This window comes from Clostridium carboxidivorans P7, from assembly GCF_001038625.1.
GTDB classification, from domain to species: domain Bacteria; phylum Bacillota; class Clostridia; order Clostridiales; family Clostridiaceae; genus Clostridium_AM; species Clostridium_AM carboxidivorans.
The window spans coordinates 3804123-3919465 of record NZ_CP011803.1; the positions used below are offsets into that span (position 1 = coordinate 3804123).

Below are 115343 nucleotides of genomic sequence, written 5' to 3' on the forward strand. Positions count from 1 at the left end.
AGAACAAGCAGCAAGCTGTCAAAAGGTTTTAGGCGGATTTGCAAATATAGCAAAAGAATATGCTACTAAGAGATACCGTTCAAATCTTATTAACTGGGGAATACTACCATTACTTATGGATGGAGAACCAGAATTTAAATGTGGAGACTTTATTTATCTTACAGATGTAGTAAATTCAATTAGAGAAAGAAAACCTGAAATCAAGGGCTATATCTTAGGCAATGAAATGAAAGAAATATCCTTAAGTGTTGGTCAACTTACAGACAATGAAATAGAAATTTTATTATCTGGCTGCTTAATTAACTTTAACAAAAACAAAATGAAGAAATAATATACAATACCAACACATTAAGGTAGTTTAAAACTAAATAATTAGTTTTAAACTACCTTAATTGTCTTTTAATGTAATAATTAATTTTGTTAAATCCTGCTGTAGTGCTATAATAATATTATTAATTTAGAGTATAAGGAGATGTAATTATGAACGATATAAATAAAGAATTGGAACTGCTTCATTCTGATGCTAAAAAAGATCCTTCGTTAAGAGAGAAGCTCCTTGCAACACGTTCAGCAGATGATCCTATGGATGAATTTTGCAAAATAGCTTGTGCTGCAGGACATCACATAACTGTTGGTGAACTTTTTGCAATTGGACAAGAATTTAGTGACAACCAATGCAAAAGTACAAATGGTGGAAATCCATACCCATATGACTCCTTCGATGACACATATGAAACCTTTCTAGCTTCTCTATAAACTTTACATTAAATTTATATGGGGTTGGAGGTGATTATTATGAATAAAAAATCATTATTAATAATTGATTGTCAAAATGATTTTATAACTGGCAGTCTTGCATGCCAAAATTCAGAAAAAGCTGTATTAAACATTGTAGACTATATTAATAAAAATCCAGAATTGAAAGTATTTTATTCCTGTGATTGGCACAAAATCACCAATAAATCATTTCAAAATAATGGTGGAATATGGCCTGTTCACTGTGTTGAAGACACTGAAGGCGCTTCACTTTCTAAGGAATTTACTCTTGGAATAAAAGATAAAAACAAATCCCCACAAAATGCTGAAATTGTTTTTAAGAAAGGTATCAATGATGACGTTGAAGAGTATTCAGCCTATAATGCATTAAACATAAAAAATGAAAAACTATATGATAAACTTGATAATGAAATTATAATATGTGGAATTGCCAGTGAGTACTGTGTCAAAGAAACAATACTTGAACTTCAGAAAAATGGCTTTAATGTTACTATTCTTGCAAATGGCCTTGGGTATGTTGATGAATCTAATCATTCAAGCACTTTAAAAGAGTTTGAAAAAAGTGGTACACATATTATTTATTAATAGTTTATAACATAGGTTTCACTTATAAAAGGCAATATGTAATTTTCTAATGAATACAAAAATTACATATTGCCTTTCAAACAATTTTATTCTAGTTGGATTTTTTAATCAAATTTAATATTACATTTTTTTAAAATACTAATAGCCATGTCCGTATCTGTAATAAGAATATTAATAAGATTACCTTTTAAAGCGCCAATTGTAGCATCTGTTTTATGTTTTCCAACTACTATTCCTATACGGTATCTAACCTTTAATATAGATTCCATATCAACTCCCACAACTTTTTTATTAATATCTATATCACACACATTGCCATCTTTATCAATAACACGTCCATAAATACTTCCTACTGCATTTGTATTTTGTAAATCGCATTTATCCATATATTTTCCCCATATGTTACTATATAGAGATGTGCATGTTTCGCCACCTATACCAGTAAGAATAATATTTGCTTTTTTACCATATTCAATAGCATCTTTAATAACAGGTTCATCAATTATTTTTTCTCTTATATAATCATCTTCAATATATAAAGGTGCAAGTAAGAATTTATATTTACCATTATACGCTGCTGCTAAATTTTTAATAAGTTCTGGTGAATCTAAAATAGGATTATCTTTAGCTACACTACCAACTATCTGCAAAGCAGTAATATTCATGAACTGATTATTATTAGCACTAACCTGATTTATTATATTATAAACAGTCTTCCCCCATAGAACACCTATTATTGAATCTGATGTAATTATTCTATTTAGATATTCTGCACCCAACTTACCTAGCTGTCGTAAAGTATCCTCATATGGTATATAGTGATTATTAAGAATAATAACATTCTGCAAAGCAAAATTTTCTTTAAATATATTCTCTAACTTTGTATTTCTATTATTAGAAGTATGTACGGTTATTTCTACTATATTTTTATTTCTTGCATCTTGAATCCATTTTGAAACCTTAAACCTCGTTGTTGAAAAATAGTCTGCAATTTCAGATTGAGTTTTATTTTCATTGTAATACATATGTGCAACCTTCGATAAAACCTCATCTTTTTCTTCTTCATTCATTTTATCATAATCATTAAACATTATTATCCCTCTTCTATGAAACAATTCGTAATATATTTTATCATTTTTAAGACAAATTTAAAAGTATTTATATCTTTAACTGCAATTTCTTCTGATTTATCCATAAAATTATTAAAAACGTGTAATTCATTATAACATTATATAAAAGCCTCTTCAACATTTGTTTTTTTAAAGTCCAAATGTTTAACATTTGTATTTTTAAAAAACAAATGTTGAACATTATCTATTTCTGTGCTATAATTCAAAGTATAAAAATTAAAATTTTTAATTTTTTCAAAATTTACATACTAGGAGGTAGTCATGATCAATTTATACGGCGAAGGCGCATATTTATTAAACGGTAATGATTTAATTTTCAATAGCAAAGAATCTGATGAATCTATTAAATCTAAATTAGGTGAAAAATATCTTAATAAAGAAGAAGCTAAGAAAAATACTATAGCTTATGATATTTTACAAAATCACAATAAATCAGGTAATCCTGATAAATTACAATTAAAATTTGATGCTTTGACATCTCACGATATAACTTTTGTAGGTATTGTTCAAACTGCAAGAGCTTCAGGTCTTGAAAAATTTCCAATACCTTATGTACTAACAAACTGCCACAACAGTCTTTGTGCAGTTGGAGGAACAATTAATGAAGATGACCATTTATTTGGATTATCAGCAGCTAAAAAATATGGCGGAATTTTTGTTCCACCACATATTGCAGTTATCCACCAATATATGAGAGAAATGATGGCTGGATGTGGAAAAATGATTCTAGGTTCAGATAGTCATACTCGTTATGGTGCTCTAGGAACTATGGCAATAGGTGAAGGCGGCGGAGAATTAGTTAAACAGTTACTATCAAACACCTATGATGTAGATTATCCAGAAGTTGTTGGTGTTTATCTTACTGGAACACCAAACCCAGGTATTGGACCACAAGATATTGCTCTTAGCATAATTGGTGCTGTATTTAAAAGCGGCTTCGTTAAAAATAGAGTTATGGAATTTGTTGGACCTGGAATTAAAAACTTAAGTGTTGAATATAGAAGCGGTATAGATGTAATGACTACTGAAACTACATGTCTTACATCAATTTGGCATACAGATAATAAAGTAAAAGAATATCTTGAAGTTCACCAAAGAGGAAATGATTATGCAGAACTTAAACCAGGAGAAGTTGCTTACTATGATAAGATGATAACTGTTGACTTATCTAAAGTACAATCAATGATAGCACTTCCATTCCATCCAAGTAACGTTTATACAATTAATGAACTTAATTCAAATATGATGGACATTTTAGACAAAGTAGAAAAAGAAGGCCAAAAATTCTTTGAAGGAACAAACTTAAAGTTCACTTTAAAAGATAAAGTAAAAAATGGAAGACTATTCTCTGAGCAAGGTTCTATTGCAGGTTGTGCAGGTGGAAATTATGAAAATGTATGTGCTGCAGCAAGTATACTTGACGGAAAATCAATCGGAACTGACGAATTCACTCTAAGTGTTTATCCATCAAGTATGCCAGTATATCAAAGTTTAGTGGATAACGGGGTGGCTTCAAAACTTATGTCAACAGGAACAGTATTAAAAACAGCTTTCTGTGGACCATGTTTCGGTGGTGGAGATACTCCTGCAAATAACTCTTTGTCAATTAGACATACTACAAGAAACTTCCCTAACAGAGAAGGTTCAAAACCAGGAGATGGACAAATTGCTTCAGTTGCGTTAATGGATGCCCGTTCAATTGCAGCCACATCAGTTAACAAAGGACTTATTACAGCAGCTACTGAACTTGAAGGCATTAACCCTGAAATTCCAAAGTATTATTTCAATAAGACTATATATGATAACAGAGTATTACAATCTTACGACAAAGGAAATGATGCTACAGAATTAAGATTTGGTCCAAACATAACAGATTGGCCAACTATGGAGCCATTAACAGATAACATGCTTCTTCAAGTAGCATCAGTATTATTAGATCCAGTAACTACAACAGATGAGCTTATTCCATCAGGAGATACGTCAAGCTATCGTTCAAATCCTCATAAATTAGCAAGCTTTGCACTTTCTAGAAAAGACCCAAATTATGTAGGTCGTTCAAAAGAAATTCAAGCTGCTGAAATTAAGAGATTAGAAGGATCTGTACCTGAAGAAGATAATGCAGCTTTAAAAGCAGCTTATGAAAAGCTTACAGCTAAGCTCAGTAATTTTGATAAAAATAATACATTAATTGGAAGCATGATCTATGCTAATAAACCAGGAGATGGTTCTGCAAGAGAGCAAGCAGCAAGCTGTCAAAAGGTTTTAGGTGGATTTGCAAATATAGCAAAAGAATATGCTACTAAAAGATATCGTTCGAACCTTATTAACTGGGGAATATTGCCATTACTTACTGATAAGCAACCAGAATTTAAATGTGGAGACTTCATTTACCTTACAGATGTAGTAAATTCAATTAGGGAAAGAAAATCTGAAATCAAGGGTTATATCGTAGGCGATGAAATGAAAGAAATATCTCTAAATGTTGGTCAACTTACAGACAATGAAATAGAAATTTTATTATCTGGCTGCTTAATTAACTTTAATAAAAACAAAAATAATAAATAATTAAAAATAAAAAATCTACATAAGGTTAGTTGTAAACATATGTATAATAATGCCCTACATACTTTTACAACTAATCCTACTATGTAGTTAAAAAGAGTGTAACTTTAACCAGATAAATACTAATCAAAATAGATAAGTTTCTATTATTCAACAATATGTTTATAGTTTTTCATAAAACTTTTCTTTACCCTCAAAAGTGATTCCATATCATTTAAAAATTGAAAAAGCATTGCTCTATTTTCAAATTCCTCTCTTGTTTTAGGAAGTTCTTGAACCTTAAACATATTTATAATTTCATTTAATTCATTTAAAAGTTCTTCAGCAGTATTAAACTCTGCAAAATCAGATGCAACTTTTTCTGTAAATGCTGCAACAGTTTCAGTCTGCTCAAAAGTCATATAAAATTTAATAAAATTACTTTTCATATATTTTAGTGTTTCATATTGCAGAGTTCTCATTTCCATATATTGAACATAATATTTTACATCATTAATAATATAATTGTTTAAATGTCTGTATGCACTCCTTGTACCTTCTTTTAATATTATTTCTAATTCATCAAATAATCCGTCTTCTATATGAATACTTTGATTTCTCAAATTTTCTGCCATGTTAAATAAAATTTTACGCATATGTTCTTCAATATTTTCCTGAGTTTCTTTTATTTCATTTTCTATTTTAGGCATATAAATATTAAGAAATATACCCATCCCTGCACCAACAGTCATAAGTAAAAATTCATTTTTTATCCAAAACATAGATATTGACTCTGCAGCTAATAGATGTGTAACCAAAACTGAACTTACAACAATTCCATCTGTGATTTTTAAAAGAACAGTAAGTGGAATAAAAATAATTAAATATATTCCAAAGGTTAAAGGCTTAAATCCAAAAACTAAAAATAGTATACTTGAAAGTAGCAATGCTAAAACGGTAGATTCAATTCTTTGAAGTGCTAATTTTATAGATGTTTTTTTAGTATTTTGAATGCTTAAAATAGTTATAATCCCAGCAGCTGCAGCATATTTTAGTCCCAAACATTCTGCAATGATAATAGCAAGCGATGAACCAATTGCTGTTTTTAATATTCTCAATCCAACAAATTTCTTCATTTGATTAACCTCGTTAATTGTAAAACTTCTATTAATTATAACTTCATTTACACTTAATCCTAACATTTATCTTATGGTTCATCAACTATAAATTAAGATACTATTATAATAAAATTTTTTACAATATCAGCAAAGGTTAAATTTCCTTTCTTAATTCTTAGTTTTTATCCACTAAAGTCAATAACCCATATCCCACATCTCTAAGCTTATCTATCATTAAAGCAATATTTTGATTTGCTTTTGCCTGTTCTTGTGTAATTATATTACTTTGCTCAATATTACTAGATACAGCTTCAACAGAACTTTGAAAATGTTTAAGCATATCGTTTATTCTTTCAGCAGATGTATTACTTTCTTTAGCAAGTTTACGAACCTCGGATGCAACTACTGAAAATCCTCTACCAAATTCACCAGCTCTTGATGCTTCAATGGCTGCATTTAACCCAAGTATATTAGTTTTCTTTGCAACTTGTTGAATTATATTTAGTATTTCTGATGTATTATTAACCTCTTCAAAAACTTTAGTTACAACATTAGCTGTTTCCTGACTTGTAGCTGCAAGCTCTTCTGAAGAAGAAGCTAATTCTTCAATTGTTGAAGCTGACTGCTCAATAGACTCATATAATTTTGAAGCTTGCAGCTGAACTGCATCTTTCCATTCTTTCTCTCTTAAATATTCATTATCTTGAGCTTGTACGATTTTTAGTGCTTCATCTATAGCTCTTTTTATAGATGAGGTATTTATATCCAACTTTTGAACCTTAACTTCATATTTATCAGCTAGTTTTAAATCAAAAGAAGCTGAAACAAATGAAGTAAATCCTTGCTTTTTAAGTTGTGATATTACTAATTCTAAGTCTTTTGCTTCATAAGAATGCATATGTATTAATGTATTACCAAAAGTATAATCATAAATTCCTTCACCTATTAAAGAAGGAGAACCAATTACAGCAACTTTTTCAATTCCAATGATTACTACTTTTTGGAGTGCATCTAAGATATCATTAACAGAACAAGTTATAGAAACTACAGGTTTACCGGAAAAACGTTCTATTTGTCGTGCTGTTTCACCTCTACTAATAAACACATCCACATTTGGATTTTCCTTCACAAAACTTTCTGCTTCTTTTGAACTATTAATTAATTTAATTGGTATATTTAAATTCATTTCTTTAATTGATTGAGATGCAATGCTTGCTGTTTCTTTGTTTACTAATGCAAATAAAATTTTACCCATTTATAATCCCCTTACCTCCATAATATTTATTTCTTTACATATATAAAAAAATAAGTTCACTCATCCACTACTCTACATAAATTGGAAAGCAGCGAATAAAGTGAACTTATCCTAAAAAATTCTATTAAGGTCTATATACATCATCTATGATTTCAAAGCCTTTTTTCTCAAGTAGATCATCTACCCATTGTCTATTAACTGTTCCTGATGCTGAAGCTGCAACCTTTGCTGCATCTCCTGCTGCAATAGTCTGTGCTTTATCTAATATTAATGCTGCATCATTCTTAGGAATTACGATTACTCCATCATGGTCTCCAAGAATTATATCTCCTGGGTTAACAGCTATACGTCCACAAGCAATTGGCACATTTAATTCACCAGGACCTTCTTTATAAGGACCACCTGGAGTTGTTCCTGTTGCATAAATTGGCATTTCACATTGTGATATTACATCAATATCACGTATAGGTCCATCAATTACAATACCTTTAATCTTTTTGTATTCAGAAAGATATTTATACATGATTTCACCCATTATTGATTGGCTTCTATCACCTTCATTTGAAACTACTATTACATCGCCTTCTTCAGCTATATTAAGTGCTTTATGTAAAGTAAGGTTATCACCAGGACGAGACTTTACTGTTAAAGCTACTCCACACATTTTTTTTGTTGGACTTGACATTAGCTTTATATCTGAATGAAGTGCACATAAACGTCCCATAGCATCTGCAACATTTGCTGCTGGCAATTCACTAAATGCTTTTACTAACTCCTTATCTGGAAGTTCTCTCTTTAAAAATATTCTATTTCCTACTGGCATATTAATCTTCTCCTTTTTCTTATAAAATTATTTTATATATAATAAATTTTTAAATTAGTCTTCAAAAGTTTCTGCTGTATCCCAATCTATTGCTTTAACAGGCCATGTTGGTTGTTTACCTTCGTATACTTCATGAATACCAATAGCAGAATGTAGTGACGCTCTATTAGTTGCTTCTTTAGTAGCTGCACCAATGTGTGGTGATACAACAACATTTTCTAAATATAAAATTGGGTTTTTAGGATCAACTGGTTCCTTCTGAAGAACGTCCAATCCTGCACCAGCAATCACTTTATTTTTACATGCTTCATAAAGCTCAACTTCATTCACAATGGCACCTCTAGCAGCGTTAATAAAGAACGCTGTTGGCTTCATCATTTCAAACTGCTTCTTTCCAACAAACTCTCTAGTTATTTTAGTAGTTGGACAATGAATAGAAACAAAATCACTTTCCTTGTAAATTCTTTCAATATCTCTTACTACTTCTACACCTTCTGGGAAATCAGCTCTCTTCTTATACGGATCATAAGCAAGAACCTTCATATTAAAACCATGCATACATTTATTAGCTACAATTGAACCGATATTACCACATCCGATAATACCAACAGTCTTTCCAGCTAGCTCACATTTAGGTGTTCTTAATTTAGCCTTATAATAATCATTAATAAAATCTCTTCTTACTACTGTATAATTTCTTGAGCAATAAAGCATGTACATCATTGTAACTTCTGCAACAGACATACTATTTGCTGTTGGACAATAAAGAACTTGTACATTATGGTCTTTTGCTGCTTGTAGATCAACAGTATCAAATCCAGCTCCATGTCTTACAATAACTTTCAATTTATCAGCTGCTTCAAATACTTCTCTAGTAATTTTAGAAAGACGAACTACCATAGCATCTATACCTTTAATATCTCTAATGATATCTTCAGTTTCCATACCACTTCCTGTAATAAGCTCATGACCTCTGCTTTCTAGGTAGTCTCTACCTTCTTGCATAATTTCTTGTGGTAATAATATTTTATATCCCATTTTAATATCCTCCTGTAATTCTAAAATTTAGTCTTTCATTATTTTAGTTTTCATAAATATAATCTGGTGCACAATACATAATATAACCATCTTTAATAGTCATTTCTGGTTTAAGCAATTTATTAGCTAAGAATTTGGAACCTTTCCAATCCTTATATAATTGCTCTTTATCCATAATGTCAAAAATAGCAACATCTGCATATGCTCCTTCTGATAGTGAGCCAATTTCATTTTCCATACCCATAAGCTTTGCTGGTCTTTCTGTTGTCATTCTAATGACTTCATTTAAGCTGATACCCATACACAAGTATCTGGACATTAGGTTTGGAAGTGAAAATATAGGTCTTCTATACATACTACCTAAAACTAAATCTGTACTGCACATATCAGCTACAAATCCTTGCTCCATAGCCTTTGTCATTACTTCAAAGTCACCATGCTTTCTGCCTTCAGCAGTATCAAATATAATTCCTCTTTTTCTAGCTTCTAGTACGCAATCATATAGTTTTCCATTTTCATCTATAATTGTGTTTTTTACTCCTTGATAAACATGTTGAAATATATCACCTGGTCTAAGTATTTCTAATACTTCAGAAGTTGGAACAGGAATATTTGTACAATGTACTTCTACCGGACATCCAATTTTATTTGCAATGTCAACTGTAGCAATTAATGGCTGAATTCCAAGTCCTTCTGCTAATTCTTCGCTTTGTCTAATTTTCAATCCTAAAATGTTGTCTCTATTCTCTTTGTACATTCTATCCATTTTTTCAGCATTAAAATATTTTGGATTAATACATTCATGATAGCTGGTAGTAACAAGACCAGCAGAACACACTTGTAAAAAGCTCTTTATTCTAACTTTGCTGCGGGCAATAACCGCCTGTCTGAAGATTGGATAATTAGCAACACCAGCAGAAAAATCAATGGCACTTGTCACTCCTGTTGGAATATATGCAGTATCTGGATACATTCCTATTTCTGTACCATCTTGAAACATATGAGCATGAGAATCAATAAGCCCAGGAAATACATATTTTCCTTTTGCATCGATTACATGTTTTGCTTCTTCTCCCTTTTCATATTTGGTTATTCTGCCTCCATATATTGCTACTGTCTTCACTTCATCTACATTATTTTTAGGATCAATCACATGTCCATTTATAATTAATAAATCTAACATTTCTTTTCTCCTTTATATTTAAAATTAAATTATATTTACCAAATTCCAAGTACCTTCCAATAAGGTAAACCTATACACAAGAATACAATTAATGCTACTGCAACCATTATTGTTCCTACTCTCCAGAAATCCTTTTGAGTACAATATCCTGTTGCAAAAGTATAAATTCCTGCACCATTTCCATAGTGAGTCAATAATGATCCATAACCTGCAAAGAATGCAAGCAATAATGCAACTACCATGATTGGTGCCTTTGTAGTTAATACTAAAGCAAACAATACAGGATAGAATGATGCAACAAAGGCACTGTTTGACACAAAGAAATACCTAACAGCCAAGCTAATTAAAAGTATAACAACTATAACTACCATTCCGTTTAACTGTGACAATTTTAAGTATCCTTCTAGTACTTTTGCAAGCCAAGTATAAAATCCTTTTGATGCTAATGCACCAGCAACACCATAAAATGCACCATACCAAACAAAGGTACTCCATGCACCCTTTTGAGATATAACATCGCTCCAGTTTAAAATTCCAAACAAAAGAGTAAGTGCTAAAAATACAAACGCTACAATCTGCATGCTCAAATTTACTACTGTGATCTTTGCTCCAAACATCCATCCTAAAATAGCTAATACAAATAAAACAGACAATATTTTTTCTTCTTTTTTCATAGGTCCCATTTCTTCAAGACCTTTTTTCATTATTGGTTTAATATCTCCAAGTTCTTTTAAATCTGGTTTATAAAATTTATATACTACAATAGGACCAAGTGCTAAAACGATTCCAGCAGGGACAACTGATGCCTTAAACCATGTCATCCAATCTATATTGACCCCCAGCATTTTATGTGCAAGAGATACAGTAATTGCATTTGTTGCCATACCTGTCAAAAACAACACTGCTGTTGACATGGATACTACATACATAAGCATTGTCAAATATGCACCTAGCTTACGAGGATCTTTTTCAGGTGTAGATCCTACACTTTCTGCAATATTTCTAAACACTGGATAATCAATTGATGTACGTGACATATTTGAACCTGTGGCAGGACTTAATATTAAATCTACTGCTGCCATCATATATCCTAACCCTAATGAGGTTTTTCCAAATCTTATAAGTAAATTATATGCCATTCTTTTGCCAAGACCTGTCTTAACAAATGCAGCACATACAATAGTTACAGTTACAATAAACCATGCCATATCTGATCCATAACCAGAGTAGACTATCTTAACATCTATAAACATTGACAAAACACCTATAATAATTAAAGTAATAACTGGTTCTGAAAATGGCTTAACTACTAAACCTAAAAGTAATGCTATATACAAAGCTACAATATGCCATGTTTCTGCCTTCAATCCTTTTGGTGTCGGTATAAACCAAAATAATAACGGTATTAAAACAACTGGTAACAATTTTAATAGAGTTTTCTTATCCAATTTTTTTCCCCCTAACATACTTGTTTTTTAGATTTTTCCTTTGGCACCTGGAATTTTCATTAATGAAATTTACATTTAATATTATTAGCAAATTTGATGCCAAACTGTTTATAAAAGCTTAAAATGTATAAAAAAAATTTTTTTACAGTTATTTTGTAGATAAAACTCGCTTAATTTATGTATTCGTTTAACTTAAAACTACAAAATTTTACATTTATACAACTGTAACTTTACTTTATTAAAGATTTGCATTAGAATAATTTTTATATTCCTTTTCAATATGAAATAAAATGAAATAATTTGCTTTTCACACTATTTCATATTGAAATAATAAAATAATTGAGGTGACATTTAAATGAATAATGATATTATAATTTTATCTTCCTCTACAGATTTCACCAAAAAATATCGCAATCTATTAAAAAAGAAAAATCTAAATTATCCTATTTTTGAAGCCACAGGAGATAAAACACTGGAAATAGGAATTAAATACATTGCACAAGGAACCAAGGTTATTATTACACGTGGAAACAACTTAGCCATTTTAAGAAAAAATCTAAATGCTGTTTTAATAGATGTACGTTATACCTATGAAGATGTATATTTTTCATTAGAAAAGGCAAAACAGTATTCAGATAAAATAGCTTATTTTGGATTTGGTTTAGCACATGCAGTAGCATCAAAGTTTAAAAATATTTCAGGGGAAGATTTTTTGCTTGTAAAGCCAGATTCTGTAGCAAACATTGATGAAATGGTAAAAAAACTTTCCGAGCAAGGTATTGATGTATTTATAGGAGGCATTACAGTAGCAAAAGCTGCAAAAAAATATGGCGTTAAAAATATAATGATACAGGTTGATGAAGTATCGCTTGAAATAGCCTTAGACGATGCAATATTTTCCCTTAACTTTGAATTGGAAAGAAAAAAAAATTACGAGACAATTAAACAAATTTTAAACTCTACAGCAGAAGGTATTATAGGTATAGACCAAAATTCTGAAATAACTTACATAAACAACAGAGCTAAGAAACTGTTAACTGATAAAAATAATAATCTTTTAATAGAACAAATACTTAATCTTTCAAAACTTAAGGATACTGTTAAATATGGGCATGCTGCTTATAATGAATTATTAGAAATAGGAAATACTTCGCTAGTTTTAAGCAGTCGTCCCATAAAAATTGATGACAATATTTTTGGAGCTGTTGTAACTATTCAAAAATCTGATTACATTCAAACAGCTGAAAAAGAAATACGTAAAAAGTTAAATGCAAAGGGACATATTGCTAAGAAAACATTTGATGATATAATTGGAAAAAGCCAGATATTAGCTACTTCAATAAAAAAAGCTAAAAAATTCGCAAAATCAGACAGCACTATATTGATAACAGGAAAATCAGGAACAGGTAAGGAAATTTTTGCACAAAGTATTCACAACTACAGCGAAAGACGTAATGAACCTTTTGTTGCAATAAACTGTGCTGCTCTACCAAAAAGTATATTGGAAAGTGAGCTTTTTGGATATGTTAAGGGTGCATTTACTGGTGCAAGACCAGAAGGAAAAGCAGGTATATTTGAATTAGCACATAACGGTACTGTATTTTTAGACGAACTTGGAGAAATGTCAGAGGATATACAAATAAAACTTCTAAGAGTTATTCAAGAAAAGGAAATTATCAGAATTGGTGACGATAAGGTTATACCTATTGATGTAAGAATAATTAGCGCTACCAATAAAAATTTGTTACAAAGAATTGAAGAAAATAAATTTCGAGAAGACTTATATTATAGACTATGCGTTTTAGAATTAGAGCTTCCAACTTTAGAAGAAAGAAAAGAAGATATTCCTCTTCTTGCGAAACACTTTATTTTAAAAAATGCTCCTGATATTAAAATTACATCTGAAGCCTATAGACTTCTTCAAGGGGTACCCTATCAGGGAAATATAAGGCATCTTAACAACATTATTGAAAGACTCATTGCAATGTGTGATAACAATATTATTGATGAATATCTAGTTTCCCAAGTTTTAAATTTAAAACCAACAAATTCAGAAGAAATTTTTCTTCAGCCGCTTTCCGAAGAAAAAAATGATACTACACCAGAAATTATAAAAATTGAAAATCAGTTAATAAAAGATGCTCTGAAAAAGTATAATGGTAATAAAACTAAAGTAGCAAAAGAACTTGGGATGAGTTATACAACCCTGTGGCGCAGACTAAAAAAAATGTAGCACAAAACATAATTATGAGGTATAAAACTTTCTATATTTCAAAGTTTTATACCTCATATTCAGCATAACTGTCTTTACCAATTTAATATGCTTTTAAATCATTTTAAACAGTGCATATAAGTTATTAACTAGTTGTTTTTCTTTTTACTGGAATCCACACTTCACATTTGTATTCATCATGTTTTTTAGCATTCCAAAAGTTTTTTTCAATACATGGACCTTCAACTTGTTCAAATCCAGAGGATGGAAACCATTCAGAATATATACGCCTCCATACACCTTGTATAATTAAATTATCTGGTACATTTCCATACCCTTCGAATACTGCCCATGTAAATTTAGGCACTTCAAGTATGGTAAATTCATCTGGTATCTCTTCTTCAGTAATTTCATATCCCATTATATATTTTCTTGTACCATCTTCTTTAAAGTCATAATGAAAGCCATCTAACAAACTACCTTTGGGTTTACCTAGTACTTGATTAATTTTATCATGCGTTCCATCTTGAAAAATCTTATTGATGAATTCTGGTATCTCCCTATAGGCTGTATCACCAACCTTAGTTGTTATAAATCCTGCACCAAATGCTTTAAAGCTTTCCTTTTCAACTATTCTATAAGTAATTTCACATTCTCCTTTTATTGATACTTGAAAGGATATCTTTGGAAAAGCCTTAATTTTTCCGTTAACCTTTTTTAAAGCTGATGGTGATATTCCATGTAATCTTTTAAAAGCTTTAGTAAATGCTTCTGGACTTTCATAACCATATTTTAATGCTATATCAATTACCCTTTGATCTGGAACTACAATTTTATAATATTCTCCCATCTAATATTTCCTCTCTATAATAATCTTAATTATTTTATAATTTATTACCATCCTAGAGTATATCAGAAGATAGAATTTTATATCTGTCTTTTTGTGCTTTAGTTTGTCCAAAATTAAATTAAAAAAAGTCCTGTTAAGCAACTATAGCCAAAAATACTACTATCACCCTACTTAACAAGACAATTTTATTTTTCTAAATTTGTTTAATTATATTTATTCTACTCTATATACTCAGTTACCAAATCAGTAAAAAGTATACCCTCTAAATGGTCTATTTCATGACAGAAACATTTTGCCAAACTTCCTGTTCCTGTTAGAATAATTTCTTCACCATTTTCATTCAATGCTTGTACCTTTACCTTTGCCGGCCTTTTTAACTTTCCCCAAGTATTTGGACTACTTAGGCAACCTTCTATAACTTCCTGAGTTCCTTCTTGTTCAATTATCTTTGGATTAACTAATTTTATAAGTCCTCCGCCCATGTCCATTACAACTAACCTCTTTAATATACCAACTTGTGGACCTGCTAATCCTCCACCATTTTCTGTATTATACATAGTCTCTGCCATATCATTTAATATCTGCCTTATTTTATCATCTACTACTTCAACTTCTCTGCTCTTTTTTCTTAGTATTTCATCTCCAAAAAGTCTGATTTGTCTTAATGCCATTTTTAAACTACACCTCTATTTTTTTAATTTAAGATTTCTATTAACATAATCATTAATTATCTTCAACTTACTTTCATCAATTAATTTAAATTTTAAAGCTGCTTTATAATTAGAACCATTATCATTTTCTTCAACTCTAATAACAGTACATAAAGCACTTATTGGTTCATCTAAATGCAAGTTTATAATAGCTTCCTTTGAATCAAAATTATTTTCATAAGTAACTAAGCAAACTCCTCCTGCACTTAAATCTATGGTAAATGATTTTTTTAATTTTGCGTAATAACTTGCTGAAATTTCATTAAGATTATTAATTTCAGCTTTACTTGGCAGAAAATAATATTCTATATCTTTAATTACTTTAAGTCTTGGATTCTGTCTTCTCTCTATTTTATTTATCAGTGTTGGTGTTTCTAACAGTATTATATTATAATTGCTATCAAGTTTACTGCCAATAACTTTCGAAGTACATCGCAAAGCCTCATTTTCACTAGCTAAAATGTAGTTTACCTGTTCATTTACTTCAAAGGGAACATAGTTATCCTGCAAGGTACATACTCTTATGGCTAAGCATTCATCATATTTCTTTAAAACTGTTCCATCATAAAATTCTTTTTTAATAATAAACTGCATTTGTTCAAACAAACTCAAGTTTTTTAATACTAACTTCTCCATCCTATCCCCCTACTTTGTCAACACTAAATCACTAACATAGTACAAAAGTCTAAAAATTCCTATATTTTTGATATTGTAACATTTTTTGTAACTTAATTTATAAAAACTCCAATTTTATTTCCTATTTTATATAATAATAGAAATTCATTAAATTATCAATAAATAAAATATAGGCGGTTTATTGTACCGCCTTTTCTTAAGTATACTCTCCTAATCCGGATTTACGTTATCATTTTTATTTTGCTTTTTTCTTTCATTTTCCTTATATGAATTTTTACCATTGTCCTCTACATGTATACCTTGAGCTGATTTTTGTTTATTTGTTAATTTACCTTTTATACTCATTAAAATTCACCTTATCCTTTTATTTTTATACAATGAAGATCATTTAAAATCTTTTTGTTATATCCTTCTGTATTCTCTTTAAATCCTTTTGTCTTAGTCTGGTTTCAAGCCTTATTTCATCCCAATCCATACCCTTTATCATCATTTGTTTTGCTCTTTCCTTAGCGTGCTGCAATTCACCTCTCATACTTTTGTCTCCCTTCTATCTATTACCTTGCATTTTTTCCTTTGCCTTTATAACATCATGTTCATTAAGTTCTGTTCTGCTTTTTATTTCTCCCATTCCTACACCTTTATCTAATAAATCTTTCGCCTGTTCCATAGCTTTTTCGTGTGTTCCTTTATTTTTAGATCTTACCATTATTAAGCCACCCCTACCTTTTTATATTTATTACCTTTCCTGTATCTATTAAATCTTCTACAGGAACATACTTTTTTTCCTTGGATTCTAATATTTTTATTTTAACCATTTGTGCTCCTGTATCTATTGCATCTATCCATACAGGATGACTTCTATATAATACTTCTATATTTGCTGGTGAATCCATTATTTCTTTTACTTTCTCAATTTTCATACTTACCTCCATTTTTTATAGAATTGTATATGTTTATATATAGTTTGAGTATCTTATAAAAATTTATACAAAAAAAATAAGCAGCCGATATATATCAGCTGCTTTTACCTAATCATATGGATTAATCATTATAGAATATAACTACATCATCACATATATAGTATTTTTCTTCATCTTCAACTGTTTCTTCGTCCTTAACTATTTCTCCATCTTCGCTCATGTTAATTACGTCGCCCTCTTTAAAGCCATCAACTTTTTCTTTTTCCAAGTTGAAAATTTCTCCGCTTTCATCCTTACATATGGCATAGTCATTTACATAACAAACAATAGTAAATTTCATAATTTCGTACCTACCTCAAAATTATAGTAACCCTTATATATATAATATGATATAAGTAAGAAAATATCAATTGTTTCACAATAAGAGTTTATGAGGAAGGCTTCAAAAATACTATACTACTTTATATCTTCATACTTTGATAAAAGCTGTTGAAGCTTTCTAGCCTGCATAGCTGATTCTTCTGCAAATTCTTTAAAAGTGGATACTACCTCAGGATCATCTAACCTATGAGAAAACATTTGATAATCCCTTACACTTTCCTGGGCATCTAAAAGTCTTTTCTTTATAATATCCTTAGTATCTAATTTCATAGCTCACATGCCTCCTAAGATTCATTAAATTTATCCTTGCTATTCTTACCAGGTTTTTCATTTGCTTTAAATTCAGCACTTCTTGAATGGTATTTAGCACTATTAGGATCTTTAGACCATTTTTTAGGTTGTTTATTTCTATTTTCCATATGTATTCCCTCCCTACATTTTTTATTTTCTAATCTTCTTTATGCAATCCAAACTTGGCTCTTGCACCTTCAGCTTGAGGATCATGCTTTATATTTTTTTTCTTAAACTTGCCATCTTCTTTTTTATTATTATTAGTATTTTTCATTTTATTTTCCATTACAATCTCTCCTTTCTGTCCTTAGTTTTTCCTTGTAAATACTTTTTATGCTAAATAAAAAAACCCTTAAAAATTCTTTTTGCTCTTGACAATTTCTATTTACATTATTAGCATTAAATTTATATTTTTGATATAATATATTTATTGAAATTTTTTACTATTATATGACATCAACAATTATATTCACTACACACATTCAACTAGATTTCAATTTAATTATTTTAGCATAATTACAATATAAGAGGAGGTATTTTTATGAGTTTTAAACTACCTAAATATCAAGCACCTGACTTTGAAAAGGAGCCTTTTGTTTCAGCACCTAATGTAACTTCTGAAAAAGTAACTCTTGAAGGCGTTGCCCCTTTTAATTATCATGCAACTTCTATTTATCCTGAATATTTTAAAATTAATGAAAAATGGATTTTAGCTTCAGAAAGTCGTATGGATTGTGTAGTTGTTTTAAATGATGATGAAACATTAGAAGTTAAGGAATTTAGAAATTTACATATTGGTGATAATGTTATATTAGGAAGAACTGAATGTTCAGAAGACGGTATTTATATTCATGTAAATGGTTTTAAAGCCAATATAGATAGCGATCAAACTTTTTCTTTCAGATCTGGAAGAACAAGAGAAAGTTCATATTCAAAAGATTATGATAGCCTATATGAATTACTTAGGCATGAAAGAGAACATGGATATATATTATGGGTTTTAGGACCTGCCGTAGTTTTTGATCATGATTCAAAAAATGCCATGGCATCACTTATAGATGCTGGTTTTATTCATGCACTTTTTGCTGGAAATGCTCTTGCAACTCATGATTTAGAAGGTTCTATTTTGAAAACAGCCCTTGGTCAAGACATATATACACAATCTTCAACTCATAATGGACACTATAATCATATAGACATTATTAATGGTGCAAGACGTGCTGGTTCTTTGGAAAAATTTGTTGATGAACAAGGTATAAATGATGGAGTGATTCATTCTTGCATAAAAAATAAAGTTCCTTTTGTGCTAGCAGGTTCCATAAGAGATGACGGCCCTCTTCCTCCTGTTTTTTCAGATGTATATAAAGCACAAGATGCCATGAGAGAGCATTGTAAAAAAGCTACTACCGTAATATGTATGGCTACTCAACTTCACACCATTGCTACTGGAAACATGACTCCTATGTATAAAGTAGAAGGTGATACCGTACGACCTGTATATATATATACTGTAGATATATCAGAATTTGGAGTAAATAAACTAAGAGATAGAGGAAGTTTGGAAGTTACTTCAATAGTTACAAATGTTCAAGATTTTGTTGTAAACATTGCTAATAATCTATTATAACGTAATGCCATTTAATTAATGGAGGTATAAAAATGCTAAAAAGAAATTTAACATCAGAATTAGTAGCAAAATTCAAAGAATTTATGGATAAAATATTAAAATTAAGAAAAGAAGGTAAAAATCAGGAAGCCTTAACTGTAATTGATGATACTTTTAAAGAAATATTCAGGCTTAGCTCAAAATTTTTCAATTCATTTTCTGATGAAAACTTGTTGGATATGATAAAAACAGATGGCACTATAAATGCAGATAAATGTATCATGATGGCAAAGCTTTTAGAAGAAGAAGCTCTCATTTTTGAGGATGAAAACAACCTTGATGAAGCCTTTTATATGAATTTAAAATCCTTGAATCTATTTTTAGAAGCTTATGTAAATAAAAATGATGATTGCGATTTGCAAAATTATTTTTCTGACATAGAACCTATTATAGAAAAAGTATCTCCATATAAAATACCTATTTCCATACAAAACAAAATTATGGATTATTACCTTAAAATAAGCAGCTATGATAAAGCTGAAGATGTGTTTTATGATATTTTGGAAAACAATAATTTTGATAAGAACTTAATAGAGAAAGGTATCAATTTTTATGAAGCTCTTCTTCTTAAGGATGATAAGGATTTAAATGAAAATAATCTTCCTCGTGAAGAAATAAATGAATCTATAAAGTTTTTAAAAAATAAATTATCTACTGATTCTTAAGTTCAAATAATGTTTAATTATAGAACTAAATAAGATTACTATATAATATATTAAACAGCTTATTTATAGAACCATGTTTACTACAGCATGAATTTTATAAATAAGCTAATTTTTAAACTTTTTTTACATTAACCATCTTGTAATTCATTTTTGGATGAACCGCTTTTAACCATGACATAAATTATCCCAATAGCCATCCAGGTAAAACCTACTATCTTGGAAACTTTAGACATATTTATCCATATATAAAAGCAGATTGCAAATCCTAACATAGGAAATACTAGATTAGATATAAATTTTATACCTGTTCTCTCCCTTTTTTTAATATAGAAATGAATCAATACAGATAAGTTTACAAGCATGAATCCTATAAATGCTCCGAAACATACTAAATCAGAAGCTGTTTCCAAGCTTAAAATCCAAGCTCCTACTATACTTATAATACTCATTATTATAATATTATAAATTGGTGTTTTATGTTTAGGATCAAGATGAGCAAATATTTTTTTAGGTATAACATTATCCCTTCCCATACCATAAAGTAATCTTGCTGCTCCTGCTTGTGCGGCTACTCCACCAGCTATTAATGCTACTATAAATGCCACTGAGCAAAATACAACAAGTAACTGTCCTCCAACCTTTCCTATAATAAAAATAAACGCTGAATCCACATTAGGATAAGTAGTATAATCAGGCCATACTAAAGCTCCTATATAAGCTTGTAGTATAAATAAAGCTCCGCCTATTAGACAAGTCATTATAGCCGCTCTTCCTATATCCTTAGAAGGGTTTACTGATTCCTCAGCTAAAGTAGTTACAGCATCAAATCCTAAAAATGATAATGCAGCTGTACCTACACCTGAAACTATGCAGCTAAAGGTAGCAGTACTAGAATTGTATATGGCCTTGCTATAAAATAGAGTGCCTGTTCCAGCCCCACCATTTACAGCATGCACAGCAAAAGCCACAAAAGTTATAAGACATGCAAAACTGAAGATTGCAACAATTGTATCAACTTTAGCAGTTGCTTGAATCCCTAAATAATTAACTACAGCTATAAACACTGAAAATACAATAACCCAAATCCAATTAGGAATGCTAGGTATTAATGCATTAGCATAAATAGCAGCAACTATATTTATCTGAAGTGGTAACAATACATAATCTAAAAACATCATCCATCCAGTTATAGATCCTATCCTCGGATTTATAACTCTTTCAACATACGTATAACTTGATCCCGCCACGGGAAAAGCCCCAGCCATTTTACCATAGCTATACGCAGTAAATATCATAGCAATCATTCCTATTAAATACGCCAGTGCCATGTGGCCACCAGTTTTATGGTTTATTACTCCATAAAGTGCAAAAGGTGCTATTGGATTGAGAAATACTATTCCAAATATAAGAATGTCTTTAAATGTCAATACCCTTTTTAATTCCTGTTTATATCCTAAATTACCGTCTTGAATCTGTCTCTGCTCTTGTAAAGTCGTTTCACTCATGTTTTTGCCTCCCGAAAACGCTTTCAATAAAATTTTTTTTACTAAAGCATTTTTTTTATTTTTTTAATATTATTAATATTACTAAAACATAATAAACCCCTCCAATAGATATTTAAATTAAATTTTTAACATATATAGCGAATAATATCCAAAAATGTTATTAAGTTCACTTATATGTAAGTTGTCCTATATTATATAATATTATAACTTACTCTTTTTTGCAACTATAAAATTAACTGAAAATTCAGAGTTTTTTAACCAATAAAGTTATATTTTTCATACCTTGTCATTCAACCTCTTAGTTAAGTCAAAATAAGAAAACAATCTATCTAAAATCTCATATTTGTGAAATTTAATAAAGCATGAATTTCATTTTTAATATTAAAAAAAAGCTATAAAATATAGGTCTAATACCCTAATTTTATAGCCATATATATTTTAATTTCCTATTTTACAATGAATTTTATTAAAAATAATTTATGAAAATTACTTTGAGATACTATTATCTTAAAATAATTATCCATTTTTATAAAATTTATGCTGCAATATCTTGAAAATATTGCCATGATTCTTCAAACTTTGATTATTTTTTAATTATTTATATTTATGCCAAGTTCCTTTATTTGAGTTTCCTCTACTACATTTGGAGCTTCTGTTAAAGGACAAAATGCATTTTGATTTTTAGGGAATGCAATTACATCTTTTATATTTTCTGTACCTGCAAGGAACATAATCATTCTGTCAAAGCCATATGCAAGTCCTCCGTGTGGTGGTGCACCAAATTTAAATGCTTCAAGCAAGAATCCAAAACTATTCCAAGCACGTTCTTCTGTAAATCCTAAAACCTTAAGCATCTTTTCCTGTAATTTTATATCATGTATTCTTATACTTCCTCCACCTAATTCTTCTCCATTTAGTACAATGTCATAAGCCTTAGCTCTAACTCTTCCTGGATCACTTTCCAAGTACTGAATGTCCTCATCCATAGGTGCTGTAAATGGATGGTGTTCTGCCTGGAATCTTTGTTCTTCTTCATTGTATGAGAATAATGGGAACTCAGTTACCCAAACAAATCTATACTCATTGTTATTTTCTAGTATTCCTGTTTCCTTTGCCATATGAAGTCTTAAAGCTCCTAAGCTCTGGAATACAACGCTATTTTTATCTGCTACTACAAGTACTAAATCACCAACTTTAGCTTGTATTTTATCAAGTACAGCCTTAGTCTGTTCTTCATTCATAAACTTAGCTATAGAAGATTTTATTCCATCTTCTTTATATGCTACCCAAACTAATCCCTTAGCTCCATAAGTTTTTACAAAGTCAACCAACTTATCAATTTGTTTTCTTCCCATTGAAGCACAATTTGGGGCTTTTATAGCTCTTACTGATCCACCATTTGCTAGTGCATCCTGGAATACTTTAAAGTCTATATCTTTTACAGTTTCACTTATATCATTTATTTCCATACCAAATCTTAAATCTGGCTTGTCACTTCCGTATTTTTCCATAGCTACTTTATAAGGCATTCTTTCTATTGGAAGCTTAACGTCAACTCCTGCAATTTCTTTAAATACCTTTTGAACTAATCTTTCATTTAGCTCCATAACATCATCTTCTTCTACAAAAGATAATTCCATATCTATTTGAGTGAATTCTGGCTGTCTGTTTGCTCTTAAATCTTCATCTCTGAAGCATTTTGCTATTTGGAAGTATCTATCATAACCTGAAACCATTAAAAGTTGTTTAAAAAGTTGTGGTGATTGAGGTAGTGCATAAAACTTTCCTGGAAAATTTCTACTTGGAACAAGATAATCTCTAGCTCCTTCTGGTGTACTTTTTCCTAGTATTGGTGTTTCCATTTCAAGAAATCCATTTTGATCTAAGAAGTCTCTAACTACTTTACCTGCTTTATGTCTTATCATAAATATTTTTTGCATATCAGGTCTTCTAAGATCAAGATATCTGTATTTTAATCTTATATTTTCAGCTGCATCTAAGTTTTCTTTTATATATATAGGTGGTGTTTCTGATTCTGATAAAATCTTAATGCTTTCTCCCTTTAATTCCACCATACCTGTAGGAAGATCTTTGTTAGCAGCTTCTCTTTTAACTAAAGTTCCTGTTACAGCTATACAATACTCTGATCTAACAGTATTTGCTTTTTCAAAAGCTTCCTTATTTATTTCTTCTCCAAAAACCACTTGAAGTATTCCTGATCTATCTCTTAAATCAACAAATTCAAGTCCGCCTAAATTTCTTCTTCTTTGAACCCATCCCATAACAGTATATTTGTTACCTACATGAGTTTCTCTTAGTTCACCACACATAATGGTTCTTTTAAGTCCTCTTAATGCTTCTCCCATTTTTTCTCCTCCAGTATTTCTTGTATTTGGTTATTTAAAAATTAAGTTATTTTACTACCTTAACAATACTATCTAAATCTTTTAAATCGACTTCAAACTGCTGACCATCTTCCATTCTCTTCAATTTTGCTGTACCAGCTTGTAATTCATTTTCACCTAGCACAACTGTAAATCTAGCACCTGTTTTATTTGCATACTTCATGGAAGCTTTTACACTTCTGTTCATATGATCAGAATCACATTTTAATCCTTTTGCTCTTAAAGCATTTACTATTTTAAAAGCTTCTATTTTGGCATCATCGCCCATGGCACCTACATATAAATCCACATAGTCAGATCTAGGTATTTCTATTCCTTCTGATTCCAAGGTCATAATAAGTCTTTCTAAGCCCGCAGCAAATCCAAAGGCAGGCATATCTGGTCCACCTAACTCTTCAATGAGCTTATCATATCTTCCACCACCACAAACTGTTAAATCCTTATATATTATTTCAAAAACAGTTTTTGTATAATAATCCAATCCCCTTACTATATAAGGATCAATAGTATACTTAATTCCAATAGCATCTAGATACTTTTTCAATTCTTCAAAGTGATTTTTACAATCATCACATATGTAATCTAATATAGTTGGTGCATTTTTAGCTATCTTTTTACACTTTTCCTCTTTACAATCAAGTATTCTCATTGGATTTCTTTCAAATCTTGATTTACAAGTAGGACATAGATCATCATAATTTTCTTTTAGAAAACTTTTTAATGCATCATTAAATTTCTTTCTGCAATCTGGACATCCTAAACTATTTATATTTAAGCTTAAATTTTTAAGTCCTAACTCGTCTAATGCTCTCATTGCTATACTTATACCTTCAGCATCTATTGAAGCTTCCTGTGAACCAAATATCTCTACTCCATACTGATGGAATTGTCTTAATCTACCCTTTTGAACATTCTCATATCTAAAAGCAGGAATAAAATAATAAAGCTTTGTTGGCTGTGCTTCATTATAAAGGCTGCTTTCAATAAATGCTCTTACTGATGGTGCTGTTCCTTCAGGCTTTAAAGTAATACTTCTTCCACCTTTATCTTCAAATGTATACATTTCTTTTTGAACAACATCAGTAGTTTCACCTACTCCTCTTGTAAATAGCTCTGTATGTTCAAACATAGGAGTTCTTATTTCTTTTATTCCATACTGCTCTGAAAGCTCTCTAAATTTATTTTCAACGTAATGCCATTTATAAGCATCCTTTGGTAACATATCCTTAGTACCCTTTGGTGCTTGTATATTCATTCTAATACCTCCCTTTATTTCAACTTATTTATATCGTGTATTTAAAAGTTTAATTTTCTTATTTACCATTTCCTCTGTTCTATTTATGTATTCTCTTACATCCTTAACATTTGCATGTCTTTCTATTCTATTTTCATCCAAAAATACAACCTTAGTAGCTGCATCTGCTCCACAAGCAATAATAGTTTGAACCTCTTCAATAATTTGAATGTTATATAATCCTTCTTTAGAAGGCTTGGCATATCCTACATTCTCCATATTACCAACCATGTTTTTCTGCCTATACATATAATATGGTTTAATATTAAGGTCTTTAGCTAAATTTACTGTTTCCTCATACATTAAATTTAACTCTCCCTGCCCTGGCAGAGAAAATTCTTTATTATTAACTATATTTTCATGGAGCTTAGAAGCTCTTTTTACAGACATACCATGTACAGTTATACTATCAGGTGAAAGTTTTAATATCTCCTTACAGGTTTTCTTCACATGCTTTAACTCTTCACCAGGAAGCCCTACTATAATATCCATATTTATGTGATTAAAACCAAACTCTCTTGCCATTTTAAACTTATCTATTACATCTTGAACCGTATGTTTCCTACCTATAAGCTTTAAAGTATCATCATTCATAGTTTGAGGATTTATACTTATTCTGTGCACATTGTACTTTTTCATAGTATTTAATTTACTTGAAGTTATACTATCCGGTCTGCCACATTCTACTGTAAATTCCTCTATATTATTTTCACGTACAAAACTATTATATATATGTTCCATAATTTTTTCAAATTGTTCATCGTTAATTGAAGTAGGAGTTCCTCCTCCAAAATATACACATTGAATTTTAAGTCCTTTTGTTCTTATGTATTCAGCTGTCTTTTCTATTTCATAACATAAGCTTTGCAAATATGGTTCTACTACATTCTTGCATCCCTTGATAGGATTGGAAGTAAATGAACAATAAAGACACCTTGTTGGACAAAATGGCATGCCGACATATACACTAATCGTATTTTTATCCTTGTTAACCAAACTTTTTTCCGATCTTGCTATATTGATACAAAGTTCTGCTTTGTTCCTCTTTACAAGAGAATGTTCACTAAAATAATTAATTATATATTCATCATCTTTTCCTTGGTTTATCAATTCTAAAGCTATTTTACTTGGTCTTATACCTATTAAAGTTCCCCAAGGCAGTTCTTTCCCAGTTTTTTTATGTAAATATTTAAAAATTGCCTTTTTAATTTCTGATTTTACAGTTTCTTCATTTGAAAATTCAAATGTTTCTAGTTCATCTTCCTGTAAAATATTAATACTATTCTGTTGAACTTCTATGGAAATATCCCACTCATCTTCTACAAAATCTATCTCTGAAAATTTATAAAACATACTGATCATATGATATACATCATATCTGTAATCCATATTATTCAACTTTACTCTAATTTTCATTATTACATATTCTCCTCTTTAAAAATGGAGAATTAAAAATTCTCCATTAAGTGACCTCTATAAAAATGGATTGTGCACTTTTTCTCTTCCTATGGTGCTTTCTGGTCCATGTCCTGGCAACACTTGAATTTCATCATCCAATATCATAAGTTTTTCTTTAATATTTTTTACTATTGCATTAAAATCTCCCGCCTCTAAGTCCGTTCTTCCTATAGAACCTGCAAATAATGTATCTCCCGTAAATATTGAGTCTCCCATCAGAAAGCAAAGGGATCCTGGTGTATGTCCTGGTGTATGAATACATTTTATCTCCATACTTCCTACTTTGAAAATATCCCCTTCCTTTATGAATTGATCTACATTATTATCAATATCACCATACATTGATGCACCCTTACTTATCATTTTATAGTCTTCATTGCTGATACATATAGGTGCCTTAAATTCTTTCTTCAAACTAACTGCAGCCCCTGTGTGATCTAAATGTCCATGAGTAAGTAATATGTATTTGACCTGAACATTTTCTTCTTTTATTATTTTTATTAAATCTTCTTCATCTCCACCTGGATCCATTACAATGCAATCTTTAGTTTCTTGATCTATTACTATATAACAGTTAGCGGCATATATTCCTGCAGGAATCCTTTTTATTTTTATTGACATTGATATAACCTCCTACTTTAAATTAAAAAGTTTTATTACTATCTATCATTAATGTAACCGGCCCATCATTTTCTATGGTTACTAACATATCCGCACCAAATCTTCCTGTATCCACCTTAGGTATAGTTTCTCTACACTGCCTCACAAATTCTTCATACATTTTTTCTGCCTCATCTCCACCTAATGCTTCTATAAAGCTTGGTCTTCTGCCTTTTCTGCAATCCCCATATAAAGTAAATTGTGATACTATTAATAATTCTCCTCCCACATCTATAAGAGACTTATTCAATTTTCCATTTTCATCTTCAAATATTCTCAAATTTAAAATTTTGTCTTTTAGATAAGTTATATGTTCCTTTGTATCTTCCCTTGATATTCCAAGTAAAACATTTAAACCTTTATTAATTTCTCCAACTACTTCTCCATTTATTTCTACCTTGGAATACTTAACCCTCTGTACTACAGCACGCATTAAAATCACTCCTTAAGTCTTATAAAATTAATTTTTAGTTCTATAAACATCAATAATGTTTCTTATTCTCTTTATCTTTTTCATAACAAGCTTTAAATCATCTACGCTGGATATTTTTAATTTTATATTTATAGTGGCAATTCCATTTTTAGGCGGTTTTGCATTTACAGCATATAAATAAGTATTACTGTTACTTATAATTTCCATAGCCTCTGCTAATATTCCTTCTCTATCTTCTGCACTAATTTCAATTTCAGCTATATACTCAGCTCCCTTAGGCCTTCCCCAGCTTACTTCTATCAACTTATTATCTTCATTTTTTAATAAAAAGTCTACATTTTTACAGTCTTTTCTGTGAATTGAAACGCCTCTTCCCTTAGTTATATACCCTACTATCTCATCACCAGGAACTGGATTACAGCATTTTGCAAATCTTACAAGTAAGTTACTTTCGCCTTTTACTATTATACCTGGCTGATCCTTCTTTGGTCTATTTTGCTTATTATTTTTATTTAATTGTTCCTCTACAGCTTTCCAATCATCCACTTCATGTTTAGCACTTTTTAAGTAGAGTTCTTTTAATTTTAAAACCACATTAGATTGAGTAACAGCTCCAACTCCTACTGCTGCATACAAATCATCTATGGAATTCATATTATATCTTTTAAGTGTAGTTTCTAATATTTCACCTTTAGCAAATTCTCCAAAGTTATACCCTTGTTTCTTAGTTTCCTTTTCAAGTAACTCTTTACCCTTTACTATATTCTCTTCTCTCTTTGCCTTTTTGAACCAAGCTCTTATTTTACTTTTAGCTTGATTACTTTTAACAATGCTGAGCCAATCTATACTTGGGCCTTTAGGTGTAGTTGATGCTATTATTTCAACAATTTCTCCCGTTTTTAAATGATAATCAAGAGGAACCATTTTTCCACTCACCTTTGCACCTGTACATCTGTTTCCTATGTCTGTATGAATTTTATATGCAAAATCTATGGGGGTAGCTTCATAAGGTAAATTTATTACAGTACCTTTTGGAGTAAATACAAATACCTCATCAGAAAATAAGTCTATTTTAAAGCCTTCCATAAATTCCTCTGCATCTGAGGTTTCTCTCTGCCATTCCAATATTTCTCTAAGCCATGTAAGTTTTTTATCTATATCATCTGCTGTTTCTACTCCTTCTTTATACTTCCAATGAGCAGCTATACCATATTCAGCAGTTTTGTGCATTGCAAAGGTTCTAATTTGTATTTCAAATGGTTTTCCCTGAGGTCCTATAACTGTAGAATGAAGGGATTGATACATATTGGGTTTAGGCATAGCAATATAATCCTTAAATCTACCTGGTATAGGCTTATATATAGTATGTACTATTCCTAAAGCAGCATAACAATCCTTTACAGTTTCTACAAGTATTCTAACTGCAGTTAAATCAAAAATTTGATCTATGGTCTTATTTTTATTAACCATTTTTCTATATATACTATAGAAATGTTTTGGCCTTCCATCTATCTCTGATGATATTCCAGCCCTATCTAAATTGTTTTCAAGCTGCTGTATTACCTCACCTATATATTCTTCTCTTTCTTCTCTCTTTTCTGAAATTTTTCTAACTATAAAATAATATTCATTTGGATTTATATATCTAAATGCTAAGTCTTCCAGTTCCCATTTTATTTTTGACATACCTAATCTATGAGCAAGTGGAGCATATATATCAAAGGTTTCCTTAGCTTTTTCCTTTTGCTTCTCTACAGGCATATACTTTAAAGTTCTCATATTATGCATTCTATCTGCTAATTTTATAAGTATAACCCTTATATCCTTTGCCATAGCAAGAAGCATCTTTCTAACATTATCTGCTTGCTGTTCCTCTTTTGTTTTATATTGTATTTTTCCAAGTTTAGTTACACCGTCAACTAAATTTGCAACTTCCACACTAAATTCACTACAAATGTCTTCATAAGTATATTCCGTATCTTCTATTACATCATGGAGTAGTCCTGCTGTTATAGTACTAGTGTCCATTCCCATTTCAGCTAATATGCATGCTACTTCTACAGGGTGCATTATATACGGTTCTCCGGATTCTCTTTTTTGTTGTTTATGTGCCTCATCAGCTAAATTATACGCTTTTTCTACCATCTTTTTATCTACGTTAATGCAATTCTTATCTATTTTTTCTATTAATTTTTTTAGCATGCTACTACTCCTACTCCTCTAAAATCAATGGCTGGTTAAAAACCAGCCATTATTTTTTATTACTATTATATTATATACTGTAGAAAGTTGCAATTTATTTAAACATTGTATTTAATTAAAGACATTATATCGTATTTTTTTAACTTTTCTCTTCCATTTAAATCAGTTAATTCCATAACAAAATCTACAGTTACAACTTCTCCACCCAGTTGTTCTACCAACTTAGCAACAGAACCAATAGTTCCTCCTGTAGCTAATAAGTCATCTACTATGGCAATTCTTTGATTTTTCTTTATACTATCTTTATGTATTTCTAATTCGTCGCTGCCATATTCTAAATCATAATTTACACTAATAGTTTCATATGGAAGCTTTCCTTTTTTTCTTACAGGTACAAATCCTGCTCCTAAGGCGTATGCTACTGGTGCTCCAAATAGAAAACCTCTGGCTTCAGGACCAACCACAATATCAATTTTCTTGTCCTTTAAATACTCTACAATTTTATCCACAGTGTATTTAAATGCATCTTTATCCTGCAATAAAGTAGTTACATCTTTAAAACTTATTCCTTCTTTTGGGAAACCATCTATTACTCTTACTTTTTCCTTTAAGTCCACCTATATTCTCCCCCTTAATAATAAATACAATTATATTATATACCTTAATTTGTAATTTTCATATTATTTATTAATTATTGACATATATCAAAAGTTTTAAATACATTTCAAGAAATGCACAACTCATTTCCTTTAGTTTCGTTTTTTAAATATTTTGCTATCTGTTCAGCTCTATCCATACTAGCGGTAGTAAACAATTCTACTGCTATTCTTGCGTTATCTACATTTCTTCTACTCTTTGATACTGGTACAATATTATACGCTAATTTACATATGCTTTCTTTATTTATATTTACAATATTATGGATTTTAATTAAAGCTTTAAGCCCATAATTATTGGTATAATTTAAATGATACATTCCTTGACTAACCATGATTTTATTTTCACCAGTTAAACTTATATTTCTCGAAATTATACCTATCATAACTAAATCTAAATATTTGCTTATACACTTCATTTGATAATACATAGATATGGACTGTGCTAATTTAAATGCTATTCCTACTGCTGTTAAATCTTTGAAAGTATATTTACAACCTTCTTGATTTGGATTTATAATAAGAGTTTCAGGAAGTACTTTGGAACATTTATGATAATCAGTTATTATTACATCTATTCCTAAATTTTTACAAAGTTCAACCTGTGAAACAGAATTCACTCCACATCCTACTGTAATAATAAGCTTTGCTCCTAAAAATTTTACATGGTTTTTTATAATATCAGAATCTATGCCAAAATCTTCATCCATATCTTCAGGAACAACATATTCCACATCTGCATTTAAATACTTTAAAACTAGCAACAACAAAGAAACAGCTGTTATACCATCTAAGTCATAGTAGCCATAAATAACTATTTTTTCTCTTTCATTTACTGCCTTTATAATTCTTCTTAATGCTTCTTTCATACCCTTTAATAAAAAAGGATCTTGAGCATCTGAAACTCTAGAATGCTGCATATTTCTTTCTTGTATCTCCATAATAAAATCCTCCAAATTTATCGAAAGCATATATATTATAATTGATATTGTCGTATTTTACAAATACTTTATAAAGAGATTATTAACAATAAAAAAATCTAGAGTTACATATACTCTAGATTTTTTATTTTATCATAACAAACTAATATTTTAAAGAAATTTCTTTATTTTGCTGTGTTTAATTTTTTGGCAGCTGAATTTCTATTTTTACCCATATGCTTTTTTAATATTACCCAGAATGGAGTAGCTATAAATATTGATGAATAACATCCTGATGTAATACCTACTAAAAGTGGTTTTGAGAAGTTTCTTATACCTGGTACAAATACATAAATAGCTACTAACATTATTAAAACTGTAAGTACTGTATTTATAGATCTTGCCAATGTTTGAGTTATACTGGCATTACTAAGTTCTACAACACTTGACCCTCTCATGTACTTATGATTTTCCCTTATTCTATCAAAAACAACTATAGTATCATTTATAGAATAACCTATAACCGTTAACATGGCAGCAACAAACATTGAATCTATAGGTATTCTAAACACAGCATAAAATGCAAACATAATTAAAACATCATGAACCAGTGAAAGAATTGCTGCCAATCCAAATGTAAATTCAAATCTAAAGGCTACATATATAAGCATTGCTACTACTGATAAAGCAATGGCCTGATAAGCCTTCATTCTAGTTTCTGCACCTATTGACGCACCTATATTTTCTTGATTTGTAACACTACTGTCTTTATATTTAGCTTTAACAGCCTTAACAATTTCAGCTATATTTTCATTATTTAACTTAGCACTTTTTATTTCAATAGAAGTATTGTTAACCTTATTAGATTGAAACTCTGAATCATATTTTTTTACTATGCTATCTACGTCAGCTTTATCAAAAGTTTTTCCTATACTTATTTCAAGAACAGTACCACCTTTGAAATCCAATCCAAATTCTAAACCTTTAGTAGCAGCTGTAAAAAGTCCTATAACTATTATAATAGAAGATATGGCAAACCATATTTTAGTCTTTTCTATAATTTTAAGCATGTTGTTTTGCCCCCCTTCTGAAGTCATGTACTCCAAAGGTTCCTATGGTCCATTTATGATAGAACCATCCCATGCCTGTTGCAAGCTTCATTAAGGTTCTTGTTACAGTAGTTGCTGTAAATAAACTTAAGGCAACACCTATAACTAGTGTTAAAGCAAATCCCTTTACCGTACCAGATCCTAACCCATAAAGAACTATTCCTGCAACAATAGTAGTTACATGAGAGTCTATTACTGAAGTCATAGCTCTATGGAAACCTGCATCTATAGATGCTCTTATTGATTTTCCACCTTTTAACTCTTCTTTGGTTCTTTCAAATATCAGCACATTGGCATCTACCGCCATACCTACTGTGAGCAAGAAACCTGCTATACCTGATAATGTCAAGGTTACACCTACAGTAGCAAAAGCCAAAAGTAATAAATATATATACACGATTAATGCTAAACCTGCAATAAATCCTGGAACTCTGTAATATAAAATCATGAATAATATTACTAATCCTATACCAATTTTACCAGCTAATATGCTCAAAGGAAGAGAATTAGCTCCAAGGGATGCTCCTACTACCTTAGATTCAACTGCTTTAACAGTAACAGGTAGTGCACCAGAGTTAATTAAATTAGCCTGTCTCTTAGCTTCTTCTAAGGTTCTGCTTCCTGAAATTTCTGCTTTACCATTAGTTATCACATTATTAACAGTTGGGTCTGTAAGTAATTGATCATCTAAATAAATTGATATTTTTTGACCTAAAAACTTTTGAGTAGCATCTGCAAATTTTTTAGTTCCTGCGCTATTAAGTTCAAGCTCAATTACTGGTTTTTGAGATTCTGAGCTTATAGTAGATACAGCATTCTTAACATCCTTACCTGTAAGTACCGTTTGCTTGTCTGGACCTACAAATTTAAGTTCACCAGTTTTAGCTATACCATCTATTACAGACTTGGCATCATACTTTCCTGGTATTTCTATTCTTATTCTTTTCTGACCTTCTCTAGCAACGGTTGTTTCACTAACTCCCATTTTGTTAACTCTCATAGATAAAAGTTCTACAGTTTTATCAAAGGTATCCTGATCAACTTTGCTAGCTTGAATTTCTTCCAGTACTGAAACTCCACCTTGAAGATCAAGTCCTCTATTTATAACTTCACCAAATGATTTAAGTCTATAATCTCCAACTGTGACTCCATATACTCCTGAATAAGCAAAAAAACCTATAAGAAGCAAACATATAACAAACAGCACAGTGCTTTTTGCTTTATTTTTCATTTTTATCCTCCTTTGTTAATAATTAACTTTCATAATTTACATCTATTTACATTAGCCATTATATTACTTAAAAAATATACCGTCAATATTTATAAATGTAAACTTTTAAAAAACTATTCCATCATCTTTGTTTTCAATGCTATAGCACATTCAATTCTCTTTTTTTGCATCTGGCATCCTAATGAATATGGTGTATGCATATCACCATTAAAATTATAATTATTAGCTTGACATCCACCACTGCAATAAAATCTAGCCCAACATTTTTTACATTCAGGCTTAGTGTATATATGAGCATTTCTAAATTTGTCTACTATATCCGTATTTAATTCTTCGTCACTTGATAAATTTCCTAACTTGAAATCTTCATTTCCAATAAATTGATGACAAGGATATATATCTCCTTCTGGAGTTATAGCCACATATTCATGTCCTGCTCCACAACCTGATATCCTTTTGTATACACAAGGACCGCCTTGTAAATCTATATTAAAATGATAAAATCTAAAATCTTTCCCTTCTTTATGACGTTTAAGCATTTCAAAATATAATTTATCGTATTGTTCAAATATTGTAGGTAAATCTTCTTCTCTAAGGGAAAGCGGATGATCTTCTGGAAGTACTACAGGTTCTATTGATATTTCATCAAATCCCTGATCTGCCATAAACTTTATATCTTCAAAAAAGTCTGTATTCCATCTTGTAAATGTTCCTCTTGCATAATACTGTTTTGACTTGTCTCTCATTTCAACCATCTTTTTTATTTTAGGCAATATGCTGTCATAAGAGCCAGTTCCATCCACTCTTACCCTGACTTTATCATTTACTTCTTTTCTTCCATCTATGCTCAAAATAATATTTCCCATGTTCTTATCCAAGTAGTCCATTATTTCATCATTTAATAATGTGGCATTAGTAGTCATGGTAAATCTTATATTTTTATTGTGAATTTTTTCCTGCTCTTTTGTATATTCCATAACTTCTTTTATAACATTAAATGCCATAAGTGGTTCTCCACCAAACCAATCTACTTCTATGTTTTTTCTTGGACCTGATTTCTTAATAACAAAATCAATAGCTTTTTTAGCAATTTCAGCAGACATCAACTCTCTGCATCCTTTGTAATCTCCTTCATCTGCAAAACAATATTTACATCTTAAATTGCAGTCATGAGCTACATTTAAACATAAAGCTTTTATATAAGATGGAGTCTTATTAGAATTTAATGCTATGTCTTCGTATAAATCCTTAGAATATAATACCTCTTGTTCTATAAGTTCCTTTATCTCATCATAAGCTTCTTCTATTTCTTCTTGCTTATAATCATTCTTCAATCTATTTATAACAATTTGTTTTTCTTCTAACTTTTTATCATCTAAAATGTCATAAACTAATTTGTCTACTATATGTACTGTTCCAGAGTTTACATCTATTACATAATGTTCTCCCCCCTGGACAAACTTGTGAATATCTGCCAACTTCTATTCCTCCTAAAATAAATATCAAAAAATTAAACTTTATCCAATAAATAACATTCACGGTATTGGTTTTCCTAAGGATAACCAATAAATATCATGTATTAGATAAGTTCACCTAAAATCCAGATAGTTTTAAAACACTAACCAAATTAAGTTATACTTGATTAAAATCTCCATGTAAATTTAAAGCAGTAACATAACGTTACTGCCTAAATTTATGTTAATTTTCACAAGCTAAATTAGCAACTGTGCAAGAAGTCTTACATGCAGATTGGCATGAGTTAGCGCATTCTTTGCATCCTGGCTTTTTTAAGCTGTCTTTTATATTTGATTTGTTTACAGTTCTTATATGTTTCATTTAAATTCCTCCATTCATAAACTTTCCGTTTGATTATAACATAAACGATAAATAAAATAAAGTTATTAGTGAATTAAAGATTTCTTGCAACTATTCCAGATGCTGCTCCTACTACCAGCGCTAGTAAAAATCTGGCGATTCTATTGTAACCTATTACAGCAGAATTTCCTGATATAACAGAAACTACATATATCACCATTAAGTACAATAAAGTTACCATGATTCCTACTAAAAATCCTCTACTATTTGTCTTTCTTACTGCATAAATGGTACCGTAAATTATACTTAAAAGTGTAGTAAGTAAATAAAATGTGGAACTAACTGTTTCGCTTATTTCTGTAAAGGTCATTATAACTGCAAATATAAGAAGCAGCACCACCGTTATAATGAATCCTCTTAATACGCCTTCTGCGGCTACAATATAGCTTGTATTCTTTTCTTTTTCCAACTTAAAACACCTCCTACCTAATAGTATCTATGTAGAAAGAAGGTGTTTTATGATTAAAATTTAAACATCCTTATTGGTTATCTGTGCTTTTTTCTTCCTTTTTATCATCCTTGCTTTTGTACTCATCAATTGAAGATAATAAATTTAACACTCCAGTCTTATCAAGCTTTATTCTCACTTTGTCTGGTCCTGTTTGAATAATTACAAACCTATCCTGCATATTTATTATTTTGCCCACTATACCGCCTTTAGTCATAACTTCATCATTAACTCTTAAGCTATCCAGCATACCTCTGTATTGTTTTTTTCTTTTACTTTCAGGTAGTAATATAACTAAATAAACTACTACAAGCATAAATATAAGTGGAGAATATTGAATCAAAGTTTTCATGAAAATCACCTCCCTCATTATTTAGTTAACAATTAAACTTTTATTTTGTTTACTCAATTCGTAATTTTTTAATATTACGAACATGGTTAACTCTTAACTCTTTTAGGCTCTTCCATTCCACTGTTTAAGTTTTTCACTTTTGTATTCTGCGAAATAATCACCATCAATAGCGTCTCTTATTTCTTGCATCATATTATTGTAGAAATAAAGATTATGGAGTACACAAAGTCTCATTGCTAATATTTCCTTAGCTTTAAACAAATGCCTTATATACGCTCTTGAATAGTGCTTACAAGCTGGACATTGACAACCTTCATCTATTGGCTTGGAATCCAACTCATATTTTGCATTAAATAAATTTATTTTTCCTTCTTTAGTAAATACATGACCGTGTCTTCCATTTCTAGCAGGAAGGACACAATCAAAAAAGTCTACTCCTCTATCTACAGCTTCTAATATATTGCTTGGTATTCCAACTCCCATAAGGTAAATAGGCTTATCTTCTGGTAAATATGGAACTACTGCATCTATTACCCTGTACATTTCCTCATGAGATTCTCCTACTGCTAAACCTCCAATGGCATAACCATCCAAACTCATTTTGCTTATAGTTTTAGCATGTTCAATTCTTATATCTTCAAAAATTCCTCCTTGATTTATACCAAAGAGCATTTGTTTATTATTTATTGTATCTGGAAGGGAATTTAATCTATCCATTTCATCCTTACACCTTTGCAACCATCTTGTGGTCCTAGCTACAGATTGCTCTACATAATCTCTTGGTGAAGGATTGTGTATGCATTCATCAAAAGCCATAGCTATAGTAGATGCTAAATTACTTTGAATTCTCATACTTTCTTCTGGTCCCATGAATATCTTTCTTCCATCTATATGAGAATTAAAATAAACTCCTTCTTCTTTTATTTTTCTCATTTTTGCTAAAGAGAAAACCTGGAATCCACCTGAATCAGTTAAAATAGGTCTATCCCAATTCATAAATTTATGTAATCCACCCATTTTTTTTACCACTTCATCACTAGGTCTTAAATGAAGATGATATGTATTTGAAAGTTCTACCTGACATCCTATTTCCTTTAAATCCATACTAGATACCCCGCCCTTTATAGCAGCTAAAGTACCTACATTCATAAATACAGGTGTTTGTATTACACCATGAGGAGTTGCAAACTCACCTCTTCTAGCTTTTCCGCACTTTTTAAGTAATTTGTACATTAAAACACCCCTTTATTTAATAAACATTGCATCTCCAAAGCTAAAAAATCTATATCTTTCTTTTACTGCTGTGTCATAAGCATTCATTACATTTTCTCTTCCAGCTAATGCGCTTACTAACATTATCAATGTAGATTCTGGAAGATGAAAATTAGTTATAAGTTTATCTACCATTTTATACTTATATCCTGGATATATAAATATATCTGTCCACCCTGATTGTTCTCTTACTTCTCCTTCATCATTTCCTATAGTTTCTAAAGTTCTGCAAGAAGTAGTTCCTACTGCAATTATACTTTTTCCATTTTTTCTTGTTTTATTTATTATATCCGCAGTTTCTTTAGACATAGTATAATATTCTGAATGCATATTATGATCTTGTATATTTTCAACTTTAACTGGTCTAAAAGTTCCCAGTCCTACATGTAAGGTTAAAAATGCTATATTTACACCTTTTTCTTCTATTTTCTTTAATAGTTCCTCTGTAAAATGTAATCCTGCTGTAGGTGCAGCAGCTGACCCCTGTTCTTTTGAATAAACAGTTTGATACATTTCCTTGTCTTCAAGCTTTTCTTTTATATAAGGAGGAAGAGGCATCTGTCCTAGTTTGTCTAATACTTCTTCAAATATTCCTTCATACTCAAATTTTACAATTCTGTTTCCATCTTCTTCAACACTAACTACTTCTGCCTTTAATTCTCCATCACCAAATACAAATCGTGTTCCAACCTGTGCTCTTTTTCCTGGCTTAACAAGAGTTTCCCACTTATCCTTGTCTATTCTCTTAAGTAGCAAAAACTCTATTTTCCCTCCTGTATTCTCTTTACTTCCAATAAGTCTTGCAGGAAGTACCCTGGTATCATTTAATACTAAACAATCTCCTGGTTCCAAATAATCAATTATGTCCTTAAATATTTTATGTTCTATTTCACCAGTATTTTTATCTAATAACATCAACCTTGCTTCATCTCTTTTTTCCAATGGGCATTGTGCTATTAACTCCTCTGGTAAATAAAAATCAAAATCTGTAACCTTCAAAATATCTACTCTCCATTTCTTATTCTTATGTTCTATCCTTAAATATTGATTGCTGCTGTACTGTTTTAGCACATTTTTTACTTCTATTCAAATGCTTATATGCGCTATCTGATGCAACTCTTCCCCTAGGTGTTCTTATTATAAATCCCTTTTGAAGAAGATAAGGCTCATAAACATCTTGAATAGTATCAAGTTCTTCTCCTATAAAATACGCCAAAGTTTCTAAACCTACTGGTCCACCTTTGAAGTTATCTATTATGGCTGTTAATATTTTATTATCTATACTATCAAAGCCTTCTTCATCTACATCTAAAAGTTCTAAGGCAGCTTTAGTAACTTCCAAATCTACTAGTCCATTTCCTTTAACATCTGAGTAGTCCCTAACTCTTTTTAAAAGTCTGTTAGCTATTCTAGGAGTTCCTCTTGATCTACTTCCTATTTCCAGTGCTGCATTTTCTTCTATTTTCACACCAAGTATTTGGGCAGATCTTACTATAATTTCTTTTAATTCATCATTCTCATAAAACTCCATTGGACACATTACCCCAAATCTATCTCTTAGAGGAGAAGTCAAAAGACCAACCCTAGTAGTAGCTCCTATCAAAGTAAATTTAGGCAAATCCAATCTAATAGACTTAGCAGCAGCACCTTTTCCTATAACTATATCCAAAGCATAGTCTTCCATTGCTGGATATAGTATTTCTTCTACATTTCTACTTAATCTGTGAATTTCATCTATAAATAACACATCATAATCATTGAGACTTGTAAGTATTGCAGCTAAATCACCAGCTCTTTCTATAGCAGGACCCGATGTGACCTTTAAATTGCCTCCCATTTCCGTTGCTATTATGTTAGCCAATGTAGTCTTACCTAATCCTGGTGGACCATATAACAATACATGGTCTAAAGCTTCTTTTCTTTTCTTTGCTGCTTCTATAAAAATTTTTAATTTTTCTTTTACCTTTTTTTGTCCAATATATTCATTAATTCTTTTAGGTCTTAAACTATATTCATTTTCCGTATCTCCAACTATATTTAAAGGTGTAACAATTCTATCTTCTTCATTCATAAAATTATCACCTTCCTAACCCATTAAAAATTTTAATGCATTTCTTATTATATTCTCTACAGAATCCTTTTTGTCTATAGTATTAATAGCTTTGTTGGCTTCTTTTTCAGAATATCCTAATGCTACAAGTGCTTCCAATGCTTCTGAACTATTCCCTGCAGTTTCATCTATTTCAATAGTATCTCCTTGTGATATATCAACATCTTCTGGTTTCACTTTATCCTTAAGCTCAAGTATAATTCTTTGGGACATTTTCTTTCCTATACCCGGTGCTCTAGTAATAAGTTTTTCATCACCAGATAAAATTGCATACTTTAAATTGTTAACGCTGCTTATAGATAAAAGTGATAATGCAGCCTTTGCACCTACACCATTTATAGACAAAAGCAAATTAAACATACTCAATTCTTCTTTTGTCAAAAAACCATAAAGACCTATAAAATCTTCCCTAACTATTTGCTGAAGATAAAGCATTATTTCTTCATTTATTTTGGGAATTTTAGCCAGAGTACTTCCTGAAGTATATATTTTATAGCCAATGCCATTATTTTCAACTACTATGTAATCTTTATTCATTCCTGCATAGGTTCCCCGTATATACTCATACATCAAAGACGTCCTCCAATTTCTTAAATTTTAAATCAAACTTTAGTGTAAACTTAACATATATTACTTTACCATTATACTTAATTTAATTCAAGAAACAAAGAATATTATCCACTAGAAAACGCCTTAAAGACTATTACTCATAGTCTTCAAGGCGTGCCTCTGCATCTTCCCTTGTATTACACTGGAAATACTTATCCCCTTTTGTTAAAAGTTCTATGTCTGCTTTTTTTAATCTATCAGTTTTTATGTCTGTTACATCTCTTTTTTCATCTTCTATAAACATATTTCCATCTTTATCAGTTTTATATATAGCAATAAATCCATCTTTTATACCAACTACATACTTATTTGGAGCATATCTATCAAATTCTTTCACAAACACTACTTCTGAAGATTTCATACTTTCTAAACTATATCCTTGTCCTTTATACACTTGATTTAACTCACTTTTTTTCTTACCTGCTAAATTACCAGCACTCTCTTCTTTTTCAGTTATAACTTCACCACTTTTAATATACTTTTTCTCGAATATTACCTTTGCATTTGGCGAAAGTGAAGTGTTCATATTAGAGTCTACGGTCATAGTTTTATCTATATCCTTACTTTCATTTTGTACTTTATATTTGTCTTCCTTCAAGTTTGTACTTTTCAACTTATTTATACACAAATAATAGCTCAAACTAAAAATTGAAATAGTTAAAATTACAAGTAAAACAGTTCTTATCTTTTTTCTATTATTATTAATAAAATCCATAATATCCCTCCTACAAGATATTATGGACACATTGCAAAGGTATTATTCAAAAAACTGATTTTTTTCTTCTCTATATCTTATTATTCTACTCCCCAGTTATCAAATTTATCTATTAGCCATTTATCACCTTCAAAACTTAAAACAGCATTTGAGTAGGATACATCCTGCTTGCCAAAATAATATCCTTTTAAAGAAACATATACTTTATTGCTATCGTACTTTTTATATGCAATCTGAGAATTTTGAACTATAAGTCTAGGTGCTAGATTTCCATATCTCATGTACCATTTACCATTTACATTAGTGAATACAAAACTCACCATATTTTTTATAAAATCATCTGTATAGTAATTGTTTAATCCATAATTTTTATTCAAATATTCATATATAGAACTGTATTTACTAAAATCCTCTGTTACCTTAGCGTAGCTTATTCCTGCTATGTTAATGTACGAACTGCCATCCACATTAATTTTTAGCATATTTTTAAAAGCTTCATCTCCAGTAAACAACAACATTTTGATAGAGTCATCAGAAATAACAGGCTTATTTTCTAAAGTATATTCAATATCGTTACTTATGCTTCCTGTACCACCAAGTAAAATTAATTTACTATAATTACATTGGTCTAAGTATTGTTTTTGAGATGCTATATTAACCCCATCTGTTAATATTATAGGAGCATTTTTCTTTGCTGCTAAAGCACTGCCAGACAAAGCATCAGGAAAATTTTCTCCACTGGCAATAACTGCAGTATCTGAAGATAAGTTAAAATATTTACAAACATCTAAGGATGTTTCGTATCTATTCATTCCAGCTATTCTTATTATATTATTATCATTTAAGGATGTAACAACTTCTTTTAATTGGTTAACCACATTGTTACTTATAGAACCTTCGCCGCCAATAATAAATGCTTTAGCTGGTTCTATATCTTTCAACATTTCTTTTGTTTGGTCAGATAATTTTGATGAGTCACTCATTATAATTGGGTAACCTTTTGATGCAGCAATACTAGATACACTTAAAGCATCTGAAAAGCCAAGGCCATTAACAATAATCACTGGTGTATTCTTTTTTATATTTAAGAAATTCACAATTATACGATTTGTATCAAACCTATCAATTCCACCTAATCTTTTAATATTATCATAACCTATTGAATTGAGGTAATTTTCAAATTTTCCACTTACTGATGCTTCTCCACCTAATATATAGATACTGCCATCAATTTTCAACTTACTTTTTATAAAATTAATAGTACTTTCATTGGAACTATTGTCTTTACTTATTAGTAAAATAGGTGCATCTACATTTTTTGAAAGCATACAACCAGCTAATGCATCTGGAAAATCATCTCCGCTTGCAATAATAACACTTTCTAGCTTATCATTATTATAGTTATTCGTTATATTCATTGAAGTTTCATATCTAGTTGCTCCATCTATTCTATTTACAGTATAGTTAGTTTTAGCATACACTAAGCTTCCTGACACTATAAATATGGCTATCGTAGTAAATAGAGTTATAATTTTTTTCACTAAACTACCCCCTCAAAATATAATAAAAAATCATGAAGATTATAATATATTATATTTATAGTATTTGGGAATTAAAAAAATTACATAATAAAATTATAGATACCAAATATCTTTTATACTATATTTTTTACTCAAATAAAATAAATATGTGAATACTTTACTTATAAAAAATTAATTATATATTTAAAATTATCTAAAAAGGAGGTACAAAATTAATTGTACCTTAAAGGGGGGTATTACTTAGAATCATATATTTAAAACCTATATAAAAGTAAATTACTATATAGCATTATTAGTTAATAAATACTTTTACTTATTAATATTATACAGAATTTTCAGTATATTTCAATTATTTTCATTCGACAAATAGAAATTATACATATTCACTACTTAATACACTTTTTCATTAATCAAATTAATAACATAAGAACACCTTTTTATATTGGCATATACCAATATAAAAAGGTGTTCGAATCGCACATCTATAATGTAAGATCTAAAATTTAAACATATATCGTAATCCATCAATTTTAGCTTTACCAAAAATCCTATTAGCTCTTTATTCTTCCCATCCTTCAGGGAACTCAGCATTGTGGTAAACGTCCTGAACGTCTTCGTCATCTTCTAAAGCATCAATCATTTTTTCGAACTTAACTACTGTTTCTTCATCAATTGCAGTATATGTATCTGGAATCATTTTTACTTCAGCTTCTAAGAACTCAAGTCCATTAGATTCTAAAGCTTCTCTTACTGTTCCAAAATCTTCTGGTGTAGTTGTTACTACAAAAACTTCATCTTCTGCTGCAAAATCTTCTGCACCAGCATCTAAAGCCATCATCATTAATTCATCTTCGTCTTTGTCATCTGTTTTTTCTATAACAATTTGACCCTTTTCTTGGAACATAAAAGAAACACATCCTGTAGAACCCATGTTTCCTCCATTTTTTGTAAATGCATGTCTTACATTGGCAGCTGTTCTATTCTTATTATCTGTCAATGCATTTACTATAACAGCAGTTCCTGCTGGACCATAACCTTCATAAACTACAGATTCGTAGTTTACTCCTTCCATTTCTCCAGCACCTTTTTTTATTGCCCTTGTTATTGTATCCATAGGCATGTTAGCAGCTTTTGCTTTTGCTACAACATCTCTTAACTTACTGTTAGCATCAAGATTTGATCCTCCCATTTTAGATGCAATAGCAATTTCTTTTCCTAATTTAGTAAAGATTTTACCTCTTTTTGCATCTGCTTTACCTTTTTTAGCCTGTATATTATGCCATTTTGAATGTCCTGACATATTTATTTCCCCCTAACTGGTTATATATTATTTTAAATTATTACTAAAAATCACATAATAAAGATTTTAAGTCTGATTTATAAAATACCTAAAACATTATATCATACAAAGACTTATAAATTCAAACTTAAAATATCATTTTTCTTCACTTTACAACAATAATTATACTAAATATCTTGTTCTTGAAATAATCTATTTTCTTTCTTAAAGTAGTAGCTTTCATCTCCTATTACAACTTCACACTTGCCATTAGTGGCTTCTATTACAGAGGATTCTACTGTTTTTAATTTAGAAACATCACAATACATTATAATTTTAACTTTATCTGTATACTCTATATTTTCTATATGCCATAAATTTTGTTCAAATAAGTATTGAACTTTTCCAAGCATATCATATTCTATAAATATCTCTAATACAGATCCTTTAACCTTTTCAACTATAGTACCTTCATCTACTGCCATAGCAGCAGCCTTTGAATATGCTCTTACAAGACCTCCCTTTCCTAAAAGTATACCGCCAAAATACCTGGTAACCACTATAACTACATCTGTTATCCCATTTTTCTTTATAACTTCTAAAACTGGAATTCCTCCTGTTCCCTGAGGTTCTCCATCATCACTATATCTTTGTATGCCCATGTTTTCTCCAATAACATAAGCATATACATTATGTCGTGCTTCTTTCTGTTCACTTCTTATTTTATCTATAAATTTTTTTGCCTCTTCCTCTTCATATACCCTTTTTATATGGCCTATAAAAATAGACTTTTTTTCCTCGAACTGCGTACTTATTTCATCCTTTATAGTAAAATAACCCAATCCCAATCACTCCTTAACTTGCAAATCCGCTTCTGCCAATGTTTTAAGATACTCTTCCGACACCCTTTTTATATAATCTTTTTCTGCACTTTTATAAATTTCTTTAATTTTACCTAATGCCTTTTGACTTTTAATTTTAATTAATGATTTTATGGCATACATAACTACTTGTGGATTTTCATCTTCTAATTTTCGTATTAGTATATTTTCACCAGCCTTATCACCTATCTTACCTACAGCAGAAACTGCCATTCTTCTTACATTTACATGATTATGAACAGAAGCTTTAATTAAAATATCTAATACTTTATTATCTCCTATTTCTCCAAGAATCCAAACAGCATTTTCCTTATCCTTAGTCTTCATATCTGCATAATCACATCTTATATAATCTATAATTTTACTTTTATTTTCTTCACTTAATCCTTTTAAAACTTCTATTTTATCCAATTTTCCAGATGATGATATAGTTTTAAAAAGCTCCTTCTCATTATCACTTTTAGCTAGTATTCCATATTTAATTTTACCATCTAATATGTGTTTTTGAACTGTTTCTTTTGATAAGCTTCTTATTTTGCATAAACATTCAATGGATTTACCTTCTAAAAACAAAAAATAAGTTATATCCTCTTCTGTATATGAGTTAATTTTAGACCACTCTATATTAATCATACCTTTTTTCATGATGATACTCTCCTTTGTTATTCCAGCAATTCATTTATTATGCTTAAACCTTTTTGCATAGCTTCCTCATCTGTTTGTGAGAAACTAATTCTAAAATATTTTTTACCTTCTGAAGGACTTTTATAAAACAAAGTACCTGGGGTAATTAACACCTTTTTATCTTTAGTCTTTCTAAACAATTCAATAGAATCAACATATATAGAATCTTTTATTTTCAAATAGAAGTTAAGGCCTCCCCCTGGACTTATAAAATCCACTTTATTTTCCAAGTGTGATTTTATACACTCCTCCATCAATAAGTACCTATTTTTATATATGTGATTTAAATTATTCATATAATCTTTCCACAATCCCTTTTTTATATATAAATCTAAAGCTCTTTGCATAAGACTAGATGTGGATATATCTGTATTTATTTTTGAGTTTTCAATACTCTCTTTAAATTTCATAGGAGGTATCAAATATCCTATTCTTATACCCGGTAAAAATATTTTTGAAAAACTCTTTATATATATTACCCTATCATTTTTATCCAAACTTTTAAAGCTTTTATATTTTATACTATGATCATAAATTAATTCTGCCAAGTAATCGTCTTCTATAATGTAAAAGTCATAAATCTCTGCTAAATTTAAAATTTGTTGTTTCTTCTCTATACTATAGCTCATTCCTGTAGGATTTTGAAAATAACTCATAGTGTAAAAACACTTTATATTATTCTTCTTCAATATTTTTTCAAATTTATCTACATCTATGCCATCTTTTCCTATAGGAACTTCATATATATTGGCTCTTCTCCACTTAAAAACAGATAAAGCACCACTATATGTAGGCTTTTCAACTATAACATTATCATTGGTATTTATAAGAGCCTTAGATACTATATCTATCCCCTGTTGAGCTCCTGATACTATAAGTATATCATCACTTTTAATTTTTTTATTCCAGAAAACTTCACTTATACTTTTCCTCAGTCCTTCATATCCCAGTGCTTCTTGATATATAAGAGCTTCCGCACCATCCCTATCCAATACTTCATTTAATACATCCTTAAAAGATTGTACCGGAAAAAAATCATTACTTGGAGTTTCACCAGTAAAATCTACATATTCCTTTACCATTTTTCCAGATATTTTTTTTAAAGCTTCTGAATATTCCTTTTTAAAATTTTTAGTTATATCTTTCTTTTTAGCATAAGTTCCACTTCCCATTTTCTGTACGGCATATCCTTCGTTTTGAAGTCTTTTGTATGCATTTACTATTGTTACATTATTAACATTTAGAAATTCTGATAAAGACCTTATTGATGGCAGTTTTTCTCCATCTTCAATTTTATTTATATCAATTAATCTTTTTATATGTCTTGTAATAGTTATGTATTTGGGAATTTCCCCTTGCATGCTTACAAAATACTTATCCATAATGGCACTTCCTTATAATTTCATATAATTAAAAATAAACGAACTTAAATTTCTCTTTACCTAAAACTTAAGTTCGTTTATGCATTCTCTAATAATAAAATTTTATATAAAGTATACATTCTCCTTAAATAAAATTTCTCCTTTTTCGTTTTTGTAATCTCTATTCTCTCTTTTTATTAAATTTTTTCTCCAAAGCTTATCTAATATTTCTTCCATATTTATGTCATAGTTATAAAACAGTTTATCATTTTTTATGTTTTCAGCACTTAAGAAACTGTCTTTTTCTCGCATATAATTTATTAATACATTGCTCAAGTTTCTTAGAGATCCATCCACATTTTTTTGTAGATATTCTAAAATATGATTTATAGTTTCTTCTTTATTAGCTTTATTAAAGAATAACTGATCCACGCATTTCTTAAAATCATCATTTAAATTAATAGCCATAGTAACTGCATCTTTGCTTATCATATATCCTGAAAAATTGACATAAAGTCTTGCATATTCCTCCACACAGCGCACTGCAGCAATATATGATGTATATATACTATCATTGTGCAAATACTTTTTGCATACACCTAAACTTTTTAACAAGCTTCCTAAATACACCATATTCCATATTTCTCTATCTAAATCAGGGTAGTATCTACCATTGTCGTATTTAGTAGTAATTTGTATGTCTTTAGAAAATACAAGTCTGGATGAAGCAAGTATTCTGTGTATAAATCCACCCTTCAAATCCTCTTCATATATTTGCAGAAACTTACTCTTACTCATTAATTTAATATGCACCGGAACTTCTTTTTCTTCTGTATATATATTTTCTATATCCGGATTTTTCTTGTCTAATATAACAAAAAGATCTATATCAGATTCATCCCATAAGTCACCAGTAACCATACTTCCAAATACCATAACTGCAAGTACCGAATCATTTGATTTTAATCTCTCAATTATATTATTAAACGCTTTCTGATATTGTGCAATGCTCTTTTCCATTTGCTATCTGACACCCCTTTAAAAATTAGTAAAATCAAAAAAGTTAATTAAATTAGAATTTAATAAAAATTTAATTTTTTTCTTATTATATAATAAATTTCAGTATAATTACAATACCAGAAAACGTTTATGAATAATTTCTTTAAGTATTTATAGATTAATTTTAGAAATTTTTATTCTTTTTATACTATTGCATTCTGTACATTTAAATAAATGGACACAATAATTAATTCCATCATTTATATCCAATTGACAGGCATAAGAATCTGTATAGTCTTGTACTCTTCCCATATCCTTCATGGTACCCTTACACTTTTCGCACGGTAAATTTATTACACTTAGTCCATTACATATAGGACATACCTTCTCCAATAGCTTTCACTCTCCATTTGATATATTTTTACTTAAATCATATACTTTTCACATCTATTATAAACTTCATCATCTGCTAAAGCACAGATATAAGTTCCATCTTCCCTATATTCTTCATCCTTTACCTTTGAATTTCTATGCAAAAATGCTACCATAGATTGGTCTGTATAAGGTATAAGGTATTCTGCCTCTTTTAATGTATATGGTAAAAGTTTACTTACTTCCTGAAGCAATAAATCCAAATTATGCTCTTGCTTTGCAGAAATACATACAACTTCTATTTTGTTATACTTTTCTTTGATTTCTTCTATTCTCTCCTTAGATGCTTTATCAATCTTATTTAGCACTAACATCATAGGCTTGTTATTTACTCCTAGCTGCCCAAGAACGCTATTTACTGCATCTATCTGTTCTTCTACGTAATCTGAAGATATGTCTACTACATGTAAAAGCAAGTCAGAATAAATAACCTCTTCAAGTGTAGATTTAAAAGCCTCTACCAAATCATGAGGAAGCTTTCTGATAAACCCAACTGTATCTGTTACGGTAATTATTCTACTATCTGAAAGTTCTATAGCTCTAGTAGTTATATCTAATGTTGCAAAAAGCATATCCGCTTCAAAAACCTTTTCCTTATGAACAGCCTCCTTAGGCATAGCAATCTCACACAGCTTATTTCTTAAAGTAGATTTACCTGCATTTGTGTATCCAACTAAAGAAACCTTTTGTAGTTCATTTCTTCTTTCTCTTTGTGTTTCCCTTACTTGCTTTATCTTCTTTAATTCCTTAATCAAATCATAAATTTTTTCTCTTATATGTCTTTTATCTGTCTCAAGCTTTTTCTCTCCTGGACCTTTAGTTCCTATACCTCCACCTGTTCTAGAAAGCACTGTTCCAAGCCCAGATAGCCTTGGTAATCTGTATTTCAATTGTGCAAGTTCTACTTGTATTTTTGCTTCTCTACTTCTTGCTCTAGTTGCAAAAATTTCAAGTATCAATGTTGTTCTATCTATGACCTTTGCTCCTATATTTTCTTCTAAATTTCTTACTTGCGAAGCTGAAAGTTCATCATCAAAAATGATAACATTAGCAGAATATCCCTGCCTTAAAAGTGCTATTTCATCAACCTTTCCCTTACCTACATAAAAGGCACTATCTATTATGCTTCTTTTTTGTAGAACTTTATATACAACTTTTACATTACATGCTTTAGCAAGTTCTTCAAGTTCATCTATACTTTCTTCACTTTCCACTCCAACTAAAATAGCTCTTTCACTATCATCGTCAATTATATTTTCATCTTTTATTATATCTTCAATATATTTTATTCTATCTAATATATTAAACTTAATTCCAGCATCTATGCTAAGAGGTTTTGTTGATTCTGCTACAAATAAATCATTTTCTATACCACAAAATCCTAAAGTCATATCTGTATATTTATTATCTTCAACTCCAATAGCAGTAATACAATCCAATTTAAGCTTTATAAGAGCAGATATATCTATGGCTGAAAGTCTTGAATTACCATTTGGATGTGTGTGTATTATTCTAACTTGTGATAACTTTCTTTCTTTTATATCTATTTCAGGAATTTCTACAGTACTGCTATCACCTATAGCTACACTTATAACTGTTCCTTTTCTATTTATACCTACACTAACTTCTCTATTAAGATACGTTGTAACATCACATAATAATTCTATTAATTCTTCAGTACAAATGCTATCCTTAGGCATTTTCATTTCATAAACTTTTTCTAATCTTGCTAATATAGAACTTTTAACACCTTCTATATTTCCATATATCATCTTCATCACTCCATAATCTTATTATTTCTATAAATTATAAACTTATCCCTGCTTATCATTATATATACTTACAATCCTTTTACTTAATTTAAGTAATTTTCTAACAATATAAGCGTATACTTGACAACTTTCATATAATTTTATACTATAAAATCAACGTTGTAAATATGTATAAAGTTGGAGGATCATAATGGAAGACAAAGTAAAAAAAATACTAATCAGTAAAGAAAAAATAGCTGATAGGATACATGAATTAGGTAAAGATATAACTAAAGAATACAAAGATAAAAATCTTTATGTTTTATCACTTTTAAGAGGAAGTTTTATATTCGCTGCAGATATAGTAAGAGAAATAGATCTTCCTACAAAAATAGGCTTTATGACAACTTCAAGTTATGGCCATTCTGAAGTTTCTTCTGGATGTGTAAAAGTTGTAAATGACATCCAAGATGATATTAAAGGCTGTGATGTCCTTATTGTAGATGATATAATCGATACAGGTATAACAATGGACTTCGTAATAGGTCATATAAAAGCTTTAGGTGCTGCCAGTGTTAAATGCTGTGTTCTTTTAGATAAACCTGAAAGAAGAAAATTAGAATTAAAACCTGACTTTTGCTGTTTTGAAATTCCTGATGTATTTGTAGCAGGTTATGGATTAAATTATGGAGACTATTATAGAAATATTCCATATGTATTCAATTGGGAATAAAGGTTTCATAATTTAAAATTTGAATTTTCTTTTTTAATTAAGAGTTAAGAATTAATAAATCAAATTATTTATTATTAATAATTTTAAAAATAATGAACAAAAATTCGCTAATGTGAATTTTATTTTTATTTTATTATAAATGAAAGTTTTCTTAACTCTTAACTAAATAATTAAGAAAGTTATGTTTATATTCTATTCATTCTCTGTTTATAGGTTTAAAACTTACATTATCTAATCACAAATTTGTAATAGTACCTAGAATCTCATAAGCTATTATTATCTCCGAAATAGGTACTTCTTTTTTAACACATCTGCTTTTATCATAAAAATATCACCATCGTTATCCTTCTACATATTAATATACTTGTGTTATCAATTTGTTAACAATATATTGATATAATATCTAGTATAATTATTAAAAAAAGTATAATATATAACTTGCATAGTTTTATTTTTAGAATTAAACGTTTTTTTAATATCTATATTTTAAAATTATATTCTACATTATATAAAAAATTTATTTGCTTTAAAAATTTGCATTACTATAATCATTTTTAAAGCGATTATTGGATTTTTTTTCTAAATTAAAGTTATATTTCATTAATATTTTAATTTATGTTATAATAATTTAAAATTATTAATTTCAAAACTAAGAATTAAGGAGGACAATTATGAGCCAAAGGCGGAAAAAAGCTGTTTCGAAAAAGCCTCATTCGAAAAATGCTTTTAAGACTACGCTGATTACTGTATTAAGTTTATTTATATTAGCATCTGTTGCCTGTTTTGGAGTAGTTTTAGCTATAATACAAAATGCTCCTCCATTAGATGTAAAGCAAATTTTAACTTTAAACGAACCATCTATTTTATATGACAATAAAAAGCAGTTCATGGATGTAGTTGTAACAAATGAACAAAGAACTGTTATAAAAGATAAAGACATACCTCAAAATTTAAAAAATGCCTTTGTAAGTATAGAGGATGAAAGATTCTATAAACATGGTGGTATAGATTTAAGAAGAATAGCAGGGGTAGCACTTATAGATGTAAAAAATAAAATTAAAAGGCAACCTGGAGTACAAGGAGCTTCTACTATAACTCAGCAATTACTTAAAAACACACTTTTATCCTCTGAAGTAACCTTTAAGAGGAAAATTCAAGAGATGTATTTATCAGTACAACTTGAAAAAGAATTAAGTAAAGATCAAATACTTGAAGCCTATATGAACACAATATATTTAGGTGGAAGAGCATATGGCGTAGAAGCAGCTTCCGAACAATATTTTAATAAAAAGTCAAAGGATTTAAGTTTAGTTGAATGTGCTTTTATTGCAGGAATGCCACAAAGTCCTTCTGTATATTACCCTTTTTCTACTTCTGCGAAAAAAAACCCTTCAGTTTACTTAAATAGAACTGGAACTGTATTAAAAAAAATGTATGAAAACGGATATATAAATGAAGAACAATATAATGGTGCTATAAATGATTTAAACAATAAAAAGCTTGCTTTCCAACCTCAAACTCAAATTAGCAATAAACTTAATTTTGAGTGGTACACTCTTCCAGCCATAGATCAAATTAAAAAGGATTTAAAAAAGCAGTATCATTATACTGATACTGAAGTTCAACATCTTCTTATGTATGGTGGATTAAAAATATATACCTCAATGGATAGAGATATGCAAGCAAGTACTGTAAGTGCTATAAATTCAGATAGCATAATTGGTGCTTCTTCAGATAAAAATGGTATAACCCAACCTCAAGCTGCAGCAGTAGTTATGGATTATCATTCTGGAGAAGTAAAAGCAATTGTTGGAGGAAGAGGTGATCAACCTCCTAGATCCTTTAATAGGGCTGCTTCTGATAATTATTTGAGACCTTCTGGATCCAGTATAAAACCTTTAACAGTATATTCTCCTAGTATTGATTCAAAGCAGAGCACAGCAGCTACTGTTATAGATGACTCTGCACTATCAAATGATCTTGCTCAAAAGTATGGTTCTAATGGAACTCCTTACTACCCACAAGATGATGATCAATCGTTTATGGGTAATATCACTATAAGAACTGCAATAGCCAAATCAAGGAACTTAGTAGCTGTAAAGCTAGAGGACTTAATTGGTTTAAAAACAGGTATTGAATATGCTGAAAAATTTGGTTTAACATTAGATGCTCATGATAAATCGAGTATAGCTGCTTTATCTTTAGGAGAATTACATCATGGTACCAATCCATTAACTATGTCTGCAGCTTATGGCGTTTTTGGAAACAGTGGTAATTATACTGCTCCAAAGCTTTATACTAAGGTTTTGGATAGAAATGGTAAATCAATTTTAGAAAATAAGACTTCAACAAGAAAAGTACTTTCACCAGAAAGTGCATATATAATGTATGACTTATTAAAGGGACCAGTAAGTCCTGGAGGAACAGGTACAAGTGCTAGTTTCGGAAGCATGCCTGTAAGAGGTAAAACTGGTACTTCTGGAGATAACAAAAACTTTTGGTTTTGTGGCCTTACTCCTTACTATTCAGCTGCAGTATGGATAGGAAATGATGATGCATCTGTTTGTGAGAATGGTTCAAGTAACAAAGCTGCTGCTATATGGAGTGCTATAATGCAGCCAGTACATGAAAATCTATCTACAACTGATGTACAAATGCCATCTGGAGTTACTACCGCAAACATTTGTGAAGATTCGGGTAAATTAGCTACATCTTCATGTTATGGTGATCCTACAGGAAATAAAACTTATAATGAGTTCTTTATACAAGGTACCGAGCCTTCACAGTATTGTAATTATTCACACTCTGGTTTTAGAAATAATCCTTTTTTCAATCGTGATGATAATAAGGATAAAAACAATACCAATAATAAGTCTGCCGATACCAATAAAAATAATAACAGTAATACTACTAATAATAACAATAACAACATTAATAATGGTACTCAAACTAACAATGAAAATACTAATACACCTAATACCAACACAGACACCAATAACAATGGAAATAATGTTATAAATCCTAAAAAACCTACTATAATAAATTAAAAGCGAGTAACTCGCTTTTAATTTTTTTTCAAATAAAACTTTCTTTCTTATATTATTTTCATGAATAAGCAGTCATTTCAAAATATCAGATTTTCAGCGCCTATCCAAATAAAAAATAGGATACAAATTGTATCCTATCCGCTTAAATTTTCCCTCATTACTTTCAAAACTTTTTTTTCAATTCTTGAAACTTGTACCTGACTTATTCCAAGCATTTTTGCTACTTGTATTTGAGTTTTATCCTTAAAGTATCTAAGCATAATAATTTGTCTTGATTTCACATCTAAATTTTTTAAGGCTTCCTTCAGTGCTATTCTGTCCACTATTTCACTATCTCTATCACTACTTTCACTTAATTTGTCAATAAGTAGAACAGGTGCACCATCATCTTGATGTATAGTATCATATAAATATTGAAGACTATTAGAGGATTCCATAGCAAATATAATGTCTTCTACACCTATTCCTGAATACTCAGATAACTCTTCAATAGTTGGCTCTCTACTAATCTGTTTTGTTAAAGCTTCCTTTGCATAATGAAGTTTTTTCGCAGTGTTTTTCACACTTCTACTTACCTTTATCATACCATCATCTCTTATGAATCTTTTTATTTCTCCTAAAATCATAGGTACTGCATAAGTAGAAAATTTTACGTTATATTTTTCATCAAAGTTATTAACAGCTTTAACCAAACCCATGCATCCTATTTGGAATATATCTTCATATTCATATCCCCTGTTTAGAAACTTTTTACTAATAGCAGAAACCAAAGGCAAGTTAACTTCTATTAACTTATTTAATGCATCCTTATTTCCATTTCTAGCATACTTTATGAGTTCCAGATTGTTCTCATAATTGTAATTTGCTTTTTTTAATGCTTCTTCACCCATATTATCCACCTAACTTAAAGATTTAAATACTTTCTTCATTATTAATCTTGTCCCTTTATTTTTCTCAGAATTCACTTCTAAACTATCCATAAATGTTTCCATTACTGTGAAACCCATACCAGACCTCTCTAAATCTGGTCTTGATGTATACAATGGCTGCATAGCAAGCTCTATATTTTCTATACCTGCTCCTTCATCCTCAACTATTACTGTAAATTCTTTGTCCTTAATATAAGCCTCAATTTTTACTATACCTTCTCCTTTTTCATAACCATGAATAATAGAATTAGTTACTGCTTCTGATATTGCAGTTTTTACATCTGCTATCTCTTCTATGGTAGGATCAAGCTGTGATGCAAAAGCTGCTACTGCGACTCTTGCAAAACTTTCATTTTCTGATTTGCTTACAAATTCTATTTTCATCATGTTATCATACATTTTTTAATCCCCCCGTTATATATTTTCAACTGCTTCTTCAATATTTTTATAAAACTTAATTATTTTAAATATTCCAGATAACTCAAATACCCTTTTTACTGATCCATCCGCTTTTGTAATACATATATTTCCTTTCTTAGACATCAATTTTTTATATCTGCCTATAACTACACCAATTCCTGAGCTGTCCATAAAATTAACATCTGAAAAATCCATTATTAACTTTCCAATATTATCTCTGTCTAGTCTATCGTCTATTTTATTTCTTACTTCCTCTGCACTATGATGATCCAATTCTCCAGACATATGAACTATAAGTTTACCATCCTTACTTTCAAATTCCAAATACATATTATCTCCGCTCTACTAAGATTAATTTAAATAATATCTACTTGCCAAAGTAATCTTAGCGTTAAAGGCTTTCCTTTAACTTTAATTTACCATACTGCTTTTATGGCAATTTACAGTATGACTGCAAATTATATTTTAAAACAAATTTACAGTATATGCATACTTGCATAGTCTGAGCAAGACATTCTTACCCCCCTTCTCTTTTTTAATTTTCTTTGGAATAACTTTAAAAATTATATCACACACCTAATTAATATTCTCTATTTGGAATTATTTTCCTCCTAGTTTTCTTATATTTTTATTATTTATTTTTACCACATTATACATTTTTATACATACCAATTGTCATTTTATAAAATCATTGTTATAATATTATTTGCTAGATTTGCAAATGATATTTTTAATTTGGAGGTATGTATTATGGATATGTGGTTAAAAGAAGGTCAAATAGAAAATGCAGCTATGACCTACAAAATAAAGGAAACCCTTGTTAGAAAAAAAACTGAATACCAGGATTTAGCTATAGTTGATACATATAGTTTTGGAAGAATGCTTTTGCTAGATGGTATAGTTCAAACTACTATAAAAGATGAATATGTATATCATGAAATGATCGCTCACATTCCTCTATTTACTCATCCAAATCCTAAAAAGGTACTTGTAGTTGGAGGAGGCGATGGGGGTGCTATAAGAGAAGTTTTAAAACACCCTTCAGTAGAAAAAGCTGTTCTATGTGAAATAGATAAAGAAGTTATTAATGAATGTAAAAGATTTCTTCCTGAAATAAGTTGTGCATTAGATGATGCAAGATGTGAAATCTTTGTAGGTGATGGAATCAAATATGTTCATGAACATAAAAATGAATTTGATGTAATAATAGTGGATTCTACTGATCCATTTGGTGCTGCTGAAGGATTATTTGGAGGAAGCTTTTACAAAGAAATATATGATTGCTTAACTGAAGATGGTATATTTATAGCTCAAACTGAAACACCTTTTTACTTACCTGAAGTAGTAAAACGTGTTTATAATGATGCAAATGCCGTATTTCCTATAACTAAGTTATTTATGGCAGGTATACCTACTTATCCAAGTGGATTTTGGAGCTTTACTGTAGGTTCTAAAAAACATGATCCAGAAACCGTTGATTTATCAAATTCTATAGATATAGATACAAAATATTATACTAAAAAACTTCACAAAGCTTGCTTTGTATTACCAAAATTCGTTGAAGACTTAACAAAGTAACTACTTATTTACTGAATTTTCGCAAACACAATTCTTACTTGATATAAGCACATTGCGACGCAACTTTTTCAGAGGACAGAGGACAATTGACAGAGGACAGTGAAGGATGATTTTTCTCCGCTTTGCTACGAAAAATCTTTAATTAAATTTTTAATGACCTGTTTCACTAAAGTGAAACAGGTCTGACTTGTATAAACTCCAAGCTTGTTTTGCGTTAGCAAAACAAGCTTTAAAAATAATTAGTTTTCTGGCGCAGGGAGGAAAACTCACTTTCATTGTCCTCTATCCTCTGTCAATTGTCCTCTAAAAAATGCTTCGCATTTTTTTACATTACAAAGTTTAAATATCAATAATTAAGCACTAAAATTTATTACAATATTTAGATAGGTGCCATTTCAAAATTCTTTTCTTTCACTAATCACCATCAATTTCTACATTATTTTAAATAATATAAAAACTGAAAACATGGAATAATAATTTAACTGTTTTTGCATGTATACATTTACATTTATTCACTTTAATAATTTATAAAAATTACAGCTTCTACTTTCAATCTATATATTGCAATGAATATTCATCTGTGATAAAATAGTTACCAACACTCATTTAGTCTGAAAAATGAATTTATTAAAACAAAATTATTCAATTGTGCGTACTACTTACACACTAATATTACAAGGGGGCATTTATCTACTATGAATAAGAATAATTTTCCAGAAAAACAAGGATTATACGATGCTGCTATGGAAAAAGATAGCTGTGGTGTTGGATTTATAACACATATAAAAGGCATCAAATCACATTCTATACTTAAACAAGGTCTTCAAATACTAAAGAACCTAAAGCATAGAGGCGCCGTTGGGGCCGACGCCAATACTGGGGATGGTTCAGGTATTACTATTCAAATACCTCACGAATTTTTTAAAGAAGAGGTTAAAAAATGTAAAATTGAACTTCCTACGCCAGAAGATTATGCTGTTGGAATGATTTTCTTACCCAGAGAACCAAATGTAAGGCTTTTTTGTCAAGGAATTTTTGAAAAAGTATTAAGAGCTGAAAATCAAAAATTACTAGGATGGAGAGAGGTTCCTATTAATGAAGATGCCTGTGGAGAATCTGCCAAAGCTACTAGACCTGTCATTATGCAGGTATTTATAGATAGAAATAATCAACCTGATAAAGTGTTTCGACAACAACTTTTAATAATAAGGAAACAAGTTCAAAATTTAATTGACAATTCTAAAAGGGCAAATGTAGAAAGCTTTTATATTTGCAGTTTATCACATAGAACAATAGTATATAAAGGATTAATCCTAGGCTATAGATTAGAAGATTTTTATTTAGATTTACAAAATAGCAATGTAAAAACTGCAATTGCCATAGTACATGAAAGATATAGTACTAATACTTTTCCATCATGGCAGCTTGCACAACCTTTTAGATATATAGCTCATAATGGTGAAATCAATACTATACGTGGAAATATTAATAAGATGAATGCCAGAGAAGGAGTTATGTACTCAAAAAGCTTTGGTGACAATTTCAAAAAAACTTTACCTGTTATTGAACCTGGTGGAAGTGATTCTGCCTCTCTGGACAATGCTTTAGAATTATTTATTGAAAATGGATATTCTTTAGAGTATTCACTGATGATGCTTATTCCTGAAGCATGGCAAAAAGACTTTTCAATGAATGAAGATAAGAGATCTTTTTATGAATATCATGCTAGATTAATGGAACCTTGGGATGGTCCTGCAACTATTGCTTTTACTGATGGCATCAAATTAGGTGTAATACTAGATAGAAATGGATTGAGGCCAGCCCGTTATATAATAACAAAGGACGACCTAGTTATTATGTCATCTGAAACTGGTGTAGTAGATATTAATTATGATGCTGTAAAAGAAAAAGGTCTCGTAGAACCAGGTAAAATATTTTTAATTGATACATCTAAGCAAAAAATTATTTCTGATGAAGAAATTAAACAATCAGCATATAAATCAAAACCTTTTACTGAATGGATTAAAAGAAACAAACTAACACTTGATGATATAAAACAAAATTGTGAAGCTAAATCCATAAGAACAGAAACTCTATTATTAAAGCAAAAAGTATTTGGCTATACTGAAGAAGAATTAAGAAAAGTACTCGCTTGTATGATTAATAATGGTAAAGAGCCTATTGGATCTATGGGAATGGACATTCCACTTGCTGTATTATCTAATAGACCACAGCTTATATTTAATTATTTTAAACAAGCCTTCGCTCAAGTTACTAACCCACCTATAGATCCTATAAGAGAATCTATGGTAATGTCTTTAACTCAATATATTGGAACACATGGAAGAATTGTTGACGAAGTTGAAACAGAAACAGATAAAAAGTATATTGAACTTAAACATCCTATACTTTCCAATAGTCAACTGGAAGATATTAAGCATCTTGATGATGATGACTTAAAAGCAATTACACTTCCAATTATTTTTGAAACAGACCGTAAAGATGGATTAGAAGAAGCTCTTACTTATCTATGTAAGCGTGCTGAAGAAAGTATTTTAAAAGGCTATAACATTTTAATATTAAGTGACAGAAATATTAATTTATACTATGCTCCAATTCCAAGCTTATTAGCTTTAAGTGCTGTTAATGCTTATCTTATAGAAAAGAAATTAAGGACTTCAGCTGACTTAATAGTTGAAACTGGAGATGCTAGGGATGTAATGCATATGGCTCTTTTAATAGGTTATGGAGCAAAAGCTGTTAATCCTTACATGGTATACTATACTATTTCTAACATGATCGAAAATAAAAAATATATAAAAAATATAAGCAGCATAGAAGAAGGTTTTAAAAACTACTGTAATGCAATTTCTTCAGGTTTATTAAAAATTATTTCAAGAGTAGGTATTTCTACATTGCAAAGTTATAACGGTGCTCAAATATTTCAATGCATAGGATTGAGTGAAAATGTAATAAATAAGTATTTTCCTCATACTCCTACAAGAATTTCAGGCATTGAATTAGAGGATATTTCAAATGATGTTATACAAAGACACTCTTCTCCATATGAAAATGACTCTGATTTAGAGAAAAAGACACATCATATTTTAAATCCTATAGTGGTAAAAAAGCTCAGAAAATTATCTGAAAATAAAGATTATACTCTCTATAAGGATTATTGTGAAGACGTAAATGAAAAAATAGATGAAGCAATGACTATAAGAGGATTGCTAAAATTTAAAAACAGAAAAAGTATACCTTTAGAAGAAGTAGAATCCGTACAAAGTATTCTAAAGCATTTTACAATTTCTGGTATGTCTTTCGGTTCTTTAAGCAAAGAGGCTCATGAAACTATAGCTATTGCTATGAATAAAATTGGAGCTACTAGCAACTCAGGAGAAGGTGGAGAAAATTCTGATAGATATAAATTAAGATCTAATGGAGATGATTCTAAGAGTGCAGTAAAGCAGGTTGCTTCAGCAAGATTTGGAGTGACTACCAATTACCTTGTAAACTGCAGTGAACTTCAAATTAAAATGGCACAAGGTGCAAAACCTGGTGAGGGAGGCCATTTACCTGGAAGTAAAGTAACAGATGAAATTGCTAGAGTTCGTCATTCCATTCCTGGTATAGATTTAATATCTCCTCCACCTCATCATGATATATACTCTATAGAGGATTTGGCGCAATTAATATTTGATTTAAAAAATGTAAATCCGACTGCACGAATTGGAGTAAAATTAGTATCTGAAATTGGTATTGGAACTGTTGCTGCTGGAGTAGCTAAAGGACATGCTGACGTAATCATGGTCAGTGGTCATGATGGTGGTACAGGTGCTTCTCCTATAAGTTCTATGAAATATGTAGGACTTCCATGGGAATTAGGTCTTGCAGAAGTTCAGCAAACTTTATTATTAAATAATTTAAGAAGTAGAGTTACTGTTCAAGTAGATGGAAAATTGAAATCAGGTAGGGATGTTGTTATTGCTGCCTTACTTGGAGCAGAAGAGTATGGTTTTGCTACAACTGCTCTTATATCTCTTGGATGTATAATGTGCAAACAGTGTAATTTAAATAGATGTCCTGCTGGAATTGCTACTCAAGACCCTGAACTTCGTAAAAAATTTAAAGGTACTCCTGAACATTTAATTAACTATTTGACTTTTATTGCACAAGAAGCAAGACAGTTAATGGCTAAATTAGGCTTTAAATCACTAAATGAAATGATTGGACGAGTAGATGTTCTTGATGTAGAAAAACAACTTGAAGGTAAACTAAAAAATTTAGATTTAACTCAAATATTATATAGACCTGAACTTCCATCAAGCATTATAGGAAAACATGTAATTGCTCAAGATCATAAAATAAACCAGGTGCTAGACAAAAAATTAATTGAAATGTCAAAACCAGCTTTAGAAAATGGTATCAAAATTGTGCATGCTTTCAATATTAAAAACACAGATAGAACTGTTGGAGCTATGCTAAGTGGAGAAATTGCAAGAAAATATGGCAATAAAGGCCTACCTGATAACACCATTGTAATTAATTTGCAAGGTTCTGCAGGCCAAAGCTTTGGTGCCTTTCTTGTTAAAGGTGTCACCTTAATTCTCAATGGAGATGCCAATGATTACGTTGGGAAAGGTCTCTCTGGTGGAAAAATTGTATTAATTCCTCATGCAAATTCTTCTTTTGATCCTAAGGAAAATGCTATTGCAGGTAATACCCTACTTTATGGAGCAACCTCTGGTAAAGCATTTATTCATGGAAAAGTAGGCCAAAGATTTTGTGTGAGAAATAGTGGAGCTGAAGCTGTAGTAGAAGGTATTGGTAATCATGGATGTGAGTATATGACTGGTGGAACTGTAGTTATTCTAGGACCTACAGGAAGAAACTTTGGAGCTGGAATGAGTGGAGGAATAGCCTACGTTTTAGATGAAAAAGGCGACTTTATAGACAAATGTAATGGAAAAACCGTAGAAGCAAAACCACTTAATAGTTCTAGAGATATAAATAAGTTAAAGGATCTTATAAGTGAGCATTATCAATGTACCAATAGCGAAAAAGCTAAAGATATCCTTGAAAATTTTGAAGTTTATTTAAAGAAATTTTTAAAGGTAACATCCCCTATTTATGAAAAGCAATTAAATTTAAAAGAACTTGTTCAAGTAAACAATAATAGTTATCCTTCATTTTAATAAAATGTTTTATATGATATCCAAAAATTAGAACAGCAAAAGCTGTTCTAATTTTTTTATAACTATTATTATATTATAAATCATGTAACTTTTATCTTATTTAATGCAAAACTTTACTATTTCCTACATAAGCTTCATTCCAGGAATCCCGAAATACATATTCCCCAGCGCTTTTTGCAGCATAATGACCTTTTTCTTGCTTTATTTCTCCTACAGGTGTAATTCCAACAATTCTATATTTTTCAGGTATGCTTAGTGCACGTCTTACCATATCTTCATCCAAGGCTGCTATCCAACAAGTTCCATAACCTTCCTCAGTAGCTGCAAGAATAAAATGCTCCATAGCAATGGCTCCATCTACAAGATAATATTGCTTACCATCCACTTCACCTGATTTATCTGGATCAGCTACTACTACTGCTGCTATTGGTGCTTCTTTAATAGCTTTTCCAGCTTCATCAGTCTCATTTTTTACAGCATTAGCTATAATGTCCTTTTTATCCTTATCTTCTACAATAATAAATTTATAGCATGAGGAATTCTTCCACGAAGGAGACATCATTGCTGCATTAATCATTCTATCTATTTTATCTTTGTCTATAGTAGTATTTTTAAATTCTTTTATACTAGTTCTATTTTTTATAACATCATAAAATTGCATAAACTCCACTCTCCTTTAAATGTAGTTTGTGTAAATAACATATACATTATTCATAGGTTATTACTTACATTTAGTGAATTGCTTCATCTTTTAATTTATGATAACTATTTACTTTTATGTTTAATAACTTCCAATAAAAATTTGGGTATTGAACCAAGCCTTTTAACTCTAAAAGGTTCCTTAGCTACCCTATATAACCATTCTAATCCTAACTTTATCATCCAATTAGGTGCTCTTTTTACTTTACCTGCAAATACATCAAAACTTCCACCAACACCCATAAAAATCTTACAAGGCAATTCCTTCATATTTTTTATAATGAATACATCCTGTCTTGGTGATCCCATAGCTATGAATAATGCATATGGCTTTTTAGCTTTAATATCATCTATTAAATCACTACAATTATTTAAATCAAAATATCCATTATGGCTACCACTTATATTTAATTTAGTATACTTACTTTGAAGTTTTTCGATACATGCATCCAATATTTCTTGTTTAGCACCAATTAAATATATACTTTTACCTTCTCTTTCGCACTTTTTTACTATTTCCTCCATAAGCTCTATACCTGCAATTTTTTCCTTTACAGGATTTTTAACAACTTTAGAAGCCATTACAGTTCCAACACCATCTGGAATTATTATAGAGTTATCCCCAGTAAAATTATTGAACAATAGAGGATTATTAAGTCCATTATATAAAACCTCTGGATTTCCTGATATTATATTCACCTTATTAAACTTTTCTATATAATTCATAAGTTCTTTTAAAGTTCCATTAAAAACATTATATTCTAATATTCTAGTAAACATACTATTCCTCCAAATTATCTACTTTCACAACCTAAATCCACAGAAACTCAAGGAAAATTTAACATAAAATTATTCCTTGAGTTTCTATAAATTATAAGACAAAATATTTAAGTTGCAATGCCTTAAAAAGCTCCTTCTTTTTTAAATACTGAAAATACAGTTCCAAATAATATCTTTATATCCGTCCATACTGAGAATCGTTTTATATAAGTTAAATCATAAAAAATTGTTTTTCCTAATTCAATTTCTCCTCTTCCACTTATTTGTGCTAAACCAGTTATACCTTGTGGTACTAGCAATCTTTGTCTGTATTCATCCGGATAAAGCTTAACTACATCTGGTATTTCTGGTCTAGGTCCAACTAAACTCATATTACCTATGAATACATTAAACAATTGTGGAATTTCATCTAAGCTCGTTTTTCTTAAAAAAGCCCCTGACTTCGTAATTCTATTATCACTTTTGCTTTGAAAAACAAAATTTTCCAAATTGCCTGGTTCTATGTTTAATTCTCTTTTCTTCTCTGCATTTACAACCATAGTTCTAAATTTATATATGGTAAAATCTTTTCCGTCTTTTCCTACTCTAACTTGTTTAAAAACGGATGGTCCTTTTGAATCCATTTTAATCCATATGGCTAGTATTATAAATACTGGTGATAATATGATTATTCCTATAGCAGATAATATTATATCACTTAATCTCTTCACGAAAAAATGTAATTTCTTTGATTTTATATCTTTTTCTAAATCTATCTTTATACTTTCAATCTGCATGATAACCTCCTACAATTATTCATCTACAAGTATATAATATATCAGATATAACATGCATTTACAATATAATTATAACTAATTTTTCACAATTTAGACATATTACGAAGCAAAAATAATGCTTCGCAATATTTTTATATTATCTTGCTAAATCAGTTTTAACTTTCTCAGATATTGAGGAAGTTCCCCCAATTAATATTTCATTAATATACTTATTTGAATCTATAAATCTCTTTTGCTCATTATTATTATCACCTAAAAGAAGCAGTGGTGCATTAAGCTTTGCTGCAAGAACACTTGCTGAAAGTGCATCTGAAAAATTTTCTCCAGAAACTAAAGTAATGTTCTCTCCATTAATGTCAAAATATTTTGCTATGTTTATGGATGTAGTATATCTATCCTGTCCCCATATTCTAATAATATCATCTTCGGACAATCCACATACTCTTTTCACTTTATCCTTTACGTTATCCGATATTATTGTATCTCCTCCTATTATATAAACTTTAGAAGGTTTTACCTTTTTTAAAGTCTCTTGGGCTTCTGAAGGCAATTCATATACATCGGATAATATAACTGGATATCCCTTTAATGCTGCTACTGAAGATGCACTTAACCCATCTGCAAATTCATTTCCTGATGTAACTATTATAGGTGTACCTTCTGGTGCATTTATAGCATCATTAATTGCTTTTGTAGCTCCAAATTTTTCTCCATCATTTAGCATTTTTATATTATTATATCCTAAACTTTTTAAATTTATAATAATGCTTTCATTTGCACCCATTTCATTGCCTAGTATATATATATTACCACTTTTATCTAAATGATTTTGTATATACTTAATTGCAGCATCATTTTCCAAATCCGTTTTACCAGATAAAAGTATTGGTGCATTTAATTTTTTAGCTAATACACTTCCACTTAAAGCATTTGTAAAATCATCTCCTGAAGTTATAACAACATCATTTGATTTTCCATTATTAAATTCTTCAGCTATACTAGCTGCTGTAGTAAATCTATCTGTTCCACCTATTCTTTTACTTGTATACTGTTTAACAGTAATAGGCTGCCATTTTTTTATAGCCTCATTTGCTTCATCAGGCTCACTTATAAACTTTCCTGAATCTTCTTGACCATAAACTTTCCACTGATTATAGCTTATAGCTTCATTATACTGGTTAAGTTGATAATACTTGCTAACTACATTTCCATCTGCCTTATAATAAGTATTATAATTAAAAGAGTTATCAAATGACTTTTCATCTGCTAATTCTATATTATAGTTACAATATGGTGTTAAAAATAAATTTTCTTTAAACCAATTTTTATTAGAATTTTCTAATAGATATACATCACAGCCCTTATTCCCATAAAATACATTATTGCTTATGGTATTATTTACAGCATTTGATCCTATTGCTAGTCCAAATGCATGATTATTGTACAATTTATTATTATTAATTATACAATTACTTCCTCCATTAGGTTCGCCATACATTTGTATAGCAGCACCTGCATTATCATGTATATTGTTTCCTTCAAATGTCCAATAAGTTGAACCATAACCTATATAAATTCCATGATCTTTTGGTTTATCAACTTTTAATCCTACATTATATATCTCGCAATTTTTAACTGTACAATAACTAGAATCCTGACCATCTATGCCAGATGTTCCATAAGGTCTATAAACTGGATAATCAATATTTCCTATATTTAAATCCTCCATATCTATATAACTGGATTTATCTGTTATATAGATACCTGCTCCTGTAAATTGACTAATTTTTATACCTTGTATCTTCCAATAAGAACTCTCCCTGAAAGTAAAAGCATCTGGAGCATTCATACCATTTATATTAAGTTTATAATCTCCTACTACACTGACTGATTCTCCTGGATAATTTTTAATTGTGCACCATGAATCATTTGAAGCCTTTTTTTGATAAACTTGAACTGCTTCATGATATACACCTTCCCTTATTATAAGTGTATCTCCAGATTTCATTTCATTAATTCCTCTTTGAATAGTATAAAAAGGATTTTTCTCTGTTCCATCATTGATATCACTACCACTTGTTGAAACATAGTAAGTATTATTTGATGCTGCTGCATAAACTACTTCAGACTTACCTGCTGCAACAAATATTAAGCTTAGTACAGCAATACATAATATTATTATTTTTTCACAAATAGCTGTACCTTTACATTTTGAATTTAGCATTCCACAAAGCGCCCCCCAAATGAATATAAATTTAATTATTTATCTAAAAAGTTCATTATTACCTTTTTCACTTTAAGGTAATTTACGACTTTCATTTATTAATATTGCTCCAATAAAGCTTATAAAAAAAGCTTTAATTCCAAATTGCAATGTATTTATAGGTATTGATCTATTTGTACAATACTGAATAAAGTAATAAAGTATAAATGCATGTGATAAATACACACCATAAGAACTTTTAGAAACATATTGTATTGATTTCATTAATAGATCTTCTTTCCAGTTAATACTGAATATAAAAAATGTGAAAATTGTGCTATATATTAACACACTAGGTCTTAAAAATGTAGCAACATAATCTATATCAGAAACGAATTTAGTAGTTATTAGTGCTTCATAAATTAGCCCAAAAGTCACTACAATAAATGTAATAAGCACTAATATTCTATATTTAACAGCTTTTTCTTTAATATAATCCATATTCTTTCCAATAAAAGCACCAAGAGAAAAATAGAAAATCCAATTTAGCATATTTTTTCTCTCGAAAAAGCGTACCAATATACCTGGCAAAGTAAAATAGTGTGTTGCTACTAAAATACCAGTAGTTATTGCAAAAGTTACAAGTAAACTCCACTTAGAACCTATAAACTTATATATAAAAGGAAAAAACAAATAGAATTCTACAATTATAGGTACAAAGTAAAGATGATAATATACATTTCCAAAGATGATATCATTACCTGATTTATATATATTAAAGGCCTTGGTTACAAATACAATATATATAACACACCATACTAAATATCTAGGCACAGTTTTATAAAGTCTATGTGAAAGGTATTTGAAATATCCCTTATCTTTTTTATATGTATTAATAAGCCCCATGCCAGATAAAATTATAAAGGCTGGCACAGAAAATCTACTAAGCTGATTAATAATTAAAAATCCTTTATAAGTATTAGAATTTACATTTGTCCTATATAAAATTGTTGCAGAAACATGAATAAGTATTACGCTAATAGTAGCTAAAGTTCTTATAACTTCCATTTCCAAAATGCGTCTTTTACTGCTAATTTTCTGTCACCTCCTTCTACACACATTACCTAAAATATACTTTCTCTGCTGCTTTCCCTTATTACTATTGCTTGGGAAATAGCTAAAAGTATCCAAAAATAAGCGGTAGTTTTAGGCACAAAAAATAAATTGTCAGATATATTCATAAAATAAAATCCTACCATTGAAGCAAAAATTCCTGTACAAAAATATCTATATAATTTATCTTTAGCACTTGAAGCTGCTTGTTTTACTCTTAAAAGAGAAAATACCAACATACAAACAAATGATAATATACCCAAAATACCTAATTCACTAGTAACTTTCAAATATGAATTATGAGATGGTCTATGAGTAAACCATGGATATTTTAATTCTGGATATTTCTTTACATATGTATCATACAAACTAACATAATTACCATTACCTACTCCTAATATCGGATGCTCTTTTATCATTTTTAAAGCTGTTTTCCATAAGTAAATTCTAGATTCATTTTGTGATGAATTAGCAATATCTAAAATTCTATGACTGATTTTAGGTATAAATAATGAAATAACTGCTGCTGGGCCTATTATAAATATCAATTTCCAGCTAAATATTATAGCTAATATAATCGCTCCTATTGCAACTCCAATAAATGCATTACGCGACCAAGTTAACACTATATCAACTACTATAATCATTGATATTAACGAATAAATAGACTTTTTAATTTTATTTTTTTCATATATTGTAAGCATTATTATTGGAAATAAAGCTAATACCAAAAATGCTCCTAAATTATTTGGATTATCTAATGTTGCTTCTATTTTTTTATCTGTATAAGAATACTTCATAAATTCTGCACTTAATCCAAATCCAGTAAAATACTGATATATTCCAAACACACAGATAGAAAAAACAGAAAATACATATGAATTTATTATCCCTCTAATATACCTTTTATAATTACACTCATATTTAATTATAAAAAATAAAATCACATATGATAAAAATCTAGCACTCTCATTTAATGCTATTTTCTTGTCAAAAGCATAACTTGTAGATATAATCATTACTAAAAATAATACACTCATGGATATGCTTAAATAATCATGAAAAAAACTTTTAATATCCAAAAACATTTTTTGTCTGCTTTTGGAGGATAAAATTAATTTTAATATATATATGAGTATTATTAATGCTAATATTCCGTCACCATATGTAGTCTTTCCTTGTTGCCAGGGAAGTATGATTATATAAATGCACATAAATATATACAAAACATTTTCCAAAATCTTCATTTTACACACTCTCTCCAATAAAATAATAGTTACCAAACCCCATTACCTAATATATCAAATAGTTCCTTAAGTTTCAACGCTTATATAAATTATTAAATCTATATTAACATTATCTTCTTCTTATTTTTTGTTTCACAAGTGATATCATGTACATATATTCTTCTATTTTAAACAAATGAATACATGCCATATAAACCCCAGTTCCTATAAAAAATGACATTATTATTGATAGTATACTAGCCTTCAGCTCTGATGCAATTAATAACATGCAAAACTTATTTACCCCAAAAATAAATACTCCCATAATTAGCGAAGCAAAAATAGTTTTTGCTAATACATTAAATATTTTTCTTACATCAATATTTCCAATCTTTTTATTTAAGCTAATAAGCATTCCTATAGTAACAATAATCGAAGATATTGTAGTTGCCAAAGTTAATCCTGATACTTGCATATACTTTGCTATAAATATATTTATAACTATATTTATCAATATTCCTACAAAGCTATTTATCATTGGTGTTTTTGTATCTTTAATAGAATAAAATGCTTTATTTAAAATGTCCCTTATTCCATAAAAAATCATAGCAGGACAATAAAATAATAGCGCACTTGAAGTAAGCTTTGCTGCACTACTTGTAAAGGCTCCTCTTTTAAATATGATACTTATAAGAGGCTGTCTTAATACTGCTATAGCCACTGCTGCTGGTACCATTATAAGTACAATTATATTTATTGCTCTTTTTACTGCAATTTTATATTCTGTTTTATCCTCTCTTGCTGCTAATTCTGACATAGTTGGATACACTATCATTGCTATTCCTATAGCAAAAACTTCATATGCTAATGTATTAATTTTATTAGCACAATCTAAAATAGTAGCAGCTCCAGAAAATATATTTATAGCAAAGGATCTGTTTACAAACACATTTAATTGAATTAATGATGTACTTATAATAACAGGTATCATAAGCTTAAACATATTAAGCATTTCACTATCTTTAAAGTTTATGTATCCTTGATACTTATATCCTAGTTTTTTATACTTAGGTACATTAATTATAAATTGTGCAAAAAATCCTATAACTGTAGCTACTGCAAAGCCTTTTATCCCATATCTAGCTGTCAAAAATATAAGATATATTATATACACTGCATTGGATACAAAAGCCATAGCCGCTGGTTCATAAAATTCATTATGACATTGAAGCACTCCTGTAACTATACTCTGAAGACTTACAAATATTAAAGACAACAACATAATTCTTGTCATTTCCACAGACATTTTAAATACGTTAGGATTATTTACAAAATCATGAGCAAATATATAAATTATGTTTTTAGTAAAAATAATCAATATAATAGTAACTACAATGGTAACTATTGATGATACATTTATAACATTATTTACAAACTTATCTCTTATTTTCTTAGCGCTTTTTTGTAAATGCTCTGTATGTACAGGTATAAAAGTAGTAGTTAGTCCATAACTTATGGTAGTAAGCAAATAAACTATCCCTAATGCAAAGTTGTATATATCCGTAGTATAATTTGCTCCAAACTTTGCTGCAATTAATGAATCTCTCACTAATGCCAGTACCTTACCTAAAATTATAAACACCATAACTAATATGGACTTTTTTATCATTTTTTTAGTCATTGATTTTCACTCCACCTATGTCACTCTGACAGTATTTGTTTATAAAAATTATAATATCCATCACAAAATGTATTCATAGAATATTGTTTTTTCACAAGTTCATATAAATTCTGTCCTTTATCCCTTAACATATCCTTATTTTCATATGCTGATTTCATTTTTAAATATATATCTTCTACTGACTTTGGATCTATTAAAAATCCTGTTTCATCATTTATACACTCATTTATGTCACCTACATCTGAACATATAGCCGCTCTTTTAGCTGCACCACTTTCTAATATAACAATAGGAGGTGACCCACCTTCATTAAATGATGTAAGTATGCTTATATCTGATGCATTTATAAAATCTACCACATTGCTTTGAAATCCGGTAAAAATAACTTTATCTTTAATTGATAATTCATTGCATTTTTCCTCTAAAACAGATTTAAGCTCTCCATCCCCAATTAATAAAAGTTTTGTATTAGAATATTCATTATTCAATTTATTAAAAGCTTCTATACAAATCAAATGATTTTTTATAGGGTGCATTCTTGCCACCATTACATACACAAAATCTTCCTTACTTATATCATATTTATTTCTTATTTTATCTTTGTCATTTAAAATATTTATTTCTTCTAAATCAATTCCATTATTAACAACAGTCTTTTTTCCAGTAAAGTTACTTTGCTCCAAAAGCTTTTTTATATATTTTGAAACACATATATAATAAGGAAAACTTTTTAAACCTAATTTACTTAATGGTGTAAAAAATAAATACTTTAACTTGTTATTTAAGAAATCATATCTGTAATCACTATGAACAGTAGCAGCACAAGGTTTAATAAGCTTTTTCTTCATTATATAGTGCATAAAAAATGCCTTAGCTCCATGGAAATTTATAATATCCACATTATTTTCTTTTACATAATCACAAATTTGATTATTTCTCAAACTTTCAATTAATATTACCTCTATTCCCATACTCCTGGCATTATCATATAATTCACCTTTTCCTATACACCCAATGACAGTATCAAACTTACCCTTTGAATAAACACATAAATTTAATACGTGTTTTCCACCACCACCATTATCATTTCCTGATATAATCTGTAGAACTTTAATATAAATCACCTGCCTAATGCATATAACACAGTATGTACTTGGCTATATACATAAAATATATAAATATAGCTTTGGCATGCAGTATTTGCATGCCAACATTCTTACTATTTTAAATTTAATAATATTTTTTCAAGCTTTCTAGCTATAGCTTCCCTTGCATAATGCTCCATTACATACTTTCTTCCGTTTTGTCCAAGTTTAGTTCTTAGCTCTGGATCTTTATATAATTTTAAAACAGCTTCTGCAATCTCTTTAGAATTTTCTGGTTCAACAGTAATTCCAGCTTGAGCATCATTTATAAGTTTCTCAGCTTCACCTTCTACAGCTAAAACTATAGGTAATTCTGAAGCTAGTGATTCAAACATTTTAGAAGGTAATGCTCCTTTGAATAAATCCAGCTTCTTCAAAGGTATAATTGTGGCATCCATAGATGCTACTATTCTAGGCATTTTAGGTTTTGATTGTACTGGCATAAAAGTTACATTATTAAGTCCCTTTTCCTTTACCATATCAATTAATTTCTGTTTTTCAGGCCCATCACCGAAAAATAAAAATTGTATATCTTTATGTTCTCTTAAAATATCCGCTGCCTCTATGATTACTTCTAGCCCTTGAGCTATACCATGAATACCAGCATAGCATATAGCAAATTTACCATCAACACCTAGTTCTTTTCTAAATTCTTCATCTCTATTTTCTCTTTTAAAGAATTCTGTATCTACACCGTTCGTTATAAGGTGTACTTTATTTTTATCGAATCCTCTGTTAACTATATTATCTACTATTCCCTTAGTTTGTCCTGTAACTGCATGTGCTTTCTTATAGCAAAATTCTTCAAGCCATGTGGATAAACTAATTAATAATTTATTATGAAGTACTCCAAGCTTTACAGCAGATTCAGGCCATAGATCAGATATATTAAAAATAAACTTTGCTTTTTTTCTCTTAGCTAAAATATAACCTGACCATCCCAAAAATAGCGGAGGTGATTCTGTTATTATTGCATCCTGCTTATCTATGTACTTTGATCCTGTAAGCACTGATGAAAATGTAAATGATAAATAGTTTCTAAGTCTTTTTGTAAAACTTTTATCCTTTGTTGCATAAATACTTGTACGAACTATTTTTATTCCATCTATTTCTTCAAGAACAACTTTTTTATCTCTGTATCCTTCAAATATTTCCCCTTTAGGATAGTTAGGCATAGCAGTTAATATCGTAACTTCATGGTTAAACTTTTTTAACTGTTTAGCAAACTCAAAAATTCTATTTTGAGGAGCTCCAACTTCTGGAGGACAATATTGAGTTAAAAATAAGATTTTCATTTTTCCACTCCTTATTTTCCTATTATCTCTAGTATTTTGTGTCCAGCTTTTCCATCTCCAAATATGTCCTTTTGCTGCTCTTTTGGCTCAAAATTAACTATTGAATCAAGTATTTTATTTTTATCTGTTCCTACAACCTTATTCCATCCATTTTGAACTGTTTCAACCCATTCAGTTTCATCTCTCATAGTTACACATGGTTTCTTTAAGAAGAAAGCTTCCTTTTGAACTCCACCGCTGTCTGTTACTATTTTTTGTGAATTCATCTCTAAATTTATCATTTCAAGATATCCTACAGGTTCTATTACTTTTACATTTTCATTAAATTTTAGTCCATAATCACTAATATATTTTTTAGTTCTTGGGTGCATAGGCAATATTACTGTTTTACCACTTTCATTTAATGCTTCAATTATATTTTTCAATCTATTTATATCATTGGTATTTTCTGCCCTATGTATGGTAGTTAGGATATATTCATTCTTGTTAACTTTAAGTTCATTAATTATGTTAGATTTATCTTCAGCTAAACCTTTAAAATGAAGTACAGCATCAAACATTACATCTCCAACATTATGAACTCCCTTGGTTATGCCTTCATTTTTAAGATTTTCTATAGCTGAAGTTGTAGGTACAAATAAGAACTTTGAAATGTGATCTGTCAAAATTCTATTTTGCTCTTCAGGCATAGTCATATTAAAACTTCTAAGTCCAGCCTCTACATGAGCTACTGGAATTAAAAGCTTACTAGCACACAACGCTCCTGCTAATGTAGAATTAGTATCTCCATATACTAAAACCAAATCTGGTTTTTCCTTTAAATATATTTCTTCCAACTTAATAAGCATTGTTCCTGTTTGATGTCCATGATTACCTGAACCAACTTCTAAGTTATAGTCTGGTTTAGGTATTTTTAGTTCATCAAAAAATACTTTAGACATATTTTCGTCATAATGTTGACCTGTATGAATAAGTATTTCCTCATGCTGCTTTCTTATAACATTAGATACAGCTGCAGCTTTTATGAATTGTGGTCTTGCTCCAACCACTGTTAATATCTTCATACTTCTTCCTCCTATTTGAAAAGCCTTTCTAATATTTTTGACTTATACTGCTTTTCTAAACATTATCATTTCCTTTAGTTTAATAATTTCTTCCATCCTTACTATAAATGCAGTTATTATAAATACAATAACTCCAGCAAATGAAGAAATTAATATTTTAATGAATACTGACACTGTTGATACATATTTTAAATCCAACACTCTATTTAAATAATATATAACTATTAGCATAACAGCTGAAGCAATAATGGTTTTTATTGCAGTTATAAGTATCTTCTTACCATTCATACTTCCTATTTTTCTTCTCAAACTGAAAATAAGTAATGCACAAGCTATATACATAGATGTAGCATTAGCTAAAGCTAATCCTTTAAGTCCTAGAAAATATTTATATATAAATATTAATATTATATTTAATACAAGTGATATAGCACTATTTATCATTGGAGTCTTTGTATCCTGCAGTGTATAATAGGCTTTACATACAAAATCTCTTAACCCAAAAGCTAAAAGTCCTAATGAATAAAAACATAATACACTAGAAGTTATATCCGTAGCACTTCTAGTAAATGCTCCTCTTTCAAACAATATATAAATAATAGGTTTACTTTGCATCATTACAATTAAAGACATAGGCAATATAAACACTATTAATGTACATATGGATTCACTTAAAGTAGATTTCATTTCCTTCATCTCATTATTGGCTGTTTGTCTTGCCATCTTGGGATAAATTACTGTAGATATAGCCACTACAAATATATCTACAAATAAAGCAAAAACTCTATAAGCATAAGTTAGGGATGATAAACTTCCCGCACTATAGCCCGTAGCTACTCCCCTCTCAACAAATGTATTAATTTGCTGAACTCCTGTTCCTAAAATAACAGGAATAAGCATTAAACACATTCTTTTAAGCATAGGATCTCTAAAATTTATTTTAAAGCTATGTCTTAATCCAATTTTTACCACATACGGTATTTGAGGTAGTATTTGAATTGCAGTTGCAATAAGAGTTATTATGGTAAATCCCATTACGCCATATTTTTTACCAAAAATAAATAAATATCCAATTATAAGCACATTAAACGGAAGCGCTACTAAAGAAGGTACTGCAAAATTATTTTCAGATTGCAGCATGGCATTAAATATGTATAATACTGCATTAACTGTAAGTGTAGGTATTAATATAATAGTAAGTAATTTTGTAAATTGAAGCTTATCACCTACAAATCCTGGATTTAAAAGAGACACTATAGGATTTATAAAAATTACACACATTACAGATATAATTACAGTTATTAATATAAAGAAATTCAAAACATTGCTTACAAATTCACATGCTTCTTTCTTACCTTGTTTCCTCTTTTCATTATAAAGTGGAATTAGAGTCGTAGTGATTGCCGCTCCTATCATTATAAATAACACCATTGGAAGGTTAGATGCTGCATTATACGCATCTAACTCTATAGTTCCAAACTTTGCAGCTGTTACACTGTCCCTTAATAGTCCAAGTATCTTGCTTATAAAAGTACATGCAACTATTATAGTAGCACTTTTTACTAATTTATTTCTATCGCTCATTTTTTCACCTTTTTATTGTCTGCTATATAAATTGATACATGATATTGTAACACCATACATCATCCAATATGGAAAGAAATAAGTAACAGAACTTGGTCCAAAGCTGGACAATGCAAAACCAAACAATGCTGTTATTAAGGTATAGGCTGATATTTTAGCTCCATAATCCCTCATATTGGATATAAGAAGTAATCTGTATAACAAATATAAATAGTAAATTCCATATAGAATAAAGAAGAAAATTCCAAAGTCACCAAGCACCTCTATGGCTAATCCATGAGGACTGTATATACCATGAGTATTTCCTTTATCCATTAATTGCTGAGTAGTATTTCCTGCACCAAAACCTAAAAGCTTTTTATCATGAAATACTCCTTCAACTACATCATATACTACTGTTAATCTTTCACCTTCTGAACCTTCTTCACCAACTTTAACATTTTCTATATTAGTAAGTTTATTCATTTTCTGCTTCATTTGATTAAGATACATAGAACTGTTTCTCATTACAAATACATAGCTGAATTTATATATAACTCCGAAGCCTATAACAATTATTAATGGATATATTAAACCTTTTAGTTTATACTCTTTCAACATAGCTATAGCAAAAATTACCACCATCAATATTACAGACAAAAGACTCACTCTTGATGTTGTAAGTGATATTGCAGCAAAAATAAGTAAACTACACAGTAAATAAACTATTTTTTGTTTGCCATACCTTCCAAAAGTAAAAAGGAATACTGGAATAGGCAAACATAAACTTAATAGTGTAGCCAAATTATTGGGATTATAGGAAAATACCATAGGTCTTGTTTTCAAAAGCTCTATCTCCATTTCTGAGAGCTTATGAACAGTATAACTATAATAATGCTTTACAGGTAATTCTACACCAATTGCAGTTTCTATTATCCCTATAACAACTATTACTGCAGCCATTAATCCGATAATTTTTATAGTATTTTTAAATTTTTCTTTAGTGTTATTATATACAATAATCACTGCTAAAAAAGCAAACATCATAGCATAAATTGCGATATATTTAATATTAAAAGATTTATTCTTTGACCAAAAATAACCTGCACATATGTATATAAACCATATTATAAAAAAGCCTAGAATCTTTTTATCCATGTTTACATTTATTCCACCATTTTTAATCCACTGCAAAGCTGTAAAAATAATCATCAAGAACAACATCACATGAAAAAAATAAATTTGTTCATGACCTGGTAAATATGCTGTGTATTCAAATGCAGCAGCTACTAACAATGTGCAATACAATTTATCATATAATTCAGGTGAATAAGTTAAGCTTAAGCTTAAAGCTGTGCATACAAAAAATAGCATTCCAATTACATAATTGTGAATTAGAAATGATCTTGCAAGTACAACAATAAATACTATGCATAAAAATCCTAAGCTTCTTTTATCTAGTTTGTTCATCTGTTTTTCCTCCCGAAATCAGAAAACTATCATATAATTTCTTCATAGTTTCTGCATTATGTATCCAATTATATTTATCTTCAACTAACTTTCTAGCATTAACAGAAAATTTTCTTATTTTATCTTCATCTTCTATTAAAATTTTTAATTTTTCTTTCAATAGTTTGCTGTTTTTAGGTTCTACAGTATAACCATTCAAATCATTAAAAACTATTTCTGTTAATCCACCAACATTAGTTGACACTACCGGTCTTCCGCATGCGCATGCTTCTACTGCTGCCACTCCAAAACTTTCTCTTAAGGATGGTATACATACTATATCCATCATATTTATGTATTCAGGTACCTTTACATTATCTACCTTACCTGTAAAAGTAACTTTATTTTCTATATTTAATTCTGTACATAGACCTTCTAAATTTTGCCTTTCTTCTCCATCCCCAACTATCATCAATCTTATATCTTTATCACTTTCTTTACATAAATCACTAAAAGCATTTATTAAATAATCTATTCCATATACTTTATTTAAATTTTTCATTACGCCTATAGTTATATAATTTTTTTGCAAAACCGAAGTGCTTTCTTTGAATTTATTTATGTCCACTCCAAAGGGAGTTATAGTTATGTCTTTTTTGTTTTTATAATATTTTCTAGTTTCATTAGCCATATCCATACTAGTAGAACATACTGCATCTGCACCATTAAGTATGTATCTTAACAACTTAGCATTAATAGCATTAGAGTTAGGGAAATCATATACATCACTTCCCCATACAGATACAATAAAAGGGTGATATCCGCTGAGCCTTCCAAAAAGCCCGTAGCTTGTAGCATAATGACTATGTAATATATCTGGTTTTATTTCATTTACTAATTTTTTTATTTTACTAACAATAAAAAAGTATGATAGTTTACTTTGAAAAGGTGGCTTTACAACGAAAGTCTTTACATTTTTACTGTACTTGTATTTAGTATCTCTCATAGATATTAAATATATTTCATTATCAAAATTCGAAAAATAATTTATCCATTTTCTTGTATGGATGCTTTCTGCATCTGCTAAAAAACATATTTTAGCCATTAATTACACTCCCTAAAAACAGCAAGAGTTGACAATGGACATTGCCAACTATCTGCTGAATAATGTTTTATGTTATTGATTCTTAAGTAGCTGATCTTCTGGCACTTTTCTCAATTCTTTAGCTGGATTTCCTGCCACTATGATTTCCTTTTGTACATCTTTTGTTACTACACTTCCTGCAGCTACAAAACCATCTTCATTTATAATTTTTCCAGGTAATATTGTAGCTTGAGCTCCAATTCTTCCACCTTTTTTAACAGTAACTCCTTTAAAATGATTGTATCTTTCTTTTGAACGAGCTGCAAAATTATCATTTGAAGTTACTACTCCAGGAGCTATAAATACATTATCTTCAACTTCAGAATATGCTGTTAAATAAACATTGGTTTCCAATTTACAATTTGAACCAACCTTACAGAAGTTTTCAACAGCAACTCCTCTTCCTATTATGGTTTTGCTTCCTATAGTTACATTTTCTCTTACAGTAGCTAAATCTGCAATAAGAGTTTTTTCTCCTATTTCGCAACCACAGTAAACTATAACTCCTGCTCCTATTAAGCATCCTTCTCCTACTATAGCTGGTGGAAGTTCCTTTTCATCTTTAAATATACTGTTTACAGCTCTCATAGGCTGTTTTCCTACTACTGTATTATCATCTATTCTAACATTATTTCCTACCTTGCTGCCTTTATGTATTATTACGTTATGTCCTATAATACAGTTGTCACCTAAAACCACATCATCTTCTATTACTACAAATTTACCAAAGCTTACATTAGAGCCTATTTTAGCTTTATCTGATATATAGTTTTCCATTTTTAATTCTCCATTCTAAAATACTATTATTTATGTATTTTCTCCACGTTCACCATTTCCATAGTTGAAAAACTTTCCATAGGGAACTTAACTGGCATTCCTGTAAGTCTTGATTTGTATGCTGCAAGAATTATAGACATACCTTTTTTGCCTTCTTCACCACTTACAAGAGGAGCTCTATCATTATTTATAGCATCTATCATATCTTTAAATAATGGATTATGACCAAATCCGTAAACAGAATCTGGATCAGCACCTTGAGCTTTTAATATTTCATCTTCATTGTCTTTATTGTCTTCAAATCTCCATGTCTCTATTTTGTTTACCGCAAGACCGCCTATGGCTACAGTTCCTTTTTCTCCAAATATGCTTAAAGTTTCCTCCAAATTCTTTGGATATACACAAGCACTTCCCTCTACTATTCCTATAGCACCATTTTTAAATCTTATAATTATTGCTCCAAAATCTTCTGCTTCTATATCTCTTAAAAATGTATCACACTGTGCATATACAGTATCAATTTCTCCACCCATCATCCACTGCAATAGGTCTATGTTATGTATACACTGATTCATCAAAGTACCACCATCAAGCTTCCATGTACCTCTCCATGGAGCTTGAGTATAGTAGCCCATATTTCTATTCCAAAGTATTCTTGCAGTTCCATTAACAAGTCTACCAAATCTATTTTCTTCTACAGCTTTTCTTAATTGTTGTATTGGTAAATTAAATCTATTTTGATGACTTACACACAACTTAACATTATTTTCTTTTGCACACTTTATCATTTTGTCAGCATCTTCTATGGATAAAGCCATTGGCTTCTCAACTATAACATGCTTCTTCTTATTCATGCAGTACATAACTATTTCTGGATGATAACCACTTTCTGTAGCTACAGTTACTACATCTATTTCCTCTTTTTCAAGCATTTCTTTATAATCTGTATATACAGATACTTTAGCATCTTTTCCTAACTTTGTTACATATTCTTGTCTTTTTTCTTCTGCCTTTTCTTTTATAACATCACAAGTAGCCACTAAAACAGCTTCTTCTTTATTAGCAATTAATGCTTCTACATGCTTATAAGATATTCTTCCACATCCTATAATTGCAAACTTCATTGTTTTCATACTCCATCACTCCTGATTTTTTATTTCCATTAATCTAAACCATCGTTTAATAACATTTTCGGAAGGTGATCTGCCTTCCGAAAATTTTACTATAGCTTATGAATTTTTTCTCTGTTATTCTTTACATCCTTTGTAGCATTTCTTGTATCATAAAGCAAATTAGCTTTTTCAACTATTGTTTCATAATCATAGCAGCTGTGATTTGTAGTTATAATTACAATATCAGCAGTCTTTATTGCTTCCTGCCACTCTACTGAAACGTACTCTTTTCCATTGTGTTTAAATTTAGGAATATAAGGATCGTTTATTATTATATTTGCACCATTTTTCTCTAAATGCTCTATAACTTTAAGAGCTGGTGATTCCCTCATATCATCAATATCATTTTTATAGGCTACACCCAATAATAATACATTTGCACCATTCATTGCTTTCTTTTGAGTATTTAAAAGCTTCATTGCATTATCTACTACAAAAGCTGGCATAGAATCATTTATATCTCCTGATGCTTCTATTAATTTAGTATGGAAATCAAATTCTTTAGCTTTCCATGACAAATAAAATGGGTCTAATGGTATGCAGTGACCACCAAGTCCTGGACCTGGATAAAATGCCATAAATCCATATGGTTTAGTCTTAGCAGCTTCTATTACTTCCCATATGTCTATTTTCATTCTATTACATAATATAGCCATTTCATTTGCAAGACCTATATTTATGTTTCTAAAAGTATTTTCAAGTATTTTTTCCATCTCAGCTACAGCTGGTGAAGATACTGTGAAAACTTCTCCTTGTAAAACATTTCTATAAAGAGTAGCAGCTACTTCAGTACATTCTGCTGTACAACCACCAACTACCTTTGGAGTATTCTTAGTTTTATACTGTTTATTACCTGGATCAACTCTCTCTGGTGAAAATGCTAAGAAGAAATCTTTTCCACATTTTAGTCCACTTTCTTCTAAAATTGGTTTTAATACTTCATCAGTAGTTCCTGGATATGTTGTACTTTCAAGAACTATAAGCATTCCTCTGTGTAAATATTTTGCAACACTTTTAGCTGAATTTACAACATAAGATAAATCTGGTTGTTTGTATAAATCCAATGGTGTTGGTACTGCTATTGAAACAGCGTCCACATCTTTTACAAAGCTAAAATCTGTAGTAGCTTTCAATCTTCCTTCTTCTACTAATTTTTCTAAGTCTGTATCTAATATATCGCCTATATAATTTTCGCCTTTATTAACCATTTCTACTTTTTTATCTTGAACATCAAATCCAATAACATTATATCCAGCTTTAGCCTTTTCAACTGCAAGTGGAAGTCCTACATAACCTAATCCTACAACACCAAGTTTAGCTGTTTTGTTTTTTAACTTTGATATTAATTCATCTCTTAACTGTGACATCTTTCTTCCTCCCGTATTTCCTATAATCTCGTAACTGTATCTACTGTTACGCTTATTAGCTTAACTTTCTGTATGTTTATATATTAACATACTTATAATTTTCAGATATTATTTTTTTTAAGTAATCTGAAATATACTTAACAAATGACACTTTAAATTTATCATTTGTGATTTAACTTTATTTTTTTCTTTTATATGTTGGCACTTTTTCTTCAACAAGCTTAACTATGCTTTCCTTATCCATATAAGCAACATTACTAAATTGCTCTATTGACTCTTCTATAAATCCCATATCTTCACCAATAGGTTTATCTACAAATATTTTATCATGCTCTGTAGAAGTTAAAGCAACCTCATTCATTAATAATTCTTCATACAATTTTTCACCAGGTCTAAGTCCTGTATATTCTATTTTTATATCTACATCAGGTTTATAACCTGATAAAGTTATCAAATCTCTAGCTAAGTCTACTATTTTTACAGGCTGCCCCATATCTAGTACAAATATTTCTCCACCTTTAGCTATAGCTCCTGCTTGAATTACAAGCTGTGCTGCTTCTGGAATAGTCATAAAAAATCTATTTATTTCAGGGTGAGTTACCGTAACTGGACCTCCATGAGCTATTTGCTTTTTAAATAGTGGTATTACCGAACCATTACTTCCTAAAACATTACCAAATCTAACTGCTACATACTCTGTTTCACTAGCCTTATCAAAGGCTTGAACCATAATTTCGCAGAACCTCTTAGTAGCTCCCATTATATTAGTAGGATTTACAGCTTTATCTGTACTTATTTGTACAAATTTCTTAACTTTAAATTCATCACAACATTTAAGTATGTTGTATGTACCTATAATATTATTTTTAATAGCTTCTGATGGATTTTCCTCCATTAATGGTACATGTTTGTGCGCTGCTGCATGAAATACTACATCTGGCTTATACTTGTCAAAAATTTTATTCATTCTTTTTTTATCCCTTATAGAAGCTATAATAACTTCTTTATTAAGCTCAGGATGATTATAATTCAATTCCATTTGCACATCATATACATTGTTTTCATAAATATCTAATATCAATAATTTTTTAGGATTAAATCTGGCTATTTGTCTACAAAGTTCTGACCCTATTGAGCCACCTCCCCCTGTAACAAGAATAGTTTTATCTTTTATATATTTATTGATATTTTCATTATTAAGCTTGACTTCATCTCTTCCTAGTAAGTCCTCTATATTAACATCTCTTAACTTACTTATATTAATTTTTCCATCTATTATTTGATATATTCCTGGTAGAGTTTTTAACTTACACTTAGTATTTTTACATATATTTATTATTTCCCTTTTTATTCTCAGGTCTGCTGATGGCATAGCCAGTATAATTTCCTCTACGCCTTTTTGATTGCATACTCTATTTATATGTTCTCTTCCACCTATGACTTTTATTCCATTAATCAGCTTTCCTTTTTTAGACTCATCATCATCTATAAGTCCAACTACATCATAAGTTAAGTCTTTATGCCTTTTTATCTCTTTTATAAGCATTGCTGAAGCATCACCTGCTCCAATTATAAGTAATTTCTTATCATGTTTTTTTCCAGTCTTTTCTTCTTTACTTTCTTCTTTAACTCTGTAATTAAATCTTATTCCACCTAATGCAATTACAGATAGAATCCAAAATATTATATGTACTGAAAATGGAAATCTGTAATAAGGTGTCTTTTCTAAGAATTTATAATTTATAACATAACTATATATTACAAATATAATATTTGATATGGATATTGAATATATAATAGACATTAATTCTTCAATAGAAGCATATTTCCATATACTATTATATAATTTAAAAAACTTGTTAAATATTAAAGTTATGACAACCACTGGAATTACTGATAACTTTATAATTATCATATATTCTGCTGGTATTTTGAAATCAAATTTCAAAAGAAAAGAAAAATATAAAGACGCTATAAGAAAAACTATATCATATATTATAAGCTTCTTGTCTCTCTCCACGTTAACACATCCTCAAACATTATTGTAAAAGCTTTATATTAAAACTCCCTTTTTCTATTTTACATCATAGAAAAAATTATTCAATATATTTTTTTAATAAGTGATTGCAGCTAAAAAAAGAGTTGTAAGATTTTACAGCTCTTTACTCCTATCTTTTTTTTCTGATATCTCATTTTTAAGTTGTTTAAAAAAATCTGTTTCACCTAGTGTTAAAAGGTATTCCATAAAGGATTCTTTTAGTTCATCTCTTCTTAGTGCAAACTCTACAGTAGCCCTAAGGAATCCTAATTTATCGCCTACATCATATCTTCTTCCTTCAAAATTATATGCATACATTGCTTCAGATTTAATTAAAGTTCTCAATGCATCTGTTAGCTGAATTTCGTCTCCTTTACCTGGTGTAGTATTTCTTAGTATATCAAATATAGCAGGAGTTATTATATACCTACCCAATATAGCAATATTTGAAGGTGCTTCCTCTACCTTAGGCTTTTCAACTAAGTCCTTTACTTTATAAACCCTATCTTCAATATACATTCCTTTTACTATTCCATATTTATATACATCTTCCTTATTGACTTCCTGCACACCTATAATAGATGTTTTGTATTCATCATAGCAGTCTATAAGCTGTTTTAAACAAGGAATCTCACTATCTACTACATCATCACCTAACATTACTGCAAAAGGCTCATTTCCAACAAAGGTTCTTGCACAGCTTATAGCGTGTCCAAGTCCTTTAGGCTCTTTCTGTCTTATGTAATATATATCTGCCATATTAGATATTTCCTTAACTAAATACAGTAACTCTTCTTTTTTATGATCTTCTAAATCTTTTTCTAATTCTATTGATTTATCAAAATGATCCTCTATAGCTCTTTTGTTTCTTCCTGTTATTATAAGAATTTCTTCTATTCCAGAAGCTACTGCTTCCTCTATAATATACTGTATTGTAGGCTTATCAACTATAGGAAGCATTTCTTTAGGTTGTGCCTTAGTGGCAGGCAAAAATCTTGTTCCAAGTCCTGCCGCAGGTATTATAGCTTTTTTTACAGTCATAAAAAATCTCCTTTCACTCCCAATCAAAATATTACAAAATACATACCCTATTTATTTTTTACGTTTATTATCTTTATATACTTGTGTAAAAAATTATTTTCACTTTATTATTTCGGAGAGTTGAACCACAACCTCATCCTCAGGATTTATTTTTTTTGCAATTTCCAAGTGAAGTTTAGCATTTTTTATGTCTTTATTATTTAAATAACACATGATAAGGTTAGTGCATATCTCTATAGATTTAGTTGCTTCAAAAGCTTTTCTTAAATATCCTATAGCAGTTTCATAGTCACCTAGTGAAGCATAATTTATTCCAAGTTCATTTATAACTTCAACAATACTACTATCTATACTTATTGACTCATTTAGATAATATATAGCTTTTTCGTAATTTTCTAATATTCTATATGCTATAGCAATATAATAGTAAAGCGTAGCATCGTCCCCAAATTCATCAAGAAGAGGTAAAAGCAAGCTTAAAGCTTCTTTAGGCATATCGTATAATATTTCCTTACCTTTTTCATAATTTATAATTAATTTTAGTGATTCCTTAAATTCTGTAATATCTAAAGATTCTTCTCCACCACCAGAAATATAAGTATTTATGCAAAAAAGAGCCTTATCAAAATCTCCACGTTCTTTCATTATAAGTGCTTCATAAAAATATGGCATTGGATAATTTTCGTATTTCTTTAACTCTTCAATAATTTGTAATTCTTCATCTTCGTAGCTTTTATCTAATTTTCTTAGCTCATCTACTATTATTAGAACCTTATCATAAATTTCAACATTATCTTCAATTTTGCACAATCCCTTAATAAGTATATATGCATCCTCATAATTTTTATGTTTTATATTTTCTGCAATTTTCCCTTTAATAAACTTATCGCTCTCTTTTAAATTAATTAATATATTAGTATACACATCATTAAACTTAAACTTTTCATCTGCTCCCATAACATAAAACATACCTTCAATAAAAAAGCTTACAGGAAGCTGACCGACATTTTTTTCTGTCTTAACCTTACCTACTATACTAGAAGCTTTAACCGGAACATATACATCCTCATTGCTTTCTATATGAAACAAATTTTTTATATTTTCCTTTTTTATTTCTAAAAATAAAACTTCAGATAATTTGTCTGCAAAACGAGATTTTGTATTCATAAATATAACACCTACTTAATCTAATATATTGACACTTTGAATTTTACTACAAACATTAGTTAATTTAAAGTAAAAACTACAATAGTTCATAATTATATCACAGGTATACTTGAAAAAGCAAAATTAAGAATTATTAACTAACCTTCACAGTTTAAAAAAATGCGAAGCATTTTTTAGAGGACAATTGACAGAGGACAGAGGACAGTGAAGGTAAGTTTTCCTCCCTACGTCGGAAAACTAATTTATTTTTAAGCTTATTTTGCTAACACAAAACAAGCTTCGAATCTATATAAGTCAGCAATGTTTCACTTTAGTGAAACGAGCTCTCAAAAATTTAATTAAAGATTTTTCGTAGCAAAGCGGAGAAAAATCATCCTTCACTGTCCTCTGTCAATTGTCCTCTGTCCTCTGAAAAAAGTTGCATCGCATTATGCTTACATTAGCTCAAACTTTTATAAGAAAATTGAGCTATTAATTATTCATTAAATCTTCTAACAATTACATGCTTCATCTATGATTTTCATAACATTATTTTCAAATAATTTCATTTTTTCTTCTGAATCTTCTATGCTGTTGCCAGTTACTGATAAATAAATCTTCATTTTAGGCTCAGTACCTGAAGGCCTTACTACAAACCAGGAATTGTCCTCCATTATAAATTTCAGTACATTTGATTTAGGTAATTCTATTACTTTTTCACTAATATTTATTAAATCTTTTTCTATACTTATCTTGTAGTCCATTTTCTTTGCTATTTTAACTTCGCCTAAAGTGTATCTCATGGAATGTCTTAAATATTGAAGAGCTTTTTCTATTTTTTCTTGTCCTTCTTTTCCTTTAAGCACTAATGACACTAATTTTTCTTTATAAAAGCCATATTTTTTATATAAATTCATTAAAGCTTCATATAAATTTATACCTTTGTTTTTATAATATAGTGTCATTTCGCATATAAGCATTGAAGCTATAACTGCGTCTTTATCTCTTACAAAGTCTCCTGCTAAATACCCATAGCTTTCTTCAAATCCAAATAGGTATTTTTTATCTCCCTTTTTTTCAAATTCTCCTATCTTCTCACCTATATATTTAAATCCAGTCAATACATCCACAAGATTTGCTCCATAGTCCTTTGCAATATCCGATGCCATTTCAGTAGTAACTATTGTTTTTATTACAGTTCCATTTTCAGGTAATTTGTTCAGTTCTCTTAAAGATGATAATATATAATGAGTTAATAGTGCTCCAGTCTGATTACCTGTTAATACTTTATATTCTCCATTATTATCTTTAACAACTATACCTATTCTATCGCAATCTGGATCTGTTCCAAATATTATATCAGGTTGGATTTTATTCGCCATTTCCAATGCTATATTAAAAACCTTAGGATCTTCCGGATTAGGATAAGCTGCTGTAGGAAAATATCCATCTGGCTGTTCTTGTTCTTTTACTACAGTCACATTTTTATATCCTAATTCCTTAAGAACTCTTCTTACTGGTATATTACCTGCTCCATGTATTGGAGTGTAAATTATTTTTAACTCATCTGCATATTTATCTACTAATTCTTTTCTTATAGTTAGATTTTTTACTCTACTAATATACTCTTTATCTACTTCTTCTCCTATTATATTTAAAAGTCCATTTTTCTTTGCATCTTCAACATTCATAGTCTTTATTTTATTAAAATCATTTACTTCCTCAATAAATGAAAAAATTTCCTTTGCAGATTTATCCGTAACCTGTCCACCATCTTCTCCATAAACCTTATATCCATTATATTCTTTTGGATTATGTGATGCAGTTATTACAATACCGGCTTTACTTTTAAAATGCCTTACTGTATAAGATAATATAGGTGTTGCTCTTAATGATTCAAATAAATAAACCTTTATACCATTAGCACACAAATTTGCTGCTGCTGCCATTGCAAACTCTTTAGACATTATTCTTGAATCATAAGCTATGCTTACAGAAATATCCCCTTCATACTTATTTAACAAGTATTGTGATAACCCCTCAGTAGTTTTCCCAACAGTATGTATATTCATTCTATTGGTACCCATACCAATAATTCCTCTTAGGCCACCTGTTCCAAATTCTAAATCTTTATAAAATCTATCTTCTATCTCTTTTTCATCCTGTAAATTTTTCAATTCCAATTTTGAACTTTCATCTAAAAATTCCGAACTCAACCAAGAATCATATTTTTCTCTATAAGACATTTTATAGCCCTCCTTTAATATGTAATATTTAACATTTATTATTATACTACAATTATATTACAATAATGAGTATAATGATAAACAATTTTATAAACTTTTTATAAAAATACTGGTGATAATGGTTATTCACCATTATCACCAGTATTTTCAGGTTCTGTAATTGCATCTATTGGATTATCTGATAGCTTATTGTTACAAGTCACAAATGCTATTAAAGTATTTAAATCATCTATAAAAGTTATCTCTTGTGAAAGTTCTATATCAGCTACTCTGTAGGAATCACCTATTTCTAGTTTTGAAACATCTACATCGATATGTTTAGGTATATATTCATACTTACACTGAACCTTTACATTGGTTCTTTCTTTTTGAACAACACCGCCTTTTCTTGATACAAAATCTTCACCCATAAACAATATAGGGACATCTGTTTGAATAGCTTGATTTTTAGGAATTTCTTCTAAATCTATATGAATTATTTTATGATTTACAGGATTTCTTTGTACTTCTCTTATTAATGTGCTATGTTTTTCTGACCCAAGTTCAACCTCTAATACACCATGTTCTCCTGTAGAACTAATTTTTTTATTTAATTCAAGTTCTCCTATTTCAAACATTAAATTGTTTATATTCTTTCCATAAATAATACCTGGTATTTTGCCTGATTTCCTTTCCTTTCTAGCTTCATGTACTGTATTTTTATTTCTTTTATGTAATTCTAATTCTTCCATTTTAAACTCCTCCCATACATATCCTATAAAATATCATTTAAAACATTGTTAATCATATTTTTAATTATTTACATAATTATTTATATTATTCACAATTTTTACTTCAAAAAATATTTATTTATAAAATTCCTCCACATTGTTGCATTTACAAAACATTTAACATATAATTATATTGGTTTAAATGAAAATGTAGGCCAACCCTTGAATCATCAGAGTTCAAAGGGCGTACTTTTATGAAAGAAGGTGCTTTATCAAGGTGTATAAATTAGATCAAACTCAAACCCCTTTATTTGATGCATTAATGGAATATGTAAACAAGGAAACCATTCCTTTTCATGTTCCTGGACACAAAAAAGGCGTAGGTGTGGATGAAGAATTTAAAAAATTTATAGGAGAAAACCCATTTAAAATAGATGTTACAGTTTTCAAATCAGTTGATAGTCTCCATCATCCCACTGGTGCTATAAAAAAGGCACAACAATTAGCCGCTGATGCATATGGATCAGATGCTGCTTTTTTTTCAATACATGGAACATCAGGTGCTATCCAAGCCATGGTTATGTCTGCAGTTAAAGCTGGAGAAAAAATAATAATACCAAGAAATGTTCATAAATCAATTACCGCTGGTATTATATTAAGTGGTGCGATACCTGTTTATATGCAGCCTGCATTGGATAAAAAAGTTGGTATAGCTCATGGAGTTACACCAGAAACAGTTGAAGAAACACTGAAAAAAAATCCTGATGCAAAAGCAGTTTTAATTATAAATCCAACTTATTATGGGGTTGCTACTGATATAAAAAAAATAGCAGATATAGTTCATAGTTACGACATTCCTTTAATAGTAGATGAGGCACATGGTCCACACCTTGGTTTTAATGAAAAACTGCCAACTTCTGCAATGGAAGCTGGAGCTGATATTTGTGCTCAAAGCACACATAAAATAATTGGAGCCTTAACTCAATGTTCTTTACTACAGGTTCGCTCTAATCGTATAGATATAAATAGAGTTCAACAAATTTTATCTTTATTACAAACTACATCACCTTCATATATATTGATGGCTTCATTGGATTGTGCAAGAAGACAAATTGCTCTTAGCGGTAAAGAACTTTTAGATAAAACTATTGAGCTTTCAAACTATGCTAGACAGGAAATAAACAAAATTCCAGGCTTTTATTGTTTCGGAGATGAAATTTTAGGGAATGACGGTGTTTTTGCCCTTGATCCAACTAAAATAACAATAACATGTAGAGACTTAGGGATAACTGGATATGATTTAGATATGATACTTTCAAACAAATACCATATACAGCTTGAACTTTCCGATCTATATAACGTACTTGCAGTAGGGTCATTTGGTGACACAGAATACAGCATAAATGCTCTTATAAATGCTTTAAAAGAAATAAGCAAACAATATTATGGTAAAGGAAATAAAAAGTCAGATTTTATAGATATTCCTTCTATACCAAAACAAATTAAAATTCCTAGAGAAGCTTTCAATGGGAATAAAACTCCAGTTCCTTTAAAAGAAAGTATTGGTATGATAAGTGGAGAATTTTTAATGGCTTATCCACCAGGAATTCCTATATTGTGTCCTGGTGAAGAAATAACCAAAGAAATTATAGACTATGTTCAAATGCTTAAGAATACTGGATTATACGTTCAGGGAACTGAAGATCCTGAAGTAGAAATCATCAAAGTTGTAAAATAGTAAAAATATATTTAAAATACCCAGCACTTTAAAAATGCTGGGTATAACTTTTGTTGTTATTAATTTCTTTATTTCTAATTAAGCTTCTATGCCTTTTACTAAAGCCTTTTTATTTAATTCAACAGCTTTAGGTGGAACTATAACTTCTAAAACTTCATTCCAATTTATATTTTCTAATTTAAGCGCCTTAAGTAATGCTCCTAAAAGAACAACATTTTGAGCTTTTATGTTTCCAAGCTCTTCTGCGATTTGGGAAGCATTAACTATTATTGTATTTTTAACTGTCTTCTTTAACGTTTCATTAACATTTTGTGGATATTCTTCTTCACCTATTAGGACTGGAACTGGATATATTTCATAATCATTTATAACTAAGTATCCATCCTTTTTTAAGTAAGGAAGCCATCTTGCTGCTTCACTTTTTTCAAAAGCTACTATAACATCTGCTGTTCCCTTTTCTATAAGTGGTGAATAAACCTTTTCCCCAAATCTAACTTGAGTAGTAACGCTGCCACCTCTTTGTGCCATACCATGAACCTCAGACATCTTTACATCATATCCATTTTTTAATAAGCCTTCTGTTAAAATCTTGGAAGCAAGTATAGTTCCTTGTCCACCTACTCCTACGAATAATATACTTTTAACACTGCTCATATTATTCACCAACCTTTTCTATAGCATCAAATTTGCAAACCTGTTTGCATAATTCACATCCATTACACATATTTTTATCTATGCTGACTACATTATCTTTAAACTTAAGTGCTGGGCAACCTGTTTTTAAGCATGCTTTACATTTCTTACATTTATCTGAATCTACATTACAATGCATATTTGCTCTTCTCTTTATAACATCCTTCTTTAAAGCACAAGGTTGTTTTGTTATTATAACAAAAGGCTCACTGCTCTCATATGCTGCTTTTACAGCCGCTTCAGTTTCTTCTAATTTATAAGGATCTACTACTTTCAAGTTTTCCTCTTTTATACCTAATGCAAGTACAACTTTTTCTATATCTATCATCGGAGCCGGTCTATTTTGTAATGTTTTTCCAGTTCCAGGGTTTTCCTGATGACCTGTCATGCCTGTAGTTCTGTTATCTAATATACATGTAACTATAGGTATATTATTGTATATTGAATTTGTAAGTCCTGTCATACCAGAGTGGAAGAATGTTGAATCTCCTATAAATGCAAATACTTTCTTATCCCTGTTTGCTAACTGATTTGCTTTTTCTATTCCAAGTCCAGCTGTAATTGAAGCTCCCATACAAACACAAGTATCAGTTACATTTAAAGGAGCTACCATACCTAAAGTATAGCATCCTATATCTCCTGAAGATATTATATTATCCTTATATTTTGAAACTGCATAGAAAATTCCTCTGTGTGGACATCCTGGACAAAGTACAGGAGGTCTTGATGGAGCTTTTATATCTACTGTATAATTTTGTTCATGGCTCTCATTACATATAGCCTTTCTTATAATGTCTGGATTTAACTCTTCACATATAGGAATAACTTCTTTTCCTATACAATTTATTCCTAAAACCTTAAGTGCATTTTCTAAATAAGGTTCATTTTCTTCTACAACATAAACTTTTTCAACTTTTGATGCAAATTCTTTCATCATTTTGTCTGGAAGTGGATAACTCATTCCTATTTTTAATACAGAAACTTTGTCCCCAAAAACTTCCTTTACATACTGATAGGATATACCACTAGTAATTATACCTATTTTACTATCTATCATTTCCATTCTATTTAAACTGCAATTATTAGAGTATTCCTTTAATTTATTAAGTCTTTCTTCTACTTCATAATGCTTCTTTTTAGAATGTGCTGGTATCATTATATATTTTGTTATATCTTTTTCATAAGGTTTTACTTCTGATTCTTTTCTTTCTCCCAATTCTACTACACTCTTGGAATGAGAAACTCTTGTAGTACTTCTATAAAGTACAACTGTATCAAATTGTTCACTTATATTAAAAGCTTCTTTCATAAAATCTTTACATTCTTGTGAATCTGATGGTTCTACCATAGCTATCTTTGCATGAGGTGCAAAAAGTCTGTTATCTTGTTCATTTTGTGATGAGTGCATTCCTGGGTCATCAGCTGTAACTACTACTAAGCCTCCATTTACACCTTCATATGCCATAGTAAATAATGGATCTGCAGCTACGTTTAAACCTACATGTTTCATAGTTGTTAAACTTCTAGCTCCTCCAATGGCTGCTCCTGAAGCTACTTCCAAACCAACCTTTTCATTTGGTGCCCATTCTGCATATACTCCATCATAAGTAGCAAAGTTTTCAAGTATTTCTGTACTAGGTGTTCCAGGATAAGCAGACGCAACTTTACATCCTGCTTCATATGCACCTCTTGCAATGGCTTCATTTCCTGACATAATGACTTTCATATATATACCTCCATTTTTAAATTATCTTAATTAACTTAACATTTCACATTACTGCTTAAAGTTCAATTAGATTATGCTTTATTTAATCCAATAAAATTATTTAATTATGACACTATAGATCCTAATGCTATAGAATATAATTTTGATTTAGCACTGTCTGCTCTTGAAACAAGAACTACAGGACACTTAGCACCCATAATGACTCCAGCATTTTCTCCATTTCCAAAATACGTCATAGATTTTCCTACAAAATTGCCAGATTCTATATTAGGAACTAAAAGCACATCTGCATCTCCTGCTACTTCGCTTACAATACCTTTATGTTCTGCTGCTTCCTTTGATATTGCATTATCAAAAGCCAAAGGTCCATCGATAATACATCCTTTTATTTGTCCTCTTTTATTCATCTGAGTTAATGAAGCTGCATCAATAGTTGCCTGCATTGAAGGATTAACTACTTCTACTGCACAAACAGGCGCTATTTTAGGTGTTTCTATTTCTAACTTGTGTGCAACCTTTACACAATTATTTATTATTCCTATCTTGTCCTCCAAAGTTGGATAAGGAACCATTCCTCCATCAGTTAGAAAAATTAATTTGTGATATGAAGGAACTTGATAAATCATTACATGTGAAAGTAATCCCTTACCTCTAAGACCTGCCTCTTTATTTAATACAGCTCTTAACAAATCTGCAGTTCCAAGCATTCCCTTCATTATAAATTGTGCTTCTCCATTAGATACAAATTCTACAGCTTTTGCTGCTGCTCTTTTTATATCCTTTTCGTCTACTATTTTAATACCATCTATACATAAATTTTCTTTTTTAGATATACTTCTTATAGCGTCTTCGTCACCTACCAAAATAGCATCTACTATTCCAGTTTTAACTGCTTCTGTTACAGCTGTTAAAACTTCTTTATCCTGAGCTACTGCTACTGAAAGTGTTTTTTTGCTTTTTTCTTTAGCTAAGCTTATCAATTGTTCCAGTTTTTTCACCATAAATATATACCTCCATCATTGTAATTAATTTACTACATCATATCACCATTATTGGTAATACTATTCCCCATAAACTAAAAGAATTTAAATATATTAAAAATAAATTTAAGACAATACTATATTATAGATAGCAAATACTATGCCAAACTTATAAAACTCCTATTCCTAGTTTTTTTAATATTTTTACTTTTAAATATTTTGATTAATGGTACCAATGGTACAAAGTCATAATACCTTTGGTACTGTTAATTATACACTCCACCTTCACATTATAAAAAAATGCAAAGCATTTTTTAGAGGACAATTGACAGAGGACATAGGACAATGAAGGTGAGTTTTCCTCCTTACGTCAGAAAACTAATTTATTTTTAAGCTTATTTTGCTAATGCAAAACAAACTTTGAATTTGCATAAGTCAGCAATATTTCGCTTTAGCGAAATGAGTCATTAAAAATTTAATTAAAGATTTTTCGTAGCAAAGCGGAGAAAAATCATCCTTCACTGTCCTCTGTCAATTGTCCTCTGTCCTCTCAAAAAGTTGTGTTGCACTATGCTTATAATATTAAATTAAAGTTTTGTATGCATAAAAAAATCCAGACTTACTTCAATAAGTCTGGATTTTTTAATATATTTTAGTATAAAATTCTATCTGTAACATCTTTTACAGATTTACATCCTGTAAGAACCATAGCTGATTTTAATTCGCTTTTTATTGTATCTATATAAAGTTTTACTCCTTCTCTTTCTCCTCCAAAAGAAGCTGTTACAAATGGTCTTCCTATAAGAACTGCATCTGCTCCTAAAGCTAACATTTTAAGAACATCCACTCCATTTCTAACTCCACCATCTGCAAGTATTGTAACCTTACCTTTTACTGCTTCTGCAATTTCTGGAAGTACGTCTGCTACACCTGGAGTTTGATCAAGCACTCTTCCACCATGATTTGAAACAACTATAGCATCTACTCCTGCTTCTACTGCAAGTTTCGCTTCGTCAACAGTCATTATTCCTTTTAATATAAATGGAAGCTTTGTACTTTGTACTATTTCTTTTATTTGTTCTACAGTCTTAGGACCAACTGGCTTTCCATGAAGTGCTAAAGTTATAAGTCCTGCTGCATCTATATCCATACCTACAGCAAAAGCACCTGCTTCTTCTGAAAGTTTTATTTTGTTTATAACATTACTATTTTCCCAAGGTTTTATTATAGCAATTCCTTCCCCATTGAATTCCTTTAACTGCTGGAGATTTGTTATAAGAAATGAATCTACTGCTGTATCTCCTACCATAGGATAAATACCTGCATCAAGACATCCTCCAATTACCCATGATATGTATTGTTCTTCTGTAAATTTACCACCCATATTTAACGTAGTTCCTGATACTGGTGCTGCAAATACTGGAACTTCCATTTTCTTTCCGAATAATTCTGTACTTGTATCTGGGTCTTTAGCATCATGTATAACTCTCATATTGAGTTTATAACTATCTAATGCTTCAACATTAACTGAAAAAGCTTCTCCTGTTCCCTTTCCACCCATACCTGGAACCTCTCCAGAACAAGCCTTACCATTACAAACTGGGCAAACCTTACAACTTCCATTTAAATTTTCACGAGCATTTTTTAATACTTCTTTGTAATTCATTTTTTATACCCCCACTCAAACTATTTTATGAATATAATACTTTGATTTAAACATACACTTTAATTATAGTTCATTTATTTTAAATCTCAATGATTATTAACTAAATTTCATTATTAATTTTTAAAATTATATAAGTAAATTCAACAAAACTATTACTATTAAAAATTTTTCCCTATTTATCTGCAAAGTTAATCAAGGTCAAATTTACATTTACCACTGTTAACATCTTCTTCTGTATAAATTGTAATTCCATTTCTACTTAACAACTCTGCAGTAACTCCATTTCCATCTATTTTATTTCCAGTAAATGTACCATCGTAAATTTTTCCATAACCACAAGAAGGACTTCTAGCCTTTAAAATAGCAATCTTTGCTCCACATTCTTCTGCTATTTTAAGAGTTTCATGAGCTCCTTTTAAAAATTCTGCTGTAGCATCATCCCCATCTGGTCCGATTATTCTAGCCTTTCCATCAAGTACTTCTGCCCCAGTAGAATTGTTTATTTCATGTGCTGGTCTTGGTGTACTCTGCCCTCCTAATTGCTCAGGACATACAGGTATAGCTTTTCCTTGTTTCAATAACTCCAACACCTTAGAATCTAAGTTATTACCACCATTGTACTTACAGTTTATCCCACATAAACAAGCACTAACCAATATCATATATTTTCATTCCCCTCTAATTAATTCTTCCCATTTTAAAAATATTGCGACACAATATTTTTAGAGGACAATTGACAGAGGACATAGGACAATGAAGGTAAGTTTTCTTCCTTATGTCGGAAAACTAATTTATTTTAAAGCTTGTTTTGCTAACGCAAAACAAACTTCGAATTTATACAAGTCAGCAATATTTCGCTTTATCGAAATGAGCCATTAAGAATTTAATTAAAGATTTTTCGTAGCAAAGCAGAGAAAAATCATCCTTCACTGTCCTCTGTCCTCTGAAAAAGTTCCGCCGCATTATGCTTATTACACGAATCCCTGCCTATTTCTTCTACCTAAGTTCAGCTACTGTAACTCCAGTACCACCTTCACCATATTCCCCTAGTCTGTATTTTTTTACATGAGAATGGTGCTTGAGCATATCTGTTATGGTATTTCTTAATACACCTGTTCCTTTACCATGAATTAAAGTTACTTCCTTTAGTCCTGCTAAATATGCTTCATCCAAATATTTATCTGCAGTATATACTGCCTCTAAAGAATCCATTCCTCTTAAATCCACAGATGAAGCTACAGATTTTAAGTTGAGCTTTGCTTCTCTCTTTACTCTTTTCTTTTCTTCTTTATTTACAGCACCTGTTACTGCTCTTAAATCTTTTAGTTTAACTTCTATCTTCATAATTCCAGCTTGAACTTGAACATTACCTTTATTATCAGGTTTGGATATAACTATTACTTTTTGGTTTAAAGAAGGTACAAAAACTTCTTCTCCTTCTCTTACATTTTTAAGTTCCTCACCATCATCTCTTTTTACTTTATTAACTTTTTCATCTATTTTATCAAGCTTTTGTGCTAGTTTTCTTCTTTCTTCTTCAAGCTTGTGTCTTACATCTGAAGCATAACCAGCTTTCTCTAATTCTCTCATTTCCTTAAGAATATTATCCGCTTCTTCTTTAGCTTCCTTTATAATTCTCTTTGCTTCCCTTTGAGCATTTATTACAGCTTTTTCTCTGGCATTTTGAAGCGATCCCATTTTTTCTTCATATTTATCTTTAATTTTAGCCGCTTCTAGCTTTAACATCTCTGCTTCTCTTGCATTAGCTTCAGCTTTTACACTTTTTTCTTGGAGATCTTCTATTAAATCTTCAAATTGAAGTGTTTCACTATTTATATTTTCTTTTGCATCATGAATTATATAATCTGCAAGTCCTAATCTTCTAGATATTTCAAAAGCATTTGACTTACCAGGTATCCCAATTAAAAGTCTATAAGTAGGTCGTAATGTTTCCACATCAAATTCTACTGATGCATTTTCTACTCCATTTACTTTTAAAGCATAAACTTTAAGTTCACTGTAATGAGTAGTAGCAACTATTCTGCAGCCTCTGCTCTTTAAGTTTTCCAAAATAGATACAGCTAATGCTGCTCCTTCTGTTGGATCTGTTCCTGCTCCTAATTCATCAAAAAGTACTAGTGATTCATCATCTGCCTTATTAATTATATTTACAATATTGGTCATGTGAGATGAAAAAGTTGATAAGCTTTGCTCTATACTCTGTTCGTCTCCAATATCTGCAAATACTTCTTTAAAAAAGCTTACAGTAGAATTTTCTCTAGCTGGAATCATAAGGCCACTTAAAGCCATAATGTGCAGCAACCCTACTGTTTTCAATGTAACTGTCTTACCACCTGTGTTAGGACCAGTTATAACTAATGATGTAAAGCCTTTACCTAAATACACATCTAAAGGTACTACTACTTTTCTATCTATTAAAGGATGTTTTCCTTGTACTATATCAATAATGCCCTCATCATTAACCTTAGGTGCTGTACAATTAAGTTCACTAGCAAATTTGGCCTTAGCAAAAATAAAATCTAGTTCCCATATTATATCTGCATCATTTCTTACTGCTATTATACTTCCATAAATTTCATTTGAAAGGTAAGCTAATATTCTATCTACTTCTGCCTTTTCCTTTAACATAAGTTCCTTTATTTCATTGTTTAAATTGACTAAACCCATAGGTTCTATATATAAGGTAGCTCCACTAGAACTTTGATCATGCACAAGTCCAGGAACTGCCCCTTTATGCTCGGCTCTTACAGGTAAAACATATCTATCCCCTCTCATAGTATATAAATTATCCTGTAGATAATCTGAATAAGTTCTTATAAGAGAATTGACCCTATCCCTTACAGAGGAATTCTTATCCTTTAGAGCCTTTCTTATATTATAAAGGGCTGTACTTGCTCTATCGGAAACTTGTTCTTCACTTTCTATGGACATAAATATATGATCTTCTATATTCTTTAATGGAATAATACCCTGAGATATATTCTCCAAAACTCTAAAGCCTTCTTCTTCCTCTTTGTGACTTATGTACTCTTGAAATCTTCTAGCCGCTCTAAGTATTGCTGCTATTTTCAAAAGCTGTCCTGGCATTAAAGTAGATCCTTTTCCTGCTCTGCTTATACCTTCTCTAACGTCATAAACACCTTCAAAAGGAGGTGCTCCCTTTGTCACTAAAAGTTTAAAAGCCTCCTTTGTTTCTTGAATATGTTCTCTAACTTCATATATATTATCATAAGGTTTTAATTCTTCTATTAAATCCTTAGCTGCACCAGTACTTGTATAATTCTTTAACTGTTCTCTTATCTTATAAAATTCTAGCACCTTTAATGCTTTTTCATTCAACTCGTTCGACCACCTTTTTACCAACTTGTATTATTTAATGTAGATTACTCTACACCTCTTTTATAATGTCCTCTTGTAAATTTACTAAAATCTCCATTCCATTCTTTCTGTTTTACACATTTTAGCACATTATTTACTTCATTATAAGTTTCATCTATAAAATCAATTCTGTAATTATTTATACCTGCCTTTTCTAACTCATCTATATTGTCTATTAAATTTGTAGGCACACTATTATAAATATGACATCTACAATATTTATCTGTATTAACAGTAAAGCATGCTCCCATTCTATCTTTTAAATGAAATGTTCCTTTTTCACATGCTCTGCTGCAATTTTGAGATACACCTTTGTTTCCAAAAGTACTTCCTATTACGCAGTACTCTGAAACCATATTTTCTACTTTTCCATAAAGCATTATCTGGCATGGTATTTTAGACTTCTTAGCTAAACTCAACATTTCACTTTTATTAAGCTCTACACTTAAACATATGCCATCCAGTAAATCATTATAAAATTGTGTAGAAGTAGGATTAAATATATTTAGTTTATAGTCTCCTATTATTGTAGTTTTTTCTTTAAATTTATGTATTATACCCAAATTTGCTGTAACTATGCCTTTTATATATGGGAGCAATTCTTCTACTTTAGAACATACAGCTGAAAATTCCTCTTTTATAATATTAGGAACCTTAAGCCAAACGCTGTTTTCTTTTATTATTTCATCTTTTATATCACTTTTTTTATAAAATATATCTACTGCCACATCCGAAAGTTCATTTTCAAAAGCAGCTTTCATTTGATCTAGCATATTGACACAAATCATACATTTAGGAATTGGCCTAGCGGAAGCTTTTTCTTTCTTTAACGCTTCTAAACCTTTAGTTCTATTTACCTTAAGTAAATCATTTTCTATAGCTTCTATTAGCTTTCTCCTGCTCTCATTTATAGATGATACTGGCATAAAACCTTCTTGAACATCATCAAATTGTATATTAGCGACCCTAAAAGGAGTACTTCCACTTTTTTTAAGATGTTCTTTCAATTTATCTGTATTTAAAGGTTGTTTTAAAGCTTTTTGAACTAGCTCTCCCTCAACAGAATACTGTTTTCCTTTGTAAATAGTACTTAACTTTATAGGCTCATTTAATTTAAATTTTACTTTTAAATCCAAGTCTACTTTTTTTTCAAAAGGATTTTTATAAATACTTTCCATAGAACTAAGTAGCTTTATATCTGAAGTTTTATAAAGAATATCTCCACTTTTAAAATCTACTGGCTTAAGTTTTACTTTACTTCCTTTAGACGCTTCAAAAACTTCATTTCCATTTTGTATTATTTTTGAAACTGTAAATCCTTTTTCTCCATTTCTTATACCATCCTTAATGCTCAAATCTTCTTGTAATGCAATACTTAAATCCTTTTGGACCTTTCCAAGCATTACTCCTGTATTCTTAGGGAAAGTATAAGCCATCATATCTTTACCTACATTTCCAAACAAATAAGCCTTTGAAAAACCTTCTCTATTAAAAAGCTGTAAAAGCTTTTTCTTTTCCTGTTCAATATTCACATCTGATCCTTTTAGAATACTATCTATAGCTTTTCTGTAGGAAGATACTACTGCTGCTACATATTCAGGTCTTTTCATTCTTCCTTCTATTTTTAAAGAACTAACTCCACTTTCAATTATATCTTTTATATTTTCTATAGTACATATATCTTTTGGGCTTAATAAATATCCTTTTTGTTCTCCTCCACTAATACTATCAACTATAGTATATGGTAATCTGCAAGGTTGAGCACATCTTCCTCTATTACCACTTCTTCCTCCAATTAAACTGCTCATAAGGCATTGCCCAGAATAACATACACATAATGCCCCATGTACAAAAATTTCTGTTTCTATATTCAAATCTTTGGATATATGTTTTATTTCATTTAAAGAAAGCTCTCTTGAAAGTACAATTCTTTTAAATCCTTTATCTTTTAAAAGAGCAGCTCCCTCACCATTATGTACTGTCATTTGAGTTGAAGCATGAAGTTCAAAGTCTGGTAATGCCTCCTTTATTAACACAGCTAATGCTGCATCCTGTACAAGCAGTGCATCTACACCAATACTGTATAAAAATTTAGCATACTCTAAAGCTTCCTTAAGCTCCTTTTCTTTCATTAAGGTATTTATAGTTACATATATTTTTACTTCATATAAATGACAGTATTCCACTGCCTTTTTCATATTTTCATTATCAAAATTAGAAGCATAAGCTCTTGCTGAAAACTTATTTCCTCCTAAATATACTGCATTTGCTCCACACTGTACTGCTGCATAAAGACTATCCATACTTCCTGCTGGCGCCAGCAGTTCTATTTTGTTCATCCTACATCTCTCCTACTATTTTCTTAACCATACGTTTTTTATTATACAGTATATTATTATCTTTTAAAACTTATTTTAGGCACATAAATGGAGTATTTTATACTTTAAGCATAATGCGAAGCAAAGCTTCGCAAATTAAGAATTAATAGTGGAGGATGATTTTTAGCTATCGCAAAAATGCACATTAACTGCTAGTTCTTCACTCTTAACTCTTAACTAAAAAAGTTGCTTCGTGTTATTTTTATCTTCTTCAACTTTAAAGCATATATACCATTATATATTTCAACGTAAAGTTAAAATGTTCTATATAAAAAACTGCTGACAAAACATATTTGTCAACAGTCTAAAATTAAATTATTTTTTGTTATAAAATTTTATATTTCAGGTTTTATTCCATTTACAATAGGTAACCTTTTTTCACCCTTTATTGTTCTTATTAAAATATCTCTCATTAATTTAGGACTGTTAGTAAATGCATCTTTTGTAGATCCAGCAACATGAGGAGTTATAGTTACATTATCAAGTTTCATAAGTATATCATTTTCTTCTAATGGTTCCACATCAAATACATCTAAAGCTGCTCCAGAAATTTTTCCTTCTTCCAAAGCTTCTTTAAGAGCTTTTTCATCAACTAATCCCGAACGTGCAGTATTAACTAATACAGCATTAGGTTTCATAAGACTAATTTCTTTTCCTCCAATTAAATGATAGGTATCTTCTGTAAGTCTTGCATGGACAGTTATTACATCTGAGTTCTTCAGCAAATAAGGTAACTCAACAATATTTACTCCATCAAAATTTCCATTAAAAAATGGATCATATGCTATTACATTACAACCAAATGCTTTTAAATATCCTGCTACAAGTTGTCCTATAGATCCAAATCCAACTATACCCACAGTTTTGTTACACAATTCAGGAATATCCCCAGTATTTGGGAATTTTTTTCTCCATTCACCTTTTTTCAAAGCTGCATGCGATCTAGCTATATTTCTAACTTCTGATAATATCATACCCATAGCAAATTCCGCAACCGCCCTTGCATTACGTCCTGGAGTATTCATAACAGTTATTCCTTTTATTGCAGCATATTCATATGCTATATTTTCGACTCCACCTCTTAACACTCCTATAATTTTTAATTTTTTAGCCTTATCTATTATTTTTTTTGATATAGGTGCAAATTGTACTATTAAAATATCATATTCACTAATGTCTTCTATAAGTTCTTGTGAGAACTCTACTGCATCTGGCCCATTTTGTTCTACTAAAAGGTTATCCTTTTGAAGCATTTCTAAATTTTCATGTTTCCACTCTCTGACAGTTACATCTATTCCGTATTTCTCCAATCCTTTTAGTCCTTCACTCATAGATTCTTTAGGAATAAATTTATCTCCTATAGCTAATAATTTCATGTTTGGTCCTCCTTAAGCTCTATTTTCTGACATAACCATATCTATTTTTTCTAGTATTTTATTTTTTAAAATATCTTTCGCTGGTTTAAATAATTCATCTGGTAAAGGATCTATTCTTTTTTGGACTTCCACTGCCTTTTTCATTCCTTCCATTAAAGCAATTCTCAAATCAGCATAAAGGTTAACTTTTGTTATACCATTTTTAATAGCATTTTGCACTTGATCTAATGGTGTACCTGATCCTCCATGAAGTACAAGAGGTACAGGACTTAATTTATTTATTTCTATAAGCCTGTCTATTTTTAATTCTGGAGTCGAAACATAAACCCCATGTGCAGTTCCTATAGATACAGCCAACGCATCTATTCCTGTTAAACTGACAAATTTAACAACTTCCTCAGCATCTGTAAGCATGGTTTCTCCTGCACTAGTTCCATCTATTTCTTTTCCTGCAACATGTCCAAGTTCTGCTTCAACAGAAACTCCTTTTTTCTTAGCCATATCAACAACTTTTTTTGTATTTGCTACATTTTCATCAAATGGCAACATTGATCCATCATACATTACTGAAGTAAAACCATTTTCTATTGCTTTTTCTATAATCTCAAAATTTGTAGCATGATCAAGATGAAGAGCTATTGGAATTTTGTATTCACCCGCAACTCCTTTTATCATAGATGTAATATATTTTATTCCTTTTCCAACAAGATCATGTTCTAATACCATTAAAATAATTGGTGATTTTTTTTCTTCTGCAGTATCAAGAATAGTTCTTATAAGTACATCTTCCATACAATCAAAAGCTGGTACAGCATAATGTTCCTCTCTTGCTTTTTTCAAAATTTCATTTAATGTTACTAACATAATATAATCCTTCCTTTCCTATCTCATTAGCATTCCGCCTGTAGCATCTATAGTTGCACCTGTAATATAATCTGCAGCTTCTGATACCATAAACATTACTATTTTACCTATATCATCAGGAGTAGCTACTCTACCAATAGGTATTCTATTTATATAATAATCTTCATTATTCTCAAGTGCTTTGCTTACCATGTCAGTTTTTACCATACCAAGAGCTACTGCATTTACATTTATACCATATCTAGCCATCTCCCTTGCCATAGACACTGTAAGTGCTACAACACCTGCTTTACTTGCAGCATAATGAGCATGTCCCGTAGTTGCTCCATGAAATGCTGCTTGAGAAGTTATATTTAATATTTTCCCATTTCTTTTCTGTAAGATATTCTTCTTTATAAAGGCTTGGCTTGTTAAAAAAACTGATGTTAGATTTACATCCATGGTTTTTTTCCATTCATCCAAAGTAATATCTTGAATCCAATTTTTGAGCCATATTCCAGCATTATTAATTAATATATCTACACACCCAAATTCTTTTTCAGCAGCATTTATCAATTTAACGCAGTCTTGTGGATTAGCAAGATCTGCTTTAACTGCCAATGCCCTTCCTCCATTTTTTACAATTTCATTCACTACCTCTTTACAAGATTCTTCACTTTTATTGTAATTTATTACAACATATGCCCCTTCCTTTGCCAATGCAAGTGCTATGCCTTTACCTACTCCTCTTGATGCTCCAGTAACAATAGCACATTTATTCTTTACTTTTAAATCCATAGTTCTACCACCTTTCATTAGTTACAACTTTTTAAATACAGAAGTCAACACTTGAATTGTTTCAGTATAAATATTATACTTTTTATTATAAGTGTCTTTCAGTGCTTGATTGGGCATACAGGTATAAGCTACATTTACCATTGAATCGGCAGCAGAATCAAAGGATTTAAAATTATTTGTAGCAATACCAGCACATATTGCAGCTCCTAGAGCTCCTAATTCTGTACTTGTAGTAACTTCTATTGGTAGCTGAAGAACATCTGCAAATATTTGAACCCATACTTTAGACTTAGCAGCACCACCTGCTATTCTAATAGCTTTAGGTTTGTCTCTAAATGCAAGTAACTTATCAATATGTGCTTTATGGCAAAATGCAACACCTTCATAAATTGCTCTTACTAGGTGTGCCTTTGTATGCCATCCACTCAAGCCAACAAAACTTGCCTTTGCATCAGCATCAACATTTGTACCATATAAAAATGGTAAAAACATTATATTTGTATCTTTTGCATTTACACTTTCAACCATTTCATTGGCATATTCATAAACTGATTTATTTATATCTTTACCTTTAACTTTTTCTTCACCCATAAATTCAGTAACAAACCATTCTAAATTAGATGCAGATGTTGGACTTGCTTCTGTTGTAAGCCAATATCCTTCCATACAATATAGTGATGTCATAAATAAATCTTTTGATACAATAGGTTTCCTACTTATATATTCATTTATACTCCATGTTCCTGCAATCATACAAAGTTTATCTTCCGTTGTAACTCCTGTGGCTATTGCTGAAGAATCTATATCAAACAGTCCTCCGGCAACTGGTGTACCTTCTAAAAGTCCAGTAGCTTTTGCTGCCTCTTTTGTAACATACCCACATATTTCAGATGAATACTTTATAGGTGGAAGTTTTTCTATTATTTCCTTAAGCCCAAATTCATCTAATAAACTTTCATCATACTTTACATCTCGAACATTCATCAAATTTGTTCCTGAAATATCAGTAATTTCAGCATAGGCTTTTCCTGTTAAACAAAATCTAACATAGTCTTTACACATTAGAACCCATTTTGTATTTTTTATTACTTCTGGCATATTATCTTTAAACCATGCAAGAAGTGCTACCGGTTGGCCTGCCCATATACTTTGCATTGTTTTTGGAAGAACTATTTCAAATGTTCCATTAATGTACCATTTACTAACATAATCTTTTGCTCTTGTATCAGTAGATATTATTCCGTTATAAGCTGGTTCACCATTTTCATTTATAAGATACATTCCATTTCCATGTCCTGTTGTAGCAATTCCTGCTATATCTTTAGGATTTATTTTTCCTTTAGCTATTACATCTCTAATAGCATCTACATTTGCCTGCCACATTTCGTCCATATCTCTTTCAGTAAAACCTGGTTTAGGCATAATCATTTTTGTTTTATAAGCTGATACAGCTATTTCTTTTCCTGATAAATCATAAAGTGCGGCTTTTGACATTGTTCCACCATTATCTATACCAATTAAATATTTTGGCATTTTAAACCCTCCTTAATTTTAACTAAATAACATTGATAATTTTATAATCAACCATCCTAATGGTGTTGTAGCTCCTCCAACTATACCTGCCATACTTGTAGAGCTTGATACTCCACTTGGAAGTGTTACATTTGCAATTTTGGCTGCCTTAGTATAATAAGGTGATATATCTGTCCCTGCATATAATATCAATGTCATAATAACAAGTCCTGAAATAAATATTCTTACTACATTATTTTTGCAATAAGGAGCAACCATAGGTACTAAAAAAACAAGTGATGCTAAATCCACAAATGGTAATAACTTATTTCCTGGTAAAATAATAGCTAACAAAAGCGATGCTGGTATTAGCAAAAGTCCACTAGCAAGTACTGCAGGATCTCCAACTAATAAAGCTGTATCAAGTCCAATATAAAATTCCCTGTCAGGAAATTTCTTTTTAAGCGAAACTTCTGCAGCATCTCTTACAGTAATAAGTCCTTCTACAAGAACATTTATCATTGCTGGAAGTAATACCATAACTGCTGCAACCTTAATTGCTAAAGTCAATATATCTGTTATACTCCAGCCTGCTAATATTCCGAGTACAATTCCAAGCATAGTTCCAAGTGTAAGAGGTTCACCCATAATACCAAATTTTTTAGTAATTTTATCTGGATTTGCATCAATATCTCTTAATCCTGGTATTTTTTCAATTATCCAATTGACAACGATTCCAATAGGTACGTAAATTGCTGAAGTAGCATGTGCAAAGGATACTCCTTTTAGGTTAAAACTTTTTTGAATCCTAGGTGCAGTTCTATCCGCTATAAAAAGTGTAACTAAGAAATGAATTAAAGAACCTGCTGATGCAATAGCTACATTATTTGTAACTGCATATACTACTCCACCTGTTAATAAAAAATGCCAATAATTGAATATATCTATATTAACAGTTTTTGTAAGATTAAATATTAGCAATATTAAGTTAATTAAAAGTGCACCAAAAACAACAATTGGAACAATAGGTGAGCCCCAACCTATTGTAGATCCAACAGGCCATCCTGGATCCACTACTGTAAGACTTAACCCAAATCTTTTAACCATTGCCTGAGCTGCTGGTCCTAAACTACCAAGAAGTAGTCCAATTACAAGATTAATACCCACAAATCCAATTCCTACAAGCATTCCTGCTTTAAATGCCTTACCTATTTTCACTCCAAATACTATAGCTAATATAAAAAATATAATTGGCATCATTACTGAAGGTCCCATATTAATTAATGTTTTAATAATTGACATATTAAATAACCACCACTTTCATCTATAATTAATCAGTGTCTAATTTTTTATTTAAATGAATTCACCTCCTTAAATAATTTCTAATTTGTTATTTAATATAAATTCACCTCCTTATAAAAAATAAAATCCTGTTTAAGAGTAATCAAAATTGACTACTCTTAAACAGGATTCAAATCACCATCCTGTTACCTATTTTGTTTTAAATAACTATAATCATTCCAAAGTTTTTTTTCACTTGTAGTAACTCCCACAAATCCAGCCTTGTAAACTTCTATAACATTTGACTTTTCAGTTATAAATCCACCTCCTAGCAGAGGTACATTTTTAACTTTAGCTATTTTATCTCTAAAATTTGTAGATATCAGACCAGGCAAAACTTCAATTGCATCACATTTACTATTTTTTAATGCTTTTAGCCCTGACTCTAACCCTCTAGAATCTATAAGAAAAAATCGTTGAATAGCATATAACCCTAGCATTTTAGACATATTTACATTTGTTGAATTAGATGAAATTATACCATCAACTTTAAACAAATTTTTCAACAACTTTATCCCCATTTGATCAGTAGCTAGTCCACCTACTAAATCTATATTTACTAAAGCTATTTTATTGTTATCATGACACTTCTTAATTAAAGATTTAAGATTTCCTAAATGAACTTCAGATAGAAAAATTACATTTGAAACAGACTTTAAAGCAATTTCAAAATTTCTCAAATCACGAACAGACGGTATTATAGTAAACCGTTTAAACATATTCGAAAATCTTCCCATTAAATTACATCACTTACAAATTATATTTGGTATATATTTATTATAGTAAATTAGTATTTAAAAGTCAATAACATTACTATTAAATTTGATATATTGTTACTTATTTGGTATTGCCTTAGTTCATTTTTATGTATTATTTTATAGTGTTTACTACCAAATCCATATAATACTATTACCAAAATTCTCTAATGTCATATTTATATACTTAATTAAATGCCATACATGAGACTTTTATCCTCAAATACTTTATAAACTAATTATTTATAAATCATTATCATATATAATTTTAATATATATAAATAAACGATTTGAGAATCTCACAAATCGTTTATTTACATTACACTAAATTATACTTATTGTTTATATATATCCATTATGCTCTTTACTATAGTCTCTATATCTTTAAAAGTATTAAAATAACCTGGGCTTATTCTTACTGTACCTTTATTATTAGTTCCTATAATATTGTGAATTAATGGTGCGCAGTGATACCCCGTTCTTACTGCTATGCCTTTTTCATTAAGCTTATACCCAACTATTGAACTATCTACTCCATCAATATTAATTGAAACTACTGCGCATCTATCTTTTAAATTAGTTGGACCATAAATTTTTACATAATTAAGCTTTTTTAATTCTATTAATAAATACTCTGTTAATAATAATTCATGTTTGCAAATCTCTTTCATTCCAACCTTTTTAATAAATTTTATTCCTTCACATAATCCTGCAATACCTGGTGTATTTAATGTTCCACTTTCAAATTTATCTGGCATAAAATCAGGCTGTTCCATATCACTTGAGTTACTTCCAGTTCCACCTTCTTTAAATGGTTCTACTTGAACTCCATCTCTTATAAATAAGCCTCCTGTACCTTGAGGACCAAATAATCCTTTGTGACCAGGAAATGCTAGTACATCTATATTGCTTTCTTCCACATCTATATTTATAGTACCTGCACTTTGAGAGGCATCTACCATAAATAAAATTCCTGTATCTTTTGCTATTTTTCCAATAGTTGATATAGGTTGTACAGTTCCTATAACATTTGAAGCATGATTTATAATTATTAATTTTGTATTAGCTCTTATTTGTCGCTTTAAATCCTCTATACTTATATGACCACTTTTATCCACATTAAGAAGTGTAACCTGCACTCCTTTTTTCTGCAAACTGTTTAAAGGTCTCAGTACCGAATTATGCTCAATAGCTGTACTTATTACATGATCACCGCTCTTTAAAATCCCTTTAATCCCTATATTTAATGACTCAGTTGCATTACTTGTAAAAGTTATCTGAAAAGGATCAGGAATATTAAAAAGTTCTTTTATCGCTTCTCTAGTTTCCATAATCTTAGATTGTGCTTTTATTGCTAGCTTATGCGAACTTCTTCCAGGATTTGCTGCATAGTTTTCCATACAATTTAAAACCTCTTTATAAACCTCATTAGGCTTAGGAAAAGTAGTTGCAGCATTATCTAAATAAATCATAATCTCCTCCTTAAATCTTGTAAATATTCTCAAATCTATCCTTTAATTAATTGATAAGCTTCCTTATTATCTTGCAAAACTATTTTATATACAGATTTAGCTTTAATATTATTTATCTTTAATTCACTTTTAACAATTTCAAAATTCTCCTCATTAAATCTAATAGAATAACTGCATCCCAAAGTAATTTCACAAGGAGTGGAAATAAAGTTAACTTTACATCCTTTTTCCATAAGTTTGTTATATATTAACATTGCTTTACTGTAACAAGGAAATACCATTAAATACTCACCACTGCTTTTTTTCATAATGTTTCACCTCATTTACTCCATAAATGATTTTTTATTTTATAGTATGCATTTAAATATCAGTTTGTTAAATCATAAAATATTCTTTACTACCATAAATACTAAAGATAGTATATTACCTAATTTTTGTAACAAGTAAAAGCTTAGTGAATATGATAATATTGCAAAGATAATTAGAAATTACTATTATAAAAACTATGTATTTTACCCCTCATAAAATACATAGATTCCCAAAATCTATGAAATAATCATTAGGAGGAAAAAATAATGAGCGTATCATGCAAAGCCGTTCTGGGCCCTTTTATCCATCCTGCTGTATGTCCTACTGGTGAAGGCACCGTTGACATCTGTAATTGCCCTTTAGTAGATTTTGATGTCACCATAACAGGACTTTGTAATAAAACCAGATATGGTATAGTTGCAGTTGTTAAATGTGATAATAAAATAGTTGCAACTGTATGTGACATATTCGACGTAAATGTTCCTAATGCTGATAAATGTGCATGTGTAAATGTAACACGACATTTCAAAAATGTTATGGTTGATGTAGAAGCTTGCACAGATGTCTCATGTACTTTTAGTGTTGATATTGCATGCGGTAATTATATTTTAGGATGTTGTACTTTATAAATGCTTTAACTTTTAAAACTTAAAACTAGCATTAAAGGATATCTAAATAGATATCCTTTTTTATAAAACTACAAATTAGTTATATACAAAAATAAGGAGGTGAAAGACAATGAATACAGATAATTTTTCTAAAAATGATTCAATAAAAAAAAGGCATAGTCACGTGCATGGTAAAAATTTGCCTAGTAAACATATTAATAAAAGCTGCCACAGAAACCTTGGTAATTTTGTTTTTAATACTCAATGCTGTTCTAATGATAATCCAGATTCAAATGACTGCTGTAATGATAAACCCAAAAAATGTATAAATCTCCACAAAACTTTTGAAGGAAGATTACTATTTTTACATGTTAATTTAAAAGATATATGTCCAAATAAAACAATTGTTGTGAGCGTATTAATTTATGAAAATGACAAACTATATGCATATAAGGTTAAAAAAATGTTTACTGGCAGCCTTGACAGCTGCAAATGTAAAGAATTTGATGCTGGAAAATTTTGTTTTGTTATTCAAGAAAATTGTATTTGTAATGAACGCAAATTTAAAGCAAAAGTTATATATAATTATACCGAATGTTAGTAAGAAACATTTTTATATCTATAACTCCAAATTTAATTTGTTAAACTTAAAAGTGTCATATAAATTTAAAGGGTTCAATGCTGGTGCACTGAAACCCTTATTTATTTTATATTACTGCTTTAATAATTAATCCTCTGCAAGGAATATGAACATTTACTGTATTGGTAGCTTGAGCTAAAAGAACATTTGAGTTAAAATCTCTAACTGAAGCAGTATTAACAACTTCAAAGTCACCACAACTTTCAAAAGGTCCTATAGTTCGTGTATAATTAAATGTTTTTGGAAGTTGATCTGTTACACAAAGCTTTGGTGATAATTCTCCTTGTAAAGTATCTTGTACTTTAACACATTCATGTTCTACATTAATAACTGCCTTACTAAAATCAATAACAGCTGATGCTTTTATATCTATAGTTGCAGCTCCAACCTGAATAGTTACTGTAGCCTCATTAAGCCTTGTGTTTCCATTAGGAAGATTAGCGCTATAACTACATGTTAATGTAGCTCCTGCTGCAAGTGTAAATGGAAAAGTTACGTTACAAACTACATTAGCAGGTATATTATCAGGTGAAATAATATCAGTAATCTTATTTATAGTAACGCTGCTTCCTGATACATTTTGTATCGTTATTGTTCCATTCACTGCCCAGTCACTATCTACTGGCGTTTCATTTACTGTTACAGCATAATTAACAGGAGCAGTTCCACCAACACTAAGAGTTATATTATCTGGCTCAGCTGATTTTGTAATATTCCAATTAAAAGTTCTAGTTAAAGTTGTCTTAGCATCTTTTGATACTTTTAATATATCTCCAGAACAATTTACTGTAACAGAAGCTGATGCTTTTTGTCCTGTTTCCTCAATTGTTGCAGTATTCATATGGGTTCCATTGTCATCAGGACATTCATACTCTACAGAATACGTTTCTGTTCCACTAGCTGAAAAAGTATAAGGTCCACTACCTGGATTAGTATCTGTAACGGTAATACTATCATTTACTAAAGTTGGTTCTAGTAAAGTTGCTGTAGCACTTGGACTTGGACCAAATGGAGTTCCAAGATGTCCTGAATGATTCGTAATTGTAACATCAGCTGTAACCTTATAAACTGCACCTACTTCAATAGAAGCAGTTGGAATTATTAAACTATACGGATAGTTGCCTGTCTCACCTGGGTCAAGTACAGGATTACTACTAACATCTACATTAACAGAATTTATAACCGTCATGCTTGGGGATTTTGTAAGTTTTGCTACTATTTTCAAACCTTCAGTTGCTGCAGATCCCATATTTATTACAGTTACAACGCCACTTATAACTGCTTTATCAGTAGTTGTTTGACTTTTAGTAACAGTAATAGTATATTGCGATGTTCCTGTACCGCCATTAGATAAATTCAGCTGAGTAGGATTGGCAGATTTGGTTATACTCCATGTAAATTCTCTTGTATAACTTGCATTAGCTGTTATCCTTGCATCAAGTGTTGTACCAGACTGCCCATCATCTAACATTATTACTTCATCTGCTGCTATTTCTGCATTTATGCGATTTTTATAATACTGATCTCTATTGCCTACTATGCTAAATTGATCATATTTTATTTCAGGATACCTTTCTATCTTCATATATATCCTCCTTTTGCTAATCATTTATTTAGCTAAAATTTTAAAAAGTTCCAAAATTTAATTCCTGTTTGCAATAATATAATATTCAAGTTGATTACAATTGTTACCTTTATGTATATGTATTTATAGTGACATTTTTATTAATATCTTTGTATAAATATTAAAAATAGTAGAGTTCTTTTTTAAACTCTACCTTTCACAATGCACTTATTTACTACTTTTTTAACTTCATTATATAATGAATTTTACTCTCTGAAGTACCTGGTAAAGCTACATTAACCTTATCTTTTTGAACAGGTACCTTTTCTATGTCAACCTTGCTTAAAAGTTCAGTCCAAGAGTTATTGTTAGAAAAAGCTAATTTATTATAAAAAACAATTAAATATCCTACATCTTCACAGGTTACATTAACAGAAACATTTATACCTTCAAAAGTCTTTTTACTATATATAACTATTGATTTTAAGCTATCATTGATATTTTTTACAAAATCCGCTTCTTTCAAATTTACATTAGAATCACTAAACACCTCTAATGGTTTTTCCACTATTTTAGCTGCATTACTAAATAAAAATTTTATTTTTTCTAGTTTTTCATGATTTATTTCAAATGCTGCTAAATTAAAATCCTGCTCCTCTATTATATGTTTTATAAATAAACTTAAATCAGCAATATTGCTGTATTTTTCAGTAATAAAAACTAATTTATTATAATCTATCCCTTCATAGACAGCATAATCCACATAAGTTACTGCAGTTTTTACTGCTGGATTTTCTTCTTTCCCTAATTCATAAAGAATCTCTACACAATTCATATAACACATATCTAATACCAAAATATCTATTATATAATGTAAGTTTTTTCTTAATGCATTAACCGCTTCAATCATTTCTGGTATGCCCATAATATAAGGCACATTTAAACTTAGATCAGTAAAACAGCCTATAAAATCTCCTCCATGATCAGAAAGCACTACCATAAAATGCTCAGCTTTATAATTTTCATATCCCCACTTTATAAAATCGTATAGAACATTAGGATCTGCCATATTTGTTTGACCTAAATCTTGTATTAAAATAGAGTGTCCATTTTCAACATAATATCTTCTTACTCCACACCAACTATCTTTATCACAAGTTTTATAATTGCCTAATTTGCCTATTTGAACAACTATATTTACATCTTTATTAGATCCAATCTTTTCACATGCTAAAAATGACTTATACATTATACTTTCCATTTCATTATTGCCATCTGCATAAATTAGTATAGTCCATTTTTGCATATTCTCATTGAGCATATTATAAACACATCCTTAATAATGTAGATAAAATCTCACTTAAACTTTTAGAAAAATCTCCACTATATAAATTTTAAATTCATTAAATACCAAACTTTTCAACTTAAATATTTTATCTTAAGAATGGTGATGCTTGCTGGAACTACTATATCTATGCTTATGTTTGTGCTTGTGGCTATGTTTTTCACATCTAAAATCTAACTGTTTTATTATTGTACATACTAATGCCATAATAAACCTATCATCCACTTCCTCATGGAAATTACAACAACATTCATCTTCTTCAGGCTCAACATTTATATTTACATTTTTAATCATTTCACATGGTTTAAATTCAATAATGCATTCATTATCCTTACTTAAAGTATCTGAACAGCAGTTTTTTTTGGACATGTTAAAATCTCCTTTAAAATTGCTTTTATTTAATCCATCTATACTATATTATCTCAATTATTATTATATGTAGAAATGCTATTATTGCTATTTTTTATATAAACAATTGTATACCTTCTCATTATGTACCATATTAATCATTTAAACAAAAAATAAATGTGAGAAAGTAAATCTTGCTTTCTCACATTCATACACTATTAAAAATCCTTGATTTTTATTTAGCATTCTGTCCACTATTCAATAAAGGGTTATTTTTTTTTTTCTCTTGGGCTAAAGTTATTTGGTTTTCCAATAACTTATGCTGTAAATCTATAATTTTATATTTAGAAGACTGTAGTTGAAATTTTATTTCTTTGTTTTCAGACTTAATTTCCGTATTTTCCTTCATATATTTTTGAGCTGTATCCTGCATTACTTCCATTTCTTTCATTAACTTTTCTAAATGCTGGTCTTTTTGCTCCAAATATTGGGCATTCACATCATTTTTTAATTTTTGCTGAAGTTCTGCATTATATTCTTCCATATGCTTTAGTTGCTTTTTTAAAGATTGAATTTGTTCTTCATAACTTTTTTGTAATTTAGCCATTTGTTCAAAATCAGCACAAAGCTTTTCATACTCTCTTTGCTTTTTAAACATATCATCTACTATATTTATTGCTGAAAGAATTGCTGCTGATGAAGTACTTAATTTGCTATTATTTTCTAATATATTTTTAACCTTCTTGTCCACATAGCCAGCAACTTTATGTAAATATTCTTCTTGTTCATCGCCTTTTAAATTATATTCTATTCCATTTATCTTAACGGTTATAACATTCATGTAAACACCCTCTTAGATAACTCTATTTATTACAGTTTTATATAACATTATTCTATCATAAAA

Annotated in this window: 103 protein-coding genes (1 of these 103 only partly in view); 14 read left to right on the forward strand and 89 right to left on the reverse strand. The window is 29.9% G+C overall.

The features are described from left to right. The 3 genes from Ccar_RS16920 to Ccar_RS16930 all read left to right on the forward strand — a co-directional run. A protein-coding gene (locus Ccar_RS16920; RefSeq protein ID WP_007063474.1) for a hydratase crosses the window boundary here: on the forward strand, positions 1-331 show its final stretch. The gene continues 1973 nt to the left of window position 1, outside the view; only the last 331 of its 2304 coding nucleotides appear in the window; its start codon lies off the left edge, out of view; it ends in the stop codon at positions 329-331. Between the two features lie 149 nt (positions 332-480). Continuing rightward, a complete protein-coding gene (locus Ccar_RS16925) occupies positions 481-756 on the forward strand; it encodes a Nif11 family protein (RefSeq protein WP_007063473.1) in 276 nt (91 codons plus the stop codon). Between the two features lie 39 nt (positions 757-795). Next, positions 796-1362 (forward strand): isochorismatase family protein, encoded by a 567-nt coding sequence (locus tag Ccar_RS16930; RefSeq protein ID WP_007063472.1) that lies wholly within the window; start codon positions 796-798, stop codon positions 1360-1362. Positions 1363-1466: 104 nt separating this feature from the next. On the opposite strand, the gene Ccar_RS16935 is transcribed toward Ccar_RS16930, so the two are convergent. After that, the gene (locus Ccar_RS16935) at positions 1467-2453 is read right to left on the reverse strand and encodes a sugar-binding transcriptional regulator (protein ID WP_007063471.1); all 987 of its coding nucleotides are present in this window, start codon (positions 2451-2453) and stop codon (positions 1467-1469) included. Positions 2454-2753: 300 nt separating this feature from the next. On the opposite strand from Ccar_RS16935, the gene Ccar_RS16940 reads away from it, so the two are divergent. Then, positions 2754-5057, forward strand: coding sequence for a hydratase (locus tag Ccar_RS16940; RefSeq protein ID WP_007063470.1), 2304 nt, complete (start codon positions 2754-2756; stop codon positions 5055-5057). Positions 5058-5200: 143 nt separating this feature from the next. Here the strand turns inward: Ccar_RS16940 and Ccar_RS16945 are convergent, their stop codons facing one another. From Ccar_RS16945 to Ccar_RS16970, 6 genes are all read right to left on the reverse strand, one after another. After that, positions 5201-6169, reverse strand: a complete 969-nt coding sequence (locus tag Ccar_RS16945) for an aromatic acid exporter family protein (protein WP_179945226.1) — start codon at positions 6167-6169, stop codon at positions 5201-5203. Between the two features lie 157 nt (positions 6170-6326). Next, positions 6327-7406, reverse strand: a complete 1080-nt coding sequence (locus Ccar_RS27625) for a methyl-accepting chemotaxis protein (RefSeq protein WP_007063468.1) — start codon at positions 7404-7406, stop codon at positions 6327-6329. Between the two features lie 124 nt (positions 7407-7530). Further along, complete coding sequence (locus Ccar_RS16955) at positions 7531-8229, reverse strand: RraA family protein (RefSeq protein ID WP_007063467.1); 699 nt, start codon at positions 8227-8229, stop codon at positions 7531-7533. A gap of 54 nt (positions 8230-8283) precedes the next feature. Beyond that, on the reverse strand, positions 8284-9267 hold the full coding sequence (locus tag Ccar_RS16960) for a hydroxyacid dehydrogenase (RefSeq protein WP_007063466.1): 984 nt from the start codon (positions 9265-9267) through the stop codon (positions 8284-8286). 43 nt (positions 9268-9310) lie between these two features. After that, a complete protein-coding gene (locus Ccar_RS16965) occupies positions 9311-10450 on the reverse strand; it encodes an amidohydrolase family protein (protein ID WP_007063465.1) in 1140 nt (379 codons plus the stop codon). A gap of 35 nt (positions 10451-10485) precedes the next feature. Then, positions 10486-11898, reverse strand: a complete 1413-nt coding sequence (locus Ccar_RS16970) for a DASS family sodium-coupled anion symporter (protein ID WP_007063464.1) — start codon at positions 11896-11898, stop codon at positions 10486-10488. A 355-nt stretch (positions 11899-12253) separates the two neighbouring features. Between Ccar_RS16970 and Ccar_RS16975 the strand changes: the two genes are divergently transcribed. Beyond that, entirely contained in the window at positions 12254-14131 is a 1878-nt protein-coding gene (locus Ccar_RS16975) for a sigma 54-interacting transcriptional regulator (protein ID WP_048030306.1), read from the forward strand. A 124-nt stretch (positions 14132-14255) separates the two neighbouring features. Here the strand turns inward: Ccar_RS16975 and Ccar_RS16980 are convergent, their stop codons facing one another. The 11 genes from Ccar_RS16980 to Ccar_RS27640 all read right to left on the reverse strand — a co-directional run bounded on the left by Ccar_RS16980 (position 14256) and on the right by Ccar_RS27640 (position 18184). Then, complete coding sequence (locus Ccar_RS16980) at positions 14256-14960, reverse strand: AraC family transcriptional regulator (protein WP_007063461.1); 705 nt, start codon at positions 14958-14960, stop codon at positions 14256-14258. Positions 14961-15178: 218 nt separating this feature from the next. Beyond that, complete coding sequence (def, locus tag Ccar_RS16985; protein ID WP_007063460.1) at positions 15179-15631, reverse strand: peptide deformylase; 453 nt, start codon at positions 15629-15631, stop codon at positions 15179-15181. 15 nt (positions 15632-15646) lie between these two features. Continuing rightward, the gene (locus tag Ccar_RS16990; protein WP_242852174.1) at positions 15647-16306 is read right to left on the reverse strand and encodes a PilZ domain-containing protein; all 660 of its coding nucleotides are present in this window, start codon (positions 16304-16306) and stop codon (positions 15647-15649) included. A gap of 210 nt (positions 16307-16516) precedes the next feature. Next, positions 16517-16651, reverse strand: coding sequence for a hypothetical protein (locus Ccar_RS27630; RefSeq protein WP_007063458.1), 135 nt, complete (start codon positions 16649-16651; stop codon positions 16517-16519). Between the two features lie 43 nt (positions 16652-16694). Continuing rightward, positions 16695-16838, reverse strand: coding sequence for a hypothetical protein (locus Ccar_RS27085; RefSeq protein ID WP_007063457.1), 144 nt, complete (start codon positions 16836-16838; stop codon positions 16695-16697). Between the two features lie 15 nt (positions 16839-16853). After that, the gene (locus Ccar_RS27090) at positions 16854-17012 is read right to left on the reverse strand and encodes a hypothetical protein (protein ID WP_007063456.1); all 159 of its coding nucleotides are present in this window, start codon (positions 17010-17012) and stop codon (positions 16854-16856) included. 13 nt (positions 17013-17025) lie between these two features. Next, positions 17026-17226 carry a small, acid-soluble spore protein, H family gene (locus tag Ccar_RS16995; protein WP_007063455.1) on the reverse strand — a complete coding sequence of 67 codons (201 nt, stop codon included), beginning with the start codon at positions 17224-17226 and terminating at the stop codon, positions 17026-17028. 121 nt (positions 17227-17347) lie between these two features. Further along, positions 17348-17566, reverse strand: coding sequence for a hypothetical protein (locus Ccar_RS17000; protein WP_007063454.1), 219 nt, complete (start codon positions 17564-17566; stop codon positions 17348-17350). Positions 17567-17682: 116 nt separating this feature from the next. Next, positions 17683-17877, reverse strand: a complete 195-nt coding sequence (locus Ccar_RS17005) for a hypothetical protein (RefSeq protein ID WP_007063453.1) — start codon at positions 17875-17877, stop codon at positions 17683-17685. A 14-nt stretch (positions 17878-17891) separates the two neighbouring features. Beyond that, the gene (locus tag Ccar_RS27635) at positions 17892-18026 is read right to left on the reverse strand and encodes a hypothetical protein (protein WP_007063452.1); all 135 of its coding nucleotides are present in this window, start codon (positions 18024-18026) and stop codon (positions 17892-17894) included. Between the two features lie 29 nt (positions 18027-18055). Beyond that, complete coding sequence (locus Ccar_RS27640; RefSeq protein WP_007063451.1) at positions 18056-18184, reverse strand: CPC_1213 family protein; 129 nt, start codon at positions 18182-18184, stop codon at positions 18056-18058. Positions 18185-18439: 255 nt separating this feature from the next. Between Ccar_RS27640 and Ccar_RS27240 the strand changes: the two genes are divergently transcribed. Then, positions 18440-19525, forward strand: a complete 1086-nt coding sequence (locus tag Ccar_RS27240) for a putative NPN-dependent ornithine cyclodeaminase (RefSeq protein WP_048030308.1) — start codon at positions 18440-18442, stop codon at positions 19523-19525. Between the two features lie 32 nt (positions 19526-19557). Continuing rightward, on the forward strand, positions 19558-20229 hold the full coding sequence (locus tag Ccar_RS17015; protein ID WP_007063448.1) for a DUF6483 family protein: 672 nt from the start codon (positions 19558-19560) through the stop codon (positions 20227-20229). Positions 20230-20357: 128 nt separating this feature from the next. Here the strand turns inward: Ccar_RS17015 and Ccar_RS17020 are convergent, their stop codons facing one another. The 28 genes from Ccar_RS17020 to hflX form a co-directional block, all read right to left on the reverse strand. Then, positions 20358-21734, reverse strand: a complete 1377-nt coding sequence (locus Ccar_RS17020; RefSeq protein ID WP_007063447.1) for an APC family permease — start codon at positions 21732-21734, stop codon at positions 20358-20360. A 590-nt stretch (positions 21735-22324) separates the two neighbouring features. Then, positions 22325-24100: an aspartate--tRNA ligase gene (gene aspS, locus Ccar_RS17025; RefSeq protein ID WP_007062466.1), complete on the reverse strand. Its 1776-nt coding sequence runs from the start codon at positions 24098-24100 to the stop codon at positions 22325-22327. Positions 24101-24146: 46 nt separating this feature from the next. Further along, the gene (gene hisS / locus Ccar_RS17030; RefSeq protein ID WP_007062465.1) at positions 24147-25394 is read right to left on the reverse strand and encodes a histidine--tRNA ligase; all 1248 of its coding nucleotides are present in this window, start codon (positions 25392-25394) and stop codon (positions 24147-24149) included. Positions 25395-25418: 24 nt separating this feature from the next. Next, positions 25419-26849 (reverse strand): coproporphyrinogen III oxidase, encoded by a 1431-nt coding sequence (locus Ccar_RS17035; RefSeq protein WP_007062464.1) that lies wholly within the window; start codon positions 26847-26849, stop codon positions 25419-25421. 57 nt (positions 26850-26906) lie between these two features. Beyond that, complete coding sequence (locus tag Ccar_RS17040; RefSeq protein ID WP_007062463.1) at positions 26907-27512, reverse strand: MBL fold metallo-hydrolase; 606 nt, start codon at positions 27510-27512, stop codon at positions 26907-26909. Positions 27513-27534: 22 nt separating this feature from the next. After that, complete coding sequence (gene dtd, locus Ccar_RS17045) at positions 27535-27984, reverse strand: D-aminoacyl-tRNA deacylase (protein WP_007062462.1); 450 nt, start codon at positions 27982-27984, stop codon at positions 27535-27537. A gap of 27 nt (positions 27985-28011) precedes the next feature. After that, complete coding sequence (locus tag Ccar_RS17050; protein WP_007064880.1) at positions 28012-30186, reverse strand: RelA/SpoT family protein; 2175 nt, start codon at positions 30184-30186, stop codon at positions 28012-28014. Between the two features lie 98 nt (positions 30187-30284). Further along, entirely contained in the window at positions 30285-30803 is a 519-nt protein-coding gene (locus tag Ccar_RS17055; RefSeq protein WP_007062460.1) for an adenine phosphoribosyltransferase, read from the reverse strand. A gap of 107 nt (positions 30804-30910) precedes the next feature. Next, positions 30911-31783: a DHH family phosphoesterase gene (locus Ccar_RS17060; protein ID WP_007062459.1), complete on the reverse strand. Its 873-nt coding sequence runs from the start codon at positions 31781-31783 to the stop codon at positions 30911-30913. 164 nt (positions 31784-31947) lie between these two features. Beyond that, positions 31948-32832, reverse strand: a complete 885-nt coding sequence (gene secF, locus Ccar_RS17065; protein WP_007062458.1) for a protein translocase subunit SecF — start codon at positions 32830-32832, stop codon at positions 31948-31950. Beyond that, positions 32825-34102, reverse strand: coding sequence for a protein translocase subunit SecD (gene secD / locus Ccar_RS17070; RefSeq protein WP_007064879.1), 1278 nt, complete (start codon positions 34100-34102; stop codon positions 32825-32827). The genes secF and secD overlap by 8 nt, the downstream gene beginning before the upstream one ends. A gap of 113 nt (positions 34103-34215) precedes the next feature. Next, positions 34216-35580, reverse strand: a complete 1365-nt coding sequence (gene scfB / locus Ccar_RS17075; RefSeq protein ID WP_007062456.1) for a thioether cross-link-forming SCIFF peptide maturase — start codon at positions 35578-35580, stop codon at positions 34216-34218. 220 nt (positions 35581-35800) lie between these two features. Next, the gene (scfA, locus tag Ccar_RS17080) at positions 35801-35938 is read right to left on the reverse strand and encodes a six-cysteine ranthipeptide SCIFF (RefSeq protein WP_007062455.1); all 138 of its coding nucleotides are present in this window, start codon (positions 35936-35938) and stop codon (positions 35801-35803) included. Between the two features lie 73 nt (positions 35939-36011). Beyond that, positions 36012-36386, reverse strand: a complete 375-nt coding sequence (locus Ccar_RS17085; protein ID WP_007062454.1) for a TIGR04086 family membrane protein — start codon at positions 36384-36386, stop codon at positions 36012-36014. A gap of 70 nt (positions 36387-36456) precedes the next feature. After that, the gene (yajC, locus tag Ccar_RS17090) at positions 36457-36777 is read right to left on the reverse strand and encodes a preprotein translocase subunit YajC (RefSeq protein ID WP_007062453.1); all 321 of its coding nucleotides are present in this window, start codon (positions 36775-36777) and stop codon (positions 36457-36459) included. 102 nt (positions 36778-36879) lie between these two features. Further along, positions 36880-38010 (reverse strand): tRNA guanosine(34) transglycosylase Tgt, encoded by a 1131-nt coding sequence (gene tgt, locus Ccar_RS17095; RefSeq protein WP_007062452.1) that lies wholly within the window; start codon positions 38008-38010, stop codon positions 36880-36882. A gap of 12 nt (positions 38011-38022) precedes the next feature. Continuing rightward, positions 38023-39048 carry a tRNA preQ1(34) S-adenosylmethionine ribosyltransferase-isomerase QueA gene (gene queA, locus Ccar_RS17100; RefSeq protein ID WP_007062451.1) on the reverse strand — a complete coding sequence of 342 codons (1026 nt, stop codon included), beginning with the start codon at positions 39046-39048 and terminating at the stop codon, positions 38023-38025. Positions 39049-39073: 25 nt separating this feature from the next. Then, on the reverse strand, positions 39074-40120 hold the full coding sequence (gene ruvB / locus Ccar_RS17105) for a Holliday junction branch migration DNA helicase RuvB (protein WP_007062450.1): 1047 nt from the start codon (positions 40118-40120) through the stop codon (positions 39074-39076). A 15-nt stretch (positions 40121-40135) separates the two neighbouring features. Next, positions 40136-40729 (reverse strand): Holliday junction branch migration protein RuvA, encoded by a 594-nt coding sequence (ruvA, locus tag Ccar_RS17110; protein WP_007062449.1) that lies wholly within the window; start codon positions 40727-40729, stop codon positions 40136-40138. A 133-nt stretch (positions 40730-40862) separates the two neighbouring features. Next, complete coding sequence (locus Ccar_RS17115; protein ID WP_007064878.1) at positions 40863-41483, reverse strand: hypothetical protein; 621 nt, start codon at positions 41481-41483, stop codon at positions 40863-40865. An 80-nt stretch (positions 41484-41563) separates the two neighbouring features. Then, a complete protein-coding gene (locus tag Ccar_RS17120; protein ID WP_007062447.1) occupies positions 41564-43024 on the reverse strand; it encodes a cell wall-binding repeat-containing protein in 1461 nt (486 codons plus the stop codon). A gap of 559 nt (positions 43025-43583) precedes the next feature. Next, entirely contained in the window at positions 43584-44324 is a 741-nt protein-coding gene (locus tag Ccar_RS17125) for a YebC/PmpR family DNA-binding transcriptional regulator (RefSeq protein ID WP_007062446.1), read from the reverse strand. 167 nt (positions 44325-44491) lie between these two features. Then, the gene (locus Ccar_RS17130; RefSeq protein WP_007062445.1) at positions 44492-45145 is read right to left on the reverse strand and encodes a YigZ family protein; all 654 of its coding nucleotides are present in this window, start codon (positions 45143-45145) and stop codon (positions 44492-44494) included. A gap of 6 nt (positions 45146-45151) precedes the next feature. Continuing rightward, positions 45152-45829, reverse strand: coding sequence for a HEAT repeat domain-containing protein (locus Ccar_RS17135; protein ID WP_007062444.1), 678 nt, complete (start codon positions 45827-45829; stop codon positions 45152-45154). Positions 45830-45846: 17 nt separating this feature from the next. Further along, the gene (gene pdxR / locus Ccar_RS17140) at positions 45847-47250 is read right to left on the reverse strand and encodes a MocR-like pyridoxine biosynthesis transcription factor PdxR (protein WP_007062443.1); all 1404 of its coding nucleotides are present in this window, start codon (positions 47248-47250) and stop codon (positions 45847-45849) included. Positions 47251-47352: 102 nt separating this feature from the next. Continuing rightward, positions 47353-48249, reverse strand: coding sequence for a nucleotidyltransferase domain-containing protein (locus tag Ccar_RS17145; protein WP_007062442.1), 897 nt, complete (start codon positions 48247-48249; stop codon positions 47353-47355). A gap of 150 nt (positions 48250-48399) precedes the next feature. Beyond that, a complete protein-coding gene (locus tag Ccar_RS17150; RefSeq protein ID WP_007064875.1) occupies positions 48400-48621 on the reverse strand; it encodes a hypothetical protein in 222 nt (73 codons plus the stop codon). Between the two features lie 32 nt (positions 48622-48653). Next, a complete protein-coding gene (hflX, locus tag Ccar_RS17155; RefSeq protein WP_007061949.1) occupies positions 48654-50432 on the reverse strand; it encodes a GTPase HflX in 1779 nt (592 codons plus the stop codon). Between the two features lie 190 nt (positions 50433-50622). Between hflX and hpt the strand changes: the two genes are divergently transcribed. Further along, on the forward strand, positions 50623-51144 hold the full coding sequence (gene hpt / locus Ccar_RS17160) for a hypoxanthine phosphoribosyltransferase (RefSeq protein ID WP_007061948.1): 522 nt from the start codon (positions 50623-50625) through the stop codon (positions 51142-51144). 671 nt (positions 51145-51815) lie between these two features. Next, complete coding sequence (locus Ccar_RS17165) at positions 51816-54191, forward strand: transglycosylase domain-containing protein (protein ID WP_007061947.1); 2376 nt, start codon at positions 51816-51818, stop codon at positions 54189-54191. 134 nt (positions 54192-54325) lie between these two features. On the opposite strand, the gene sigF is transcribed toward Ccar_RS17165, so the two are convergent. Genes sigF through spoIIAA form a run of 3 tightly spaced genes read right to left on the reverse strand, consistent with a single transcriptional unit; the run spans position 54326 to position 55870 of the window. Further along, positions 54326-55081, reverse strand: a complete 756-nt coding sequence (gene sigF, locus Ccar_RS17170; protein ID WP_007061946.1) for an RNA polymerase sporulation sigma factor SigF — start codon at positions 55079-55081, stop codon at positions 54326-54328. A 9-nt stretch (positions 55082-55090) separates the two neighbouring features. Beyond that, the gene (gene spoIIAB / locus Ccar_RS17175; protein WP_007061945.1) at positions 55091-55519 is read right to left on the reverse strand and encodes an anti-sigma F factor; all 429 of its coding nucleotides are present in this window, start codon (positions 55517-55519) and stop codon (positions 55091-55093) included. A gap of 15 nt (positions 55520-55534) precedes the next feature. Continuing rightward, positions 55535-55870: an anti-sigma F factor antagonist gene (gene spoIIAA / locus Ccar_RS17180; RefSeq protein ID WP_007061944.1), complete on the reverse strand. Its 336-nt coding sequence runs from the start codon at positions 55868-55870 to the stop codon at positions 55535-55537. A gap of 420 nt (positions 55871-56290) precedes the next feature. Between spoIIAA and speE the strand changes: the two genes are divergently transcribed. Continuing rightward, positions 56291-57118, forward strand: a complete 828-nt coding sequence (speE, locus tag Ccar_RS17185; RefSeq protein WP_007061943.1) for a polyamine aminopropyltransferase — start codon at positions 56291-56293, stop codon at positions 57116-57118. Between the two features lie 695 nt (positions 57119-57813). Further along, positions 57814-62313, forward strand: coding sequence for a glutamate synthase large subunit (gene gltB / locus Ccar_RS17190; RefSeq protein WP_007064872.1), 4500 nt, complete (start codon positions 57814-57816; stop codon positions 62311-62313). A gap of 100 nt (positions 62314-62413) precedes the next feature. On the opposite strand, the gene Ccar_RS17195 is transcribed toward gltB, so the two are convergent. From Ccar_RS17195 to Ccar_RS17295, 21 genes are all read right to left on the reverse strand, one after another. Continuing rightward, on the reverse strand, positions 62414-62974 hold the full coding sequence (locus tag Ccar_RS17195; protein WP_007061940.1) for a nitroreductase family protein: 561 nt from the start codon (positions 62972-62974) through the stop codon (positions 62414-62416). Positions 62975-63078: 104 nt separating this feature from the next. Beyond that, a complete protein-coding gene (locus tag Ccar_RS17200; protein ID WP_007061939.1) occupies positions 63079-63792 on the reverse strand; it encodes a WecB/TagA/CpsF family glycosyltransferase in 714 nt (237 codons plus the stop codon). Positions 63793-63914: 122 nt separating this feature from the next. Next, positions 63915-64568, reverse strand: coding sequence for a sugar transferase (locus Ccar_RS17205; protein ID WP_007061938.1), 654 nt, complete (start codon positions 64566-64568; stop codon positions 63915-63917). 136 nt (positions 64569-64704) lie between these two features. After that, complete coding sequence (locus Ccar_RS26170; protein ID WP_007064871.1) at positions 64705-66792, reverse strand: cell wall-binding repeat-containing protein; 2088 nt, start codon at positions 66790-66792, stop codon at positions 64705-64707. 72 nt (positions 66793-66864) lie between these two features. Further along, positions 66865-67839 (reverse strand): acyltransferase, encoded by a 975-nt coding sequence (locus Ccar_RS17215; protein WP_007061935.1) that lies wholly within the window; start codon positions 67837-67839, stop codon positions 66865-66867. A 56-nt stretch (positions 67840-67895) separates the two neighbouring features. Then, complete coding sequence (locus Ccar_RS17220) at positions 67896-69131, reverse strand: O-antigen ligase family protein (protein WP_007061934.1); 1236 nt, start codon at positions 69129-69131, stop codon at positions 67896-67898. Positions 69132-69240: 109 nt separating this feature from the next. Next, a complete protein-coding gene (gene murJ, locus Ccar_RS17225) occupies positions 69241-70791 on the reverse strand; it encodes a murein biosynthesis integral membrane protein MurJ (RefSeq protein WP_007061933.1) in 1551 nt (516 codons plus the stop codon). Between the two features lie 20 nt (positions 70792-70811). Beyond that, positions 70812-71915: a glycosyltransferase family 4 protein gene (locus tag Ccar_RS17230; RefSeq protein ID WP_007061932.1), complete on the reverse strand. Its 1104-nt coding sequence runs from the start codon at positions 71913-71915 to the stop codon at positions 70812-70814. A gap of 95 nt (positions 71916-72010) precedes the next feature. Next, entirely contained in the window at positions 72011-73231 is a 1221-nt protein-coding gene (locus tag Ccar_RS17235) for a glycosyltransferase family 4 protein (RefSeq protein ID WP_007061931.1), read from the reverse strand. Positions 73232-73242: 11 nt separating this feature from the next. Next, entirely contained in the window at positions 73243-74295 is a 1053-nt protein-coding gene (wecB, locus tag Ccar_RS17240) for a non-hydrolyzing UDP-N-acetylglucosamine 2-epimerase (RefSeq protein ID WP_007061930.1), read from the reverse strand. Between the two features lie 42 nt (positions 74296-74337). Then, on the reverse strand, positions 74338-75879 hold the full coding sequence (gene murJ / locus Ccar_RS17245; RefSeq protein ID WP_007061929.1) for a murein biosynthesis integral membrane protein MurJ: 1542 nt from the start codon (positions 75877-75879) through the stop codon (positions 74338-74340). Positions 75880-75891: 12 nt separating this feature from the next. Next, positions 75892-77328, reverse strand: a complete 1437-nt coding sequence (locus tag Ccar_RS17250) for an O-antigen ligase family protein (protein ID WP_007061928.1) — start codon at positions 77326-77328, stop codon at positions 75892-75894. Continuing rightward, positions 77312-78412 carry a glycosyltransferase gene (locus Ccar_RS17255; RefSeq protein ID WP_007061927.1) on the reverse strand — a complete coding sequence of 367 codons (1101 nt, stop codon included), beginning with the start codon at positions 78410-78412 and terminating at the stop codon, positions 77312-77314. The genes Ccar_RS17250 and Ccar_RS17255 overlap by 17 nt, the downstream gene beginning before the upstream one ends. 72 nt (positions 78413-78484) lie before the next feature. After that, positions 78485-79228: an N-acetyltransferase gene (locus tag Ccar_RS17260; protein WP_007061926.1), complete on the reverse strand. Its 744-nt coding sequence runs from the start codon at positions 79226-79228 to the stop codon at positions 78485-78487. 26 nt (positions 79229-79254) lie between these two features. Then, positions 79255-80361, reverse strand: a complete 1107-nt coding sequence (locus Ccar_RS17265; RefSeq protein ID WP_007061925.1) for a Gfo/Idh/MocA family protein — start codon at positions 80359-80361, stop codon at positions 79255-79257. Positions 80362-80450: 89 nt separating this feature from the next. Further along, entirely contained in the window at positions 80451-81767 is a 1317-nt protein-coding gene (locus tag Ccar_RS17270; protein ID WP_007061924.1) for a nucleotide sugar dehydrogenase, read from the reverse strand. 178 nt (positions 81768-81945) lie between these two features. Then, positions 81946-83787 carry a polysaccharide biosynthesis protein gene (locus Ccar_RS17275; RefSeq protein WP_007061923.1) on the reverse strand — a complete coding sequence of 614 codons (1842 nt, stop codon included), beginning with the start codon at positions 83785-83787 and terminating at the stop codon, positions 81946-81948. Between the two features lie 132 nt (positions 83788-83919). Then, positions 83920-84846 carry a UTP--glucose-1-phosphate uridylyltransferase GalU gene (gene galU / locus Ccar_RS17280; protein WP_007061922.1) on the reverse strand — a complete coding sequence of 309 codons (927 nt, stop codon included), beginning with the start codon at positions 84844-84846 and terminating at the stop codon, positions 83920-83922. 99 nt (positions 84847-84945) lie between these two features. Then, complete coding sequence (locus Ccar_RS17285; protein WP_007061921.1) at positions 84946-86013, reverse strand: tetratricopeptide repeat protein; 1068 nt, start codon at positions 86011-86013, stop codon at positions 84946-84948. A 491-nt stretch (positions 86014-86504) separates the two neighbouring features. Continuing rightward, entirely contained in the window at positions 86505-88238 is a 1734-nt protein-coding gene (locus Ccar_RS17290; protein ID WP_007061885.1) for a phospho-sugar mutase, read from the reverse strand. Positions 88239-88360: 122 nt separating this feature from the next. Beyond that, on the reverse strand, positions 88361-88969 hold the full coding sequence (locus Ccar_RS17295; RefSeq protein ID WP_007061884.1) for a 50S ribosomal protein L25: 609 nt from the start codon (positions 88967-88969) through the stop codon (positions 88361-88363). Positions 88970-89225: 256 nt separating this feature from the next. Here Ccar_RS17295 and Ccar_RS17300 point away from each other — a divergent pair, with 256 nt between their 5' ends. After that, a complete protein-coding gene (locus tag Ccar_RS17300; protein WP_007061883.1) occupies positions 89226-90686 on the forward strand; it encodes an aminotransferase class I/II-fold pyridoxal phosphate-dependent enzyme in 1461 nt (486 codons plus the stop codon). 78 nt (positions 90687-90764) lie between these two features. Here the strand turns inward: Ccar_RS17300 and Ccar_RS17305 are convergent, their stop codons facing one another. From Ccar_RS17305 to Ccar_RS17375, 15 genes are all read right to left on the reverse strand, one after another. Continuing rightward, complete coding sequence (locus Ccar_RS17305; protein ID WP_007061882.1) at positions 90765-91340, reverse strand: indolepyruvate oxidoreductase subunit beta; 576 nt, start codon at positions 91338-91340, stop codon at positions 90765-90767. A gap of 1 nt (position 91341) precedes the next feature. After that, a complete protein-coding gene (gene iorA / locus Ccar_RS17310) occupies positions 91342-93105 on the reverse strand; it encodes an indolepyruvate ferredoxin oxidoreductase subunit alpha (protein WP_007061881.1) in 1764 nt (587 codons plus the stop codon). Between the two features lie 104 nt (positions 93106-93209). Next, positions 93210-94106 (reverse strand): phosphate butyryltransferase, encoded by an 897-nt coding sequence (locus Ccar_RS17315; protein WP_007061880.1) that lies wholly within the window; start codon positions 94104-94106, stop codon positions 93210-93212. 631 nt (positions 94107-94737) lie between these two features. Then, a complete protein-coding gene (locus Ccar_RS17320) occupies positions 94738-95751 on the reverse strand; it encodes an alpha-hydroxy-acid oxidizing protein (RefSeq protein WP_007061879.1) in 1014 nt (337 codons plus the stop codon). Positions 95752-95939: 188 nt separating this feature from the next. After that, entirely contained in the window at positions 95940-96413 is a 474-nt protein-coding gene (locus tag Ccar_RS17325; protein WP_007061878.1) for a 2-thiouracil desulfurase family protein, read from the reverse strand. 334 nt (positions 96414-96747) lie between these two features. After that, a complete protein-coding gene (locus tag Ccar_RS17330; protein WP_007061877.1) occupies positions 96748-99111 on the reverse strand; it encodes an endonuclease MutS2 in 2364 nt (787 codons plus the stop codon). A 44-nt stretch (positions 99112-99155) separates the two neighbouring features. After that, positions 99156-101489 (reverse strand): U32 family peptidase, encoded by a 2334-nt coding sequence (locus Ccar_RS17335; RefSeq protein ID WP_007064865.1) that lies wholly within the window; start codon positions 101487-101489, stop codon positions 99156-99158. A gap of 374 nt (positions 101490-101863) precedes the next feature. Further along, a complete protein-coding gene (locus Ccar_RS17340; protein WP_007061875.1) occupies positions 101864-102904 on the reverse strand; it encodes a 2-hydroxyacid dehydrogenase in 1041 nt (346 codons plus the stop codon). A gap of 12 nt (positions 102905-102916) precedes the next feature. Beyond that, complete coding sequence (locus Ccar_RS17345; protein ID WP_007061874.1) at positions 102917-103768, reverse strand: class II fructose-bisphosphate aldolase; 852 nt, start codon at positions 103766-103768, stop codon at positions 102917-102919. A gap of 18 nt (positions 103769-103786) precedes the next feature. Next, a complete protein-coding gene (locus tag Ccar_RS17350) occupies positions 103787-104545 on the reverse strand; it encodes an SDR family NAD(P)-dependent oxidoreductase (RefSeq protein ID WP_007061873.1) in 759 nt (252 codons plus the stop codon). A gap of 21 nt (positions 104546-104566) precedes the next feature. After that, positions 104567-106078, reverse strand: coding sequence for an FGGY-family carbohydrate kinase (locus tag Ccar_RS17355; protein WP_007061872.1), 1512 nt, complete (start codon positions 106076-106078; stop codon positions 104567-104569). A gap of 18 nt (positions 106079-106096) precedes the next feature. Further along, positions 106097-107359, reverse strand: coding sequence for a PTS galactitol transporter subunit IIC (locus tag Ccar_RS17360; RefSeq protein ID WP_007061871.1), 1263 nt, complete (start codon positions 107357-107359; stop codon positions 106097-106099). A gap of 185 nt (positions 107360-107544) precedes the next feature. Further along, a complete protein-coding gene (locus Ccar_RS17365; protein WP_007061870.1) occupies positions 107545-108117 on the reverse strand; it encodes a glycerol-3-phosphate responsive antiterminator in 573 nt (190 codons plus the stop codon). Positions 108118-108488: 371 nt separating this feature from the next. Next, positions 108489-109625, reverse strand: coding sequence for an aminotransferase class V-fold PLP-dependent enzyme (locus tag Ccar_RS17370; RefSeq protein ID WP_007061869.1), 1137 nt, complete (start codon positions 109623-109625; stop codon positions 108489-108491). Positions 109626-109660: 35 nt separating this feature from the next. After that, positions 109661-109933, reverse strand: a complete 273-nt coding sequence (locus Ccar_RS17375; protein WP_007061868.1) for a putative Se/S carrier protein — start codon at positions 109931-109933, stop codon at positions 109661-109663. A 267-nt stretch (positions 109934-110200) separates the two neighbouring features. Here Ccar_RS17375 and Ccar_RS17380 point away from each other — a divergent pair, with 267 nt between their 5' ends. Both Ccar_RS17380 and Ccar_RS17385 read left to right on the forward strand, forming a co-directional pair. Beyond that, the gene (locus Ccar_RS17380; protein WP_007061867.1) at positions 110201-110563 is read left to right on the forward strand and encodes a hypothetical protein; all 363 of its coding nucleotides are present in this window, start codon (positions 110201-110203) and stop codon (positions 110561-110563) included. 109 nt (positions 110564-110672) lie between these two features. Then, positions 110673-111143: a hypothetical protein gene (locus Ccar_RS17385; RefSeq protein WP_007061866.1), complete on the forward strand. Its 471-nt coding sequence runs from the start codon at positions 110673-110675 to the stop codon at positions 111141-111143. A gap of 106 nt (positions 111144-111249) precedes the next feature. Here the strand turns inward: Ccar_RS17385 and Ccar_RS17390 are convergent, their stop codons facing one another. The 4 genes from Ccar_RS17390 to Ccar_RS17405 all read right to left on the reverse strand — a co-directional run bounded on the left by Ccar_RS17390 (position 111250) and on the right by Ccar_RS17405 (position 115280). After that, positions 111250-112767: a hypothetical protein gene (locus Ccar_RS17390; protein WP_007061865.1), complete on the reverse strand. Its 1518-nt coding sequence runs from the start codon at positions 112765-112767 to the stop codon at positions 111250-111252. A 214-nt stretch (positions 112768-112981) separates the two neighbouring features. Further along, positions 112982-114067 carry a clostripain-related cysteine peptidase gene (locus Ccar_RS17395; protein WP_007061864.1) on the reverse strand — a complete coding sequence of 362 codons (1086 nt, stop codon included), beginning with the start codon at positions 114065-114067 and terminating at the stop codon, positions 112982-112984. 117 nt (positions 114068-114184) lie between these two features. Beyond that, a complete protein-coding gene (locus Ccar_RS17400) occupies positions 114185-114460 on the reverse strand; it encodes a hypothetical protein (RefSeq protein ID WP_007061863.1) in 276 nt (91 codons plus the stop codon). Positions 114461-114674: 214 nt separating this feature from the next. Beyond that, on the reverse strand, positions 114675-115280 hold the full coding sequence (locus Ccar_RS17405; RefSeq protein WP_048030313.1) for a cell division protein ZapA: 606 nt from the start codon (positions 115278-115280) through the stop codon (positions 114675-114677). Positions 115281-115343 lie beyond the last annotated feature (63 nt).

Excerpts from the sequence above, each read along its gene's own strand:
- Ccar_RS16925 (WP_007063473.1), top strand. The coding sequence starts at position 481 with ATGAACGATATAAATAAAGAATTGGAACTGCTTCATTCTGATGCTAAA.
- Ccar_RS16930 (WP_007063472.1), top strand. The coding sequence starts at position 796 with ATGAATAAAAAATCATTATTAATAATTGATTGTCAAAATGATTTTATA.
- Ccar_RS16935 (WP_007063471.1), bottom strand. The coding sequence starts at position 2,453 with ATGTTTAATGATTATGATAAAATGAATGAAGAAGAAAAAGATGAGGTT.
- Ccar_RS16940 (WP_007063470.1), top strand. The coding sequence starts at position 2,754 with ATGATCAATTTATACGGCGAAGGCGCATATTTATTAAACGGTAATGAT.
- Ccar_RS16945 (WP_179945226.1), bottom strand. The coding sequence starts at position 6,169 with ATGAAGAAATTTGTTGGATTGAGAATATTAAAAACAGCAATTGGTTCA.
- Ccar_RS27625 (WP_007063468.1), bottom strand. The coding sequence starts at position 7,406 with ATGGGTAAAATTTTATTTGCATTAGTAAACAAAGAAACAGCAAGCATT.
- Ccar_RS16955 (WP_007063467.1), bottom strand. The coding sequence starts at position 8,229 with ATGCCAGTAGGAAATAGAATATTTTTAAAGAGAGAACTTCCAGATAAG.
- Ccar_RS16960 (WP_007063466.1), bottom strand. The coding sequence starts at position 9,267 with ATGGGATATAAAATATTATTACCACAAGAAATTATGCAAGAAGGTAGA.
- Ccar_RS16965 (WP_007063465.1), bottom strand. The coding sequence starts at position 10,450 with ATGTTAGATTTATTAATTATAAATGGACATGTGATTGATCCTAAAAAT.
- Ccar_RS16975 (WP_048030306.1), top strand. The coding sequence starts at position 12,254 with ATGAATAATGATATTATAATTTTATCTTCCTCTACAGATTTCACCAAA.
- Ccar_RS16980 (WP_007063461.1), bottom strand. The coding sequence starts at position 14,960 with ATGGGAGAATATTATAAAATTGTAGTTCCAGATCAAAGGGTAATTGAT.
- def (WP_007063460.1), bottom strand. The coding sequence starts at position 15,631 with ATGGCATTAAGACAAATCAGACTTTTTGGAGATGAAATACTAAGAAAA.
- Ccar_RS16990 (WP_242852174.1), bottom strand. The coding sequence starts at position 16,306 with ATGGAGAAGTTAGTATTAAAAAACTTGAGTTTGTTTGAACAAATGCAG.
- Ccar_RS27630 (WP_007063458.1), bottom strand. The coding sequence starts at position 16,651 with ATGAGTATAAAAGGTAAATTAACAAATAAACAAAAATCAGCTCAAGGT.
- Ccar_RS27085 (WP_007063457.1), bottom strand. The coding sequence starts at position 16,838 with ATGAGAGGTGAATTGCAGCACGCTAAGGAAAGAGCAAAACAAATGATG.
- Ccar_RS27090 (WP_007063456.1), bottom strand. The coding sequence starts at position 17,012 with ATGGTAAGATCTAAAAATAAAGGAACACACGAAAAAGCTATGGAACAG.
- Ccar_RS16995 (WP_007063455.1), bottom strand. The coding sequence starts at position 17,226 with ATGAAAATTGAGAAAGTAAAAGAAATAATGGATTCACCAGCAAATATA.
- Ccar_RS17000 (WP_007063454.1), bottom strand. The coding sequence starts at position 17,566 with ATGAAATTTACTATTGTTTGTTATGTAAATGACTATGCCATATGTAAG.
- Ccar_RS17005 (WP_007063453.1), bottom strand. The coding sequence starts at position 17,877 with ATGAAATTAGATACTAAGGATATTATAAAGAAAAGACTTTTAGATGCC.
- Ccar_RS27635 (WP_007063452.1), bottom strand. The coding sequence starts at position 18,026 with ATGGAAAATAGAAATAAACAACCTAAAAAATGGTCTAAAGATCCTAAT.
- Ccar_RS27640 (WP_007063451.1), bottom strand. The coding sequence starts at position 18,184 with ATGGAAAATAAAATGAAAAATACTAATAATAATAAAAAAGAAGATGGC.
- Ccar_RS27240 (WP_048030308.1), top strand. The coding sequence starts at position 18,440 with ATGAGTTTTAAACTACCTAAATATCAAGCACCTGACTTTGAAAAGGAG.
- Ccar_RS17015 (WP_007063448.1), top strand. The coding sequence starts at position 19,558 with ATGCTAAAAAGAAATTTAACATCAGAATTAGTAGCAAAATTCAAAGAA.
- Ccar_RS17020 (WP_007063447.1), bottom strand. The coding sequence starts at position 21,734 with ATGAGTGAAACGACTTTACAAGAGCAGAGACAGATTCAAGACGGTAAT.
- aspS (WP_007062466.1), bottom strand. The coding sequence starts at position 24,100 with ATGGGAGAAGCATTAAGAGGACTTAAAAGAACCATTATGTGTGGTGAA.
- hisS (WP_007062465.1), bottom strand. The coding sequence starts at position 25,394 with ATGAATATACAAGCACCAAAGGGTACTAAGGATATGTTACCAAAGGAT.
- Ccar_RS17035 (WP_007062464.1), bottom strand. The coding sequence starts at position 26,849 with ATGAAAATTAGAGTAAAGTTGAATAATATGGATTACAGATATGATGTA.
- Ccar_RS17040 (WP_007062463.1), bottom strand. The coding sequence starts at position 27,512 with ATGTCAATAAAAATAAAAAGGATTCCTGCAGGAATATATGCCGCTAAC.
- dtd (WP_007062462.1), bottom strand. The coding sequence starts at position 27,984 with ATGCGTGCTGTAGTACAGAGGGTTAAGTATTCCAAGGTAGAAATAAAT.
- Ccar_RS17050 (WP_007064880.1), bottom strand. The coding sequence starts at position 30,186 with ATGCTAAAAAAATTAATAGAAAAAATAGATAAGAATTGCATTAACGTA.
- Ccar_RS17060 (WP_007062459.1), bottom strand. The coding sequence starts at position 31,783 with ATGGAGATACAAGAAAGAAATATGCAGCATTCTAGAGTTTCAGATGCT.
- secF (WP_007062458.1), bottom strand. The coding sequence starts at position 32,832 with ATGCTTAAAATTATAGAAAAGACTAAAATATGGTTTGCCATATCTTCT.
- secD (WP_007064879.1), bottom strand. The coding sequence starts at position 34,102 with ATGAAAAATAAAGCAAAAAGCACTGTGCTGTTTGTTATATGTTTGCTT.
- scfA (WP_007062455.1), bottom strand. The coding sequence starts at position 35,938 with ATGAAACATATAAGAACTGTAAACAAATCAAATATAAAAGACAGCTTA.
- yajC (WP_007062453.1), bottom strand. The coding sequence starts at position 36,777 with ATGAAAACTTTGATTCAATATTCTCCACTTATATTTATGCTTGTAGTA.
- tgt (WP_007062452.1), bottom strand. The coding sequence starts at position 38,010 with ATGTACAAATTACTTAAAAAGTGCGGAAAAGCTAGAAGAGGTGAGTTT.
- ruvB (WP_007062450.1), bottom strand. The coding sequence starts at position 40,120 with ATGAATGAAGAAGATAGAATTGTTACACCTTTAAATATAGTTGGAGAT.
- ruvA (WP_007062449.1), bottom strand. The coding sequence starts at position 40,729 with ATGTATGAGTATATACGGGGAACCTATGCAGGAATGAATAAAGATTAC.
- Ccar_RS17115 (WP_007064878.1), bottom strand. The coding sequence starts at position 41,483 with ATGGATTTTATTAATAATAATAGAAAAAAGATAAGAACTGTTTTACTT.
- Ccar_RS17125 (WP_007062446.1), bottom strand. The coding sequence starts at position 44,324 with ATGTCAGGACATTCAAAATGGCATAATATACAGGCTAAAAAAGGTAAA.
- Ccar_RS17135 (WP_007062444.1), bottom strand. The coding sequence starts at position 45,829 with ATGAAAAAAGGTATGATTAATATAGAGTGGTCTAAAATTAACTCATAT.
- pdxR (WP_007062443.1), bottom strand. The coding sequence starts at position 47,250 with ATGGATAAGTATTTTGTAAGCATGCAAGGGGAAATTCCCAAATACATA.
- Ccar_RS17145 (WP_007062442.1), bottom strand. The coding sequence starts at position 48,249 with ATGGAAAAGAGCATTGCACAATATCAGAAAGCGTTTAATAATATAATT.
- hflX (WP_007061949.1), bottom strand. The coding sequence starts at position 50,432 with ATGATATATGGAAATATAGAAGGTGTTAAAAGTTCTATATTAGCAAGA.
- hpt (WP_007061948.1), top strand. The coding sequence starts at position 50,623 with ATGGAAGACAAAGTAAAAAAAATACTAATCAGTAAAGAAAAAATAGCT.
- Ccar_RS17165 (WP_007061947.1), top strand. The coding sequence starts at position 51,816 with ATGAGCCAAAGGCGGAAAAAAGCTGTTTCGAAAAAGCCTCATTCGAAA.
- sigF (WP_007061946.1), bottom strand. The coding sequence starts at position 55,081 with ATGGGTGAAGAAGCATTAAAAAAAGCAAATTACAATTATGAGAACAAT.
- spoIIAB (WP_007061945.1), bottom strand. The coding sequence starts at position 55,519 with ATGTATGATAACATGATGAAAATAGAATTTGTAAGCAAATCAGAAAAT.
- spoIIAA (WP_007061944.1), bottom strand. The coding sequence starts at position 55,870 with ATGTATTTGGAATTTGAAAGTAAGGATGGTAAACTTATAGTTCATATG.
- speE (WP_007061943.1), top strand. The coding sequence starts at position 56,291 with ATGGATATGTGGTTAAAAGAAGGTCAAATAGAAAATGCAGCTATGACC.
- gltB (WP_007064872.1), top strand. The coding sequence starts at position 57,814 with ATGAATAAGAATAATTTTCCAGAAAAACAAGGATTATACGATGCTGCT.
- Ccar_RS17195 (WP_007061940.1), bottom strand. The coding sequence starts at position 62,974 with ATGCAATTTTATGATGTTATAAAAAATAGAACTAGTATAAAAGAATTT.
- Ccar_RS17200 (WP_007061939.1), bottom strand. The coding sequence starts at position 63,792 with ATGTTTACTAGAATATTAGAATATAATGTTTTTAATGGAACTTTAAAA.
- Ccar_RS17205 (WP_007061938.1), bottom strand. The coding sequence starts at position 64,568 with ATGCAGATTGAAAGTATAAAGATAGATTTAGAAAAAGATATAAAATCA.
- Ccar_RS26170 (WP_007064871.1), bottom strand. The coding sequence starts at position 66,792 with ATGCTAAATTCAAAATGTAAAGGTACAGCTATTTGTGAAAAAATAATA.
- Ccar_RS17215 (WP_007061935.1), bottom strand. The coding sequence starts at position 67,839 with ATGGAAGTTATAAGAACTTTAGCTACTATTAGCGTAATACTTATTCAT.
- Ccar_RS17220 (WP_007061934.1), bottom strand. The coding sequence starts at position 69,131 with ATGAAGATTTTGGAAAATGTTTTGTATATATTTATGTGCATTTATATA.
- murJ (WP_007061933.1), bottom strand. The coding sequence starts at position 70,791 with ATGACTAAAAAAATGATAAAAAAGTCCATATTAGTTATGGTGTTTATA.
- Ccar_RS17235 (WP_007061931.1), bottom strand. The coding sequence starts at position 73,231 with ATGAAAATCTTATTTTTAACTCAATATTGTCCTCCAGAAGTTGGAGCT.
- wecB (WP_007061930.1), bottom strand. The coding sequence starts at position 74,295 with ATGAAGATATTAACAGTGGTTGGAGCAAGACCACAATTCATAAAAGCT.
- murJ (WP_007061929.1), bottom strand. The coding sequence starts at position 75,879 with ATGAGCGATAGAAATAAATTAGTAAAAAGTGCTACTATAATAGTTGCA.
- Ccar_RS17250 (WP_007061928.1), bottom strand. The coding sequence starts at position 77,328 with ATGAACAAACTAGATAAAAGAAGCTTAGGATTTTTATGCATAGTATTT.
- Ccar_RS17255 (WP_007061927.1), bottom strand. The coding sequence starts at position 78,412 with ATGGCTAAAATATGTTTTTTAGCAGATGCAGAAAGCATCCATACAAGA.
- Ccar_RS17260 (WP_007061926.1), bottom strand. The coding sequence starts at position 79,228 with ATGGAAAACTATATATCAGATAAAGCTAAAATAGGCTCTAATGTAAGC.
- Ccar_RS17265 (WP_007061925.1), bottom strand. The coding sequence starts at position 80,361 with ATGAAAACAATGAAGTTTGCAATTATAGGATGTGGAAGAATATCTTAT.
- Ccar_RS17270 (WP_007061924.1), bottom strand. The coding sequence starts at position 81,767 with ATGTCACAGTTAAGAGATGAATTAATATCAAAGTTAAAAAACAAAACA.
- galU (WP_007061922.1), bottom strand. The coding sequence starts at position 84,846 with ATGACTGTAAAAAAAGCTATAATACCTGCGGCAGGACTTGGAACAAGA.
- Ccar_RS17285 (WP_007061921.1), bottom strand. The coding sequence starts at position 86,013 with ATGAATACAAAATCTCGTTTTGCAGACAAATTATCTGAAGTTTTATTT.
- Ccar_RS17290 (WP_007061885.1), bottom strand. The coding sequence starts at position 88,238 with ATGTCTTATAGAGAAAAATATGATTCTTGGTTGAGTTCGGAATTTTTA.
- Ccar_RS17295 (WP_007061884.1), bottom strand. The coding sequence starts at position 88,969 with ATGGAAGAATTAGAATTACATAAAAGAAATAAAAATACAGTACATGAA.
- Ccar_RS17305 (WP_007061882.1), bottom strand. The coding sequence starts at position 91,340 with ATGAGCAGTGTTAAAAGTATATTATTCGTAGGAGTAGGTGGACAAGGA.
- iorA (WP_007061881.1), bottom strand. The coding sequence starts at position 93,105 with ATGAAAGTCATTATGTCAGGAAATGAAGCCATTGCAAGAGGTGCATAT.
- Ccar_RS17315 (WP_007061880.1), bottom strand. The coding sequence starts at position 94,106 with ATGGTGAAAAAACTGGAACAATTGATAAGCTTAGCTAAAGAAAAAAGC.
- Ccar_RS17320 (WP_007061879.1), bottom strand. The coding sequence starts at position 95,751 with ATGAATTACAAAGAAGTATTAAAAAATGCTCGTGAAAATTTAAATGGA.
- Ccar_RS17325 (WP_007061878.1), bottom strand. The coding sequence starts at position 96,413 with ATGATATTGGTTAGTGCTTGTTTATGTGGGATAAACTGTAAGTACAAT.
- Ccar_RS17335 (WP_007064865.1), bottom strand. The coding sequence starts at position 101,489 with ATGAACAAAATAGAACTGCTGGCGCCAGCAGGAAGTATGGATAGTCTT.
- Ccar_RS17340 (WP_007061875.1), bottom strand. The coding sequence starts at position 102,904 with ATGAAATTATTAGCTATAGGAGATAAATTTATTCCTAAAGAATCTATG.
- Ccar_RS17345 (WP_007061874.1), bottom strand. The coding sequence starts at position 103,768 with ATGTTAGTAACATTAAATGAAATTTTGAAAAAAGCAAGAGAGGAACAT.
- Ccar_RS17350 (WP_007061873.1), bottom strand. The coding sequence starts at position 104,545 with ATGGATTTAAAAGTAAAGAATAAATGTGCTATTGTTACTGGAGCATCA.
- Ccar_RS17355 (WP_007061872.1), bottom strand. The coding sequence starts at position 106,078 with ATGCCAAAATATTTAATTGGTATAGATAATGGTGGAACAATGTCAAAA.
- Ccar_RS17360 (WP_007061871.1), bottom strand. The coding sequence starts at position 107,359 with ATGTCAATTATTAAAACATTAATTAATATGGGACCTTCAGTAATGATG.
- Ccar_RS17365 (WP_007061870.1), bottom strand. The coding sequence starts at position 108,117 with ATGTTTAAACGGTTTACTATAATACCGTCTGTTCGTGATTTGAGAAAT.
- Ccar_RS17370 (WP_007061869.1), bottom strand. The coding sequence starts at position 109,625 with ATGATTTATTTAGATAATGCTGCAACTACTTTTCCTAAGCCTAATGAG.
- Ccar_RS17375 (WP_007061868.1), bottom strand. The coding sequence starts at position 109,933 with ATGAAAAAAAGCAGTGGTGAGTATTTAATGGTATTTCCTTGTTACAGT.
- Ccar_RS17380 (WP_007061867.1), top strand. The coding sequence starts at position 110,201 with ATGAGCGTATCATGCAAAGCCGTTCTGGGCCCTTTTATCCATCCTGCT.
- Ccar_RS17385 (WP_007061866.1), top strand. The coding sequence starts at position 110,673 with ATGAATACAGATAATTTTTCTAAAAATGATTCAATAAAAAAAAGGCAT.
- Ccar_RS17390 (WP_007061865.1), bottom strand. The coding sequence starts at position 112,767 with ATGAAGATAGAAAGGTATCCTGAAATAAAATATGATCAATTTAGCATA.
- Ccar_RS17395 (WP_007061864.1), bottom strand. The coding sequence starts at position 114,067 with ATGCTCAATGAGAATATGCAAAAATGGACTATACTAATTTATGCAGAT.
- Ccar_RS17400 (WP_007061863.1), bottom strand. The coding sequence starts at position 114,460 with ATGTCCAAAAAAAACTGCTGTTCAGATACTTTAAGTAAGGATAATGAA.
- Ccar_RS17405 (WP_048030313.1), bottom strand. The coding sequence starts at position 115,280 with ATGAATGTTATAACCGTTAAGATAAATGGAATAGAATATAATTTAAAA.